This window comes from Microbacterium nymphoidis (genome assembly GCF_021044885.1).
GTDB lineage: Bacteria > Actinomycetota > Actinomycetes > Actinomycetales > Microbacteriaceae > Microbacterium > Microbacterium nymphoidis.
Map to the genome: position 1 here is coordinate 1 of NZ_JAJNOD010000005.1, position 115343 is coordinate 115343.

Sequence of the window (115343 nt, forward strand, 5' to 3'; positions counted from 1 at the left end):
CCCAAAAAGGGGTGACGAGGTTATTTGGCATTTGACAAGTGCACGCTGTTGAGTTCTCAAGGATCGGATGCTCCCACACACCACCCACACGGGGCTTAGCTGCGGGGCAACTTCTCTAGCCTAGACCAGAACCCGCACCGCGTCAAACCGACACGCCGCGACCCGAAGTCCAGGCAACCACCACGAAACAACCCCAGCACAACAGCACCAGGATCATCATCGAGGGGGATCGTCCACCAGCTTGAGGGGAGCCGGACCCGGAGGCCCTCCGCTCTACCCTGTGGGGCGAACAGGAACTAACTTACGCGGAACCCACGCCCACGACAAATCCCGGTGAACAACGGGCGTGTCGCACTCGCTCGCTCAGGACGCGAACCGATCGCACGCGGCACGCAGCGCCCGACGCGTCCCGGGCTCCGCCGCCGAGTGACCGGCATCCGGCACGATGATGAACTCCGCCTCGGGCATCGCCTCATGCAGAGCCCATGCCGTCATCATCGGAGTGCACATGTCGTAGCGCCCCTGCACGATCACCGTGGGGATGTGCCGGATGTGTGCAGCATCCTCGATGAGCTGGTTCTCACGGAACCATCCACCGTGCATGAAGAAGTGGTTCTCGATCCGCGCGAACGCGGCGGCCCGCCTGGCATCAGCCATCTCGTCGACGGCCTCCTCGTCACGGACAAGGGTGACCGTTCCGGCCTCCCACTGCGACCACGCCACTGCGGCCGGGAGATGCACGGCGGGATTCGGATCGAAGAGGCGCCGGTGGTACGCCTCGATCATGCGGTTGCGCTCCAGGGGCGGGATCTGCTCCTCGTATGCGCGCCAGTGATCCGGGAACACCGCGGCGGCGCCACCCTCATAGAACCACTCCAGCTCCTCACGCCGCAGCGTGAAGATCCCCCGGAGCACCAGTTCCGTCACGGCGTCCGGGTGCGTCTGCGCGTAGGCGAGCGCCAGCGCGGATCCCCAGGAGCCGCCGAACACCTGCCAGGCACTGATGCCGAGGTTCTTGCGCAGCAGCTCCATGTCCGCCACCAGATGCCATGTGGTGTTGTGACGCATGTCGGCGTCAGGATCGCTGGCGTGCGGCGTGGACTTGCCGGCGCCCCGCTGGTCGAACAGGACGATGCGGTACTTCTCCGGATCGAAGAAGCGTCGCTGCCATGGTGAGGTGCCGGATCCCGGACCGCCATGGACGAACACCACAGGCTTGCCTTCCGGATTCCCGCTTTGCTCCCAGTAGATGCGGTGGCCGTCGCCCACCAGCAGCTGTCCCGTCTCATACGGCTCGATCGCCGGATAGAGGTCTTCGTCGAGCCCCTGCTCGTCAGTCATGTCGTTCCCCCACCGGTGCGCTGTCGGCGCGCACCTGTCATCGTGCTCTTAGAGCGGGCCGTCGAAGGTGTCGCAGGCATTGATCCCCTGCGTGTACCCCGTCCAGAACCAGTTCTGCCGCTGCTCACTGGATCCGTGCGTCCAGGTGTCCGGATTCACGTAGCCGCTGCGGCTCTGAATGTTGTTGTCCCCCACGGCTGCCGCCGCATTCAGCGCGTCCTTGATCTGAGCCTCAGTGGGCTCCTTCATGTAGGGCACACCGTTCTTGTCCTTGGACTGCGTGATGTTCTTGATCCATCCGCCTGCGAAGCAGTCCGCTTGCAGTTCGGTGCGCACGCTGTTGCTGTCGGCGCCGGTGCCGTTGTTCGGATACTTCTCCATCACGCCGATGAGGTTCTGCACGTGGTGGCCGTACTCGTGGCCCACGACATAGAGCTGCGCGAGGTTGCCGGCGCTGGCGCCGAACTGCTGGCGCATGATCACGAAGAAGGACGGATCCACGTACACGCTCTGATCCGGCGGACAGTAGAACGGCCCCATCTGGTTGCTGGCCGTGCCGCATGCGGACTCCGTCGTGCCGGAGTACACCACCTCGGTGGGCTTCACGTAGCCGTCCATATTCGCGGCCCAGAAATCGTCGAGCAGCAGGCTGGCCGCAGCGAGCCGGCAGTCGTCGTTGGCGTTGGCGTCGGCGCCCGTCTTGCAATCGGCGAACTCGCCGGTGGCGGCGGTCGTCTCCTGCTGCTGCGGCTGACCGCCGGTGCCGACGATCCCGCTCAGATCCACCTGGCCGTTGGTCAGGATGGCGACGAGCGCCACCACGATGGCGCCGAGCCCGACGGCCCCGCCGCCCACCACCATGCCGGTCCGACGGCCACCGCCGCGACGCTGCGCGGTGTTGTCGCTCACATCGGCGTTGGGATTGAACGTCATCCCTCAACGGTACTCGCCCAAAGCCACAACACACGGGAACGATGCACACGCATTCTGCGCCGTCACGAGGCGGTTCCTGTCTGAGGCACCCCTCTAAACTGGAGAGGTCGGCGCGCGCGATGCCCTTTCCGCAAGCGCCTCGGGAGGAGGGTCCACATGTTCACGCCCCTGTCCGATTTCCCCGAGATCGACCATCTCATCCCGTTGTTCGGTCAGATCGACATCGACCTGACGATCATCCTCATCGTCGCCGGCATCCTCATCATCGCCCTGGTAACGGCCCTGGCACCCAAGGTGGGCGTCGCTGGTCCCCTTGTGCTCGTGGCACTCGGTATCGGCATCACGTTGATCCCCGGGACGCCGAACCTGTACCTGCCCCCGGAATGGATCCTCATCGGGATCCTGCCGCCACTGCTGTACGCCGCCGCAGTCTCGCTTCCCGCGATGGAGTTCCGGCGGGACTTCAGCGCCATCGGCGGACTCTCGGTGCTGCTGGTCCTGCTTTCCTCTCTCGTGCTCGGGCTCGTCTTCAGCCTCCTCATCCCCGATGTCGGATTCGCGGTCGGCGTGGCGCTCGGCGCCGTGCTGAGCCCCACCGATGCCGTGGCCACCTCGATCGTCAAGAAGCTCGGCACCTCGCCCCGTGTCGTGACGATGCTGGAGGGTGAGAGCCTGCTCAACGACGCCACCGCGCTCGTGCTTCTGAAGACCGCCATCGCTGCGAGCTCCGGTGCCTTCGCCCTCTGGGGCAGCGTCGGCACGTTCAGCTGGGCCGTCGTGATCGCTGTCGGCATCGGTGGGCTCGTGGGCTGGGTGAACCTGCGCGTTCGCGCCTGGATCCCCTCGACGACGGCCGCCACCGCCATCAGCTTCGTGGTGCCCTACGTCGCCTACCTCCCCAGCGAACACCTGGGTGGCTCGGGGCTCGTGGCCGCAGTGGTGGCCGGCATCGTCACCGGTCAGGGCGCCGCACGATACTTCACCGCGGAGCAGCGACTGAGCGACCGAGTGAACTGGCGCACGATCGAACTGATGCTGGAAGGCGCCGTCTTCCTCATCATGGGCCTGGAGCTCAGCTCGGTCATCAACAGCGGCGACGAGGACATCCTCGGCAATGCCGCCTTCCTCGCGCTTCTCGCATTCCTCGTGATCATGGTGATGCGGACGCTCTACGTCATCCCCCTGGTCTGGATGCAGGGGCGGCGGGCGAAGCGCGGAGAGACGATCCGCCCGCATCTGGAGCAGGCACGCGACCGGTTCCAGAACGTCACCGTGGAGCAGGTCGCGGAGCGGGGAGCGCGAAACCCGGAGCGCCGGCTCGCCAGCTTCCGCAAGCGCATCTCCCGCTCGCTCGGCGACATCGCCTATCTCGAGTCGTCGCAGCTCGGATGGCGCGAGGGCGCCCTGATCGTCTGGGCGGGTATGCGTGGCGCCGTAACCTTGGCCGCGGCGCAGACGCTGCCACAGGACACGCCCAACCGCAGCCTGCTCATCCTGATCGCCTTCCTGGTGGCCGTGGGCACCCTGCTGCTGCAGGGATCCACGATCAAGCCGCTGATCCGTGCCCTGGGCCTCACCGGAGCGAAGGACGACGCCGACAGTGCGGAGCAGCTCGCCGAGCTCAACGCTGCCCTGCGCGAAGCCGCGTCGAAGGCGCTGGCCAACCCCGATCTGCACCGCGAGGACGGCCGTCCCTTCGACCCGGCTCTGCTGGCCGCCGCCCGGGAGCGCATGGTCGCCCCGCCGGATGAGGCGGAAGGCGCCACGATGGACGAGCTGCGGGCCATCCGCCTCGTCATCATCCAGGCGCAGCGACAGCGCCTCACCTCTGCCCGATCGAACGGCCGCTACAGCACCGCGATGCTGCGACGGGTGCTGGAAGGACTGGACGCCGAGGAACTCAGCATTCGCGCACACCTCCCCGAGTGACCTGGCGCCCTGGCGACTCCCATCGTGCAGGCTGCAGATTCGCGGCCGATCGGCGGTGACTTCACCGGAGCGATGTCGGTGCCGTCAGGCACAATGGAGCACAGGACGAACGACGGAGAAGGACATGACGGACGGCGCGATGACGGGCACGGACTCCAGCAACGACACGGGGCTGATTCCTGTCGCCCACACGGCTGCGGAGTGCCCGAAGTGCTTCTCCGAGCTGCAGTCGGACAGCACGTGGTGGCGGGCACGGCCCGAAGGATCTCGACTGGTGGGTCTGGTCGTCGTCCGTGACGACATGCCTTCGCTCATCGAGCAGCGTGAAGACCTTTCGCGCTTCGGCGTGCCGATCGAGGGATTCCGCCACCCGGCCCCGGAGACGCTCGAATCCTGGGAGCAACGCCTCACGCGGTTCTTCGGCACTCTCCGACGCGGTGACGTTCTGGTGGTCTCCTCCGTGCACGCGCTGGGTCGCGATCTGTCCGAGGAACAGCGGACCATGGCCGAGCTTCGCCGGCGCGGCATCATCATCAAGGTGCTGAGCCACGGCGCCAAACACCTCAGCGACGCGATCCGGTAACGACGCGGGCGGGTGAGCGGCATGGGCGGGTGAGCGGCACGGGCGCTAGGGTGCGCAGAGGCGCGCCGGCACAGTGCTCGCGGCTCCGTTGTCGCGCAGGACGCTGACGGCGATGCACACCTGGACCGCGTCCCCGCGGGGAACGGTGACCGTCGCCGTCTCCACGACTTCGGCCTCCTCGTCGCGGCCGGCGTTCACGATGTTCCAGAGGTAGCGATCGCCCGGGAGGGCATCCGGGTTCGTCCACGTGAACACGACGTCGCCGCCCTCGACACGACCGGCGAGATCCTCGGGGGAGGGAACGGCGGTCACGACGATGTTCTGCGGGGCGGCGCTCGGCCCCGGGTCCGGGGTGCGGACGGTCGCCGCGAGGACACTCGCGGCGACCACGACCGCGACGACGACGAGCCCGGAGGTGATGACCGCCACCCGTCCCCACGGCTTCGACCACAGGGATGCGATCCCCGAGGCGGTGCGGTGACGTCGCGGTTCGACATCGACGACGGCGGGCGAGTTGGAGGTAGCGGCTTCGGTGGTCGAGTCCGTGCCGGTGAGCGGCGGCGCGCCGACGAGAGGCGCGATGCTCACGACGCTGCGCACCCGGGTCAGCCCGTCTGCTTCGCCGTCCTCGTCGCTCCGGTCCGGCGCGTCGTCGATGATGTCGATCACCGTCACGGCCATCGACAGCTCGATCTGAACCTTCTGTAGCGCGCGGGCGAACGCGAGCGCCGAGGGATGCCGATCCTCCGGCGACTTTGACAGCGCGCGCAGCAGCGTACGCTGCAGAGACTCGGGTATGTCCGCACGAGGGATGGGCTGGGCCGGCATCCTCTCGATGCGATCGATCAGATCCAGGCTGGTGGCGGCGCGCTCGGCCTCGAACGGGCTGTGCCCGGCGAGCAGGGTGTAGAGGGTGGCGGCGAGCGCATAGATGTCGGCTTCGGGGCCGCCGAAGGGCTGCTCGGCGAACATCTCGGGAGCGGACCACGGAATCGACACCCCCGCAGCTGTCTCCGCGGCCGACGTCGACGCGATGCCGAAGTCCGTGAGCGCCGGGTGGTCATACTCGGTGAACAGAACGTTGGCGGGCTTGATGTCGCGATGCATCACCCCGGCGCGATGCACGGTCTCCACCGCGGCGGCGATCATGATGCCGACGCGGAGAACCTCCGGAACCGACAGCGGACGAGCCCGGTACCGCGCCTGCAGTGTGGGCCGCGGCGCGTACTCCATGACGAGGTACGGGCGTCCGTCGGGTGCCTCTCCCGCACCGTGGACGGTGACGATCGACGGGTGCGTGGACAGCATGGCCATCACGTTCGCCTCTGCGGCGAACTCCGCCAGGGCGGACCGGCTCATCCGGTCGGTGTGCAAGACCTTGATGGCCACCCGCCGCCGGGGCATGTGCTGCTCGAAAAGGTAGACGTCGGCGAACCCACCCGAGCCGATGAGCTCCACGAAGGTGTAGCCGGGAAGCTCGGGTGGTGGCGCCGCTCGACGTCGGGGACTCACGGAATGTCCTCGAACCTGAGCGTCACGTCGTCGCCGATGTCCAGCACGTCACCCGAGAGCACCATCGTCGCCTCGCCGGGGTGCAGGCGCAGCGGACCGTCGCCCTCACGCAGCAGCATCGTGCCGTTCGTGGTGTTGAGGTCGGTGACAGTGACCGCTTCACCATCGCGGCGGATCTCGACATGGTTGCGGGAGATGTCGTGCGTCGGGCTTGCAACGGTGATGAGCTCCGGAATGTCATCGCTCATGCCCTGCTCGATCCGCGGACGACGTCCGACGATGAGAGTGCGGTCCAGGTCGAGAACGGCACCAGTGGACAGCACGACGCGACCACGGGTCGCACGGTCCGTGTCCGGGGATCCGCCCGCTTCACCCGAGGTATGAGTGCCGTCCAGATCGATACCGAACTCCGCATAGAAGTCGGGGGCATCCTCGAAGTCCGCGGCCGTGGCAGCACCCGGGTCGGTATCCGACACCAAGCCGGCCGCGCGGGCCGCGTCGAGGAAGGACTGCTCGACGGTGTGTCCGTCGTGATCGCCGGTGATCCCGGCTGCCGCCATGCTGTGCTGCCCCGCGGGCGAGTCGGGCTCCGCCTCATTCCAGTGCAGCGACATGGCGGTCCCACCCGTCACGCCCGGGTCGATGACGGCCTCCCCTGTCACGGTCTGATCAGACTCCTCGTCCGCGGAGTTCTCGTCCGTGGGGTGGGTGCCGTCGTGTGAGATGGCATCATCACCGCGGTCGGCGGCGCCAGCCTGGTGGGCGAGATCGCCGTGAGGGCCGCCGCTGTTGCCGAACCCAGCGCGGTCGTCGCCCTCGGCGAGGCTATCGGTGGCGATGGGGCGGGCGATGCCACCCGTGGCGGAGAAGTCCCTGCTGTTGTCGACGCCCTCGTTGGCGACGCCATCGCTGTGGGCATCGTTGTTGTGGACATCGTTGTTATCGACGGCCTCGTCGGAAACGGCATCTTCCCCGTCCGAGAGGGGGTCGCTGTCGCCATGCGCGTGGGCACCGTCGTCCGCGTGAGAACCGTCGTCCGCGACAGCGCCGTGGTCCGCGATGACACCCTCGTTCGCCGGGGCACCGTCGTACACAACGCTGCTGCCCACAACGCTGTCATTCACAACGCCGTTCTCGACAACGCTGTCGTCCACAACGCCGCCGTCCACAACGCTGTCGTCTGCCGCGCTCTCGGCGTCGACGCCATCGTCCCTCGTGCGGTCGTCGGTCGGGTCTTCACTCGCGGAACCGCCCTCCGCCGCAGCCGTTTCCGGCTCGTCGTCGGCACGTTCGTCCTCGTCAGCGCCGGTCGGTTCCGGAGCATCGATGGCCGCAGCGTCGGTGGTCGCTCCGACCGGTGCCGCCGCCACCGTGCTGCCAGCCGGATGGTCCTGCGTGCCGACGGCGACGAGGCCGGCGCGCGCGATGCCGGAAATGAGCGGAAGCAGGGTCTCATCGATCTGCGACTCCGGGGGCGTGACCAGGAGCGCGACATGGACGGGAAGCTCCTGCTCGACCCAGGTCTCCATGCGACCTCCGGTGATCAGCTCCTGCCGGGCACCATCGTCATAGACCACCCGGACGTCGCCCCTCACCGCGACCCTCAGGTCCGGACCATGACCGATCGCGATGGCGAACGGGGGGACCGCGGACAGCGGTGCGCCCGCAGTGGCGGTCATGGCGTCGATCACGGCCGCGATACGACCCGAATCCAGCGCCCGCCACACTCGCTCGAGAGTGGAGGCCGCCATGTGGCCCGGGAGGAGAACGAAACCGTTCTCCTTCGCGATGACGTACCAGTCGCCGCTGGCGTATTGCATGATGCCGATGCTCGTATGTGTGCTCATCGTGATGAGTCCTTCCCCAGATGCGGGCTCTCGCCCTGTCCCAATCCCCGCGATGTCGCCGCTGGCGCGGCCTCCCGCGTCCCGTTCGCCCCGCCCCAGCGGGTGCCCGGCGCCGTGTCCTCGTCGTCTTCCGACAAGGACACGTCTCGAGCGTCGACGACGATCACGGTGATGTTGTCCCGGCCTCCGGCCGGTGGTTCGTCTGCCCCGGCGTCTCCGTGGAGAGCCGCGAACATGAGATGAGTGACCGCGCTGCGCGGATCTGTCGTGTTGGTGAGGATCGCCGCGATCTGCTCGTCGCTCACCTCGTTGGTGAGGCCATCGCTGCACACCAGCAGGCGATCACCACGGGCCGCGGGAATCATCCAGATGTCCGCGACCCCGTCACTGCCCGCACCGATCGCACGGGTGATGACGTTGCGCCCTGTTCGCGCGGCGAGATCCGGACGGCTGCTCGCGATCAGCTCCTGCACCATCGAGTGATCGACGGTGATCTGCGTGAGACGCCCCTGCGCCAGCCGATAGGTTCGGGAGTCGCCCACGTTGGCGATCAGCCAGTAGCCGGCACCGTCCACGTCCGACACGGCGACCCCGGTGAGGGTGCTGCCCGCCGGCCGGCCGGCGCCGCCGACCCGCTCGACCCGGCGGCGGGCCCGAGTCAGCGCGTCCTGCAACTGCTCGACCGATACGGACGGCTGCGCCGCGAGCTCGGCGCATTCGGCCACGACGATCCCGCTGGCAACGTCTCCTGCGGCATGGCCGCCCATGCCGTCTGCCACGAGGAACAGGGGCGGCTGAGCGATGTGCGAGTCCTCGTTGCTGCGACGGCGCAGGCCCGGATGCGTCGCGGACGCCCAGTCCACGGTGATGGGAGCAGTGGCGCTCATCACATCACCTCCACACGGGCGCGACGAGAGCCGATCTCGAGGAGATCACCGGTCTGCAACCGGGTGAACTCCCCCGGGGCAGCCGCAGTGGTCACGCCTTCGCGGCGAATACGCACCCCGTTCGTGGAGTGCAGATCGACCAGCCCGATGTCGGCGCCGCTGCGCTGCACGCGAAAGTGCGACTTCGACAACGAGAGCGAATCGTCGAAGACGATCGCGAGGCCATCCTCCTCCCCACCGACCGGGTTACGACCGAACACCGTGTCTCGCTCCACCTCACACAGCGTGCCATCGTCCCACATGATCGTGACGAATGTGGAGGGGTTCTGAAGCAGGTGCGCGACCAGGTCCTCTGCCGCGGACGGACCGGACATCGAGACCGCAGGAACAGGCGGCGTCGCGCGCACCGGAGCGCCTGGAGCCTGCTCAGCCGCCACCTGCCGATCGCGCGCGGGCGGAGAGACGACGATGGCGGGTCGCGTCGAGCGACCCGAACGCGCCGTGATGGTGAGTGGCGGCGCAGGCGGACGGGTGATCGCGGGCGGCTCGTCGCCGGGTCGCGGGCGTTCCTCACGGGTCGCCTGCACCGGCGCCAAAGAGCTCAGCTGCCCGCCGCGCGCTCGCCGGGCGTTGCGGATCCGGGCGCGTTCGGCGCGGATCCGGTCATCCGTGATGCCGGGCACGCTCTCGATGACATCGGCAGTGCGCTCCGGAGGTTCCGTGGTGAGGTAACGACTCACCCGAGATACCGGGACGTCACGGATCGGCTCGGCAGCAACCGCGTCGGCACTGACTCCCGCGAGCCACTCCTCCGCGCGCTTCTCCTCCTGCAATACGGCCGGCACCACCGGCATCCGCCGGTTCTGCTGCACCATGGACGCTGCCACGATCTTGTCGTGCCACCCACGGCGAGCCCCGCGATCGAACAACGGCGTGAAGAAGCCGATGACCGCGGCGCACAGCAGCAGGAAAACGGTGTTTCGTGCCAGGGCGCGCGCGAAGCCGATCGGGAGAAGGTCGTGCACGCCGATGAGCCGGATACCGACCATCTGCATTCCGACTGACCCCTCCCCGGCCTGAAGCGCGCTGTGCACGAGGAGCCATACCGCGATGACTCCCGCGACGACCAGCGGGGTGTGCCCGGTTCCCGTCAGCGTCAGCACTGCCGTGACCAACGAGGCCAGTACGACGGGAATCACCGCGTCAATCGCGCATGCCAGAATCCGACGGCTGATGCCGGCGGCTTGCCGCTGCGTCATCATCGCCCCCTTTCCGCCGTCGCGGAGAGCGCGGACGTATCACCATCGGGTCCCCCACCACCACGTGATCGTCCCCGCGCACCGATCACGGAACGCAGACTGATCCTTGCACGCATGCGACGGGCCCGACCGACCGAGAGGCGCATTCCGTGGACAACTCGTCCAGCCTCGTCCCAGAAAGCCTCTCCCTCGGCACCGTCCGCGGTCGCGGGTCCGAAGACGCCCGCGTCGGCGCGATGTGCCAGGGGAAGGACGGCCACGTCCGGAAATGCGCGCTGGAGGGTCCGTGCGGTCTCCACCCGCGTCGCGCCGGCGCGGACCGGAACCCGGAGGTCGACGGCGCGATCGACGATCTCATCCCAGCCGCCGGCGATTCGAGCGGGCACGCTGACCGATCTCTGACGCCGCCGCCGACGCATCTCCTTGATCAGGAGCACGATCACCCCCGGGGCAAGAAGCAGCGCTCCACCTCCGACGACAGCCGCCGACAGCGCGATCGAGCCCCAGTCGATGCTTGCCTCCTCCGGCTTGTCCTGCTCTTCGCCGTTGTCGCGATCGTTGGGCGCCAGAGGGGTGTCGTCCACGGCTTCCTGTGGGGGAATCGGGGGCTGCAGCACCTGTGGTCTCGGGTCGCTCCGGGGTCGCGGCGCCGACTCCCTCGGTACCTTGTCGGGCGGCGGTGCCGGATCGAAAGCCACCCAGCCGTGCCCGGCGAAGGCGACCTCCACCCAGGCGTGGAGGTTGTCCCCGTTCGCGACGAACGGATCGGTGATCGCACCATCGCCCGAGGGATACCACCCCATGACGACGCGGGCGGGAATGCCCAGCTGTGCCGCCATGAGCATCATGGTCACCGCATACTGCTCGTCGTCTCCGACGATGGTGTCGCTGTCGAGGAAATCGTGAAGACGGACTGCCCCGTGACCGGAGAGGGACGGGGCGTCACCCTCGAGTCCGTGGCTGAAGTAGCCCGTGGATGACAGCCATCCGGCCAGCGCCTCGACCTTCTCCAGCGGAGTCGTAGCGTCAGCGGTGGCCTGCGAGGCGAGCGCGGCGACCTCTTCGGGCACGTTCACTGCGGGCGGCATGCGCACCGCGGCGAACGGGGCATCGGCGAGCGATGCCCGCGACGGGGACCGCTCGATCGTCGTCTCGACCGTGTAGACCATTCCCGGTGCCAGGCCAGCGGTGTTGAGCGCGGTCTGGGTCTGGTCGTTGTAATAGGTGTTTCGTCGTTCGGTGGCACCTGCCGTCCGTGCCGCCGGATCGTAGGTGAGCTCCTGAACCGCACCCACCGTCGGCACCCAGACGCCGGTGTAGTCGCCGACCACCACGCCCACCCGCGTGAGCGTGCTCTCGTCGGCGGCACCGCCGGACAGCGGCAGAAAGCGGCCGGAGCCGGCCGAAGCGCCATCGGATGCCTGCAGCACGAGCCCGTCGTAGGCGTCGAGGGCCGCGAGGCGCACGCGCGCGCCCGTCGGCAACCCCGTGATGGTGAACTGGGCGCTGTCGGCGTGGTCTCGCACGAAGGCGCGGAATGACTGCAGGGGACTGGTGTAGTCGTGCGGCTGGAGGGGCGGCACGACGTGATCGCGCGCCACGACCCGGTCGGTCCGGCCACCGTCGAAGAGATAGGCGCCTCCCGCCGATCCCCCCACCATCGCGATGAGAAGCACGGCGGCAGCCGCGACGACCCGGCGGCGGCGAATCGCGCGCAGATGGACCGCGGTGGCCTCCGTGGACGCATGAAGGAGATGACGCGACGGGTCCAGGGCATGGCGAACCCCCAGCCAGGCGATCAAGACGACCGCGAAGGCAGCCCCCGCGACCACGGGCAACTCGGCAGTGCGGGAGCCGAGGAGGGCCACGGCTGCCGCGGTCAGACCGAGGGGCAGCAACGCCCAGGCGGCATGCTTCAGACGCAGCGCGGCCGACGCCGACGTCACCCCGCACACCGTCATCAGGATGAACGGCACGAGGGCGTGCTCGTCGGTGGAGAGCGGAAGCCCGGCCGTGATGAACGACTTCCACGCGGTCACGATGCCGGTGGTGAGAGATCGGAAGCTCTCGAGCGTCGGGATGGCGAAGAACGTCGTACCGGGGAGCGCGGCCGCTGCGCCCACGAGGAAGTAGCCCGCGACCGTCGCGAGGACGGTCAGCGGGAGGGCCCAGGCACGCAGGGAGGCCACAACCGCGATCGCGACGCCGAGGCCGGTTCCGATCCCAACCGTGAGCAGGAAGCCGAGCCCGTCGAACACGGGCTGAAAGCCGCAGCCGATGATCAGGCACAGGACGACGACCGCGATGACGTCGATCATCATCCGCCGAGCGCGGGTGCCCCGGAGCCCTTCGCGCACGGAGGTCACGACAGCACCCGTCGGACGGCGCGCGGAAGCTCCTCGAGCCTCGGCACATGCAGCACGTCAGCCGTGCCGACACGACGCCGCACGCTCTCCGATTCGGGATCGGCCACCACCACGAGCGTGCGTCCCCCGGCGGGCAGGCGTCCACATGCCGCGTGCAGCGCAGCTGCGGAGGCCTGCGCTCCGCACACCAGGATCACCAGCGCTGCCTGGTGCGCATGGGGTGCGATGCGCACCCCGAGGGCGTCGATGCCCGTGCCGCCTGCAGAAGAGAACGAGACCAGGGAGAACTCATCGAGCAGACGTCCTTCACCGGTGTCCGTCACCACGCGCCCCTGCATCAGCACGGCGAGATCTCGGGAATCCGCGAGCGCGTGCATACCGAACGACGCCGCGATACTCACGGCGAGTTCGAACTCATCCGGGTCGCTGTAGTCGTCCGGGTGCGTGCTGAGGCCGATGACGAATCGCGATCTCCGGGTCTCCTCGTACTGACGCACCAGGACCTCACCGGCGCGCGCCGTGGAGCGCCAGTGGACGTGGCGGAGATCGTCACCCGGCGTGTACTCGCGCAGCGCGTGGAAGGAGACGTCGTCACGGGAGAGGTCCGGTGTGGCCAGGCCTTCGAGATCACGGACCCGCCCGAGCGACAGCCCGACGAGTGGAACCGTGAGGGGGTGGACATACAGAGTATGGGCGTCATCGCGGTGGGAGATCCGCTCGAAGAGGCCGAGGGGGTCGCCGCGGAGCACGCTCACCGGTCCCACAGCGAGCGCACCACGCGCGGCCGTCGGGATAGAGAACAGATCGTCGCGGGTCTCTCCCGCGGGCATCCGTGGCACGTCGAAGGAGCCCCAGCCCGATCCGACGGGCAGCATCAGTCGCGCGGGCGCCAGCGAGCGCGTGGTCGGGTTCGTCACCGTCAGGCTGCCGTAGGCACGCTCCCCCGCCACCACTCGCGTGCGGTTCAGAGCGATCCTGATGTCGTACGCGGTACGTCCGATGAGGAACAGGGCCGATTGGATCATGACCAGCCCCGCCACCAGTGCGGCAGTCGCGAACTCCGCCCAGCCCAGCAGGGTCGCTGCGATACCGACGCCCACCGAGCACGAAAGCAGCAGCCATCCCAGTGGACGCAGGGTGCGCAGGCTCTCTGCGGCCGATGTCACGCGGGCGCGCCGTGTGGCTTGCCGGGTCTGCGTGGTCGCCGTCTCGTCGGGTACGGCGCGCGTCGGCCACGCTCGCAGCGTGCGGGTGCGGCGAGCGTCAGCGGGACGAGACGGCGAGGACATCATTGCGGATCACTCCGGTGCAATGGGGCATCGACCGTGGCGATGACACGTGCCAGCACCGCCGCGGCGGTCATGCCGCTGTACTCCGCCTCGGGGTCGAGCACGATGCGGTGCTGCCACACGGGCCCGAGAAGCGCTTTGATGTCGTCCGGGAGCACATAGTGGCGTCCGAGCGAGGCCGCCCGGACGCGCGCGATCCGCACCATGGCGATCGCGCCGCGTACGGATACGCCCAGGCGCACGGAGTCGTGATCACGCGTGGCTTCGGCGAGCATGGCGATGTAGCGCAGCACGGCGGAGTCGATGTGAACTGTGGCGGCCAGCTCTGTCATGTCCGAGACCGCGTCGGTCGTGATCATGGCGGACAGGGCCGGCTGGGAGACCCGCGTGCCAGTGGCGGCGAGGATCGTCTCGGTGGCATCGAGGTCCGGGTAGCCGATGGACGTCTTCACCAGGAACCGGTCCAGCTGCGCTTCCGGGAGGCGGTAGGTTCCGGCCGTCTCTATGGGGTTCTGTGTCGCGAGCACGAGGAACGGGCGGCCCACGGCGTGAGCGACGCCGTCGATCGTGATGCGCCCCTCTTCCATGACCTCGAGGAGCGCCGATTGCGTCTTCGGCGAGGCGCGGTTGATCTCGTCGGCGAGCACGATCGATGCGAACACCGGTCCGCGATGAAACTCGAACTCCTGCGTCCGCTGGTCGTAGATCGTGACGCCGGTGACATCGCTGGGGAGAAGGTCGGGCGTGAACTGGATCCGGCTGCTCGTTCCCTGAACCGTGGCCGCGAGCGCCTTCGCGAGGCTGGTCTTACCGGTTCCGGGCGCGTCTTCGAGGAGGACGTGTCCTTCAGCGAGCATCGCCTGCAGCACGAGCGCCACGATGTCGGACTTGCCGATGAGCGCTGCTCCGACATGGCCGACAAGGCGCGCGAACGCGTCGGCGAACCAGACGGCCTGCTCGGGGTTCATCGGCACCGGTTCGGTGGTCGATGCATCCGGCGCATCGCTCGGCGGATCGTCCGACAGGAGTGGCGGGTTCTCTTCAAGCATGAAGTGGGTCTTCCTTGTCGCGGGAGTTCGGGTCGGGTAACGGGTTCTGGGGTGGCGGTGCGCCTACTCGGACTTGCGTCCGGTCGAGCAAGAATCGAAGGGGCGGCAGGAGTTGGACAACGTGCGTGGCGCATAGGGGGACCCGCTCTCCCACTCGATGACGAGCCAGATCTCGTCTCCTGCGGCGCCGCGGCAATAGGGCAGGCCGACCGTGGTGTTCGTGGGCGCCGGCCGGTCGTAGCGCACGGTCACCGTGCCGTTCACCACACACTCGTACGCCACGCTGCCGGTGCCGTAGATGCCGTGATACACGACATCCTGACCAGGGCGGCCATCGTCGAGGGTGACGTCGTTGCCGAGAGCCAGCGTGCCCAGGGTGACGGTCGACGGATCGGGCCCGGTCTTCACCGGGACCACCGTGGGCTGGCTCTTCGCGTGATTGGCGTCGATCGCCCACAGGGTCACGGATCCGTCGAAGTTCCACCCGACATCGAACGTTGTCGTGCCGCTGGGCACGTCGATCTGCTCCTGCCCGCCGCTGAGCTGCCAGGTGACGTTGGTGACCGGGGAACCATTGCTCGCACCAGGCGACCACGTCAACGTGACCTGTGTACGATTCACCTCCGCGGAGGCACTGGGGGGTGCCGGCGGTCCGGCGGGCACCACCGAGTTGGAGTCGGCCGATGCCGGCCCCGGGTACCGGTTGCCGTCCACCACGGTGACGGCCCGAACGCGCACGGAGTAAGCCGTGCCGTTGTTCGCCGGGATGGCACCGCCCTGGGTTCCGCCCGGGAGCGGTTGCCACGGCGCACCGTTCAGCGCGTACTCGTACTCGATCTGCGAAGGATCGGCGCCGTTGCCGGCGACCGCCGCAAAGGAGCGCAGGATCACTCGGCCGTCACCGGAGAGCAGCCCGATACCGGAGGGCTGTCCGGGCGTCGCGATGGCGTTGACCGGCGCCGACTGCGGACTCGAGGGGCCGGGACCACGCCCGTTGATGGCCACCACCGAGAACGAATACAGCTCACGCGTGCCCGCGACGTGATAGTCGACGGACGCGGTGGCGGAGGAGATCTGGGTGAGCTGAGCGCCGTCGCGGATCACCGTCAGGACGTATCCCGTGATCGGTGAACCGTTCGCCGCGGGGGCCTGCCACTGCACGCTCAGGGTGGCACCCGTATCCGTCGGGGCGCCGACGACCACCGTGGGCGCGGCCGGAGCCGACGGCGGGCCCGACGGCGTGGCCGGGCTGGATGACGCCGACCAATCGGAACTCACCCCGGCATCCGTGGTCGCCTGTACGCGGAAGGTGTACGAGACGCCGTTCTGGAGTCCGGTGAACGAGGCGTTCGCTGCACGGACGGTCTGCACCGCCGATCCGGTGGGAGGCGCCGGGGAGATCTCCACGTTGTAGAGCGTCACCGGGGGTGCCGATGCAGCCCACCCGGCGACGATCACTCCGTCGTCCGCAGCGATCGACAACTGACCCGGAGCGGCGGGACGGGCCTGCGGCCGCACCGTGTCGGACAGTGCGGACGGTGACGACGTGCCGACCGCGTTCGTCGCGGTGACCTGGAAGCGGTAATCCCGGCCGGCGACGAGGCCCCCGATGGTGCAGGCGGTCGATTCACACGACATAGTGACGGAGCCGTCCTCAGAGGAGACCGTGTATCCCGTGATGGGCGACCCGTTCGACTCCGGCGGACTCCAGGACAGCATCACGGAGTTCTCCGTGAGGCCACCGACCGTCGGCCGGCCGGGGGCGGACGGACGGTCGCGCACGGTGACGCTCAGCAGCCCGTCGACCTCACGTGCCGCGTCATCGGAGCCGTCGGCGATGCGGTAGCGAACCGTGAGCGTCCCGGTGAAGCCGGCGTCGGGAGTCACCGTGACTGCGGCCCCCTCGAACGTCACGGCGCCCTCACCCGCGAGAAGCGTGGCTGCGACCACGCGCAGCGGAGTGTCCGGGTACGGATTGGTGTCGTTCGCGGTGACGTCGATGGTGCGTGCAACGCCCGCCACGGCATCGGTGACGACATCGGCGACGGCGACGGCGAGCGGGCGCTCGGTTCGCGTCGTGCGGATCTGGAAGGTGGCGGCGACCGGATCGGACTTCCCGTCCGTCGCCGTCACCGTGACCGAGCCCACGAGCCCGACGACTCCATCGGCGGGAGCCGACACCGACAGGGCCTCTCCGGTGACCGCGGCGGTGATTCCGTCGGGGGCGGATCCGAGGAGGGCGTAGTGCATGGCGGCGAGATCACCATCGTCGGGATCGCGGGTGAGGTCGGTGAGCGACAGCGTCGTGGGTGCTTCACCCCGGGGGACGGTGATCGTCGCGCCCGAGAACGTCGGCGGAGTATTGCTCGTGTCCGCGGGGAGCACGGTCACGGGGATCGAGAGCAGTGCCGTCCGTCCGCCCGGATCGTCCGCGGTCGTGCCGTCCGTCACGAGCACGGTGAGCGCATCCGATCCGGAGTAGTTCACACGCGAGCGGTACTGCAGGGTCCGGTCATCGACGATGAGCCCGCTGCCGTCGTCGTGCAACGCCGAGACCTGGTTGCGATCGGCGATCATGACCGGCAGATCGCCCTGCGTCCGCACATGGTCGGCGAGTTCCACGGTGACCAGCTCTCCCGAACGCACCGTGACGGCACCTGCCGTGGGAGAGAGCTCGGGTCGGAGGTCGCCGAGCGCGGGAACGAACAGGAACGCCGAATCCTGTAGTCCGTCCGCGTCGGTGACCGTGTACGGGATCAGCTGGCGCTGCGTCTCGACCGTGACCCGGATGCTCTGACCGGCGCCGAGCTCGGCAGTGGTCGGCTCCGGGAGGGACACCGTGAGCGCATCGGTGGTGCCGTCAGGATCGGAGTCGTTCGCTCTGACATCCACCGAGACGACGCGATCATCCGGAACCTGTTCCAGTCGGATGCGATCATCACGAGCGAGCGGCGGCTGCGGCGGCACCGTACTGTCCACCGTCAGGTCGATGACGCCGACGGCGGTGGCTCCGCGGCTGTCCTGTGCGGTGTACTGCAACGCGGTGCGGACCTTCTCACCCTCAGGAAGGTCCGGCGTGGTGATGACCACGCGGCCGCCGTCCACACGCGCCTCCAGACCCGGGATGTCGGCGGGAACGGCGAGCGCATCGGCGATGAGCGTCAGCGGGGTGTCGCCGTCGGGGTCGCTGTCGTTGTCGAGCGGGCTGACATCGATCACCCGCCCCGGCGCGGCGATCACGTGGTCGGCGACCGCGAACGGTGCCTGGTTGTCGGGGAGCGCGCCGGCGATCCCCACGCGAACCGTCGCGACGGCTTCGGCCCCCAGGCGATCACGCACTCGGTACGTGAACAGATCCGTGCCCGCCGAGTCGGCGAAGGCCTCGTACTCGATCCGGTCGTCCACGGTGGCGATCACACGTCCGCGCGTGGGCGCGGTCGTGATGCCGACGAGTTCCACGGAGTCGCCCTCGGGATCGATCCCGTCCAGCGGGACCGCAATCGCCACGACGCCACCGGCGATCACGCGCGCGGTGAGATCACGGGGCGTCGGAGCGGCGTTGCCGGCCTCATCGACAGGCAGCACCTGGAAGGTGACGTCCCCCGAGACGCGCTGTCCGAGAGCATCCGCGACCTCGTACCGGGCGCGCACCTCCCCGGGCTGCGCACCCGCGCGGAATCGCACCGTGTCGCCGGAAACGAAGATCTGATCGGCGGCATCGGCGGGAACGACATCCCGAAGTTCGCGGGAGAGGGTCAGCGGGGAATGGATGGGGGATGAATCGTTGTCGAGAACGTGCGCGGTGGCAGCGTCGCCGGCGCGCACCACCACGACATCGGGCGTCGCCTCGGGAGCTTCCTGGCCGGTGGACGGCTGCAGCGGAATCACGATCACGTCGCCCTCGGCGGACTGCGATCCGTTGGAGATCACGTACCGGACACGCGTCTGCTGGGACAGCCCTGCGTCGGCGATCCGCAGTGTCTGGTTGTTCACGAGGGAGATGGCGATGCCCGGATTGTCCGTCGTCACGGACTGGACCACCAGCACTCCCCCGGCAGGATCGACGTCGTTCTCGAGCACACCGGTCAGCACTTCTCCCCCGACGGGCAGGAGCGCGGTGTCCTGAACCGCGATCGGAGGCTGGGCGGCGCCAGCGGCGTCGATCACATCGATGCGGACCACGCCCGACGCCGACGCCGACCCCGCCGACACGCGATAAGTGACGTACCGGGTGCCGAGTGAATCGGCCCGGAAGCTGAAGGACCCGTTCAGATAGTCCGGTACGACGGTGGCGGTGGCGTGCTCCTGGACCAGCGAGAGCTTCAGCACATCCTGACCGGCGGAGAGATCATTCACCAGCGGCGAGACGATCACCTGCTCCCCCACTCGGGCGATGACGTGATCGGGGTTGGTGACAGGCGACGTGCTGCCGGGGGCCCGGACGTCGAACCGGAGCACTCCCGACGCGCTCGCTGCTCCGTCGGAGAGCACGATCTGGACGTCGACCGGCCCGCTCGAGCCGCCGATGGCCCGGAACGTCACTCTGCCGTCCGGGGTGAACGACACCTCGTCGCCATCGGCGGCCACGGCCGACTGCAGATAGATGTCATCGCCATCCGGATCCCGCCAGTCCGGCAGAAGGTTGTATGTCGTCGCCGCGCCGGCCTCCACCGGGATGATCTGATCGGCGCGCACCTGCTCCGGGGCACCGTTCTGGGAGGGCGGGTGGACGGTCACCGTCACCATCGCGCTGCCCGTGCCGCCTCGCCCATCGTCGACTGCGTACGGCACCGTCATGGTGCCGTCGGCGGATTCCGGGACATCCAGCTGGAGCGCCTGCGCGTTGAGGATGGGTCGTACCGTACCGAGCTGGGTGGACGGGCTCTCGACGCTCACGGTGAGAACATCGCCGTCCGCGTCGCTGTCGTTCTCGAGAACGGGTAGCACCGTGGCCCGACCAGCCCGGACGCCGTAGGAATCGTCGTTCGCGACAGGGTCGGTGTTCTCTTCCCCACGCTCGGGCTGAGCCTGTTCCGGAGTGTCGCGGGATGACTCGCCGCGCTCGTCGCTCTCGCCGTCCGGCGGCGTGAGATCGTTCCAGTTGTCAATGCGCTGCAGCGCGGAATCCAGCATCCAGGCCACGCCGTTGATGGTGTCGTTCAGCAGCACGGATTGCCGGTTTACCCGGAACGTGAGCGCGACCTGCGGGCCGACGCCCTCGATGGTGGTGTCGATGAGTTCCGCGTCATCCGCGCACTCCCGGAGGAAAGCGGCCGTGCCGCCCCATGCGGCGTAGGTGCATCCGGCCAGCCGCACGGGTGCCGCAGGACTGCCTCCCGGCGTGGCCGGTGCCCGCTCTGTGACGGCACCACCGGCGAGCTGGACGGTGATCACGGCATCCGGCGAGGCGACGCGCACCGCCGGATCGTCATCCGAGGGCTGCTGCAGCACGAGAGCCGGCCCCTCGGCATCGGCGGGCAGCTCGGCCCGCAGTCCGCGCGCGGTGTACAGCGTCCGCGAGGTGCGATCCAGCACCACAGGCTCGGAGCCGACCGCGGAGATCGTGAGCTCGTCCTGCGGATCGATCCCCTCCAGCGCGCGTGTCTCAGCGGCGCCGACGCTTCCCATCGGGGAGACGCGGATCGAGGTGAGCTCGCCGGACTCAGCGGACACGGCGTGCACGGTGCCGGTCCGGTCGACCACGACGGCGGAACCGCTGTCGAGCGTGCGCTCGACAGGCATGGACGGAGAGAAACTGGCCAGCGCGGACACCGGCATCACCCACAGATCCCCGGTGGCGGTGTCGTGCACGGTGACCGTTCCGCCGCCCAGCGAGACCTCCGCCGTCGACGGCACGGCCACCGAGCCACGCACCGTGTAGCTCACGGGGTCGAGGACGCCGATCTGCCCGGCCGATGTGATCAGCACATCGGAGCCCGACTGCAGCACGTCGTAGTCGGCGGCCTGGGAACGCGCGACACCGTCCACGACCGACGCGCTCGGGTTGACGTGCCCGACTAGCAGCGCGCTCTGCTTCGTGATCCACACACCGCCGTCGTTCAGATCGACCTCGGCGGCGGGCGTCCCGTCGTAGGCGACCGCCATCGTCGCGACAGCGATCCCCGTGACGGCGATCGCGGCCGTGGTGGCGATCGCCGTACGGCGTCGACGCATCCAAGATTTTGCCGTCCCCAAGCGGCACCCCAGCTTTCCTCAGCACCGTTCCCCGCGGATGACTCCGCAGCTTTCCCCAAAGCGGAACGGTCAGATCATCCTACTGGTCGTCGGCGACATCCGCACCGCAGATGGCGAGGGTTATCCACAGCCTCTGAGGAGACATCACTCGTCGCCGCCGGAGCCGACGGGGAAGTTGTCGCGGAACAGATGCCGGGGATCGATGCGCTCTGTGATGCGCCGGAGCCGTGCCAGCGTGCTCGGCGGGATGGCCTCCGCGATGCGGGCCGGCCGGTCCGACGCTTCGAAGCTGGTGTACAGGCCCGTCGAACGCCGCCCCCGCGGCTCCCACATCAGGTCGAGCCGCTGCGCATCGCTGCCGAACGCGACCACCGAGAACTGCGCGTCGCGGTGCGCGAACGCGGACTCGTCGGCGCCCACGTCCGAGGCGGCACCGCGGAGTGCGCGGATCTGGAAGGAGGGCCGGCCGCTGCGCATCTGATGCGCGGCGGCGGTGACGACGTCGGCGGACAGCTCACGAAACAATCCCGAACGGGTGACGGGCGCACCTGTCCCTGCCGCGGCCCGTCATCAGCGTCCGCGATCACCTGGGCGTACGTGGTGATCCGTGCCGGGCTCGATCACGCGCAATCCGGCGGGCACGTCGTCGTACGCGATTCCGGCGACGCGCGCGGCGCGGGCCGCACGCGAACGAGGATCGGCGGTGGACGTGCCACGGGAAGCGCGTTCCTGCGCCACCAGCTCACGAACGGCCGGGCCCACCTCCTGACCGAACCGGTGAAGGGTCGCCGGATCATCGGAGGCCAGGATGAAGGTACTGACTCCGCTGTCGAGTGTGAGCGTGGCGAGGCGCGCGGCCCACGAGCGGCTGTCGGCCTCGGGGCCGATGTTGAGCAGGCGCCGGATCTCGTGCGGTTCGCGACCCGCACCGTGAGCGGCGTCGTCGATGCGCGCCATGCCCTCATCGAGGCCGCCCGGCTGCATCATCGACTCCGAGGGGAGCCAGCCGTCGCTCTTGCGGCCGATGAGTCGCAGCATGCGAGGCTTCAGCGCGCCGATCCAGATCGGGATGTCGTGGGCGGGGCGCGGACCGCGTTTCGCGCCCCGCAGCGGATAGGCCTGTCCGTCGCGGAAGATCCCGCCGCGTTCGTCGGCGCGCCACGTCTCCCGCACGATGTCGATGACCTCTTCCAGCGCCGTGACAGCCTCCCCCGGGGTGCGACGGGGTCCTCCCATCGCCGTGATCGCGTCCCAGAACGCGCCCGCCCCGAGGGCGAGGTCGAACCTCCCTCCGGAGAGCAGATCGAGCGAGGCCGCAGCACGCGGCAGCGTCGGCATGCGCAGCGGTACGTTGACGACATTGGCGGAGATGTGGATGCGCTCGGTGACGGCGGCGACGTAGGACATCAGCGTCCAGGTGTCGAGAAACGCGGGCTGATACGGGTGGTCCTGGTACGTGACCAGATCCAGGCCCGCCGCCTCCGACACCTGCGCCAGCACGACGGGGTTCTGCGCGGGCGTCGCCGTGGGCGTGATGAAGCTTCCGAAACGGAGGTCGTGACCGTAATCCATGGGGCTCCTCGTCTGTCGACCCGCGGGTGAGCCCCCTCAGGCTATGCCTGCGCGAACACGGCGGGGGTCGTTGCGCGATGGCAGCCCCGCACGTGATCGTCGACCATGCCTGCGGACTGCATCAGGGCGTACATGGTGGTGGGACCGACGAAGCGGAACCCGCGCCGCAGCAGTTCTTTGCTCATCGCCTTCGATTCGGCCGTCTGCGCGGGGACATCGGCGAAGGTCTCCGGGGGGACGTGGGTCTCCGGAGCGAACGACCACATCAGTTCGTCGAAGTCACCGGAGGCCATCTCGATGAGAACACGCGCGTTGCCGATGGCGGCGAGGATCTTGGCGCGGTTGCGGACGATGCCGGCATCGCCGAGGAGACGCTCCACGTCTTGCTCGTCGTAGCGGGCGATCCGCTCCGGATCGAACCCGTCGAAGGCGACGCGGAAGTTCTCCCGCTTGCGCAGGATGGTGATCCAGCTCAGGCCGGCCTGGAAACCCTCGAGCGTCATCTTCTCGAAGAGCCGCTGGTCGCCGTGCATCGGCTGACCCCACTCCTCGTCGTGATAGCGGGTGTAGATCTCCTCCTGCCCGGCCCACGCGCAGCGCGCGATTCCATCGATACCCGTGGTGACATCCGCCATGCCTCCACGGTAGCGGTGGCGTCGGACATTGCTCATAGGGTGGGAGGGTGCGTGCGGAACAGGTGACGGCAGCGGTGGCGGAGCACGGTGAGGGGCCGGTCTGGTGGCCCGACTGGGGTGGTCTGCGCTTCGTGGACGGCAGCCGTGGCGATGTGCTGACGCTGCTGCCCGAGGGCGATGTGACGCGGATGCACGTGGACGCCTTCACCGGGTTCCTCCGCCCGCGTGCGAACGGCGGCTGGATCGTGGGCGGGGAGCACGCTCTCTTCGGCGCCGATGACCCGCGGGCCGTGCCCACCGCGCTCGTGCGGCTGCTGGATGATCCCGCGATCCGGCTCAACGATGCCGGAACGGATCGCGCCGGTCGCCTGTACGCCGGCTCGATGGCGTACGAGGGCACCGCGAACGCAGCGCAGTTCTGGCGCATCGTCGGTGAGGACGTGAGCGTGCAGTTCTCCCCGGTGACGATCTCCAACGGGTTCGACACCTCTCCCGACGGCGCGCTGGGCTACTACGTCGACACCGCGACCGGTCGCGTGGATGTCTGCGACGTGACGCCGGAGGGGCTGAGGGATCGACGCCCGTTCGCCGTGATCGACCCGGCGGCCGGCCATCCCGACGGGCTGACCGTGGCCTCGGACGGGTCGGTGTGGGTGGCGCTGTGGGACGGACACGGCGTACTCGGCTTCGACTCGGACGGGGTGCTGCGCGAGCGCATCGAGGTCCCCACGGCCCGCACCACGGCGTGCGCCTTCGGGGGCGACGACCTGCGGACCCTCTACATCACCAGCTCTCGCCAGGGCCTCACGGACGATCCGCTGGCCGGCGCGTTGTTCGCCGCGACGCCCGGCGTCACCGGCCTTCCGGTCACGCCCTACGCCGGCTGAACGGCTCACACCAGCGCGAGACATCCGTCTGCGGGTGACGGCCGGCGCATCGCCGGGGTCCTCACCCGCAGACGGACGCGGCGGATCAGGTCAGACGGTGGCGCGACGGACGCGCTGGGTCTGGACGCCGAGGCCGTCGATCTCGATGCGCATCTCGTCACCGTCCTGCAGGTAGGGGAACCGCCCCGACAACGCGACGCCCTCGGGGGTCCCGGTGTTCACCAGGTCGCCCGGCTCCAGCACCATGTACTGGCTGAGCTCCCACACCAGGTGGGCGACGGAGAAGACCATGTCGGCGGTGCTGGAGTCCTGACGAGGCTCGCCGTTGACGAAGCTGCGCAGGCGGAGCGCCTGCGGATCGACCTCGTCCGCCGGCACCAGGGCGGGACCGAGCGGGTTGAACGTCTCGGCGCACTTGCCCTTGGACCACTGCCCGCCGGACACCTCGATCTGGTATTCGCGCTCCGAGACGTCGTTGGAGACGACGTACCCCGCGATCACCGCGAGCGCGTCTTCCGGGGAGGCAAGATACCGCGCACGGCGCCCGATCACCACGCCGAGCTCGACCTCCCAGTCGCTGCGCTGCGAGTCGGGCGGCAGGAGCACGTCGTCATCCGGGCCCACCACCGTGTTGGGGTGCTTGAAGAAGATGACCGGGCGCTCGGGCGGAAGGGAGCCCGACTCTGCGGCATGCGCCGCGTAGTTCATCCCGACGCAGACCACGGCCATCGGACGCGCGATCGGGGCGCCGACGCGCAACCGCTCAGCCTCGGGCTGCGCGGGCAGCTCACCGGCGGCGAGGGCGGCGCGGGTGCGGGCGATGCCGTCGGCGGCGAGGAACGCGCCGTCGATCTCTCCGGTCAGCGGCGCGAGCGAGCGCAGCACGCCCTCGTCGTCACGGACGAAGGGACGCTCCGCTCCGGCGGTTCCCAGACGCATCAGCTGCATGGTGACTCCTCATCTCTCGCGCGACGTCGCGCGTTCGGCCGCACCGTCCTGGCGCGGAGATCGGTGGGGTTCGAGTCGCGGGCGGCGATGCGCTCACGACCGGTCCGGCGTGGCACAACGACCGCGTTCAGCCGGCGGTAGCCGCTCGCGCGTAGTCGTGGTTCACGATGGCGGCACCGTCGCTGCCGGACAGGAAATCGATCACGTTCTGCGCTGCGTGGATCGGAAGATCGACCAGCGCCTCCGGCGAGTACCAGGCCGCGTGCGGGGTGAGCAGCACGTCGTCGCGCCCGCGCAGCACGCTGTCCGCGGGAAGGGGTTCGGCGGCGAAGACGTCCAGCGCCGCGCCGGCGATCGTGCCCGCATCCAGCGCTGCGACAAGGGCGTCCTCATCGATGAGCGGTCCCCGGCAGGTGTTCACGATCACCGCGCCGGGGCGCATCGTGGCGAGCGCCGCCGCGTCGATGAGGTGATGGGTTTCGGCGGTGAGCGGTACGTGGAGGGTGAGCACATCCGCCGCGGCGATGGCGGCAGCGATATCGGCGACCTCGCATCCGGCGGCGGTGACGGCAGCCGCCGGCGCGTAGGGGTCGGCCACGACCACCCGGAATCCGATGCCGCGCAGGGAGCGCGCCACCAGGGAGCCGATGCGGCCGAAGCCCAGCACGGACACGGTGGTGGTGGATGGGCGCACGGCCGCGGGGTGGGCGTCGACGGCTCGCCAGGTCCCCTCGCGGACCGCGCGGTCGTAGGACGCGAGCCCCCGTGCCTGCGCCATGATCATCGCCACCGTGTGGGCGGCGACCTCCTCGATGCAGTAGCTCGGTGTGTTCGCGACGGCGATGCCGCGCGCGGTGGCCGCCTCCACGTCGATCATGTCGTAGCCGATGCCGAGCCGGGAGATGATCCGCAGGTTCGGCAGCGCATCCATCACCTCCGCCGTGATGCGCGCCCACTGCACGACGAGCGCTTCAGCATCGGCGCCGATCTCGGCGATGGCGTCGGGGGTGGGTGCGCAGGAGCGCACGGCGTCGATGCCGGCAGCGGAGAGGGCGTCCTCGACGGGGGTGCCGGGCAGGTCGCAATCGGTCACGAGCACACGAGAGGCTGTCATGCGGAAAATGCTATAGCATTTCCGCATGACAGCACGACGTTCTCTCATCACGGGGGCGAGTTCCGGAATCGGAACCGCTGTCGCCCTCGAACTGGCGGCACAGGGCCACGCCCTCTGGATCACGTTCACCGGTCGCGAGGAAGCGGCGGCGGACGTCGCCGCGCGATGCCGGGAGGCGGGGGCGGCGGAGGTGCACGTCTCCCGTCTCGACCTGCGCGATTCGGCATCCGTGGAGGGCCTGATCGCCGAGATCACCGAGACATGGGGCGACCTGCACGTCCTGGTGAACAACGGCGGGGTATGCCCGTACACCGCATATCCGGACATCGATCTGGAGGAGTGGGACTTCGTCATGGAGACCAATGCACGCGGAACCTTCTGGCTGACGCGCGCGGCGCTCCCGCTGCTTCGTGCAGCCGCGGGGGATCGCAGCGTGATCAACGTCGCCTCCATCGCGGGCCAGGTGGGAGCGCTGGCCACCGGGATGCACTACGCCGCCAGCAAGGGCGCCATCCTCGCCCTCACCCGGAGCTTCGCTCGTCACCTCGCGTCCGAGGGCATCCGGGTGAACGCGGTGACGCCGGGAGCCGTGGACAGCGCGATCACCGCGAACCTCACCCCCGAAGCGCGGGAGAAGCTGGAATCCGGCATTCCGCTCGGCGCCTTCGGCCAGCCGGCGGACATCGCCTGGATCATCGCCGGTCTGGCATCCCCGCGCGCCGCCTTCGTGACCGGCGCCACCTACGACGCCAACGGAGGCACCCGCATTGACTGACCGCAGCGCACACGACACCGTCCTCGCCCAGCTGGACGCCTTCAACGCCCACGACCTCGACGCGTTCGTGGCGACCTACGCGGATGACGCCGTGATCACCGGGGTGGCCCCCGAGCCGATCGTGGGGGCGGTGGCGATCCGCGCGTTCTACGAGCCGCGACTGCAGAACCCGGAGCTCTCCTGTGTGATCGACTCCTCGGTGCTGTTCGGTGATCGCTGGGTGGTCGCCCGTGAATACGTGATCAACGCCGGTGTGTCCACGGAGACCATCGCGACGTTCGACGTGGTCGCCGGCCGCATCTCCCGCGCGTCGATGCTGAAGGCCTGACCGCCCAGAAACCCCGGCGAGTCCGAGAAGCCCTGCACCGCGGGGTTTCCCGGACTCGCCGGGGTTTTTCGCGCGTCAGGAACCGGAGGGGTAGTGGGCCGCGATGGAGGGGCGGAGAGACAGATCCCCGAAGCCGGAGGTCCAGCCGCCGTCCACCGCGATCGACTGGCCCGTGAGGTACGGCGTCTCGTCGGAGAGCAGGAAGGCCGCGAAGGCGGCGACCTCCTCCGCCGTGGCGATGCGCCCCATGGGCGGCCCCTCCGCGAGCGCTCGCTCCTCGGCAGCTGGATCCGCGGCGGCGGCGATCTGCGCTTCCAGGTGCGGGGTGCGTACACCGCCCGGGGCGAGGGTGTTGCACCGGATGTTCACCCCGCCGTACGTGACGGCGACACTGCGGGAGAGGGCGTCGATGCCGCCCTTGGTGAACTCGTACGCGCTGTACTCGGGATGCCCGGCGCGACCGTGGATCGAGCCGATGTTGACGATCGCGCCACCGCTGGACTGCGCGAGGAACGTCTTCACCGCCACCGAGCAGCCCCAGATGTAGCCGAGGCCGTTGATATCGACGATCTCGCGCACCGCGTCGGCGTCCAGTTCGTGAAGCGGCGTGGCGCGGGTGATCCCGGCGTTGTTGACCCAGCCGGCGAGCGGCGCCCGGGCGGTGGCCTCGGCGGCCGCACGCTCGTGAGCCGTGACGTCGGACGAGTCCCCGAGGACCACGGCGGCGACCGCACCGGCTTCGAGGCTGCCAGAGCCGGCGGAGCGCTCCAGTCCCACCACGATCCACCCGTCGGCGGTGAGCCGCTCGGCGATCGACCGTCCGATGCCCTTGCCGCTGCCGGTGACCACCACGCTGCGGTGCTGCAGATCGTGTCGCATGTCAGTCCTTTCCCGATGCCGTGAAATCGAAGCGGGCGGGATCGAGGGAAAAGCCCAGCCCCGGCCCCGCCGGAGGGGTGACACGGCCCGCGAAACGCGGGCCGTCCACAATGAGAGTGGGTGCCGGGTCGTACGGGTTACCGCCGCGCGCGAAGGTCTCGACCTCGATACCGAGGTGCGCCGTGACCTCCGGATACACGTGCCCCGACACGGGAACGCCGCGCTCACGCGCCCAGGCAATCAGCTCGCGCGCGGGCGTGATCCCGCCCACGGCGATCACGTCCAGGCGCAGCACATCCACGTTCCCCTCGATGACGAGCCGTCGCAGCACGTCCGGATCGGTGACCTCGTCGCCCACCGAGATCGGAAGTCCGCTCTCACGCCGGATGCGAGCGCACCCCAGCGCGTCCTCGGGAAGCAGCGGATCTTCGAGCCAGTCCAAGCGGATGTCACCCCACTGCCGGATCTCGGCGACCGCCTCGTCGGCGTCGCGCCAGCCGAAGCCGACATCGACCACGAGACCGGTCTGCTCCGGCAGTTCCTCGTTGAGGATGCCGATGAGCGCACGCATGTACGCCGCATCCGGCGTGCGCGAGATCTTCACCCGCTTCCAGCCGTCCGCCTGGGCGAGCACTTCGTCGGCGACCTCGCGCGGTGCACGATCGGGTGACGGGTAGGCCGCCACGAGCATCGCGTCCCGGGGCTCGCCGCTCTCCCCGATCAGTTGCCACACCGGCACCCCCGCGCGTTGCGCCGCCACATCCCACGCCGCCACATCCACGAGCCCGATCGCGCGGCGGACCAGACCCACCCGGCCCACGATGGCGCTGCCACGCAGCATCCGCTCCCAGAGCGCGGCAGGGTCATCCGCGTCGGCGCCCACCGCATGCGGGGTGACCAGCCGCTGCACGATCTCCGCCATCGGTGCCTCCCGGCTGAGGCAGTACGCGTGCCCGGTGCGACCGGCATCGTCGCGGACCTGCACCGCGGAGTACTCGCGCCGCGTCACCGTCATCGCCCCCAGGCGCAGCGGCTGCGGCAGGGGCAGCACCGCGGTGGCGGCGCTCACGTCGGCGAGCGTCATCACTCGGGCTTCTTCGCGAGGGGCACGCCGTAGTCCACCATGAACCCGCCGTCCACGTACAGGGTCTGCCCGTTCATGTAGCTGGCGTTGTCGGAGACGAGGAAGCTGACCGCGGCCGCGATCTCGTTGGCATCGGCGAGCCGCCCCGCCGGGATGCGGGACAGGATCGTGGCGGGGTTGAGGGTTCCCGCCGCGACGCCCTGCTGGAAGACGCCGGTGTCGACGTAGCCCGGCGCCACCGCGTTCACCCGCACGCCCCGGGCAGCCCATTCGGCACCCGCGGTGGAGGTCAGGCCGATGACGGCGGCCTTCGTGGTGGCGTAGGGGGCACGGCCCGCCGATCCGCGCGCGGAGATGGAGGAGATGTTCACGATTCGTCCGCCGCCGTTCGCCAGCATGCGCCGGCCTGCGGCCTGCAGGCAGGCAAAGACGCCGTGCAGGTTCACGTTGACGACGGCGGACCACTCGTCCCAGGTGAGGTCCTCGATACCACGATGACGCTGGATCCCGGCGTTGTTGATGAGAACGGCGATGGGCCCGAGCTCCGCCTCGATCTCACCGAACACCCGGTCGACGGCCACCGGATCGGTGACGTCCAGCTCACGCCAGAGAACGCCCGCGGGGTTCTCCTCGGCGGTGAGGCCGGGCACCCGGTCCACCGCGACGACGCGGTAGCCGTCCGACGCGAGACGCTGGCCGATCTGCCAGCCGATGCCGGCGGCTCCTCCGGTGATGACGGCGATGGGTGCGGATTCGGTCATGAGGGGTCCTTCTGTACAGCGATGTCGGCGCTCAGACGAGCGAGGAGATGAGATCAGCGGCGTGGGCTTCCAGCCGCGCCAGGGATCCGGGGGCGAGCGGGGTCTGCCAGGCCTGGTAGGCGCCGCGCTCATAGGCGTCGTCGCTCGGGAGGTAGACGAAGCCCGGGCCGTTGCTCAGGTTGGCGACCACCACCGCGTGCCGGGGGAAGCGGGATCGCAGTGCGGTCTGCAGGTGGGAGTATGCCTCGCCGGGGTGGGCCACCAGCACGGCGCCGCCGAGTCGCCACACCCACACCGGGTGCTGCACGGTGGGCCCGTCGATGTACCCCTCCCGCAGATTCCGTGCCCGCAGCAGCCGCTCCTCGCGGCTGCGTGCGTCGATGTCCGCCCACTGATCGGCCAGCTCCTCCAGGGAGGGAAGATCGACCAGGTCCAGCTCCACCGCGGCGTTCGCTACGCCGATGACGGTGTCGGCGGCCACCGGCGTCGGCTGCCACATCCCGAGCGGTGCCCCGGACTCGACCACACCGGTGAGCTGGAGGCTGGTTCCGGGATCGGGCAGTGCGGCCAGGGCCGCCAGCACCGCGTGACCGAGGGATGCACCGTGGCGATCCGCCACGGCGAGATCGCCCGTGTACTGCTCGCGCGGGGCCAGCTCCCCCGAGGCCCCCTGCAGGAAGGCGACCGGCGCGCCCGTGCTCTCCTCGACCAGATCGCGCATCGCCCCGACGTAGTCCGGCGAGACCAGACGGTTCTGCCAGCTGAGGGTGGTGGGATGACACGCATAGTTCACGATCGTGGCGAGGGCCGAGCCCTCCCGCGTCAGGCGACCGACGAGCACGGTGTCATCCGCGCTCTCCTCCGGCGCGAAGGCGACGAGGGCGCGGCCGTCCAGGGTGAGCTCGCGATTGCCCGCGAGCGAGCATCGCCCGACCGCCCACTCCAGTCGCGCCGGTGCCAGCGCGCCGAGCGCCTCACGGGCGGCGTCGGATGCCTGGGATGCGAAGTGCTCCAGGTAACCCGGAATCAGCTCCCCGCCCTCGAGATGGGCATCGGCCGCGCACAGCACGGGACCCGCGTGCGTGTGGCTGAGCGAGATGATCAGGCGCTCGGGCGGAAGTCCCGTGGCGGCGAGGACGGCGGAGCGCACGCCGGCCTCATCCGCCACCCGGCGCCACCAGGTGGCGTCCGCCGTGATCAGCACGACCGGCTCGTCTCCCGGCGAGCGGAAGGCGAGGGCCGTCAGCGTCATGTGCCGATGCTGTCCCTCAGAGGCGTTCCAGTCCGCCGGGCCCCAGTTGCGGGCGCGAATGCCGACGGGCGGGTCGATGATCCGGCGCGCGACCCCCGCCTCAAGATCGGCAGCCGGCACCGGGATGCGCTCGTTCAGACCGGTCATGCGCGTCCCTTCGTCAGCAGCGTGGTGGTGGAGGCCCCGGTCCGCTCGTCGAGCTCCGCAGCCAGGCGCCGACGCTCGCGCTCCTGCGCCGGATCCGCCACGGGGATCGCCGCCATCAGCGATCGGGTGTACTCGTGCTGCGGGTCGGCGAACAGGTCGTCGCGCGGTCCCATCTCCACGATTCTGCCCTGCTGCATGACCGCCACGGTGCTCGACATGTAGCGGATCACCGCGAGGTCGTGACTGATGAAGAGGTACGTCAGCCCGAGCTCGCGCTGCAGTGCCCGCAGCAGGTTCAGCACCTGCGCCTGGATCGAGACGTCCAGCGCGGAGACCGACTCGTCGAGCACCATGAAGTCCGGTTCCAGCGCGAGGGAGCGCGCGATCGACACACGCTGGCACTGGCCTCCCGACATCTCCCGCGGGAAGCGCTCCGCGAACTCGTCCCCGAGGCCCACGAGCCGCAGCATCTCGCGCACCTTCTCGCTGCGGGAGGCCTTCGTGCCGATTCCGTGCGCCTTCAGCGGTGCCTCGATCAGCTGGCTCACCGTCTGACGACGATTGAGCGCCGAGAACGGGTCCTGGAACACCATCTGCATGCGCCGGCGCAGCTGACGCAGCTCGCCACCGCCGATGCGATGCGGATCGACACCGTCGAACTCCACCGCGCCGCCGTCGATCGGGTTCAGCGCGAGCACCGCCTTCGAGACGGTGGACTTGCCCGATCCGGATTCGCCCACCAGGCCGAAGGTCTCCCCACGGCGCACGTCGAAGCTGACGCCGTCGACGGCGGTGACCACCCGCCCCGACCCCAGCCGGAACCGCTTGGTCACATCGCGCACCGACAGCAGCACGTCGCCCGGTTCGCGCGGCGGAAGAGACTCGGCGCCCACCGCATCCGTTCCCCGCTCCAGCACCTCGACGGCCGTGGGAATGGGGCGATCCACATCGATGGTGAGATCGACCACAGCGCCCATCAGCGCCTGGGTGTACGGGTCCTGCGGTCGCGCATACACGTCGTCCACGGCGCCGGTCTCCACCGTGCGCCCGTGACGGAGCACCTGAATGCGCTCGCAGAAGCCCGCGGCGATGCCGAGGTCATGAGTGATCAGCACCACCGCGGTGCCGTACTCGGCGGCCATCCGGTCGAGCAGATCGATGATGCGCGACTGCGTGGTGACATCCAGTGCGGTGGTGGGCTCGTCCGCGATCAGCAGTTGGGGCCGCGAGGACATCGCCATCGCGATCATGACGCGCTGGCGCATGCCGCCGGAGAACTCGTGCGGGTACTGCGCCATCCGCTCCTCGGGATACGGCACACCCACATCGGCCAGCAGCTCCACGGCACGCGCGTGCGCGGCCTGACGCGAGACACGGTCGTGCAGACGCACGGCCTCGATCAGCTGCGCGCCGATGGTGAGCACCGGGTTGAGGGAGCTCATCGGGTCCTGGTAGACCATCGCGATCTCGCCGCCGCGCAGCTTCGCCATCTCCCGCTCGCTGAGAGCCAGCAGGTCACGACCCTGGAAGCGGATCTCGCCGCCGAGCCGCGCGCCCGCGTTCAGGCGCATCACGGACAGCGCGGTGAGCGACTTGCCCGACCCGGACTCGCCGACCAGGCCTAGCTTCTCTCCGGGCGCGACCTGCAGATCGATGCCCTTCACGGGGGTCGCGGATCCGTAGGAGACGGTGAGTCCACGGATGTCGAGCACGGGTTCCACGCTCATCGGCGCACCCCCTTCTTCTCGCCGGCGCCGAGTTGGTCGGCCAGCACGTTGAGCAGCCAGATGGTGACGAAGATGAACAGCGCCGGGAAGATGACGTAGCCGATGGACTGGTACATCTTCTGGTAACCCTGCTGCACGAGCGTGCCCCACGTCGCCTCCGGCGGCGCGATGCCGAGGCCGACGAAGCTGAGCGAGGCCTCCAGCAGGATCGCGTTGGCCGCGTTGATCGCCGCCTGCACCACGATGGCTCCGCGCACATTGGGCAGCACCTCGGTGAGCACCAGACGCGGACGGGAGGCGCCGAACGCGACGGCCGCAGTGAAGTAGTCCTCCTTCAGCTCGCTCAGCACGGAGGACCGCACGAGGCGCGCCGTCGTGGGGGTGAGGAGGATGCCCACGATGACGGCGAGCTTGACGGGATCAGCACCGAAAGCAGAGACGAACACCAGCGCGAACAGGATCTGCGGGATCGCCATCACCGTGTCGGCCAGACGCATCAGCAGCTCGTCCAGCCAGCCACCGAGGAACGCGGCCGCCATACCCCACACGAGGCCGAGCAGCATGGCGAGCACGGTGGCGCCGAGCGCGATGAAGATGGTGAGCTGACCGCCGAACAGAATGCGGCTGAGCAGGTCTCGTCCCAGCTCGTCGGTGCCGAGCAGGTGCGCGCCGCCCAGACCGACCAGGCGGTCCGGAGACTGGGCCGCGGGATCGTACGGGGCGACGATCGGCGCCAGCACGCTGGCCAGCACGATGAGCCCCAGCACGCTCGCGGAGATGATCGTGAGGACCGGGAACCGACGGCGACGGGTCGCGCGTTCCCGGGCGGTCACAAGGGTGAGCGTGTCAGCCATGACGCCCCTTCGTGCGCAGGCGGGGATCGAGGACGCCGTAGAGCAGGTCGACGATCAGGGTGGTGATGATGAACATCGCGGAGATGAGGAGGACGACGGACTGCAGCACGGCGTAGTCGCGCTTGAAGACCGCGTCGATCGCGAGCGAACCGAGTCCGGGGATGCCGAACACGTACTCCACGATGACGACGCCGCCCAGGGTGTAGCCCACGATGAGTCCCAGCATGGTGAGGCTGGGGATGAGCGCGTTGCGCAGCCCGTGGCCGATCACCACACCCCACCGCGACTGCCCCTTGCCGGTGGCCGTGCGGATGTAGGACGAGTCCAGCACCTCGATCATCGAGGCCCGGAGGTAGCGGATCAGCAGCGGGGACGCCGCGATGGCCAGGGTGAGCGCCGGCAGCACCATGCGCACCAGGTTCTCCCCCGGGTCCTCGTCGAACGGCGTGTACCCGCGTGCCGGCAACAGCTTGGTCTGCACCGCGAAGACGATGATCAGCGCGATGCCGATGAGGAACTGCGGCAGGGCCATCCCCACGGTGGAGAACGCCGTGACGATGCGGTCCACCATGCCCAGCGGGCGCAGCGAAGCCAGCACGCCCAGCGGCAGCGCGATGATCACCGCGAGCAGGATGCCGAGGAAGGTGAGCTCCAGCGTGGCGGGCAGACGCTGCCCGATGAGCTCGGTCACGGAGAACTGGTTGAAGTAGCTCTGACCGAAATCACCGCGCACCAGCCCGCCGATCCAGGTGAGGTACTGCTGGATCATGGGGGCATCGAGTCCGGCCTCCTGGCGCAGGCGCTCGATCATGGCGGCGTCGACACCGGGGGTGGAGCCCAGGCGGGTGATGACGGGGTCTCCCGGCAGCAGCCGCAGGACGATGAAGATGATCAGCGAGGTGGCGATCAGCATCGCGATGCTGATCGCCACCCGCCGTGCGGTCTGTGCGATCACTGGAGCGCCGCGCCCTCGAGGTGGAGCTGGCCACCGCCCTCGACCCAGACCCCGGTGACCTTCTCACCCGTGGCGGTGACCACGGTGGACTGCAGCGGCACGATCAGCGGAACCTGCTGGTTGATGATCTCCTGCACGCTGGCCCACTTGTCCTTCCGGGCCTTCTCATCCGGCTCCGCCATGGCGGCCGAGAAGGCCGTGGTGAAGTCCTCATCGGTCCAGTTGCACTCGCAGCGGCCGGGCAGGTAGAAGTTCAGCGAGTACGCGGGCTCCGTGGGCGTGGACTGGAAGTTCGGCACGATCGTCGCGGGGTAGCTCTTGCCGGCCGGGTAGAACTTGTCCACCCAGGTTCCGATGTCGTTGTTGTCGATCTTCAGTGTGATGCCGATCTCCTTCAGGCTGGCCTGCAGGATCTCGCCGCTGGTGTTCCACTCCGGGTACTGACCGGCCACGCCCCACCAGGTGAGGGTGTCGCCCTCCTTCACACCGGCCTGCGCGAACAGCTCCTTCGCCTTGTCGAGGTCGTAGCTGTAGTCGATCAGATCGCCGCCGAACCAGGAGTTCTCGGCGTTGAGGGCGCTGTTGGTCGGCGAGACCACGCCCTGGCCGGAGTAGGCGGCGTCGAGGATGGCCTGCCGGTCGATGGCGTAGGCGAGCGCCTGCCGGGCACGCACGTCGTTGAACGGTGCCGAGGTGGTGTCCATCTCCCACGACGGCCACTGGCTGGGGCTCTTCGGACGCACCATCACCATGTCGCCACCGGCCTCCAGCTGAGCCACATCACCCTGGGGCACGGACCAGAGCACGTCGATATCGCCGGAGCGCAGCCCCGTGACGGCGGCCGTGGACTCCGCGGCCTTGACGATGGTGATCTGATCCAGCGCGGGCTTGTCGCCGAAGTACTTCTCGTTCGGCACCAGCGTGACGCTGTCATCCGGGGTGAACTTGGAGACCGTGTAGGGACCGGTGCCGATGGGCTCCTTGTCGATGGAGTCCACCTTCGAGGCGTCGATCATCTTCACCCACACCAGCGCGGCGGGGAAGGTGGCCACCGGCTCCGACAGCGTCACCGTGAGGGTGGTGTCGTCGGTGGCGGTGACGTCGGAGATCATCGAGATCTTGTTCTTCTCCTGCGTGGCGGTGTCGGGATCCACGTAGTAGTCCAGGGCCGCCTTGGCCGTCTCGGCCGTGAACGGGGTGCCATCGGAGAAGGTCACGCCGTCGCGCAGCGTGAAGGTCCATGTCTTCTGGTCGTCCGACGCCTCCCACTTCTCGGCGAGGTCACCGACCACCGCCCCGGACTCGTCGGTCTTGGTGAGCCCGTTCCACAGCAGGGGGAACAGCACCTCCTCCCAGGCGAACGTGCGGATGGCGGGGTTGAGCTGCGGGATGCCCTGAGCGGCGGCGACGGTGAGGGTTCCGCCGGTGGCGGATCCGCCGTCCGATCCGGCATCGTTGCCGGAAGTGCCCGCGGCGCAGCCCGCGGTGGTGAGAAGGGCGGCGACCAGCGCGCCGGCCAGCAGAAAACGTCCTCGTTGCATTGCGGTTCCTCGCCTCTCGGGATTTCGGGTGACTCCCCCGGGGGTGCTGTGCGGGGGAGCCTGTTCGCTATAGCATGTAGCAAAACCAGCCACGTGTCCAGTGTCGTCACTTTCCCCGCAGCAGTGCACCATGGAGGGGGCGAGCGTGTGGGACGCGAGCGCAGAACAGGGGAACGATGCAGACGGTCTCAGACCAGAACGTCGCCAAGCAGGTGACCGAGGAGCTTCGCGACGCCATCTACGCGGGTGAGCTGAAGCCCGGGGAGAGACTGGTCGAACGAAAGCTCGCCGCGCGTCTCGGGGTGAGCCACATCCCCGTGCGTGAGGCCCTCGCCCGCCTCGCCGAGGAGCGCCTCGTGGAGCGGGAGCCTCGGCGCGGCGCTCGTGTCGCACGGATGACGCGTGCCGATCTCGACGAGATCACCTCGCTGCGCATCGTCCTGGAGCAGTTCGTCGCCGAACGCGCCCAGGAGCGATGGAACGAGGATGCGCGGCACCGCCTGGAGACGATCCTGGACGCGATGGACGCCGCCGAGCCCGGCGACACCGCGGAGATCTTCCGCCAGGACCGCGCGTTCCACGAGACCCTCTCCGAGCTGGCGGAACACCGTCTGCTCTCGGACATGTCCACCCGGTTGCAGGGGCGCATCGCGTCGTTCCTCCTCGCCACCACCTCCGAGCTGAGTGCCGACCAGCAGCACGCCCACACCCAGAGTCACCGCGTGATCGTCGACGCTCTCGCCTCGGGTGATGTCGCACGACTGCGCGAGGTCATCGCCCACCACATCGTCGAGGGCGCGGCACGTATCCCACTGGACGATCCCGCTTCATAGCGCGCACTTGGCCCGAAAACCCCGGGTTTTGGAACCAAGTGCGCGCAATGAAACCGGAGTCGCCTCAGAAGTAGTCGGCGGCGCCGAAGTGACGCGGGTGGCTGAGGCGAGGCTCGCGGGTGAGGGCCCGGACCATCGCAGTGGTGTCGAGCTCGTCGATCGCTGCGGGGGCGAAGCGGGCGATGGCATCGTCGAGCTCAGCCAGCGCGGGCACCGCGATGCTGCACGAGCCGATCCCGGCGGATGTCCACGACCGCGCGACAGCAGCGAGCACAGCACCGAGGTCGGCGACGGCGCCGGGCGTGCACGCGACTTCGTCGATCACACCGGTGCCGTCTTCGACGTGCTCGATGACGTAGGCCGCGGCAGCGCGGTGCATCACGGTGCCGGCCAGGCGATACGCGGCAGCGCGGAAGTCCAGGTCGCGGCGGCTCGGGGCGAGCGCCACACGGCCGAGGCGCGATGCGCGATAGATGCTGTCGACGCCGCGGAGATTCCCCTCGTCGGTCGGCGACGCGACGACATCGCCGACCGCGCCCTCGCCGCTCGGATCGACGGACGCAGACCAGGCGCCACGGCGAACCCGGCGCATCGTCAGCTGTTCGAAGCCGCGCGATCGATACACACCGGGCGTGTCCGTGAACAGCAGCGCCCACTCGCAACCCGCTGTGCGGGCATCGTCCAGCGACCGCTCCACCATGCGGGCGGCGACACCGCGGCCGCGTGCCGCCGTCGCCACGGCGACGCTGCCGATCGCGTGCACGGACGCGATCCGGTCATCCTCGTGCAGTGTCTTCGGCATGCCGTACACCGAGCCGACCACGTGTCCATCGAGCACCGCAACCTGGGTGTGGGCGTGGCGATCGGTATCCAGCAGCCACTGACCGGGTGCCAGCGGCGGTGTGAACGCGGCGGCCCACAGGGCGAACAGCTCAGGCTCGTCGGCGGGCCGCGCGTGACGGAGGATCAGATCGTCGGAATCAGTCATGGGGGCTTTCCGCAGGGGAGGATGTCGTGCGCAGCAGGCGCGCCGCGGTGACGGCGTTGGTCGCGGCCGCGCGCGATGTGGTCCAGGGATACGGCGTCTCGCCACGGCGGGCGGCCGCAGCCACCGCCCCGGCGAGTTCGGCGAACCCGAACTGTGCGGCATCGGTCAGCACCGCGCCGCGGATGCCGGCCTCGGTGAACACCTCCACCTCGTAGCGGTCGTCGCCCGCAAGGCCGGACACGGTGAGCTGGACCGGGACATCGGACCCGCCGTGGCGCACCTGGGCCATCGCCTGCGCGAGATCCTCCGATGCGCCCACGTCCCGCCATGCCAGCTCACCGTCGATCGCCACGAGAGATGCGCCCGGCAGCACCGCGTCGACCAGTTGCCAGGCGTGCGACCCCACCGACAGCAGCGTTCCGCCGCCGTCCGCCGGATCGTCCTGCCACTCGCGTCCGGGTGAGCGAAACGGCGCGGCGTCATGGTGGGCGAGGACCCGGACCCCGAGGATCCGCCGATCACGCACGTCCCAGGCGAGGGCCCGCACAGCCGGGGCGAAGGCGAGCGGGGTCGCCGTTCCGAAACCGCCGCCCAGGGCATCCAGAGCCGCCAGATGGCCCGGCGTTGCAGCTGCCACCTTGTTCACGAAGACCGTGGGCACGATGCCGAGCACCGCAGGCAGCAACTCGGCGACGAGCGCCGTACGCGCCGTGACGATCACCGCGTCGGGGGCGAGCGCGACCAGCTCGGTGATCGTCACTTCCGGCACACCGAAGCGCTCCGCGAAGTCCCGGCGACGCGCGGGATCATCATCATCGGCGACGCCGATCAGCTCAACGCCCAGCGCACGGAGGTTCGCCGCGTCGATGGCCGGGTGCGCGTGAGCGACGCCCAGGAAGCCGAGACGAACCGTCATGCCGGATCAGGCCATCGTCGCGATCTGCTCGCGCGTCACGGCGTGCTGCAGCGGCTGGCCGGCAAGATACGCCTCGACCTCGTCGGCCACGATGCGACCCTGGTGCAGGCGACCCTCCACAGTCCCTGCGGCGCGGTGCGGTGTGAGCAGGACGTTATCCAGCGAGCGGAACGGGTGATCCAGCGGCAGCGGTTCCTGATCGAAGACGTCGATCGCGGCGTCGATGCGGCCGGTGCGAAGCTCCGCCAGCAGCGCGGCCTCATCCACCAGCCAGGATCGCGCGGTGTTGACCAGGCCGGAACCGTCGGCCATGAGCCCCAGCTCGCGGGCACCGATCATGTGGTGCGTCTGCGGGAGCGACGGCGCATGCAGCGCGACGATCCGGGCAGCGCTCATCCCCTCCTCCAGGTCGACGAGACGGGCACCCAGCGATGCGGCTTCGTCCGCATCGACGGTGGGATCCACGAGCAGCGGCTGGGCGCCCAGCGCGCGCAGCAGCGTCAGATATGCGCGTCCGGTGCGCGAGGCGCCCACCACGGTGATCGGACAGCCGCCGATCTCGTGCTGCGCCCCCGGCTCCACGGCCGATTCCCATCCTTCACCCGCGTGCATCGCGTGGTCGAGGCGGTGGACCCGGTGCAGCAGCGACAGCGTGAACGTCAGCGACACCTCGGCGACGGGCCGCGCCATCGCCGCTCCCGTCTGCGTGACACGGATGCCTGCGTCCCACAGCGCATCCGTCACGAGGAAGTGCACGCTCGCGCCGCTGTGGGCGAGCAGCCGCAGACGTGGCATGCGCGCGATCGTCTCCGCGTCCACCGCAGCCGCACCCCACGCGGGAACATAGACCTGGGCCTGACCGGGATCGGCGACGTCCGCGAGGGTGTCCACCCGGACGAGGGCGCCGGCCGGATCCGCGCCGTCGGCCACGGCGAGCGCCGCGGCTGCCGCTTCCAGCCGCGACCAGCTCTCGGCACTGAAGAACTCCCCCACGAGCGGGGCGGGAACGGCGACGATGATCCGGGGTGCGCTCACACCAACCACCTTTCCAGATGCTCGGCGACGAAGGCGTCATCGGCGAGATCAGGATAGGCGAGCCGCGTGCGGGCGATCTCGTCCGCCTGCCCCGGCGACAGCGATTCGGCGGGGTCGAGGCACCAGGTCCCCTCCAGCAGACCCTGCTGGCGGAGCACCTCATGGACACCGGCGATCACGCCGTGGAAGTCGTGTCCCGGGTCGAAGACCGCCTGGTTCACGTCGACCAGATCGGCCGCTCGTGCCGTCAGCATCCGCAGCAGCGCGTCGTCTCCCGCCAGGGCGCGGTGCACCTGGTCGAGCATCCGCACCGCGGCGTGGGTGCCGACGGCCCACTGACCGAGAAGACCGCCCACGAAGCGCAGCGTCTGCGGCCCTGCCGGAGAATCGACCGTGTAGGTGGCAAGCAGGTCGGCGAGGATCGCGTCGTCGTTGCCGGTGTACAGGGCGATCTCACTCGAGCGGCCGGACTCGGCCACACCCCGCACCAGCTCGAGTGTGCGGTAGCGGTCGAACGGCGCCGCCTTCACCGCCACCACGGCGTCGATCGAGGCGAAATCGCGCCAGAACGCACGATCCAGCGTGGGTCCGCCGATGGCGCTCTGCAGGTAGAAGCCCACCAGCGGCATGATCTCTCCGATGGCGCGGGCACGATCGAGCAGTTCTGCCGGCGACGCCCCCGGTACACGCGGGCTCACCAGCACCGCGTCATAGCCGAGCTCGTGAGCCAGCTCCGCTTCGGCCACCGCCTGCGCCGTGTTCCCGGAGACACCCGCGATCCGGATCACGGACGGATCGCCATGCGCTTCGACCTCTTCGATGGCCAGGCGCAGCACCGGCTCGAAGAGACCGTGCTCGGGATCGCGGATCTCGAACTGCGTGGTGTGGACGCCAACAGCCACACCGCCGGCGCCGGCGTCGAGGTAGTACCGCGTGAGGGCGCGCTGGCGTCGCTCGTCCAGGGTGCGCTCGGCCGTCAGAGCCAGCGGATGAGCGGGAATGACGACACCGCGCGCGAGCGTCGCGGCGGCCTGGGGGCGAAGTGCGTGCATCAGAACTTCCCGTCGCGGACAGCCCACTTGGTGGGCTTGGCGATGGTGGGAAGGCCGGCCTCGAGCCACGCGGTCTGCCAGCGCACGAGCGTGTCCGCGGATACCGAGGGGTAGCCGAACAGCGCCATGCAGCGGCTGGAGTCGCTGAGCAGAGCGGTGGCCTGCGGCTCGTCGACGAGCGTCACCTCGCGCCCTGCCAGCGCGCCGATGCGGCGGGCGATGGCGGCCACGCTCAGCGTCTCGGGACCGGTGAGATTCACCGTGAAGACCTCGGAGCTGGCGTGGCGCAGGCTCCGCAGCACCACCTCGTTGGCGTAGCCCTGCCACACCACGTTGACGTTCGCGGTGGCGACGGAGACCGGCTCACCCGCGAGCACGGCGGCCGCGATATCGGCCACCACACCGTAGCGGAGGTCCACGGCGTAGTTCAGCCGGATGATCGAGACGGCCGTGCCGCGCTCTTGCGCGCCGAACTCGAACACCCGCTCGCGTCCGAGGCAGGACTGTGCGTACTCACCGATGGGCGCGGGCGTGACATCCTCGCTCGCGCCGCCGGACGAGGCGGGCAGGAACGGATACACGTTTCCCGTGGAGAGCACCGAGATCCGGCTGTCGCGGTAGCGGCGTGCGACGCGGTCCGGGAGTGCCGCGTTCACCTCCCATGCCCACGACGGGCTGGTGGCGGCGCCGAACTTCGCACCGATCATGAACACCACCTCGGCGGCGTCGGGAAGCGCGGAGAGATCATCCGCCTCGACGAGGTCGAACGGCACGACGACCACGCCCGCGCTCTCGAGCCGCTCGCGCAGCGCGGCGTCGCCGAAGCGCGACACCGCGTAGACGCGGTCCTCAGAGCGGCCCGCGGCATCCATCGCCTTGCGAGCGAGCATGGCCAGGGTAGGCCCCATCTTGCCGCCCGCACCGAGGATCGCCAGATCCCCGGACCCGGCGCGCATGTCCTCGATGAGGGCCGCACTCGGCTCGGCCAGCGCCGATTCGAGATCGGCCTCGGAGGTGAAGGTGAAGTCGGTCACGACGTTCCTTTCGATCAGCCCTTGATGCCCGCACTCGCGACGCCCTCTTGGACGTAGCGCTGCGCGACGAGGTAGGCGAGGAAGATGGGCAGCAGCGCCACGACGGAGCCGGCGAGCATCACACTCAGCGGAACGCTCTGCTGCTGCAGGGACGAGATGCCCACGGTCAGGGTCCACATGTCGCTGGATTTTCCGACGATGAGCGGCCACAGGAAATCGTTCCAGTGCCAGAGGAAGACGAAGATGCCGAGGGTGGCGAGCACGGGCTTGCACAGCGGCAGCACGATCCGCAGGAAGATGCGGAACTCCCCCGCACCGTCGATGCGCGCGGCCTCGAACAGCTCGTCCGGCAGACCCTGGATGAACTGGCGCATCAGGAAGACGGCCTGGGCATTGGCGAGCGAGGGCAGGATGAGACCCCAGTAGGTGTCCACACCCCCGAGCCACGCCATGAAGATGAAGGTGGGGATGAGCGTGACGTGGAACGGGACCATGACCATCGAAAGGAAGGACCAGAACATCACCTCCTTGCCCCGGAAGCGCTTCTTCGCGAAGGCGTAGCCGGCCATCGCGGACAGGAACAGCACGATGACGACGGAGACCAGCGAGTAGATCAGCGTATTGCCGAGCCACACCAGGAGGTTCTGCCCGCTCAGCACCTGCTCGTAGGAGGAGAACGAGATGTTGCCCCACGGCAGGAGGGAGCCCGGTAGCTCCACCGCCATGCCCGGCTTCAGGCTCAGCACGACCATCGCGTAGAAGGGGAAGAAGCTGAAGACGGCGGCGATGCTCAGCCAGATCCAGCGGCCGACGATCCCCCAGCCGCTGGGCTCGAGAGCGCGGTAGGAACGCTGAGGACGCGAGGCGGTGGTGGCGCTCATTTCTGCTTTCCGATCACCAGGCGCTGGATGAGCGCGACGGCCAGGGTCATGATGAACAGCGCGACGCCGATCGCGGCCGCGTAGCCGTAGTTGAAGTACTTGAAGCCCTGGTCGTACAGCATGTAGACGAGGGAGTAGCTGGCGTTGGCGGGACCACCCCCGGTCATCACGTAGATCACGTCGAAGACCTGGAACGCCGCCGTGGTCTCGATGACGGCGAGGAAGAAGAACGTCGGCTTCAGATGCGGCATCAGGATGAAGCGGAAGCGCTGCCAGGCGTTGGCGCCGTCCATCAGGGCCGCCTCTTCGAGCTCGCGCGGCACGTCCTGCATCGCGGCGATGAGGATCATCATGCCGTAGCCGAAGCGCGACCACACGCCCACGATGATCAGCGCCGGGATCACGAGCACGGGGCTTCCAAGCCAGGATCCGCCGAGGCCCAGCGGTGCCATGAGCTGCGACCACGGACCGTCGGCGGAAAAGATCCACTTGAACACCGCACCGGCCAGCACCAGGGAGGTGATGACGGGCAGGAAGAAGATCGAGCGGAAGAAGCGCGAGCCGCGGAAGGCACGTCGGACCCCGAGCGCCATCACGGTGGACAGTGCCAGCGCGATGGGCACGGAGAACACCGCGAACAGCAGGGTGACCGACAGCGCCCGCCAGAACAGCGGGTCGGCAACCATCCGCTGGAAGTTGGCGATGCCCTTCCAATCCAGTTCGCCCGAGATGTCGTAGTGGAAGAAGCTCAGCCCCACACCCACGATCGACGGGCCGAACCGGAACGCGATGAAGAGCAGGAAGGCCGGCAGCACGAACAGGAAGGCGACGCGTGCTTCGCGACGCGAGAGCAGGCGGGTCAGGCGCGCGCCGGGTGAGGGCGCGGCTCCCGACGCGCCCGCAAGCGCAGCGTCGAGCCGCGGCGGTTCAGTGGTCTTCGTCGACATTGTCGGACTCCCTGCGTGGTGGAATCGGGATCCGGGGGCGCGCTCGATGCGACCAGCGCGCCCCCGGAGGGTCACTGCGTCAGCAGCGGGCCTGCGGCCGAAGCCGCGGCGTCGAGGGCGTCCTTCGCAGACTTCTGTCCCAGCAGAGCGCCCTGGATCTCCGGGGCGAGCACGCCCATCAGCGCACGCGAGCTGGTGAAGAGCTCGCCCACGGTGGCGGTGGGCACCTGAGCCTCCATCTTGGACATCACGGGGTCGTCGGCGTACAGAGCACCGGTCGAGGTGACCGCGGAGTAGAAGCCCGCCTCGATGAGGTACGGCTTGATCACCTCGCCGCCGGTGGCGTAGTCGGCGAACTCGCCGGCCGCCTCCTTCGCCTTCGATCCCTTCAGCAGCGCGAGCGAGCCGACGGTGCCGTACGCCACCGACTTCTCCTTCGTCAGCGGCGGCAGCACGACGATGTTCTCCTCGCCCCAGAACGACTCGAGCTCTGCGGGGATGTTCGTCCAGGTGCAGCCGACCTTGCCCTTGGCCAGGGCCGTCTGCTCCAGCGGCAGGTTGGTGCTGAGGGCGTCCGGCTCGATGGCCTTCTGCTGCGCCAGCGTGGAGACGAACTCCAGCGCTTCCTGGCCGGGCTTCTTGTCGAACTCCACCGCGGAGCCGTCCTTGGTGAACACGCTGCCGCCTGCCTGCCACAGCAGCGGGTAGAACGACATGTTCAGGGTGTTCTCGGGAGCCGCCGGGTAGTTGATGGCGTACATCCCCTTCTCGGTGAACTTCGGCGCCATCGCCAGCACGTCGTCCCACGTGGCGGGGTAGTCGGTGACGCCCGCTTCCTGGAAGGCGGCGGCGTTGCAGATCAGCGGGTTGACGCTGGTGAGCAGCGGCGCGCCCATCATGTTGCCGTCGATGGTGACCGACTCGGTGACGTTGGGGAGGATGTCGGCCTTCTGCTCATCGCTGAGGTAGGGGCCGATCGGCTCGATCGACTTCTGGTACGCGGCCAGCTGATCGGGGATGAGGTAGACGAGGTCCGGCCCCTTGCCCGCGGCGATGGCCGTCTGCAATCCCTCGTCGCGGTTCGCCCAGGGGAAGATCTCGTAGTCCACCGTGATATTCGGGTGGTCCTTCTCGAACGCGGCGACGGTCTCATCCCAGAACGCCTTGTGCTTGGCCTCGTCCGCGATGACGGGGTACAGCCACACCGTGACCTTCTGGTCACCACCTGCTGCGGCATCGCCACCGGACCCGGCGTTCGCGCCGCAACCGGCCAGCAGTCCCACGGCGGCGAGTCCCGCCGTGGCTGCGATCAACTTCTTCACGCGCATGATGCTCCTTTGCTCACGCCCTGGGTGCTCAGGGGGACGGGTCTATTATGACAATGCGATGTGATATTTCGTCAAGCCCTTTCCAGAAACTCTTGACCGACATGGTTTGGAGTGCTGTCATCGAAGGGCCGGCTAATCACACTCGTGTGGTAATTTTCCGGAAACGATGCGAAGGAGCGCCGATGCCAACCGTGGCCGAGCAGACGATCGTCGCCCGCACCGCCCTGCGTCTGCGCGACGGCGGACCGACGACGGCCACCGATCTCGCCCGCACGCTGGAGATCTCCCGCACCTCGGTGGAGAACGCGCTGGCACAGTTGCAGGATGCGGGGCTTGTCGCCGACGCGCAGCCGCTGCCGGGTCGAGGCGCCGGGCGACCCGCGCGCCACTACGGCTTCTCCGCGGCCGCCGGCCTCGTGGCGGGTGTGGATGTGGGCGTGCACAGTGTGCGAGTCGTCCTGTCGGATCTCGCGGGCGTGGTGGTGGCCCATGAACGCGCACCGGGCCTCGACCCCGATGCTGACGCCGCGACGCAGCTCGACGCCGTCGTCGCTGCGATCGATGCGGCGGTCGCCGCCGTCCGGACCCCGCACGGCGGCCTGCGCGCCGTCGGTGTCGCCCTGCCGGGAATCGTCGACGACTCGGGGCGGGTCGTCGCGTCCGTCATCCTCACCGCCTGGCCCGGAGTGGACGTCGCCCGTCTGCTCCGGGAGCGGCTCGGCTGCCCCGTGGTGCTGGACAACGGCGTGCGTCTCGCGGCCGTGGCCGAGCACCACCTCGGTGCCGCGCGATTGGTGGACGACGTCCTCTACCTGTCGGTGGGCGCGCGTATCGCGGCGGGGATCATCCTGGACGGCCGTCCACGCCGCGGTCCGCACAACGCGGCCGGCGACATCGGCCGCCTCGCGTTCCGCGGGATCGACGAAGACACCGGGCAGATCGCCTGGCGCACTGCCGGCAGCGGTGAAGAGGTGTTCGCACTGGCCGAGTCCGGCCACCCGGAGGCACGCGCCGAGCTCACCGGTTTCATCGACGAACTGGCACGTGGGATCGCCACCCTCGCGATGACGATCGATCCGGCCATGGTGGTGATCGGGGGCGGCATGTCGCTGGCACGTGAGGCCCTGCTCGCGCCCCTGCGCACCGCCGTGATGCGCCGCATCCGCATCCCCGTCGACCTGCCGATCGTCGCGGCGCGCCTCGGCGGCGAGGCGGCGGCCCACGGCGCCGTGGTGTTCGCCTTCATCCGCTGCGCGGACGACGTCACGGGACTTCCCGACCTCCCCCCGCCTCCCATCGCCCCCCTCGAGGACGCGGCACTCGTGGCCGCCGATCGCTGACCGGAAGGACTTCCATGTCGCATCCCCTCACCGACCTCACGGTCGGTCTCATCGGCGCCGGCGGCATCTCCGCCGTCCACGCCGACGCATGGCGCGCCCTCGGCGCGCGCGTGCTCGTCCACTCGGTCGTCGGTGCCCAGGAGCTCGCCGACGCGTACGGCTTCACCGCCGTCGCCACGCTCGACGAGGTGCTCGACGCAGCCGACATCGTCGACATCGTGACCCCGTCCGGCACCCACCGGGAGATCGCGCTCCGTGCCATCGACGCGGGGGTGCACGTGATCTGCGAGAAGCCGCTGGCGGCCACCGCCGAAGACGCTCGCGACGTCGCCGCCGCGGCGGAACGTGCCGGTGTGCGACTGTTCCCCGCCCACGTGGTGCGCTACTTCGCCGAATACCACGCGCTGCGCGAGCAGGTGCGTGCGGGGCGCATCGGACGCGTCGCCACCCAGCGGTTCACCCGCATGGGCCAGGCGCCTTCGACGCGCTGGTTCTTCGACGAGGCGAAGGGCGGCGGAGTCGTGCGCGACCTCATGATCCACGACCTCGATCAGGCGGTGTGGCTCGCGGGCGACGTCACGGAGGTCTACGCCGTGCAGCACCCCGCGAGCGTGGACGGGCAGGTGCCGGTCCCGGTGACCGCGCACGTCACGCTCACCCACGCGAACGGCGTCCTGTCCCACCTGCAGGCCACCTGGCTGAGCCCGGGCATGCCGTTTCGTACCTCCATCGAGGTGTCGGGCGACCAGGGACGGCTGAGTTTCGCCAGCCGCGATGACGCCACCCTCGTGGCGGACGTCGCCGTCACGGATGACGCCGGCTACATGCCGCCGATGTCGGCACAGGAGAGCCCCTATTACAGCGAGATCGCCGCCTTCGTCGCCGCGATCCGGTCCGGCGGCGAAGCACGCGTCTCCCCCGCCGACGGAATCGCCGCCGTCGCGCTGGCCGAGGCCGCCATGGCCTCGATCCGCTCCGGTCAGCCCGTCACCCTCACGGAGGTCTCCGCATGACCCGTCGACTGAAGGTCGCCGTTCTCTCTTTCGCCCACACGCACGCGCTGAGCTACGTGCACGCGCTGCAGCAGGACCCCGACATCGAGCTGATCGCCACCGATCCCGACGGCGCCACCGCCCCCGATGACGCTCCCCGCGGCGCTGAGCTCGCCGCCCAGCTGGGCGTGGCGTACGTCGACAGCTACGACGCGGCCTTCGCCTGGGGGCCGGATGCCGTCGTCGTGGCATCCGAGAACGCCCGGCACCGCGACCTGGTGCTGCGCGCGGCGGAGGCCGGTGCCCATGTGCTGTGCGAGAAGCCGCTGGCCACCACGGTCGCCGATGCCGAGGCGATGCGCGACGCATGCGCGGCCGCCGGCGTGCTGCTGATGGTCGCCTACCCCGTGCGCTTCGCTCCCGAGTTCCGCGATGCGCTGGCGCAGATCCGCAGTGGCCGGCTGGGCCGGGTGATCAGCATCACGGGGGTCAACAACGGCAAGCTGCCGCAGGATCGCGCCTGGTTCACCGACCCCGACCTCGCCGGCGGTGGAGCGCTGGTGGACCACGTGGTGCACTGCGCCGACCTCATCGACGAGCTGCTGGGCGAACGCGCTGCCACCGTGCGTGCGGTCTCCAACCGCATCCTGCACGCGGACCGTGAGCTGGCGGTCGAGACCGGCGGCCTCGTCACCGTGCAGTATCCGAGCGGGATCATCGCCAGCATCGACTGCTCATGGAGCTGGCCGATGAGCTCGCCCACGTGGGGCGGCCTGACGCTGCAGATCGTGCTGGAGCTCGGCACGCTGACGGTGAGCCCGTTCCGCCGCGGCGTCGCCGGTCATGACGCCGCCGGCGAGACCTGGACTCCCGTGGGCGCCGACCTCGATGCCCTCATGCTGTCCGAGTTCCTCGACGCCGTGCGGATGGATCGGACGCCTCAGCCGGATGCCGCCGTTGGCATCCGCACGCTGGAGATCGTGGCGGCCGCGCGCACCTCCGCTGCCTCCGCCGGTACGCCGATTCGCCTCCCCTAGCCCCGTTCATTGCGCGCAAATGGCCCCAAAAGTCGGATTTTTGGGGCCATTTGCGCGCTATGAACCGGGGGGTGTCAGATCACGTCGGGGGAATCCGGAGCGGAGGTCTCGCGACGGGTGGTCTGCGAGCCGGATGCGGGGTCGACGGTGGTGTTCGCGACGGAACGCGTGGTGCGGCGGCGCAGCAGCAGGGCGATGCCGATGATCGTGATGACGACTCCAGCGCCCATCAGCAGGTAGCCGACCAGGTCGAGGTCGATCCAGTCCACCTCGACGTTCAGGGCGAACGCCAGCACAGCGCCGACGACGAACAGGAAGATGCCGAAACCGATACTCATGTGAGCCTCCTCATCCGGGTCCGGGCGGACCCTGGTGCGGTCGACTGGTCACGCTAGCCCGAACCCGTCTGTGCGCAACCCCCCTTGCGCATCATCGCGAGTTCTGACATGCGAGAAACCCATGCGAGTCCGAACCACCCGGCAACCCGGGATTATCGGACCCGCATGGGTTCTCGCGGCGGTCAGGCGCGGGCGGCGGACTTCGCCGCCTCCTTCTGCTGCTTGTGCAGCACCTTCTCGTCGATCGGCGCCTCACCAGAGGCACGGAGGGCGGCATAGTAGGCACGGGCCTCGTCCTGGCGCACCTGCTCGGCACCGCTGGCGATCGGAGCGCGCAGGTGCTCGGGCTCGTAGGCGAACGCCCCGACCAGATCCAGCGCATGCGGACGCAGCCGCGCGCAGAGCCGATCGATGTAGCGCGACACCGACGCGGCACGCTGCGTCGACAGGCGGCCGTTGATGATGTACCAGGCCAGGTGCTTCTCGATGAGTCCCAGTCCGAACAGGTCGCGCACCCAGGTCAGCACCTCGCGCGTACCGTCGTCCGGAGCCGAGGCCAGTGCGTCGGTGAACGCCTCCCACTGCAGCAGCTCGCCGTGGGCACGAGCCGCCTCCATGAGCTCGGTCTGGTTCTCGTTGAACAGCGCGAAGCTCTCCTCAGCGCTCAGCTTCTTCCCGCCGCGCATCCGCATGGCGATGTCGGCGACCATCTGCTGGACGCGCTCCTGAAGCAGTTCGTGCTGGTCATCACCGCGTAGGCCGAGCTCCACCGAGCGCGCCGTCGAGCCGAGATCGGCGACGGCCTGTCCCAGGCGGCGAAGACCCGCACCGTGGAACACCTTGCCCGCTGTCTGACCGACCGCGAACGCCGCCAGCTGCTTCGGGTCTTTGCCCGCAACCTGCTGCCCGTACTCGGTCAGCAGTCGCTTGCCCACCAGCTGCAGGAGGATGTTGTTGTCCCCCTCGAAGGTGGCGTAGACGTCGAGGTCGGCGCGCAGGCCGGTGAACCGGTTCTCGAACATGAATCCGGCACCGCCGCAGGCCTCGCGGCACTCCTGCAGGGTGTCCAGCGCGTGCCACGTCGACAGCGGCTTGAGCGCGGCGGCCAGTGTCTCCAGGTCCTGCCTGTCGTCGTCGGTCGCGGCGCGCCCACTGAAGACGCCGTCGAACTTCTTCAGGAACTCGTCGTGCGCGAAGATCTGGGCATACGTGGTGGCCAGGCGCGGCAGGAGGCGCCGCTGGTGCTTTCCGTAGTCCAGCAGCACCGTCTCATCCGTGCCCGATCCCTGGTCGAACTGACGGCGCTGCGTGGCGTAGGTGATGGCGATGGTGAGCCCCACCGCGGACGCCCAGGACGAGGCGCCGTCGAGCGAGACGCGGCCCTGGACGAGCGTGCCCAGCATCGTGAAGAAGCGCCGTCCGGGGCTGGCGATCGGGCTGGAGTACGTGCCGTCCGCCGCGACGTCCCCGTACTTGTTCAGCAGGTTGGTGCGGGGAACCCGCACGTGGTCGAACGCAAGCCGGCCGTTGTCGATGCCGTTGAGACCACCCTTGAGCCCGTCGTCCTCGCTGGAGACGCCGGGCAGCAGCTGGCCGTTCTCATCGCGGATCGGCACGTAGAAGCAGTGCACGCCGTGGTTGACCCCGTTGGTGATCAGCTGGGCGAACACGGTCGCGGCGATGCCGTCCTTCGCGGCGTTGCCGAGATAGTCCTTCCACGCCGCACGGAACGGCGTGTTGATGACGAACTCCTCGGTCTCGGGGTCGTAAGTGGCCGTGGTGCCGATCGCGGCGACGTCGGAGCCGTGCCCCATCTCGGTCATCGCGAAGGCCCCGGGGATGGACATGTCCATGACGCCGGGAAGCCAGGTCTCGTGATGCGTCTCGGTTCCGAGGTGCAGGATCGCCGCGCCGAACAGGCCCCACTGCACGCCGGATTTGATCTGCAGGCTCGGATCGGCCAGGACCAGCTCCTCGAAGCCGGCGATGTTGCCACCGTGGTCATCGCCCCCGCCCAGTCGCTGGGGGAAGGCACGATGCACGGCCTTGTTGTCGACCAGCACGTGCAGCTGCGCGAGCACGCGCTCACGGTGCTCGCGCATGCCGAGGCTGTCATCGCGCCAGAGCGCCGGATCCTTGACCAGCTCGCGCGCCTGGCGGCGAACGTCCGCCCAGGTGCCCATCAGCATGTCGGTCACGCGGTCCACGTCGATACGGGGCTCGCCCGCGGCGGGGGAATTTGCGGCGTGTACGTACACGTCGGGATCAGTCATCGATACTCCTCGTGTGAGTCCTCGGTCCGCATGACGGACCTCACCAACACGCTAGGCCGAGGTCTGACGACGACCAAGCATGTTGGACTGAGTGTACAACTTCGTGACACTGAGTCTCACGGCCGCTGTGCAGATTCCACACATCCACAGCCCCTCGGAGCGGAACCACACCGACCACTAGACTGGCGGCTAGTCCGCCGCGACCCCTTTCACGATGACGCCACCCACCGCCCGTCTTCCTGCCCCGCAACGACGCGCTCTGATCGTCGACGCGGCCACTGACGTGTTCATGAAGGTGGGCTACCGCGCCGCCTCCCTGCGAGACATCGCGTCGCACGCCGGCATCAGTCACACCGCCCTGCGACGCCATTTCGCCTCCAAGGGCGACATCCTCCTCGCCATCCACGAACAGTACGAGGCCGACACGCTCGCCGCCCTCTCCGGCCGCGGAGAGCTGACGGTCGACGAGTGGATGATCGCCCTCGCTGATGAGGCGAGCAGCCGCCCCGATCGCCTCCAGGTGTTCACCGCGCTCGTCGGCGAGGGAACCTCCCCCACCCACCCCGCTCATGACGCGGCGCGGCGCTCGTACGAGGCGCGACTCGAGGCCTTCTCTGCAGGACTGGAACGCGGGGTCGCCGAGGGGGTCGTGGCCGCCACCCGCGCGACCCGGTCACAGGCGGCCCGTTTCCTGGCACTGTGGAACGGGGCGCAGTTGCTGCAGCAGTACCTTCCCGCGGTCGTTCACACGCCCCAGCTGATCCGCGACGAAACCGCCATCATCCGTCAGCCTGCGCTGCCGGTCCGCGATCCCGGCTCCGGGGCCACCCGGCCGCTCACCGACGCGCTGCCCCCCGGCACGTCGCGGCGCGACGGCATCCTGGACACCGCCACCTCGCTGCTGCTGGCACACGGGTACAGCGGCACCAGCATGCAGGCCTTCGCGGCCGCAGCGGGAATCGCCAAGGCGACCCTGTTCCATCACTACCCGACCAAGGACGACCTCGTCCGCGCTGTGCTGCACCGCAGCGCCGACATGGTGAACGCGCTGTCCGACGGCACGCGTGCGATCCGTGGGGCCGAGCGGCTGCACGCGATCCCCGCGCAGTGGCGGGCGGTGTGCGCCGGGGCCGCTGAGCTGGTGAACCTGCACGTCGTGCTGAGCGCCGAGGCCTCCAGCGCCGGGCACCCGCTGCACGAGGGCTTCCGTGAGCATTTCGCCACTCTCATCGACTGCTCCACCCGCGCCTTCACCGACGCCGAGCGTGACGGGCAGCTGCGCTCCCTGCGCGAGCCGCGCGTGGAGGCGATTCGCCTCGTAGCCCTCTGGGAGGGCCTGCAGCTCATCTCACGCTTCGACGCGTCGATCGACGTCGCGGCGGAGATCACCGCGCATCTGTCCGAGGTACTCATCGACCCCGCGGAAGACCGGAGGTCGAGTCAGGCGCCCGATCGGAATCCGGACGCCTGACTCGTCGGTCGCCCACCCGAATCGGGCTCGACCTGACGGCGTGATTTCGCATCGCCTCAGAACGCATGGCAGCGGAGCCCCCCGACTCGTTCGCTGCCACTTCTCGCCGATCCCGCCCTGAGGTCAGGATCGTGTCGATCTTCTGTTGTGCGATGCGCTTCTGCTCTCCCCCGAGAGCCGACCGCTTGGAAACATGTTATCGACCGATTGGCAACCTGCCAAGAGCCGATCCGCGAGTCGGCCCGCTTACGCTTCGGCGATGACGGCCAGCACGGCCTCGCCGTACGCGTCCCTTTTCTTGGCGCCAATGCCGGTGATGCCATCGAGATCCGCGAGCGATGACGGCCGATGCTCCGCGAGCGCGCGCAACGTCGCGTCGCCGAACACGATGTAGGCCGGAACGCCCTGCTCTCGAGCCTGGGCAGCCCGCCAGGCCCGCAGAGCCTCGAACAGTTCGCGGGCGTCTTCGGGCAGCTCGTCGGCGGCGGAGGCCTTCCTGGCCCGGCCCGCGCTCGAGGTGCGCCCCAGGACATCCCGCCGCATCAGTACGGACCGCTCGCCCCGCATCACCTCGGCACTGCCCTCGCCGAGGGCGAGAGTGCCGTACTCACCCTGCGCCACCAGCAGTCCCTGCGCGAGCAGCTGGCGGACCACCGAGCGCCAGTCGGCCTCGGAGAGATCCGCACCGATGCCATAGGTGGCGAGTTCGTGGTGGCGATACTGACGGATGCGGTCCGTGGACGCACCCCGCAGGATGTCGATCAGCTGACCGGCACCGAACGCCTGGTTGCGCTCGCGCTTCAGCCGCACGATGGTCGACATCAGCTTCTGCGCCGCAACGGTGCCCTCGAACGTGTCAGGCGGTGTCAGGCAGGTGTCGCAGTTTCCGCAGGGCGGGGAATCCTGGCCGAAGTAGGCGAGCAGATTCTGGCGACGGCACTGCACGGTCTCACACAGCGCGAGCATGGCATCGAGGTGCTGCTGCTGACGGATCTTGTGGGCGCGATCGCCCTCGCCCTGATCGATGAGGCGCCGCTGCTGCACCACATCCCCGAGACCGTAGGCCATCCACACCACCGAGTCCGCACCGTCACGGCCCGCACGACCCGTCTCCTGGTAGTAGCCCTCGACGGATTTCGGGAGGTCGATGTGGGCGACGAAGCGAACGTCCGGCTTGTCGATGCCCATGCCGAACGCGATGGTGGCCACCACCACGACGCCGTCGTCGCGCAGGAAGCGGGACTGGTTGGCCGCACGGACGTCGGCGGGAAGGCCGGCGTGGTACGGCAGCGCGTCGATGCCCTGCTTGCGCAGGTGCTCCGCGGTCTGCTCGACCGCCTTCCGGCTCAGGGCATAGACGATGCCGGCCGACCCCTCCGGCTGCGAGCGGATGAACTGCACCAGCTGACGTCGCGCATCGATCTTGGCCTCGATGCGGTACTGGATGTTGGGCCGATCGAAGCTGGCCACGAAGTGCTCGGCACGGGGCAGCCTGAGCCGTTCGGTGATCTCACGATGCGTGGCACGCGTCGCCGTAGCGGTGAGTGCCATGCGGGGAACGCCGGGGAACACCTCCCCGAGGTCTTCCAGCGCCAGGTAATCCGGCCGGAAGTCATGGCCCCACTGCGCGACGCAGTGCGCCTCGTCGATGGCGATCACACTCAACGAACCGCGCTGCAGGAAAGCACGCGTGGCGTGTCCGGAAAGGCGTTCCGGGGCGACGTAGAGCAGGTCCAGCTCACCGGCCAGGTAGGCCCGTTCGACCGCCTGACGCTCCTGGGTGGACTGGGTGGAGTTCAAGAACGCGGCGCGCACGCCGTTGGACTGCAGCGCATCCACCTGATCGTGCATGAGGGCGATCAGCGGGGAGACCACGAGCCCGGTGCCCTCTCGCACCAGGGCAGGAATCTGATAGGTGAGCGACTTGCCACCACCGGTCGGCATCAGCACGATCGCATCCCCGCCGTCGATCACGTGCTGCACTATGGCGCCCTGATCACCGCGGAAGGCGTCGTAGCCGTACACCGTGTGCAGTGCCTCGAGCGCGGATGCGTACTGTGACGCACGAGCCTGTGGCGCGGCGACCGGTGCGGGTGCGTATCCCGCCGGCACCGGCGGGCCCCCGAGGAAATCGAGGTCGACGGGAGGCTCGTCATACGGATCGTACGGGGGCTCGTCGTCGTACGGGATGTCGGCGTAGGGGTCGTACGGGGGCTGATCGGCATCCGCGCCGGAACGGGAAGCGGGGTGGGAGAAGGCCGAGGAGCTCACCCCCGCGAGTCTACCGACGCCCTCCGACGGTGGACTCGGGGCAGGCACGATGAGGAGATCCGGCTCGCGCTGACGAGTTGGGGAGGAGACGATCCCCGACGCGCAGACAGAGCGGAGGCCGGTTCGAGCCGGCCCCCGCGCTGTCTCGCGTCAGTTCCTCTCCCTCACCTCAACTCCGGATGCGCGCACGCCGGCGCGCGATGACGATCCCACCGGCACCCAGCAGCATCAGCAGGATGGCGATGATCCCACCCGGGCCCGCCTGTACGCCCGTGCTCGGCAGAGCGGGACCATGCGTACCGGGAGCCGTCGCGCTGGGCACTGACGTCACGTCAGTGCCGGTCGAGGGGCTGCCGGTCGGCTCCGTGGACGGTCCCGCCGTCGGCGACGCGGTCGGCGTGGGCTCCAGCGTCTGCGTCGGCTCCACCGTCGGCGTCAGCGTCGGCGACACGGTCGGCGTCAGTGTCGGTGTCGGTGTCGGTGTCGGCGTCGCCGTCGGCGTCGGCGTGGGCGTGGGCGTGACGTCCGCGACACGGAACCCCTCCGCTGTGCACCCGTCGCATGCCACCAGATCGGCACCGCGCGCATCGCCGTTCACGGTGATCGCGATCACCCCCGCCTCGGCGCCGCCTGCTGCGTCTGCCGCCGCACGCACCTCGTCCACGCGCGCTGTCACGACGATCTCCACGGTGGTTCCGGCCGCGATGGACCCGGTCCATGTCGCGGTCTGCCCGGCCATCGAGACCTCTCCGTGGTCGGCTCGGATCTCGCCGACGAGCGAGGCATCGTCGTGGACATCCGTGAGATCGATGCTCACGCTCGCCTCCCCCAGCGCGGTGTCCTCCGCTGTGGCCGACACCGTCCAGGTGAGTTCATCCCCCGGATGCACCGTCGATCCGGCGTCGGGGAGCGATGCCACCGCCAGCGACCACCGACCGGTACGAGGCACCGACCACTGCTGCTCGTCCTCGAAGAACGGGGCGTGGGCGTAGAAGCGCAGGTAGGGATCGAACGCGGCGAAGGACGGGACCTGCTGCGGAGAGTTCCACACCGTCTGCGCGAACAGGCGCAGACGCGGCATCAGGGTCTGGGTGAGGACGTGCTCCGGCGCCCATCCGTGAGCGTCGTCCCAGATGGGGAAGAACTGGCCGGCGACGTTGGCGCGCAGTTCCTCCGGCGCCTGTGCGGGAGGGCCCCAGCCACCGGAGAACGTGTACGGATCCGCATAGTTCTTCCACGCGTACTCCGGCAGCGGGCGGTTGATGACCGATCCGTTCCTGGTGTCGCCGGAGGTGAGATCCGCGCGCGACATGGTGGGCCAGAGGTCGTGATAGAGATCCGACGACGAACCGACGAGAGTGCGCCCCTCGGCGAGAAGATCCTCCGCGGTCAGGGAGCCGTAGATCTCCGCCCAGTAGATGACCGTAATGTCCGGGTCCAGCGATACGGCCTTGTTCCGGCCGTTCAGCTGGTCGTTCCACACCATCGTCTGGCGGCCGTCGGCCTTCAGCGCCTGATTGACGCCGTTGAGGAACAGAACATAGGAGTCCCGGGTGTTGGCCGTCGGATCCCCGGTCTCCTCCTGGGCCCAGGTGGCAAGTTCGGTGTGCTCGTCCAGCGACATGAACTCGTCTCCACCGATGTGGACATAGGGAGTGTCGAACGTGCGCCCGAGTTCCACTGCCACCGCGGCGAGACGCTCGCGCACGTCGCTCCTGCCGTAGTTGTACGCCTCGCCGCCGAGCATGTACCCGGGCTCCGTATACACCTGTGCGTCGAGCGTGGCGTGTGCGGGCATGTCGAACTCGGGGATGATCGTGACGTGGAAGCGCTGTGCGAAGGCGACCAGATCGGCGATCTCCGCCTTGGTCCACGAGCCGCCGTCAGGCAGGTGATCCACGAGCTCCGGGAACACGTCGCTCTCGACCCGCAGCCCCTGCCCGTCCTTCACCCGCAGCACCATCGTGTTCATGTTCGTGAACGCGAGGTCCTTGATCTGCGACTTCAGCCAGTCGATGGAGTAGTAGCGCCGGCCGGAGTCCACCTGCAGGGCCCGGAAGCGCATGTCCGTCCAGTTGACGACCTGGCCGAGCGGAAGATCGGCGCCCGCCGATGCACTGCGGAGGGCCTGGCCGAGCGTGTTGAAGGCATACAGCACGCCGGCTTCACCTCCTGCGGTGATCGTGATCCCCGCAGCGGTGATGTCGATCGAGTACGCCTGGTCCGCGAGCGCGCGGGCGTTCTCGGGGGCCGAATCCGCAATCGCGACCTCGCCGAGTTTCACGAACACCCGGTTCGCAGTGAGATCCGACTCGTCTCCGCTCATCAGCGTCACCTCGGGAGCCACACCCAGCTCCATGAGGTTGGCTGCGCCGAGATCGGCCTCGTCGGTGATCGCGTCGGCGTCCCCCGCCGACACGATCACCCGTTCCACGGATCCCGTCCAGCTCCCGCCCGCGGGCTGGAAACTCTGCACCGCGGGGATGGTGACCGGGAATCCGTTCTCACCGGACGGGGGCACGCTCCAGCCGGCCGGCGCCGTCTGCGGCGAGCTCGCGGGACCGACCTCCGTCACCGTGAAGTCATCGCAGTAAGCCGGCGCCGTATTTCCTCCCACGAAGCAGAAGGCGTTGAGCTCGGTCGTGCGCGGTCCCGTCGTGATGGTGGAGGTGTAACGGCCCCAGGCGGTTCCGCCGTCGGGCGTGGTGATTCCGGCGGCATACTCCCCACCGCCGTCGCCCACAGCCAGCCCCCGGTAATACGGGGCATTCTCGGCATCGAAGATCCCCCAACGGATCCCCGATCCCTTCAGCGACACTTCGAAGGTGTACACGGTGTTCGGCTGCACTCCCGTGATGGTCTTGTTGACCATCCCCCGATCCACCCCCGTGCCGCGCACGGGGAGGTTGCCGCCGATGGGGGTCTGAGTCGTGGCATCGGCGTACGGGAGACCGATCCGCGCGGCGTGGCCGGTGCCGTCGGCTCCCGGCTCCACGATCGCCGCGTGGTTGTGCTGAGTTTGCGCGCCCCAGTCGCCCGACTCGAAGCCGCCATCGACGACGACGGGTCCTTCGTCCGCGCTGCTGGGCAGAACGGCGCCGAAGGCCCCCGCTGTCGTCACCGCCATTGTCAATCCGAGCCCGGCCGCCCAGGCTCTCGTCCGTGTCCGCACTTCCTCGTACTCCTTCCCCCGACCGCATCGTTGCGCCCGACGCGCCTGACCTTACCCGGGTAAGCACCCCAGGGGAAGACCCGCACTGACACGGGTAAGTAATTCGGGGGATAGATTCGTTCCGATGTCTTCCGATGGTCCCGCCCGACGCCTCACGATGCGCGAGCTCGCTCGCGAGCTCGGCGTCTCGCACGCCGCTGTCTCCTTCGCGCTCAACGGACGCCCGGGGGTGAGTCCCGCCACGCGCGAGCGGATCATCGCCGGAGCACGCGAGCGCGGCTGGGCACCCAACATCGCGGCCCGGGCCCTCGGCGGGCACGGTACCGGCTCCGTCGGTCTCGTGCTCGCGCGCAGCGCAGACGCCCTCGCTGCGGATTCGTTCTATCTCCGCTTCATCGCGGGGCTCCAGTCGGAGCTCTCCCCCCTGGATCTCACGCTCACCTTTCAGATCGCAGACGATGTCGACGCCGAGATCGCGCTGCATCGCCGATGGGCCGCCCAGGCGCGCGTAGACGGTCTGATCGTCGTGGATCCGCGCACCGACGACCCACGCCTTCATGAGTTGCATGCGCTTGGACTGCCCGCGGTGATCGTGGGAGCCCGGGAGCACGCCGCGGCCGGGATCGCACTCGTCTGGGCCGACGACGAACAGCCGATGACGGAGGTGGTTCGCACCTTCGCCGAGCTCGGCCACCGGAGGATCGGCTACGTGGCCGGAGCAGAGGACCTCGTGCACACCGCGTCACGCGTGCGCAGCTTCGCGTCCGCCATCGCCCGATACGGCCGGGACGCCCTGCCGGTGGTGCACACTCACCACGATCCCGACGAGGCAGAACGCGCGGTCGCGGCGCTCCTGGACGGCGGCCCGACCGCGGTGATCGCCGACGACGACCGCCTCGCCGTCACGGTACTGAGCGTGGCGAAGTCGCTCGGCATCGAGGTGCCGCGTCACCTCAGCATCGTGTCATGGGAGGACTCACCGCTGTGCACGGCGACCACACCGCCGCTCACCGCACTCTGGCGTGACCCCTTCGACCTGGGTCGCAGCGCCGCAGCCGCTCTCCTCGCCGAGATCTCCGATCATCGTGCCGCCGCGATCGCGGTGGCTCCCGCCGTGCTGCGCCGTCGGGATTCGCTCACCGAGGCTCCGTGACGGAACACGCGACCTCCCCTCAGGCGAGCCACTTGCCGGCGATAGCGCGAATCGTGTTGGCGTTGCGGTTGGTGGCCGGCTCCAGCAGCTTCGCGGCGCGGAGGGGATCCACCTCGCCGGGTGTGTAGCCCTCACCGAGGAGAGCGTGGATAGAACGACCGCGCACGACCATGCGGCCGCGCTCATCGGAGAGCCCTTCCACACGCCGCGCGGTCTCCGCGTCGAGGGGCTCGCTGCGCAGGTACACGTAGTGGCGGTGCAGCGCTGGGTCGTCGAGCTCCGCAACCGCCGACACCACGACGCGGTATTCGTCGGCGGTGAACAGCATCACCGGCACGACGAACCCTCGGTCCGCCTCGAACGCGCGCTCCAACGCGGCCGTCACCGTGGCGGGGTCCTCCGCAGTGCGCAGGAACACGTTCCCGGTGTTGATGTGGGTGGCAACGTCCGCGTACCCCAGCTCAGCGACGACGCGCCGGATGTCGGCGGCGGGGAACATCCGTCCGCCGACGTTGACGGCGCGCAGGAACGCGATCATGTCGGTCATGAGGAGATCCTGCCATCCCCGTGCGACATCCCTCAGAGGGCGCCCGTGGTCACCACCGGGATGACGATGTTCTCCAGCGTGACCTCGTAGCCGAGACCGTCGTACAGCGCGCGGGCGCCGTCGTTGTGACCGAAGACGTTGAGGGCGAGGTGGGTGGCCCCCATCTCACGTGCGACGTCTTCTGAGGCTCGCATGATCGAGGCGCCGTAACCCTTCCGGCGGTGCTCGGGCGACACGATGATGTCGTAGATGAACGCCTGCCCACCCCGATCGGCGATCCACACCATGCCCACGCGCTCATCGCGGTCGTAGGCGCTGAGCAGCAGCTGTCCGGGCGTCGACCGCCCCGCGGGCAGCAGCTGGGCGAAGGACGCCCGCGCGACGTCGAGCGCAGCGGCCTCGTCCTCCGCCCCGGCGTTCGCCCTCTCCCGTGCGTACTCGGCGATGGCTCCCCCGATCCACTCCTCGTACTCCGCGTCGGTGAACGGCGACAGGTTCACGCAGCCGTCGGCGCGCGAGGGGCGATCGAGAGCGATTCGCATGTTCGTCGCCACAATGGACTCGTCCGGGGTGCGCAGCGCCTGGGTGATGGGGTCGCCCGCGAGGCGGTTCACCCGGATGCGGGTGGCGCCGGAACGCCGAGCCCACGCCCGCAGCCCGTCCAGGCCGCCGATGGCGTGCGAGGGATCCTCCACGGTGGTGGCCACGAGTTCGCACGTGTCCCCCGACTGCGCGATGACGACCTCGCCCAGCTCCCCTGCCACATCGCCCAGCAGAACGCCATCACCACCCGGACCGAACAACCGGACGAGGAGCTGGCGCTGCTGCTCGGCGAACGCGGCCTCATCGGCGATCACACCGGCGCGCGCGTAAGCTGCGGCTCGCCGATCGGCCAGGTCCGCGATGGTGTCAGCAGACGGGGAGGGAAGCCTGACGAGCGTGTACATGGCCTCACATTACGCGTGCCGACGTCGCTGCGGGCAATGTGCGAACAGGTGTCACGACCGTTCCCACACCACAGGCAACCCCTCCCACTTATCCACATTCCGCGTTCACCCGCGCTACGCGAAGCACGAGCCGAGAAGGCTGCCCCTGTGCCCGGAAACAGTTCGACAACGAAAGGGTGCTGGCCATGACCGAGCCGCAGATCTGGACCGCGCTGGGCATTCTCGCCGCAGCGCTCACCGCCATGATCACCATGTCCACGCAGTTCATGATCCGCACGATCGGCTCGCAGTTCGCCGGGGTGCACACGCAGTTCGCCGCGGTGCACACGCAGTTCGCCACTGTGCAGACGCAGTTCGCCGCCATCGACGACAAGTTCGCCGCCATGAACGACAAGTTCGCCGCCATGAACGAGAAGATGGACCGACGCTTCGATGAGGTCGATCGACGCTTCGATGAGGTGGACCGGCGCTTTGGTCTCGTCGAGGGCCGACTGGACCGGGTAGAGCGTCGGCTGGACGGTCTCCATACCGACGTCCAGGCCATCACCAGACGAATCCTGCCGGACTGACAGCCCACGCCTCCGGTACGTCCGGTGAGCACGATCCCGTTACGATCGCGATGTGAGCGAGCGCACGACGAAGGACACCGCGCGGCCGATCGTGGCGGGCATCGTGACAGCGCTCGTCGGCTTCACGTCCTCCTTCGTCGTGGTACTCACCGGCCTGCGCGCCGTCGGCGCGACGGATGCGCAAGCTGCCAGCGGACTGCTCGCGCTGAGCGTCACGATGGGAATCGCATGCATCCTGCTGAGCCTGCGCACGCGGATGCCCGTGACATCGGCGTGGTCCACACCGGGAGCCGCACTTCTGGCCGGAGCCAGCGCCGTGGACGGCGGATGGCCTGCCGCCGTCGGCGCGTTCATCGTCACCGGCCTGCTCATCGTGGTGACCGGAGTATGGCCCTTCCTCGGGGCACTGGTGACCCGCATCCCCGCGCCCCTCGCTCAGGCGATGCTCGCCGGTGTGCTGCTCCCGCTCTGCGTCGCACCGGTCACCGGAGCCGTGACGAATCCGTGGGGCGTGCTGCCGGTCATCGCGGTGTGGCTGCTGGGGCTGCGGTTCCTGCCGCGATGGGCGGTGCCGCTCGCCTTCGTGACGGCGGCGGCGGTCGTCGTGGCCGGCATCGTGCAGAGCGGTGCAGCGGTGGATCCCGCGGCACTGCTGCCACGCCTGGAGTTCGTCACCCCCGCGTTCTCGTTCGGCGGGATCATCGGGATCGCGGTGCCGCTGTTCATCGTGACGATGGCGTCGCAGAACATCCCCGGTGTGGCCATCATGCGTTCGTACGGCTACGAGGTGCCCTGGCGCTCCGCGATGATCACCACCGGTGTCGGCACGATCCTGGGAGCTCCGGCCGGCGGTCACGCGATCAACCTCGCCGCGATCAGCGCGGCGCTGGCGGCGAGCGACGAGGCGGGCAAGGACCCCTCCCGGCGGTGGATCGCCGGAGTCACCACCGGCGTCGCCTATCTGGTGCTCGGTACCGCCTCCGCGGTGTTCGCCGCTCTCGTGGTGTTCGCTCCGGCCGGCGTGATCGCAGCGGTCGCGGGCCTCGCTCTCCTGGCATCATTCGCCTCCGCCGTGCATCAGGCCATCATCGAGCCCGAGCTGCGCATCCCCGCCGCGGTGACGTTCATCGTGGCGGCATCGGGGATCTCCCCCTTCGGCATCGCGGCGGCGTTCTGGGCTCTGCTGGTGGGTCTCGTGCTCCACGTCGTGCTGCGCCGCCGCTGAGCGCGCCCGCTCAGCTCGCGTCGGACTGCTCCGGTGTGTGCAACCGCGCGAGGAATCGGTCGGCGCGGGATGGCAGCCCGCCGCGGTCCAGCAGGGAGACGGCGACCACCGTGATCGTGGCGAGCGGAATGGTCCAGGCGGCGGGCTGATCCAGCACCGAGGACCACCACGATTCCCGGGGCGCCAGTGCGGAAGCCACCAGAGCTCCGGCGCTGCTCACGGCACCGACCACCATGCCCGCGGCCGCACCGCGCGCGGTGAGCCTGCGCCACCACACGCCGAGGATGAGGACCGGTGTGAGACTGGACGCCGCGAAGACGAACACGACACCGACGCTCGAGACGAGCCCACCCCCGATCGTGAAGAACGAGAACAGCAGGGGGACGATCGCGCAGAGGACGGCGGAGAAGCGGAACGAGCGCACTGTGCCGCCGAACAGGTCCTGACTCACCACCCCCGCGAGCGCCACCACCAGACCCGACGACGTTGCCAGGAACGCCGCGAACGCCCCGGCCACCACCAGCGCCGTCACCAGCTGGCCGAGCAGTCCGGGAAGCACGCGCGCGGGCAGGGCGAGCACGGCGGTGTCGGCCACGCCGGCGACGGCGAGATCCGGCGCGGCGATGCGGGCGATGAGACCCATCGCGGAGGAGACGGCGTAAAAGGCGCTGATGAGCACGATGACGATGACGGTGGCCCGCCGAGCCGAGTCTCCGTCAGGGCTCGTGTAGAACCTCACCAGCACGTGCGGGAGGCCGATGGTGCCGAGCAGCAGGGCGATCAGCAACGAGGTGGTGCGATAGAGGTCCGCTCCGGCGGGGCCCGCATCCGCGGGGAACACCAGCTGTGGGTCGGGCGGAGCCGGGTCCCCCGCCAGCACGATCACCAGCAGCACCACCGGCACCAGCAGGGCGAACAGCTTCAGCCAGAAGTGGAAGGCCTGCACGGCGGTGATCGCACGCATGCCGCCACCCGCCACCGCGCCCGCGACCACCACGGCCACCACGGCAGCCCCCACCCACAGCGGAAGTCCGGCGGCCACGTTCAGCGTGATCGCCGCGCCGTGCAGCTGGGGGACGATGTACAACCAGCCGATCACCACGACCACCAGGCTGGTGATACGTCGCGCCGCGCGGGACTGCACCCGCGCCTCCACGAAATCGGGGATCGTGTATGCCCCGGACCGGCGCAGCGGCGCCCCGACGAAGAGCAGGACGAGCAGGTACCCCGCTGCGTAGCCGATCGGGAACCAGAACCCCTCCGCTCCGGCGAGCAGCACCAGCCCCGACAGGCCGAGGAACGTCCCGGCCGACAGATACTCGCCACTGATCGCCGAGGCGTTCCACACCGGGCGCACGGTGCGAGAGGCGACGAAGAAGTCACTGGTCGTGCGGGAGAAGCGCACGCCCGCGAATCCCAGGATGACGGTAACGAGCAGCACCACTGCCACCGCGATCAAGACCAGTGTGCTTGTCATCGGCGGCCCGTCCGCCCGTTCCGGGGAGTTGCGCTCCTCATCGCCCGGACCGTCATCGCGAGTGCTCCCGCAGCGCCCGGTAGCGGCGCTCGTTGCGCCGGGCAGCGGCAGCGTAGATCAGCGCGAACACGAAGATGATCGGATAGAAGCCGAACGCATGCACCAGCCACGGCAGCGGCACCCCCGCGATGACCAGCTCGGAGAGACCGGGAACCGTGGCCAGCAGCACCGCGAGCGCTCCCGCGGTCACGACGAAGCCGAGCACGCAGCCCAGGGCGAGGCGCAGCTGCGCGCGCACCAGGCCCCGCACGTAGACGGCCTCCGGCTCGGCTACGGCTCGTCCGTCCACCGTGACGGTACGCATCAGCTCCGTCTCCGTCCGCGGGCGGTCGCCGCGACCTGGTGGGTCGGCGCTGACCCGCACGCGCTCGGTCATGGATGCATCAGCCTGTCGCGGACGTCCGAGACCAGCCGGCGGCTCACGGGCAGTTCGATCTCGGGGAGCGAGACGGTGGGCGCCTGGCCGCTGAGGCGCGCGGCGACGATCGCGTCGACGTGCACGAGGTAGGACCGGTGGACGCGGAGGAAGCCGGCCCCGGACCAGCGCTCCTCCAGTTCCGAGATCGGCACGCGCACGAGATGGTCACCGGCCGCAGTCCACAGGCGCGAGTAGTCGCCCTGCGCCTGCACCCAGCGCACCTCGCTGCGGCGAACCAGGCGCGTCTCGCCCGCGATCGTGACGGGGATGCGCTCGTCGGCGAGGGCGGGCTCGCCCGGGCCGTGCGTCTCGATCGCCCGCCCCACGGCAACGCGGAGGCGCTCGGGGCGCACGGGCTTGAGGAGGTAGTCCACGGCCGCCACGTCGAACGCCTCGACGGCACGCGCCTCGTCCGCCGTGATGAACACCACCGCCGGCCGCTGCTGGAACTGCTGCAGCGCACGGGCCAGGTCAAGACCGGACAGCCCCGGCATGTGGATGTCCAGGAACACGACCGACACGGGCGCTTCGCTCAGCAGTCGCAGTGCGTCGGCGCCGCTGCGAGCCAGCCGGATGTCACCGATCCGTTCGTCGGCGCGCAGCAATGCGGCAAGCTCGTCCAGCACGGGCTGCTCGTCGTCGGCGATGAGGATGTCGCAGGTCACCGTGCCACCGTCTCATGCTCGGGCTGAGAGCGGGGCACACGAATGCGCACCAGCGTCCCCGCGCCGATGGCCGTCTCCACGACGATGCCCTCGCCGTACAGCCGTCGCAGGCGCAGGTCGACGTTGCGGAGGCCGACGTGGTCGGATTCTGCGCCGCTGAGCAGCGCCCGCGCTCGTTCGGGATCCATCCCGGCGCCGTCGTCCTCCACGGTGATCTCGGTGTGAGCGCCCAGATCCTCGCTCGCGATGGTAAGGCGTCCGCCGCGCTCGCCGGGCTCGAGCCCGTGCTTCACCGCGTTCTCGACGAGCGGCTGCACGGCGAGATACGGGATCACGGTGGTGAGCGTCTCGGGAGCGATGCGCAGTCGCACCGTGAGCCGGTCGCCGAACCGGGCACGCTCGAGCTCCAGGTAGGAGTGGATGGAGCGGAGCTCGTCGGCCAGAGTGGTGAACTCCCCGTGACGGCGGAAGGAGTATCGCGTGAAGTCGGCGAACTCCAGCACCAGCTCGCGTGCGCGCGGCGGATCGGTGGTGATGTACGAGGCGATCGCGGTGAGGGCGTTGTAGATGAAATGAGGGCTGATCTGCGCGCGCAGTGCCCGCAGCTCCGCCTCGGCCAGAGCGGCGCGCGAGGAGTCGAGCTGCCCCAGCTCCAGCTGACCGGCGAACCACTCGGCCACTTCGCCGGTGGCCCGCACGAGCGGAGCGCGCACCGGATCGGCGAACGCGATCACCACGCCCCACACGGCACCGTCCACGAGGATGGGCGCGCCCACCGCTTCACCGTCCTCGGACGATCCGCGCTGGCGGGAGTACACCTGACGCCGGCCCGCCGCCGCCACCTGATCAGCGATGGTCCGTGCGGTGTCCGTCAGACCCGTCGCCGGGCCGTCGAAGACGATCTCGCCGCCGGGGCCGACCAGGGCGACGACGCGACTGCCGAGGAGGGCACGCACATGGCGTGCCGCGCGAGCGAGGTCGGTTGCGCCGGACTTGCGCAGATCAGCCGCGGCCCTCCGCGCCGTGTGCAGCGTGCGATAGGTGGCGCGCTCCTCCTCCGAACCGAGATCACGGGACCCCCGGGCCAGGCGCCGCGTGAGCAGCAGCACGATCACCAGCGCGGCGCCGATGACCGCGCCGATCACCAGGAGCACGGCGTCGGGCATCCTCCCATGGTAGGCGCGCCCCTCAGTACGCCGATGGCGTTCCCCGTCTGCGCGGGAAGACGGAAAACGCCACTCCGAGCGCCACGGGAGCTGGGTTTTCCGTCCGCCATCGCGCTCAGCAGCACCGCGAACCGGGATTGGCGTCCTGATCGGCGTAGTGGCGACGCCAGAACTCCCGCTCCGTCATCGGCTCGGAGTCCGGGTGCTGGCGGCGATGGTGCTCCGCGTAGGTGGCGTAGGCCGTCTCGCCCATGAGGTTCGTGGCGTACCAGCGCACCGCGCGCGCGGCCCCCACGAGGGCGCGCCCGGCGCGGGAGAGCAGGCCCTCCCGCGCCGGGCGAATGGTGATCACCATCTCAGTGCCCCGACGAGACCGTGGGCCGCTGCTCCGCCGGCAGCTCCTGCCACTGCTTCTCGATCTCCCGCTCGGCACGGGTGGCGATGAAGCCGTCCGGTGCGAAGCGGCGCGATGCCACCGGGGCGTCCTCGTGGTTCTCCCCACCCCCGGCCCGCAGGCTCTTCACGGTGGATCCGATCGCGACGGCCATCACGATGATGGTCAGCACCACGAAGACCACGCTCAGCACGCCCTGCACCATGGTGTTGCGCACCACGGCCTCCATCGCCTCCACCGTCTTGGCGGTGCCGAACGAGGTCTGGCCGTCCGCGAGCGCGGCGCGGAACGCGGCGTTGTTGGCGAAGTAGCCCACCGCGGGGACCGGGGAGAAGATCTTGTACATCGACGCGGTGACGGTGACCACGGCGGTGAAGGCCAGCGGAACCGCCACGATCCACAGCCACTTCACGTAGCTGCGCCCGCGCTTGGCGACGATGGCGAGCACCACCGCGAGCGCGATGGCGGCGAGCAGCTGGTTGGCGATACCGAACAGCGGGAAGAAGGTGTTGATGCCGCCGAGCGGGTCGGTGACGCCCAGGATGAGGATCGATCCCCATCCCGCCACCATGATCGCGGTCGTGATCCAGACGCCGGGACGCCAGGTGACGTCCTTGAAGCGCGGCAGGAAGGTGCCGATCGAGTCCTGCAGCATGAAACGGGCGACACGCGTGCCCGCATCGACGGCGGTGAGGATGAACAGCGCCTCGAACATGATGGCGAAGTGGTACCAGAAGCCCATCATCGCGGTGCCCCCCAGCGCCTGATGCATGATGTGGGCAAGGCCCAGTGCCAGCGTGGGTGCGCCTCCCGTGCGGGAGATGATGCTCTCCTCGCCGACGTTCTCTGCGGTCTGCGTCAGGAGTTCCGGCGTGAGGTTGACTCCCGTGATGCCGAGGGAGTTCACCCAGGCGACCGCGCCCTCCACCGTGCCGCCGGTGGCCGCGGCGGACGAGTTCATCGCGAAGTAGATCCCCTGGTCGATGGAGACCGCGGCGACCAGGGCCATGATCGCCACGAAGGACTCCATGAGCATGCCGCCGTAGCCGATGAAGCGCGTCTGGCGCTCCTTCTCGACGAGCTTGGGGGTGGTGCCGGAGGCGATCAGCGCGTGGAACCCGGAGAGGGCGCCGCACGCGATGGTCACGAACAGGAACGGGAAGAGCGGACCGGAGAACACCGGCCCCGTCTCGCCGGAGGCGAACTGGCTGATCGCCGGCACCTCGATGGCGGGCATCACGATGATGATCGCCCCCGCGAGCACCACGATCACGCCGATCTTCATGAAGGTCGAGAGGTAGTCGCGCGGTGCCAGCAGAAGCCAGACGGGCAGGACCGCGGCCACGAAGCCGTAGATGATGATGCCCCAGGCGATGGCCTCCTTGGGCAGGTGGAACATCGCGTAGCCCCAGTCGGTGCTGGCCACCCAGCCGCCCGCGACGATCGCGGCGATGAGCAGCACGAAACCGATGATCGAGATCTCGGTGATGCGCCCCGGGCGCCAGTACCGCAGGTACACGCCCATGAACAGGGCGATCGGGATGGTCATCGACACGGAGAACACGCCCCACGGGCTCTCACCCAGGGCGTTCACCACCACAAGGGCGAGGATCGCCACGATGATGATCATGATGAGCAGCGAGGCGATGATCGCCGCGGTGCCGCCGATACGGCCGAGCTCCTGCTTGGCCATCTGACCGATGGTGCGTCCGCCGCGACGCATCGAGAAGAACAGCACGAGGTAGTCCTGCACCGCGCCGGCGAACACGACGCCGAGGATGATCCAGATGGTTCCGGGCAGATAGCCCATCTGCGCCGCGAGCACCGGGCCCACCAGCGGCCCGGCACCGGCGATGGCCGCGAAATGGTGGCCGAACAGCACACGACGGTCCGTGGGCGTGTAGTCCTTGCCGTCGTTCTTGTATTCGGCAGGGGTGGCCCGGCGATCGTCGGGGCGGGTGATGAACTTCTGGATCACCTTCGAGTAGAAGCGATAGGCGATCAGGTAAGTGCACACCGCAGCGAACACGAACCAGACGGCGTTGACGGTCTCGCCACGAACGATCGCGAGCATCACCCAGGCCACACCGCCGAGCAGCGCGATCGCCGCCCACAGCAGGATCTTCGGCAGGGTCCACTTCGCCTCGGCGGCCCGCACCTCTGCGGGGACCGCCGTGGGCGGCAGCGCGGGATCGGTGACGATGGTCGCCCCTCCGCTGTCGGCGCCGCGTGCGCCGGATTCGTCCGTTGCCATCGTTCTCGCTCCATCTCCTGCCGCCTCGTCGCGACCGCGTCAGCCTAGGCGGGTGATGCACCCCGGGTTCCGGCCCACCGATCAACCGCCCGAACCTGCGACGAACGGTAGGTTCGGCGCGACGAACGGGCGATGAGCGGAACCGGGAACATTCCGCGCGCAGCACCGGTTGTCTCCCGAAACGACGGGAGAACCCATGACGGAGCAGATCGAGATCACCCGCGCCGATGATCGTCAGCGCTACGAGATCCACGTGGACGGCGCGCTCGCGGGATGGGCGGATTTCCGCGACACCCCCACCGGCAAGGTGCTCTTCCCCGCCACCGAGATCGACCCGGCATACGGGGGTCGCGGCCTCGGCTCGCGCCTGATCGACGCCGCCGTTCGCGACGTCGCGGATCAGGGCCGGATCGCCGTGCCGCGCTGCCCCTTCGTGGTGTCCTATCTTCGCAAGCACGAGATTCCCGGGCTGGTCGTGGAGTTCCCCACGGCCGAGGAAGCCGCGGCGCACGCGGCGGCCCATGCCGCCGGACGTGGCGGTGACGAGGCCGCCGGCCACGGCGGTGGCGCGGAGTCCGCTTCGGTGCAAGGCTGACAACACCTGCCGGAAGGAAGAACATGTCGGACGTCACGGACGAGATCACCGTCAGCCGCAACGAGAGCGAGGGGCGCTACGAGATCCGCGTGGGCGGTGAGCTCGCCGGTTTCACCGAGTTCGTCGCCACACGCGACGGCAAGCTGGTCTTCCCGCACACACTGATCGACCCGGCCTTCGAGGGCCGCGGGCTGGCGACTCGGCTCGTCGGCGACGCCATGGCCGATGTTGCCGCGCAGGATGGCACGGTGGTGCCGCTGTGCCCCGTGGTGGCGCACTACCTCCGCAAGCACGAGGTTCCCGGGCTCACCGTCGAGTTCCGTGGCGCCGCGTCATGAGCCGCCTGGACGCCGCACCGGAGGAGGCCGAGACGCCGGTGTCGTGCGATGGACCGCGTGCCGATCTGTATGACGCGCGCGAAGTCCCGCTGGGCGGCCTCCGCGCGATGGAGGTGCGGCGGGCACTGCCTCAGCGCCCGCTGCCCACCGTGGGCGCCTGGTGCTTCCTGGATCGCTTCGGCCCTCAGCAGGCCGTGATGCGCGTGGAGCCGCATCCGCACATCGGGCTGCAGACCGTCACGTGGCCCTACTCCGGCGAGATCCGCCACCGCGACGTGCTCGGCAGCGATGTGGTGATCACGCAGGGCTCGCTGAACCTCATGACCAGCGGCCGGGGCATCGCGCACTCCGAGTACTCCGTCGGCGAGGACGCGATGCTGCTGGACGCCCTGCAGCTCTGGGTCGCGCTTCCAGACTCGCGACGCCACGGCGAGCCCGCCTTCGAGAAGCACGATGACCTGCCCCAGGTGCACCTTCCGGCGGGCGATCACGGCACCGGCGACGAGTCCACCGCCGTCGTGACCGTCGTGCTCGGCTCCTTCGCCGGAGTCCGCTCCCCGGCGAGCGTCTACACGCCCATCGTGGGAGCCGAGATCCGACTCCCCGCCGGGCGACGCGTGCGGCTGCCGCTGGAGGCGGCATGGGAGCACGCGATCATCCCCGTCACCGGCGAGGTGATCGTGGAGGCCGACCCCACCACCGTCGCCGCCCCGGATCAGTTGCTGTATCTGGGCATCGGACGCGAGGGGATCGAGGTGGCCGCCGAGCAGGACACCACGCTGTTCCTCATCGGCGGAGAGCCGTTCGAGGCGGAGTTGGTGATGTGGTGGAACTTCGTGGGCAGGACCCACGAGGAGATCGCGCAGGCACGCGAGGACTGGGCGAACGAGGACCCCCGTTTCGGCGGGCGGATCGTGGGGCACGGGGATGAGCGTGTGCCCGCCCCGCCGATGCCGAACGTGCGCCTCACGCCGCGCAAGCGCCGCCCCTGATTTTCTCCGGTCGGGCGCTGGTGAGGGTGCACTAACCTGGATCAGTGAGCCCGAACCAGCGCATCTCCACGCGCGTCCTGCTGATCTGTGCCGCCATCGGCGTGGTCACCGGACTCGTCTCTGCGCTCGCCGGAGCCCTGAGCGGACCGACCATCATCGTTGCGCCCGTCCTGTACGGGCTCGTCCTCACCGCCCATGCCCTCCCGGGAGTGCTGGCCCAGGCCGTTCTCCGCGAGCGCTGGGTCGCGCTGATCACCCATCTGCTCGCGGCGCTCGTCGCCTCCGCCACGCAGCCGGCGTTCATCGGCAGCTACCTCGCCGCCGTCGTCATCATGGGCGGCGTGCAGGAGGGGTGGGCGGCCATCGGCCGTTACCGCCGCTGGAGCGCGGGCTGGCTGTGCACGGGTGGGGCCATCCTCGGCGTGATCCTCGGTCTCACCGCGGGGCTCATCATCGGCATGAAGCACCTGCCCTGGTGGGGGACGATCCTCTCCGTGGCGCTCACGATCATCGGCGGCGTGGCGTGGTCCCTGGTGGCCGTTGCCGTCGGGCGCGCGCTCGGTCGCGCCGGACTGACGAGGACCCACCGTGGCTGACATCCTGATCCGACGAGCCTTCCCCGCCGACGCCGACGATCTCACGCGCATCGAGGAGGCGGCCGACGCCCTGCTGGTCGACCTGCTGTCGCCGCCGTCCTGGCCCGAGGTGGAGCCGGGAGAGGTGCGCCTCGCGATGCCCGGTTTCGCGCTCATCGCCGAGATCGACGGCGAAGCGGTCGGCTTCGCCCACGTGATGGAGGTGGACGAGCACGCGCATCTCGAGCAGCTGTCCGTGCTCCCCACCCACGCCGGTGCCGGAATCGGGCGGGCGCTGCTCACCGCGGCGATCGATGATGCTCGCGCGCGCGGTCACGTCCTGATGACACTGCGAACGTTCGCCGAGGTTCCCTTCAACGCGCCGTTCTATGCGTCGGCGGGCTTCACGGTGACAGAGCCGGACACCGATTTCCTCCGCGAGCTCATCGACATCGAAACCTCCCTCGGCCTCACCGGCATCGGCCCTCGGGTGCAGATGTCACTCCCCCTCTGAGCTGGCCGGCGTTCTGGCGACGCTCAGCGCAGGGCGATAGCGTGGTGAGGTAAGCCTTACCCATCCCGGACTGGATACCGTGCCCTTCGACGCCGCCGATCCCCCGCTGCTGCGGGTGCGCGATCTGTCGATCCTGCACGACGGAAACGCCTCTCCCGCGCCGAACGGCGTCTCCTTCGACATCCGCGCCGGCGAGGTTGTGCTGCTCCTCGGCCCATCGGGCTCGGGAAAGTCCACGCTCGCGCTCGCACTGAACGGGCTCATCCCCCACGACATCCCCGCGGAGGTGACCGGGTCTGTGACGGTGCAGGGCCTGGATGCCGCGACGGTCACGCCCGCGGAACTCTCCTCACGCATCTCGATGGTGTTCCAGGATCCCGACGCCCAGCTGGTCACCGGCACCGTACTGGACGAGGTGGCCTTCGGCCCCGAGAACCTGCTGGTCCCCGTCGAAGAGGTGCTCGCCCGGGCCGAACGGGCGCTGCGCCGGGTGCACCTCTGGCACCGTCGCCAGGACAACCCGGACACCCTCTCCGGCGGCGGGCGTCAGCGCCTGGCGATCGCGTGCGCGCTGGCCATGGGGTCTCCTCTCATGGTTCTGGACGAACCCACCGCCAACCTCGATCCCGCCGGTGTCGAGGAGGTCTACGCGCTGCTGGCTGAGATCGTCGCCGAGGGCGACCGCTCGATCCTGCTGGTGGAGCACAACCTGGACGAGGCGATCGGCTTCGCGTCACGGGTGATCGTGCTTGACGCCGCGGGACGGATCGCCTTCGACGGCCCTACCGCCGACGTGCTGCGCGAGCACGCCCACGACCTCGCGGCCCTGGGCGTCTGGCTTCCCACCCCCACGCTCGCCGGCTTGCACCTGCGCGCAGCGGGTGCTCTCCCGGGTGAGCTGCCCCTGAACGCCCCTGCGCTGCGAGCCGCGCTGCCGGGAGCCGAGCCGTCCTCCCCCGTGCCGGCGACGACCGTCGCGTCGGACGCCATCGTGGAAGTCAGCGGGCTGAGCGTGCTGCGCGGCGGCCATCGCGTACTCGACGACGTCTCGTTCCGGATTCCCCGCGGCTCCTTCACCGCGGTCGTCGGCGGCAACGGGGCGGGAAAGACCACGCTGGTGCAGGCTCTGGCCGGGGTGGTCCGCCCCCCGAAGGGTGCCATCCGCATCGACGGGATCGATGCGGGCCGTGCATCCGCTCGCGTCCTCGCGCAGCACGTCGGCTTCGTGTTCCAGAACCCGGAGCACCAGTTCATCGCGCCGACCGTGTACGACGAACTCGCCTACGCGCTGCGCCAGCTGAAGCTTCCGGAGTCCGAGGTCCGCGAACGCGTGAGTGACGTGCTCGCGCGGTTCGGGCTGGCCGACAAGGGTGAGATCCATCCCTTCCTGCTGTCCGGCGGCCAGAAGCGACGCCTCTCGGTCGGCACCGCGCTCATGTCAGCGGCCCCCGTCCTGGTGCTGGACGAGCCCACCTTCGGTCAGGACCGCGCCCGCGCCGGTGAACTGCTCGACCTGCTCGACGAGCTGAACGCCGCGGGCACCACCGTCGTCATCGTCACCCACGACATGCAACTGGTCGCCGACCGTGCCACCCACGTCGTCGTTGTACACGGTGGTCGAGTGCTCACCACGGGCGCTGCGCAGGAGGTCTTCGGCGACGACGAGCTGCTGGAGACCACCGGGCTGCGCCTTCCCGCACTGCCCGCCGCCGTACGGGTGGTGCCGGGGTACGCGCACGTGTGGGGCATGGCGGACCTGCTGTCTGCGGCGGCTTCCGAAACGCGGACGAGCGGCGATGGTGCAGGCGGCGATGGCCACTCCGGCACCAGCACCCCCGTGCGTGACCTCGACGCCACGGAGACCAGCGACCTCGACACCAGCAAGCACGACACCCGCACCCCCGACATCGCTGACACCAGCGACCTCGACACCAGCACGAGCACCACCACCAGCAGCACCAGCACCGGCACCGGCACCGGCACCGGCACCAGCGCGAGCACGAGCGAAGCTCCGAGCGTGAATCGCGACGACGCTGTGGCTGCTCGCGGGTCGCGAGGGTCATCCGTGGGTACCTCCCTGCTCCCCGGCACGGGCCCTGCGAACGATGGGACCGGATCATGACGGCCGCGCCGATCACCGGCGGCATCGCGACCGACCCGTATCTGGCCGGCGAGCCCGCGCCCTCCTGGCGGTATCTCCACCATCTCAACCCGCTGGCGAAGCTGGCCGCGCCCATTCTGCCGATCATCGCGCTGCTGTTCGTGCGGGACATTGCCACGCCCGCGGCCCTCATCGTCCTGACGTACCTGATCCTGCTCACCGGTCAGCGCCTGTCCCGCGGGCTCGTGCTCCTCCTGCTGCTCGCACCGCTTGCGATTGCGCTGCTGGCGGTCGGCCTCGCGCTGTGGACCGACCCGGGGACGCTGGAGAGGGTGGGCGAGCCGGTGGTGTCGATCGGGTCGTGGCACCTGTACTCGGGTGCGCTCGTCGCCGGGCTCGCCAGCTCGCTCCGCCTCTCGGCGATGCTGATCCTGGCTCTGATCTGCGGTGCGGCGACCACCGGTCCCGATCTGGTCCGCTCGGCGGTGCAGCACCTGCACTTGCCGTACCGCATCGGGTACACCGCGCTCGCCGCCTACCGTTTCATCCCGCGTTTCCGCCACGAGCTGGGGGTCATCCGCGCCGCACACCGGGTGCGCGGCCGCAACGCCGGCGGTGGCCCCGTCGCCGCATTCGTCCGTGGCTGGGGCTACGTGCTTCCGTTGATGGCAGGGGCCATCCGCCACGCGGAACGCGTCGCACTCGCCATGGACTCCCGCGCGTTCGGCGCCCACCCCACACGCACCGAACGCCATCTCGTCCCCTGGCACCCCCGCGACACCGCGTTCCTCATCGTGTTCACGCTGGCGTGCGCCGCGATCTTCGTGGCCGGCGCCCTCGTCTGAGCTGCCCGGCACCGGCTGCGCAACTACCCCGCCGCCGTCGCCACCACGGCCACCGCCACCACCACGGCCACCGCCACCGCCACCGCCACCGCCGAACCGTGCTCGCGGGGATGACGACATCGCCGCCAACTCTCGCATGTGCGTCGACATCTGCCTCTCGCATGTGCGTCGACATCCGTGCGGACCTCGCGCCAACGCGCGCATTCCCGTGATCTCGCGCCGTCCTCGCGCCCGCCCCGCCACTGTCCCGCCGACCCACCTACCCACGCTGCTAACACCAACGCCGACGACGCCGCCGCCGATAGTGCACCAAATGAGGACATTCGCCCGAAACCAGGACCAAAACGCCCGATCGATCCTCATCTCGACGACATCTCCTCGTTTGGCGACACAACCTCGTCGTCCACTGCACGAACCCTGCACCGGCCGCAACAAGCAGCGCACTTGCCAACCCATTCCGCGCTTGCGACGTGACGACACCGACGCCAACCCTCGCACTCCGCTCACGTCCGCGCCGGTCTCCCGCCCGCACCCGCCACTTCCCTGCTGACCAACGCCAACCACCGCCACCGACGCCGACGCCGACGCCGACGCCGACGCCGACGCCGATAGTGCACCAAATGAGGACATTCACCCGAAACCAGGACCAAACCGCCCGATCGATCCTCATCTCGACGACATCTCCTCGTTTGGCGACACGAAGCCACGCCGCAGCAGCCAGCCGAAGTCCGTCGGCTCCCGTGCTTGCTTGCGCCGTTCGAAAGCTGCGTGCTCGCCGATGGGCACGCCCACCTGTCGGACCGCCGCTCGATCCGCCAGAGCCCGACCAAGACCCCGAGCCCGACCAAGACAATGAGCCCGACCAAGACAATGACGCCCGACGAACCCCTCCTCCCCGACCAGGATCGTGACGCCGGGTGCGCACAATGACGCCGAGTGCAGACAACGACGACGACGCAGGCAAGACACGCCATCGGAGACAGCGGTGACGAACGAACGCAATCACGCGAAACGAGGAGATTGCGTTGAAACGAGGACCAAAGGGCTTGATATGTCCTTGTTCCGACGAAAAACCCTCGTTTCGGGGCAGCATCCCCCTCTCAGGGACCAGTCACCGCACGCCAACGCACACCGACCGCCGGCTCACCCCAGCGCCCGCGTCACCCTAGCGCCCGCGTCACCCCAGCCCCCGGCTCACCCCAGCGCCCACCCCACCCCGGCGGCTCACTTCAGAGGCGGGAGAAGCGGCGGCGGTAGGCGGTGGGTGTCGTGCCGACGGTGCGCGAGAAGTTCTGACGAAGCACCGCGGCCGAGCCGAAGCCGGCTCGGGTGGCGACGGACTCGATGTCGTCGTCGGTCTGCTCCAGCAGTCGCTGGGCGAGACCGACGCGCTGTCGGATGATCCAGGCGGCTGGCGTTGTGCCGTACTCGCCGACGAAACGGCGGGCGAAGGTGCGATCAGACATGTGTGCGCGGGCGGCGAGCGAGGCCACGCTGATGTCGTCGTGCAGGTTGTCGATGGCCCACTCGGCGACGGGCGCGAGGGACAGCTCTGCCGATGGCGGGATCGGGCGGGAGATGTACTGCGCCTGACCGCCCTCACGCTGCGGTGCGACCACCATGCGCCGGGCAACGGTGTTCGTGAGCTCCGCGCCGATCGTCTGGCGCAGCAGGTGCAGACAGGCGTCGATGCCGGCCGCGGTTCCGGCGCTCGTGATGATGCGCCCCTGTTGCACATAGAGGGCGTCCGGATCCACATCGATGCTCGGGTGCATCTGAGCGAGCACATCGGCGTACATCCAATGCGTGGTGGCGCGCAGACCATCCAGGACCCCGGCCGCAGCCATGCGGAATGATCCGCTGCAGACTCCGACCACCCAGGCGTCTCGTCGGACGGCGGCACGGATCACGTCGAGCACATCGGCAGGCGCATCGCCCCAGGTCGCGCGGGGAACCGGCAGCACGACGAGCACGTCGGCGTCTTCGGCCACATCGAGACCGTGCTCGATCTGCATGGTCAGCCCGATGCTGTTGCGCACGGGCCCCGGAACGGACGTGGCGACCCGGAAGTCGAAACTGGGCACCCCGTCGTCGCTGCGATCGAGGCCGAAGACCTCGCAGGCGATGCCGAACTCGAAGGGCGTGAAACCCGGCTCCACCAGCGCGACCACGCGTCGGATGTACTCGCTCATGCTTCCTCGCTCGCATTGGCAGAATTCGTTCGAATGATGATTATCCAGCCACTCGTGACGGGATAAGCACGATCATAGCGTTTCTGCCATGACCATTCTCCTCATCGTCCTCGCCCTCGCCGCCTGGGGCGCCGTGCGCACCCTGCGCGAGCTCCCCCGTGACGGGTACCGGGCAATCCGCACCGACCCGCGTCGGCTCCCCTGACCCCAGCGATCCCCGTGAAAACCCCAGGACGTCCGAGAGGCCCCGCGTTGCCGGGCATCTCGGACTCGGACGGGTTGCTCGCGGCGGACGAGCTCAGGCCGAGAGGACGCGGGTGTAAATCTCGAGCATCGCGGACGTGCGCGACGACTGCCGGAAGCGCTCGGCGATCTCCGGATTCACGGCAACCGCCCGCCCCGCGTCGATGTCGTCGGCGGCGCTGCGCAGCGCCTGCGCCAAGGCGGACGTCGACAGCGGCTCCGCCACGGGCCAGAACCCCGATTCCAGCTCCGCTGCGATATCAGGATCGCTCACGACCGCCGGCGTTCCGAGCGCTGCCGCCTCGAACGGCGTCATGCCCTGCGTCTCGAAACCGACGGAGGTCTGCACCACGGCATCGGCGGCCCCGAGACGAGCGAGCGTGTCACGGTACGCCAGCCTGCCCAGGAAGCGGACGTCCGCCCGGGGCGAGCGACGAGCCACCAGTCGCTCGGCTGCGCGGCGCTCCGCGCCCCCGCCGATGATGTCGACCTCGGCGCGCATTCCGGATTCGGCCACGGCCTCCAGGAATGGCAGCAGACGCTTCTCGGGACTCATCCGGCCGACCCACACGAAGCGCGGCACGCCGTCCTTGCGCGGGCCGCGAGTGGCGAGGGCGGCATCCAGCACCGCATCGTCGATCCCGTTCCAGACCACGTCAACGGGCCGGAACACACCGTGCCCCTCGAGCCGGCGCGCGAAGTGGGCCGAGGGGGCGGTGACGGCAGCGGAACCCGCCGCGATGCCGGCGAGGAAGCGCCACCCGGCGGACTCGCGGGTGGAAGCAGCTTCCGCACCGCCGCCAAGGTGAGTGCGCACAGCGTCGCCGGGACCGGTCTCCGCGACATCGCGCGGGTCCTCGGCCGCGTCCGCAGTCCCCGTGCGGGTGGCGCCACGCAGACCGAGACTCGGCCCCGCCGGGAGCATCCACCGCTGCCATCGCACCAGGGCGGCCAGCACGAGGGGAGCAAGCGGCGTCACGGCCTGGATCCCCACGTCGACGCGGTTGTGCATCGTGTGCACGACGGGAAGACCGTGCCGGCGGGCGAACCGATGACCGGTGAAGGCCCCCCAGAAGTCCGCCTGCACGTGCACCACATCCACCGGGGGGCGCTCAGCGAGCGCTCTATCGACGAAGGCGTCCGTACGGGCGCCCGGCCAGGTCATCGAGTACTCACGATCGAGCTGGATGGGGATCGACGGCGTCTCCACGTACGCGGGGTCGCCGAAATCCCGCCCATGCATGCGCGGAGCGACGACCGTCACGGTATGACCCGCGCGCTCCAGGAACTGACGCTGCAACCTCATCGACACCTGGGCGCCGCCCGAGGACTCCACGTGCTGGTCGCCGAAGAAGACGATGTGCATCGTCACTCCGGGATGGGCTCGCCGCGGTACAGCGCCTCGAACGTGTCCAGGGTGCGGTTGATGTCGTGGATCGACACGCCGTCGAGAGACGCCTGCTGCATGCGAAGACGCTCCTCGGGCGATGCCGTCAGCACCCGTGTGATCCGCTCGCGGACGGCGTCGACATCTCCCGGAGGGAACAGGTAGCCGTTCTCACCATCGTGCACGAGGTGCGGGAGAGCCATCGCGTCAGCGGCGACGACGGGCAGCCCCGATGCCATCGCCTCCATCGTCGAGATGGACTGCAGCTCCGCGATCGAGGCGATCACGTAGAGGCTGGCTCGCGAGTACAGTGCGCGCAGCTCCTCATCACTGGCATGACCGTGGAACGTGACGACGTCTTGCAGACCGAGCTCGGTGACCAGCGCTTCCAGGTTGTGGCGCTGATCGCCGCCACCGACGATGTCCACGACCGTGTGCAGATCGGGATCCAGGCGCGCGATGGCCCGGAGGGTGACATCGACCTGCTTCTCGGAAGTCAGGCGGCCCACGATGAGCACCCGGTTCTCCTCGCGCGGCGTGAGATCGGGCGAGTAGAAGCGCCGGTCGATGCCGCAGCTGATGGGGATCACTCCGGTGAGGCCCGTGGTGCGCTCGAGGAAGTCGGCAGCCTTCCGCGTGGGGGTGGTGACGGCGCGGGTCATGTCGAACGTGCGACGCGCGTCATCCCACGCGAACTTCAGGAAGATCTTGTCCAGCAGCGGCGGCAGCGTGGTGAAGTCGAGGATGTTCTCGGCCATCACGTGGTTCGTCGCCACCACGGGGATGCCGCGCTTGCGGGCCTCGCGGGCGAGACCGCGCCCGATGACGATGTGGGACTGGATGTGCACCACATCGGGCTTCACGGAATCCAGCACCTGACGCGCATAGTGGCGCGAGCGCCACGGCCAGACGAAGCGCAGCCAGTCGTGCGGGGGCCACCGCAACGACGGCAGGCGATGCATCATGAGCTCGGCGCCTTCGATGGTCTCGCGGTGCGGCTCGCTCTTGCGGTAGGCGGTGGCCGGTGCCATCACATGCACGTCGTGGCCGCGCTCGGTGAGCCCGGCCGCCAGCCGCTCGGCGAAGCGCGCGGCGCCGTTGATGTCCGGCGAGAACGTGTCCGCCCCCATGACGATGCGCAGCGGACGGTCGGTGCGGATGGCGCCGTCGCGGGCCTGTGCGGCGCTGGCGGGCGCGTTGCCGTCGGAAGCGGAGCCCTCGGGTGCGGGGGGCGCGGATTCGGTCACGGGTGGGGGTCGCCTATTCTCTGCGGTCGAGCGGCCGCAGTCGCGCCCCCCACTGTACCCGCTGACCTGTGCACGGACCGGGAGCAGACGTACAGGTGGCGCAACCCGCACGGGACGCACAGCCTGGGGAGGAATCGATCACCTAGCCTGTGTTGCATGCCTCGTCTGTACGCCGAAGCCGATGCCACGCGCTGGGTCCCCGTCACCGAGTCGTTCGGCCTGCGCGGACGACGCCAGCGCAAGCAGGCGATCCGCATGCTGATGGCCCAGGTGAACCGGTCGATGGGTATCGAGCAGCGCGGTGGTGGTCGCTTCACCGCGTGGGCGATGAGCCAGGCGGCCCCGATGCTCATGCGCAAAGCGGCGGGCCGCGTGCTGGTGTGGGTGTGGAAGGAAGACCCCGAGCTGATCGTCGCGATGGCGACGCTGCAGGAGGCGACCCCGCAGGCGCGCACGGCGCGAGCGATGCGCCCGATGGAGTACGACGACACCGAGTCGTTCCGCCACCCCACGTTCGGTGTGGGCGAGCGCCTCGTCATGGATGCACCCGGCGGCGACAGTCCGCCCTTCGTGGGCTACAGCTTCGACCTCGGAACGCATCTGGTGGAGCTCACCGCAATCTCCGGCGATGCGAACCGGTTCCGCACGATCCTCGGCGATCTGGATGCCCTGGCGCGCGAGCTGCGTCTGGTGGATGACCTCACGGTGGGCGAGTCCGCGGGCGTGCTGCGCCTTCCGCCGGCCTAAGCCCTCAGCCCAGCCCCGCGTCCAGGCCGGCCCGCAGCAGCGCCTCCGCGACCCGCGCCTGAGTGTCCACATCACCCGCGACGGACACGGTCGTGCTGACCACATAGGTCGGGAACTCCACGATGGCCGCGGCGATGGGCGACTCTGTTCCTGACACCGTGCTGGCGAACACCACCGCCTGACCGGTGAAGCCGGACAGCGGCCGCGGCGTCTGATCCGTGAGCAGCGAGCGCGAGCCGTACGACACCTCGTTGAACGTCCCCTCCGTCCCCTCCTGCACCGCGAGGGACGCGCTGCCTCCGCTCGCGGTCGTGTACTGGCACGAGACACCGACGAGGTGCTCGGTGGTGACCGCCTCTCCGAAGACCTCCGCCAGCCGCTCCGCGCCGACGAGCGGGCAGAGGTCCTCGGTGAGCACCGGTGGCGCATCGGCGGCAGTGCTGGGGTCGGCGGCAGTGCTGGGGTCGGCGGCGGTACTGGGATCGGCAGTCGCGGCGGGATCCGCGGCGGCGGTCGGGTCCGCCGCCGCGGAGGCCCCGGCGGCGACGCTCGGCGACGTACCGCCGCCCGTACCGGAAGCACATCCCGCCAGCAGGACGATCGCGGTGAGGATGACCGGCGCACCGGTTCTCCTGTTGGACATGAGCCCCTCCTCTCGCGGGTGACTGCAGCCATGATCCTCAGGCGGAGGCGGTGGCGCCATGGGGGATCGGGGTAATTTCTCCGGCTCGATGCGTGCACCCGCGCACTGCCGGGGGAATACTGTCGCGCCATGGATCGACGCGCACTGATCGCCGACGCCGGAGAGGCGATCGTCACGGATGACGCCGATGCGGCGGCCGCCGTGCTCGCCGGCGAACGCGGCCCGATCGCCGATGCGCTGCGCGCCTTCGCGGCGTACTGGAGCGCCGACTACGCAGCCTGCGCGCACTTCGCCCGGCGCTCCTACGCGGATGCTGTGGACTCCCAGCAGCGAGCACTGGCCCTCGCCGTCACGCTGTGGGCACAGGCGGCGGGCGGAACCGGCTCCGCATCGGCCGAGGTGGAGGCCGCCCCTGCTGTGGTGGCCGAACTGCACGGAGACGAAGAAGTGTCGGTGCTGGCTCGCGGCTTCATCGCCGACGGCGCACTGATGATGGGCAGACTCGACGTCGCGCAGGCTGTCGCACCGGCACCGGAAGACACCTCCTGCTGGCGTGACAGCGCGTTGGAGGTGCCGTTGCGCGGGGTGCCGGTGCGGGTGGCCGCATTCGCGGGGCGGATTGAGCGGGCCCGCGCACAGCTCGCCGGCCTGCAGGATGCGGGGCGCCGCCACCGGCTGCCCGCATGGCCGCTGGCGTGCGAGGCGATGGTGGCCGCAACCGCCGGCGACACGAGTGCTGCCCGCCAGTGCGTCGATGCCCTCCTCGCACTGGGGCTGGATGAGACCTCCTTCGCGGGCCGTGGCGCACTGATGCTCGCTGCCTACGGCGCCGCGGCCACGGGCGACGAGTCTGCGGCCGCCGCGCTGGCCCGACGTGCCGGCGGTCACCGGGATCTCAGCCTGCTCGCCTGTGCGGACCGTGCCATGGCGGTCGATCTTCTCGTCGCCGACGCCATCACCCGAGGCGACGAGAGGGCCGTCGTCCGCTCCGAGCTGCTGCTCGCCGAGCTCGACCGCACGGCCGAGGTGACCCTTCCCACGCTGCTGCGCACGCGCGCACGGATCCTGCTTCATCGCGGCGACGCGGCCGATGCCGCGCTCGTGGCGGAGGCGTCCGCCGAGCTTGCCGGCGCAGCGCAGCGCCGCCTCGAACACGGGGACGCACGCATCATCGCGGCACGTGCGCTGCTTCATGCCGACCTCCCGGCCGCGGCCCGCCTGCTTCGCGACGAAGTGCGCGCGGCCGATGCCGCCGGCGAGCATGCGCTGCGCGTACGGGCCGCGCGGGTTCTGTCGGCGGCCCGTCGCCGTCTTCCTCCGCCGCAGACCGCCTGGGCCGCGCTCTCCCCGCGCGAGTGCGAGGTGCTCGACCTCCTGCGCGCGGGGCATGGCGAGGACGCCATCGCCGGCCGCCTACATCTGGAGCGCTCCACCGTGCACCGCCACCTCACGCGAGCGATGTCCGCGTTCGGGACGTCGGGTCGCGTCGCCCTGCTCTGGGCAGCCGGTGCCACCGGCGAGCGGCGCCCGCTTCCGGAGCTCACCTCGCGGCAGCGGGCGGTGACCGAGCTGATGAGCACGGGCCTCACGAACGCCGCGATCGCCGACGTCCTCGGTGTCAGCGCGAAGGCCGTGGAGGCGCACCTTGCGCAGGCGATGCTGCGGTGCGAAGTCCCCACGCGCCTCGCGCTGGCTCACCGGTGGCTGCTTCGGGAGTGAGCAGGCCCTGATCCCCCTCGCCGAGGGAAATCGCACCGCCGAGGTACCTCGAAGGTGCGATTTCCCTCGGCCACGACAAGCGCGCTCCCGAAGACGGTGGCGCACTCCCGGGCCGCCTCAGCCCGCTGTGGCGTTCTCGTAGGCGCGCATCGCCGCCTTCTGCGCATCGGCCAATGCCTGCTGCGGCGTCTTGTCGCCGAGCAGCGCCGCGGTGATCGCGTTGTTCAGCTCGTTCTGGATCTCCTGTCCCGCCGGGGAGGATCCGAACGACTGACCGTAATCCACCACGTCGTAGTACGCGGAGATGACCTGGTCGAAGTCCGCATTGCCGCTGGGCTTGACCCACGTGTCGCGCAGCGCCTTGTCGGCGTCGGGCGAGCCCGTGAACAGGCCCGTGTTGATGCCGCCGTCCTTCGCGCGCGTCTCACCGCGGGCTTCGCCCGCGGCATCCCAGGCGTCGTCCGAGGTGAGATCGATCATCCAGGCGCAGGCCGCGGCGGGGTTCTTCGCCCCGACCGGGATCACGAACGCCGTTCCCGAGGCGACCGAGAACGGCTCACCGTCCGCGTTGCGGAACGGAACCGCTTCCAGCTGCAGCTGGTCGACGTAGGGCGAGAGCACGTTGGGATACCACTGCGCGTTGATCTGCGCTCCCACCTGTCCCTTCACGTACTGGTTGTCGTCGCCGAACGTGTCGAAGGAGTCGGTGAAGCTCTTCACGGCCGCAAAGCCACCCTGCGCATCCGTGATCTTCTTCAGCAGCTCGATGCCGGCCACGTTGCTGGGGTCATCCAGCGTGGGCGCACCCTTGTCGTCGTTCAGCTTTCCGCCGGTGCCGAGGATCCACAGCCCGCCCTGACCGGTGGCGACGGGATCGAAGCCGAGCCTGCTGGGAACGCCGCCGTTCTCCTGGTACATCTTCGCGATGGCACCGAGCAGCACGTCGGGCTTCGACGTGTCGATCTGGTCGGAGGTGACGCCCGCTTCGGCGAGGACCTTCTTGTTCACAAGGATGGCGGGCGGCTGGTAGAACTGCGGCACAGCCCAGGTGGCATCGTCGTAGGTGACGTCGTCCACCACGAACGGATACCAGTGATCGCGCGGCGACACGTCCTGTGCCGTGAAGCACTCGTCCAGCGGCATGATGAGCTTCTGCGCCGCGTAGGTGGTGACGTAGCGCCGGTCCATCTGCACCACGTCGGGCACATCGCCGCTGGCGAGGCGGGTGGTGAACTTCTGCGCGTCGAAGGCGGTCGCATCCAGCTCCACCTTTACGTCGCTCAGCTGGCCGGCGGCGTAGTCGAGGCGGGACTGACCAACGTCGTCGGCGTTCTCGAACCCCCAGGCCTTCAGCGTGCCCGTCGGCTTGGCGGAGAAGTCCGCGCCGGCCACACCGCCGTCGCCTCCCCCGCCGCAGCCGGACAGCACGACGGCGGTTGCCGCGGCCATCGCCGCGATTCCCCATATGCGCTTTCGCATGTCATTCCTTTCGTCGGGCGCTCTCCCCCCGCCGCGATGCGGGATCCTTCCGCATCGCTTCGTCGGGCGGAAGGATGACGGCGCCGAGTTTGCGTGGTGATCTTGAGTTGTCACGGAGCGGGGTCTCACCCCTTGCGCCCCTGCGTGGCGACGCCCTCGATGAAGTACCGCTGACCGAAGGCGAAGAGGATGAGCATCGGCAGCGTCACGATGAGCGATGCCACCATCACGTACTGGTAGTCACCGTGGCCTCCGGCGGTAGGGCTGTACTTCGTCATCGCGTAGGCGATCCCCAGCGGCGCCGTGAAGTCCTCCACCGATCCCGCGTTCAGGTAGATGAGCGCCGCCTGCAGGTTGTTCCAGCTCGCCTGGAACTCGAACAGGAAGACGATGATGAACGAGGGGATCGACAGCGGCATCGCAATGCGCCAGAACAGCCCCCAGTAGCTGGCTCCATCCAGGCGAGCGGCCTCGAACAGCTCCCTCGGCAGCCCCAGATAGAACTGTCGCTGCAGGAAGATGTAGAACGCTGACCCGAACAGGTTCATCCCCCACAGCGGCACCCAGGTGCCGAGCAGACCGGTCTGCTTCCAGATGAGGTAGATCGGGATCATCGTCACTGCTCCGGGCAGCATCATCGTGGCCAGCACCAGCCCGAACAGCAGCCCGCGGCCCGGGAAGCGGAAGTAGGCGAATCCGAACGCCACCACGGAGCTGGAGAGGGCCACAGCCGTGGCTGCCAGCAGCGCGATGCCGATGCTGTTGCCCATCCAGCTCAGAAGCGGCAACTCGTTCCACACCTGTGCGTAGTTGCCGGGGGTGAAGGTCTTCGGGATCAGCGAGTTGTCGAACACCTCACCTCGCGGCTTGAGGCTCGCAGCCACCAGCCAGGCGAAGGGATAGAGGAAGAGCAGGCCGAAACCGATGAGGAGCACGGCGAGCACGACGCGACCGGCGAGGGTCCGCGGTCGAGCGATGTTGCGGCGCCAGCGCGAGCGATGCGGCACGGTGACGGCGACGGTCTCCGATTCACGGCCCGGGCGTGAGGGGCGGGGCAGCTGCTGCAGTGAAGCGGACATCAGCGATCTCCCTCGTAGTAGACGAACTTGTTGCCGAACTTCACCTGGATCACCGTGATGACCATGATGATGACGAACAGCAGCCAGGCCATGGCCGCAGCGAAGCCGAAGTTGAACTGCCGGAACGCCTGCTGGAAGAGGTAGATCGCGTAGAACAGCGATGCTTCGGGCGACGAGTTGCTCTGATCCCGCCAGAACAGGACATACGCCTGATCGAACACCTGGAAGGCGGCGATCGAGAGCACGATCACGTTGAAGAACAGCGCCCCCGAGATCATCGGCAGCGTGATGGCGAAGAACGTGCGCACCGGGCCTGCGCCATCGAGAGAGGCGACCTCGTAGAGCTCCACCGGCACGTTCTTCAGCGCCGCGAGGAAGATGACCATGGTGCCCGCCACGGTCCACAGCGTCATCAGGACGATGCTCGGCTTCACCCAGGCCGGATCCACCAGCCACTGCGGTCCCTGAATCCCGAAGAGGCGGAGGAACTGGTTCACGGCGCCGTTGTTGCCGTTGAGCAGCAGGAAGAACATCGAGGCGGTCGCGACCGCCGGGGTCATCTTCGGCAGGTAGTAGAGCGTGCGGAACACGCCGGCACCGCGTCCGACGCGGTTCAGCAGCATGGCCAGGAACAGCGCCACGATGATCTCCAGCGGCACCGCCAGCACGGCATAGAACAGGGTGTTGCCGAGCGCCACCCCCACGCGCGGGTCGCTGAAGAGGTTCGCGTAGTTGTCGAGGCCGAGGGGACGCGCCGTGTTCGTTGCCAGGTTGTAGCTGCTGAAGGAGATGTAGAGGCTGTAGATCATCGCGCCGGCGGTGAAAACCAGGAAGCCGATGATCCAGGGCGAGATGAACAGGTATCCCGCGAGCGCCTCGCGCTTGTTGTACCGATCGCGGGGCTTGCGAAAGCGGCCCGGCCTCGCCTCGGGCACACGGACACGACGCGTGCGGCGCCCGTTTCCCTCGGCGCCATCGATCGAATGCTGCGGTGGGGGTTCCACTCCGGTGGTGGGAGCGATCGCAGCGCTTCTCCTGATGTAAGAATGCGACGACATGGGCCGAACGTAGGCCGGGCCCGCGGCGCTGTCGCGGGCCTTGCGCGAAGCGCTTCTCCTGTGCTTCTCCCCCCGTGACTCCGGCAGGAAGTCTCCCGAAATTTGCAGGGATAAACATCGGATGTTCTAATGGAGCGTCGCCTCACGAGACGCGCCTTTTCGCAGGCGACAGCGGAGGGGCAGCTCAACTTTCGTCAGAAACATAGGAGTTATGATCGATGTCTACGGAGACGCCCCTACACGCTGACCCCGCTGCACGCGCACGGAACCTGCGTCGCACGGCGTGGGCAGGCGTCATCGGGAGCGTGATCGAGTACTACGACTTCACCCTGTTCGGACTCGCCGCGGCGCTGGTCTTCGGGCCCCTCTTCTTCCCCGGTTCGGACCCCAGTACACAGGTGATCAACTCCCTGCTGACCTTCGCGATCGGGTACTTCGGGCGCCCGATCGGCGGAATCCTGTTCAGCCACTTCGGCGACCGCATCGGCCGCAAGCCCATGCTCGTTCTCACCCTGATGCTGATGGGTGTGAGCACGCTGGCCATCGGACTTCTGCCCACCTATGCCGTGGTCGGCCTCTGGGCGCCGGTCCTGCTCGCCGTGTGCCGCGTGCTGCAGGGAATGGGCGCGGGCGCCGAGTATGTCGGCTCTCTCGTGATGATGGCCGAGTCCGGCGACCGGCGCCGGCTCGGCGTACGCGTGGCGCTGCCGGGCATGGGCGTCTTCGGCGGCATCGTCATCGCGACGGGCGTCTTCGCCCTGATCGCGCTGCTTCCGGAGGACGCTCTGCACAGCTGGGGCTGGCGTGTGCCGTTCCTCCTCAGCATCGTGACGGTCGCGATCGGGCTGTGGGTGCGCACCGGCATCCACGAGACGGAGGAGTTCACGGCGCTGCGCGAGCAGGGACGGGTGGTGCGGTTCCCGCTGGGCCAGGCCATCCGTCACCAGTGGCGCGAGATCCTCATCGGCTTCGGGATCAACGGTCCGTATCTGGCGTTCTCCTCGCTCACCCAGGTCTACCTCCTCTCCTACCTGACCGGATCGATGGGCCTGCCCGCCTCGTTCGGCCTGGCGGCCAATCTCGTGTCTTCGACACTCGCCATCGCCGTCGTCCCCCTGGCGGGCTGGCTCGGCGATCGCCTCGGACGACGGCAGATCTGGCTGTTCGGCTGCGGTGTCTTCATCGTCTTCGGCGCCATCGCCTTCCCCCTGTTCGCGACGGGCAACGAGTTCGTCATCATCGCGACGATGGTGCTCGGCATCTCCGTGGGTCTGGCCACGATGTACTCGACGCAGGGCGCCATCCTCACGGCCCTGTTCGACCCCGCGCACCGGCTGTCCGCCGTGGTGATCGTGCGCGAGCCCACTGCCGCACTCATCGCGGGCCCCGTTCCGGCATTCGCCGCGTGGCTCGTGCTGTCGGCCGGCGGGGCCACCTGGCCGGTGACCGTCCTGTTCGTGGGGGCCGCTCTCATCGCGGGCATCACCGTCATCCTCGGGTGGAAGCGACTCGCGCGCGTCGAGTCGCGCTGACATCACGGCAGCGACCTGCGTGGCGGGCGGTTTCCGGCACGCAGGTCCCTCTCCCGCTCGCTGAGCGTGGCTGACCCCGGCGCGTCCGAGACGGCCGCGGCCCGACGAGGCACCGCCACCCGTCGACGCGGACTCCGTAAACTCACCGGATGGCGGGTTTCACGAGCGCGGAGAGGAGCAGCGGCGGACAGTGAGGGCACGGACGATCTTCGGCGTGCTGCGTCTGACCGCCGCAGGCGTGTGCCTGACCGCGCTGGTGCACCGCCTGTTCTGGGGACTGAGCTCGCACACCACCGCGGGCGACAACTTCTTCGCCTACCTCACGGTGCAGTCCAACTGCGCCCTGGTGGCCGTTCTCGTCATCGGCGCTGTCCTGGCCTTGCGGCGCCCGGCGGACCCGCGCTGGTTCACCGTTGCGCTCTCTCTGGTGCTGACGTGGACCATCACGGCAGGCATCGCGTTCGCGCTCATCGTCTGGCAGGCCGGGATCCGCGGCATCCGGGTGGATGTGCCCTGGTCGGATCAGGTGCTGCACTTCTGGCTGCCCGCCTGCACGGCTCTCGCGTGGATCCTCACCCCGGGCCATCGCGGTGTGAGCTGGTGGATCGTGCCGATCTCCCTCGCGTTCCCGCTGGCCTGGGGCGGCGTGACGCTGTGGCGCGGACCGTTCGTCGGCTGGTATCCGTACTATTTCCTCGACCCGCGTCAGGTCTCCGGCCCCGCCGAGTTCCTGATCACGTGCGCGGCCGCTCTCGCGATGTTCGCGCTGATCGCAACGCTCATCGTGCTCGCCAGCCGGATGCACCGGCCGGGACACCCGCGCGCGGCGGTCTGACGATCAGGCTGCCGGCGACTGCGTGGACCCGAGGAACGGCGTCAGTGACGCCAGCGCGGCTGTTTTCGCTGCATCGTCGTCGAGCTTCGCGAACTCACCCGCGGGCGCCCCGCCGACGAGACCCACCAGGATGTTCTCGCCCGTCGCCGGGGCGAGGTTGAGCCAGGTGCGGATCGTGGCGTCCCCGCCGACCACGTGCCAGAGCGAGGCGTCCGTCTCGATCACCGGCTCGTCGAAGCGCAGCCACACGGTCTCGATGAGGCCCATACCGAGGTCGGCGATGGCACCGCGATGCGCGAACGGCAGCGCGGGGGAGAACTCGATGCCGTCGGTCTTCAGCACGCCCAGGGGAACCGTCACCAGCACGCGATCGAACGAGAGAGACTCTCCCGTGGCCACGCCGAGGCTCACACCGTCATCGTCGTAGGCGATACGGCTCACGGGCGAGGACACGCTGACCTTCGCCCCGTCGAGGAGCTCCTCGAACAGCGCGGCGAGGTCTCCGAGCACGGCTGTGCGCTCGATGGGCGGCAGCACCGGCGGGAACCAGGACGATGCCTGATCGGCGTCGGCGCCCGACATCGTCGAGAGGTAGGCCAGCAGCGCCTGCAGAGCCGCGTCGTCGGGATCCGCCCCGCCTTCGGTGAGCGCTTCGGTGAGCGACTCGTCCGTCACGCGAGACTGCGCGGTGGTGATCGCCTCCGTCAGCGGCTTCGCCGAGACGGGCTCGACGTCATCGCCCTCGGTGGAGCGCCACAGGGCGCCGGACAGGACCGCGGTGCGAAGGTCGAGCGACGCGGGCCAGTCGATGACGGCATCGAGGGCATCGTCCACCAGCCATCCACCCAGTTGCGCGGACACCGGCCACTCGTCATCGTCGACGTGGGACTGAACACGCCCGCCCACCCGGTCCCGTGCCTCGAAGACCGTCAGCTCCAGTCCGCTGGAGGCGAGACGGGCGGTCGCGGCGGCACCCGCCAGTCCTGCGCCGACGATGGCGACGCGGTCACCGTTGGCGGAGGCGGCGAGCAGGGCCTCCGCAGCGCTGATACCCGACCGCACGGCGGCGGACATCGTTCCGGGTGCCTGCTCATCGGTGGCCTCACCCGCGAAGAACAGACGATCGATCACGGGGGCGGCGAGGGCGGTGCGGGCGCTCTGCTGCACGCCCACCGGCGTGAAGCTGGCCGCGCCGAGGGAGAACGGATCCTCCGACCACGCGCTACGGACGAACGCCGACGGCTCGAGCGAGCTCGGGGCGGTGGGCTCCGGCGCGGGCGTCGTGGACGACGGATCGGGCGTGGGTGAGGGCGCCGGCTCCGGGGTGCAGGAGGCTAGAAGCACCCCCAGGACACCGGCTCCGGCGCTGACCAGCAGAGTACGCCGCGTGATCCTCATCGTGTCGCAACGATACCCGTCCGGGCACGCCCGCGGGGAGCGACGACGCCGTCGGGGCTGTTCTTATCCCCCGAGACGCCCGCGCGGCAGTGGGTCCCGATGGCATCTCCGTCAGAACGGGCGGCGTGACTTCCTGAGCCCGGACGTCGATGAGGCGTCTGGCACGCCGCGACGGCGGAGCTGTCGTGAGCGGAGGGCTTATCAGCGGGGCACGCCGAAACCCGGATTCGGCCCTCATCTCGCGACGGCGTCCTCATCTGGCGCCGCGCTCGGTCCGTAGCGGCCGCAGACACCGCACCGTCCTCACCGGACCACGTGCGCGTGTTCAGTCTTCGTCGAGGTGGCTCTCGCGCAGGTGCGGCGGGCGCCAGATCATGACCTCGGTCGCGCGGCGGACTCGTCGGCCGGCGCGCAGGGTGATCACCGAGCCGGTGGTGCCCGCGGCGAACACACGCGCACCGGGTCGGGTCTCCGCGTCCGCCTGCGCCTGGGCCTGCAGCTGCGACACCTGGCGGCGCAGCGCCCGCACCGACTGCTCCAGCTCGAGGATGCGCGCGATGGCGGGCAGGCTCATGCCTTCGGCGGACATCTGCGCCACCTCGCGGAGCTGACGGATGTTGGTGACCGAGTACCGGCGCGAGCCGCCGCGCGTGCGTCCGGGGACGACCAACCCCATGCGGTCGTACTGGCGCAGGGTCTGGGGGTGCATGCCGGCCAGCTCCGCAGCCGCGGCGATCGCGAAGATCGGCGCATCCTCGTCCATCTGGTCCTGATTCATGTCACCCCCGTTCCCGGCGTCGTGCTTCGTCATCGCGCACTTCAGCGCGCTTTTGCGAGCAGGTCCGCTCGCGGATTCTCCTTGGGCTCGGCCTCGGCGAACTTCTCCAGCGCCTCCTTGGCGGCGGCATCGAGGTGCGAAGGCACCACGATCTGCACCTCGGCCAGCAGGTCGCCGGTGCCCTTCGAGGACTGCACGCCACGACCCTTCACCCGCAGCACGCGGCCGGAGGGTGTGCCGGCGGCCACCTTCAGCTTCACCGGATCGCCGCCGAGCGTGGGTACCTCGATGGTGGCACCGAGGGCCGCTTCCGTGAAGGTCACCGGGACGGTGACCCGCAGGTTCAGCCCATCGCGGGTGAACACCGGGTGCTTGCGCACCGTGACGGACACCACGATGTCGCCGTTCTCGCCACCCGAGGTCGAGGGGCGTCCGCGACCGCGCAGGCGGATCTTCTGTCCGTCCTGCACGCCCGCCGGGATCTTCACCTTGAACGGCTTGCCGTCCTCACCCTGGAGGGTGATGGTCTCGCCCTTCACCGCGGTGGCGAAATCGAGTGTGGTGCGCGCCGTGACGTCGGCGCCCTTCTGCGGCCCCTGCCGGAAGCCGGCCTGTCCGCCGAAGCCACCACCGCCGCGGTTGAACATCGAGAAGATGTCGTCGAAGTCCGCCTGCTGCTGGCCCCGACCGCCGCGGTTGAACATCGAGAACACGTCCTCGAAGCCACCCCCGGCTGCGGAGCTTCCGCCACCGGGAGCCTGGAAACGAGCCCCCGAGCCCATGGCCCGGATCTGGTCGTACTCCTCGCGCTGAGCCTTGTCGCTCAGCACCGTGTACGCCTCGCTGATCTCCTTGAACTTCGCTTCTGCCGCGGTGTCCCCGGGGTTCGAGTCCGGGTGGTACTTGCGCGCCAGCTTCCGGTAGGTCTTCTTCAGGTCGGCCTCGGACACGTCCTTGGACACGCCGAGCGTCTTGTAGAAGTCCTTCTCGAACCAGTCGTTGCTTGCCATGCGTCCCCTTTCCGGCCTACTCGGCCGGGACCGAGACGACCACCTTCGCGGGACGCAGTTCCACGTCTCCCAGGCGGTAGCCCACCTCGACCACGTCGAGGATGGTGGACTCGGTGGCGCCCGGAACCGGCTGCTGGAAGATGGCCTCGTGCTGCTGCGGGTCGAAGACGTCGCCGACCGCGCCGTACGACTCCACGCCCTGACGCGACACGATGCCACGGATCTTCTCGGCGATCACGGCGAAGGCGCTGCCCTCGGCGAGGTCGCCGTGCTTCTCCGCACGATCGATGTCGTCCAGCACCGGAAGCAGGCTCTTGACCACGTCACCCGTGGTGCGCTGCTTCTCGATCTGACGCTGCTCCTCCGTGCGACGACGGTAGTTGGCGTACTCCGCCGTGATGCGCTTGAGGTCGTTCAGGTGGATCGACTCGACGTCCATCACGTCGGCCGCGGCCGCGTCGTCGGTCTGGGCAGCACCCAGGATGTCGTCGATCGTGAGTTCCTCGTCCTGCGAAGCGGGGTCGGAGGCGTGAGCCTCCGACCCCTGCTCGCCGGACGGGGCTTCGTTGTTCTCGAAGTCCTTGTCGTCCGTCATGTCTTTACTTCTTCTCGTCCTCGTCGTCCACGACCTCGGCGTCGATGACGTCCTCCTCGGGGTTCGGCACATCGCCGTTGCCCGGGTCGGTCACCGTCGGGTCACCCTCGCCGCCGGCAGCCTGGGCGGAGGCGTACAGCGCCTCACCCAGCTTGCCCTGGCTCTGGCTCAGGGTCTCGAACGCCGTCTTCACGGCGTCGTCGTCCTCACCGGCGAGCGCGGTCTTCACCGCGTCCACGTCGGCCTGGACCGACTCCTTGACGTCAGCGGGGAGCTTGTCGTCGTTCTCCTTGATGAGCTTCTCGACGGAGTACGCGAGAGTCTCAGCCTGGTTGCGGACCTCGGCGGCCTCGCGGCGCTTCTTGTCCTCGGCGGCGTGCTCCTCGGCCTCGCGGACCATCCGGTCGATGTCCTCCTTGGGAAGCGACGAGCCGCCCGTGATGGTCATCGACTGCTCCTTGCCGGTGCCCTTGTCCTTGGCGGACACGTGCACGATGCCGTTCGCGTCGATGTCGAAGGTGACCTCGATCTGCGGGATGCCGCGGGGGGCGGGTGCGATGCCCTGCAGCTCGAACGTGCCGAGCGGCTTGTTATCGCGGGTGAACTCGCGCTCACCCTGGAACACCTGGATCGCGACCGACGGCTGGTTGTCGTCTGCCGTGGTGAAGGTCTCGCTGCGCTTGGTGGGGATGGCCGTGTTGCGCTCGATGAGCTTGGTCATCATGCCGCCCTTGGTCTCGATGCCGAGGCTCAGCGGGGTGACGTCGATCAGCAGGACGTCCTTGCGCTCGCCCTTCAGCACACCGGCCTGGATGGCGGCACCGACGGCGACGACCTCGTCCGGGTTGACGCCCTTGTTGGCGTCCTTGCCGATCTCACCCTTGACGAGCTCGGCAACAGCCGGCATACGGGTGGATCCACCGACGAGGACCACGTGGTCGATGTCGCTGACCTTGATGCCGGCCTCGCGGATGACGTCTGCGAACGGCTTCTTGGTGCGTTCGAGGAGGTCCTTGGTGAGGTCCTCGAACTTCGCGCGGGTCAGCGTCTCCTGCAGGTTCGCCGGGCCGTTCTCGGTGAGCGAGAGGTAGGGCAGCGAGATGGTGGTCGACATGGAGCTGGAGAGCTCCTTCTTCGCCTGCTCCGCAGCCTCCTTGAGACGCTGCAGGGCGATCTTGTCGTTCGCCACGTCCACACCGGTGGACTGCTTGAACTGCGTGATCAGCCAGTCGACGATGCGCTGGTCCCAGTCGTCACCACCGAGGCGGTTGTCACCGGCGGTGGCGCGCACCTGGATGGTGGAGAAGTCGTCGTCCTTGCCCACCTCGAGCAGCGAGACGTCGAACGTTCCGCCACCGAGGTCGAAGACGAGGATCAGCTCGTCCTCCTTGCCCTTGTCCAGACCGTAGGCGAGCGCCGCGGCCGTGGGCTCGTTGATGATGCGCAGCACGTTGAGGCCGGCGATCTCACCGGCGTCCTTCGTGGCCTGACGCTCGGCGTCGTTGAAGTATGCGGGGACCGTGATGACGGCGTCGGTGACGCTGTCGCCGAGGTACTCCTCAGCGTCATGCTTCAGCTTGCCGAGGATACGCGCCGAGATCTCCTGCGGCGTGTACTCCTTGCCGTCGATCGACTGCGTCTTCCACGAAGTGCCCATGTGGCGCTTCACGGACGCGATGGTGCGATCCACGTTGGTGACGGCCTGGCGCTTGGCGGTCTCGCCGACGAGCACCTCTCCGTCCTTGGTGAAGGCGACCACCGAGGGGGTGGTGCGGAATCCTTCAGCGTTGGCGATGACCTTGGGCTCGCCACCCTCGAGAACGGAGACGACCGAGTTGGTCGTACCGAGGTCGATGCCTACTGCACGTGCCATGTGTTTTCCTTTCGTGCCAGGGGATTTCCCGATCCTCCAGCGGTGGCTCGCCCGTGCTGGGCCGCAGCCGAAATCTGTGGTCCGCTTGCGCGGAATCAGGACTTGAGCCCCGATGACTCAACCTTAGAACAGGAGCAGTTTTCGTGTCAAGTCGAAGTTGAGTCGCAGCGACTCAACTTTGGGTGAACATTCAGGGTCAGACCGATTTCGCCAGCTGCTGCAGGGCGACCACGCCGAATCCCGCCGCCACGAGCCCGGCCAGCACGATGATCTTCGCCAGCACCGGCAGCGTGGAACGCCGCACTGCGAGCCAGCCGATTCCCGCCAGCGTCACGATGTAGATCCACGAAGAGATGCGTAGTGCCAGGTGCAGTTCCATCCACCCGAGCCACGCGGCGCCGATCAGCGCGATCGGGGCGGCCACCGTCCACAGCGCGCCCAGACCCGCGCGGATCATGATGCGTAGTTCGCTCCCCCGCGCGACGGTGCGATGGACGATGAGGTGCGCGATGTACTCGGACAGCGTGCCCGCCACGACGATGCCGATCACGCCCATCAGCAGCGCAAGGAAGGCGTGCCGCGCCTCGAGGTGGGTCCCGGACTCCACGACGCGCACGATCGCGAGGCCCGTGAAGGTGGCGTACAGCCGCTCCCGGAAGTACGGCACGGTCCCCGGCGGCAGCTCCCGCTCGACATCGCGTGATCGCGCCCCCTCCCGCATCGCCCGCCTGTGCTGTCGTCCCCGCTCGCTGCTCATCCCGTCATCGTCGCAGGTCCGCGTCGGATGCGGTGGCTTGGAGTCGCGGATGAGGGGTATCGGGGCGCGGCGGTGGCGCGCGGCGGCGGCGCGGGCGGCGGTGGGGCGGGGCGGGCTGCGGGGCGCGGCGGTGGTGCGGGGCGGCGGCAGCGATGCCGCGGCGGTGAGCCGGGACGGCGAGGCGAGGCGCGGCAGCCGGCCGAGGCGAGGCGCTGCGGCAGGCCGAGGCTGCGAGTCGCGGCGCGGCGCGGCAGTGGGGCGGGGCGGGCTGCGGGGCGCGGCGGTGGTGCGGGGCGGCGGCTGGGTGGCAGCGAGGCGCGGCGCGGCAGGGGGCGGGACAGCGGTGGGGCGGCAGCGAGGCGAGGCGCGGCGCGGCAGGGGGGCGAGGCGGGCTGCGGGGCGAGGCGGCGGGGCGAGGCGGGGCTGCGGTGGTGAGGTGGTGAGGCGGGCGACGACGAGGCGGGACGGCGGGGCCAGGCGCGCCTCACGCGCTGTCGCGAAACGAGGACATTGTCGCCAAACAAGGACCATCCCGCGGCGCGCCGCCCTACATTGGCGCAAATCCCCTCCTTTCACGACACCTCAAATCACGCGACTGAGCCGCCGATACCCCAGGCAAACGCGCCCACCCCGCTCAACACTTGCGGCCGCGGAGTGCAGTCGCCAAACAAGGACGATGTCGCCAAACGAGGGCCATCCCCCGGCGCGCCGCCCTACACTCGCGCAAATCCCCTCCTTTCACGACACCCACGTCATATGCACGCGCTCCGATCAGCCACCGAAACGACAGACCACGCCGGACCGCAGCACTCCATGCCGCACGCCCACCCAACGCGCTGTCACGAAACAAGGACGACGTCGACAAACGAGGGCCATCCCCCGGCGCGTCGCCCTACACTCGCGCAAATCCCCTCCTTTCACGGCACCCACGTCACGTCCACGCGCTCCGATCAGCCACCGACAGGACAGGCCGACCCGGAGCCAGGACGGTCAGCGCGAGCGGCCAGGCGTGCCGCCACGAAACGGGCCGTCGCCCGGCACCGTTTGAACGCGAAGCCGATCACCTCCGTTGACGACAGGGCGCGCGGCGTCGCCGCGCAGGCGCCCGCACGCAGCCACGCCGGGACGGACCGCCGCGCGGCGGCGGTGAGGGTCAGCGGCGCTCGAGGGCGGGGATGCGCACGAACAGCATCAGTACGAGACCGGCGGCGATCACGATGATGATGCCGAGGATGCCCCAGTAGATCGCCCCCATCGCGGCGACCAGGATCGTCCACAGGCCCGATGCCAGGAAGCTCGCGACCCGTCCGGTCGTGGCGTAGAGGCCGAAGACCTCACCCTCCCGGCCGGCCGGAGTGACCCGGGCGAGCAGCGAACGCGACGCCGACTGGACCGGGCCCACGAGCGCGGAGAGCACCATGCCGCAGATCCAGAACACCGTCTGACCGGCATCATGCAGCAGGAAGACCGCGAGACCCGCCACGCATAGTGCTGTGAGCGCTCCGATGATCACCGGTCGCGGGCCGAAGCGGTCGTCGAGACGCCCGGCGATGATCGTCCCGACGCCGGCGACGAGGTTCGCCGCGATTCCGAAGATGATCACCTCATTGGCAGAGAAACCGAACACCCGCGCCGCGATCACGGCGCCGAAGGTGAAGACGCCGCTGAGCCCATCGCGGTACACGGCACTGGCCACCAGGAACCAGAAGGTGGGACGCGAGTCACGGAAGATCGAGCGGATGTGGCGCCAGAGGTCCACGTAACTGAGGAAGAAGTTGCGTCGCGCGACACTCTGGCGCGCGGTCTCCGGCACGTTGAGCAGGAGCGGGATCGAGAACACCACAGCCCACACCGCGCACCCGACGGCGATGATCCGATACGGCAGCCCATTGTCGGTGGACAGGCCGAACCAGTCGAAGCTGTTGCACAGCACCACGATGACGAGAGCGACGATGCCGCCCACGTAGCCGAGGCCCCATCCGAGTCCGCTCACGCGCCCCACCGTCCGCGGGGTCGACACCTGCGTGAGCATCGCGTTGTAATTGACGCCTGCGAGCTCGCTGAACAACGTCCCTGCCGAGACCAGAGTGACACCCAGCAGGAAGTAGTTCGGCGACCCCTCCACGAAGAACATCCCGGCCATCGTCGCGATCAGCAGCGTGGTGTAGATGATCAGCCAGCGCTTGCGGCGGCCCGCGGCATCGGCGCGCTGGGCGAGCACGGGCGCGAGGATGGCCAGCAGGATGCCCGCTGCGGTGGTGCCGAGTCCGAGCTGGCTGCTGAGCGCTGCGAGCGCCGCGTCCTTCGCTTCATCCCCATCCGGCAGTGCGGCGATCGACGAATCGAGGAAAGTGTCGCTCACCAGATACAGCGCGGTGAACACGAACGTGAGGATCACGCTGTTGAACGGCTGCGTCGCCCAGTCGTAGATCGCCCACGACCACACCTGCTTGCGCGGGATGGTGCGATCAAGGTTCTGATCGAGCGCCAGCGCCGGCAACGCATCGGTGTCGACCGTTGCCGGGGGCGTGTGGGGAGTCTCGCCGGTCATGCGCTCACCTTAGTGGCCACGGGGGTCGCGGCGGTGAACACCCCGTTCGTTGCGCGCGAATGGACCCCATTCCCGTGGAATTCGAGCGATGTGCGCGCTATGAAGGCGAATCAGTCGCGGGGCCAGGCGGCGGAGAACTTGCCGAGCAGGCGAATGAACTCCGTCTGCTCCTCCGGGGTGAGCGCGGCAAGAGCTGTGCGCACGGTGTCATGCCGGTGTCCGCGCATGCCCCCGGCCATCGCGCGCCCCGTCTCGGTGAGCGCCACACGCGTGCGTCGAGCGTCATCGGGATCCGCTTCGCGCTGAACGAGGCCGAGCTGCACCGACTGCTGCACCAGACGCGATGCACGCGGCTGATCCACACCCACGGCTTCGGCGATCTCGGACACGGTCAGCGACGCGGGTGCCGCTGCGAGCACCTCCAGCAGGCGAAAACGCGCGGGACCGCCGAGTCGCCCGCCCATCGCGGACATCCATTCGGCGGCACGCGGGTCCGCGCCCCTACCCGCAAAAGGCCCCCATTCGGGCCCGCCCCGATGTCCACGCCGACCACGGGCGCCATCGCCGCGCACATCGTCACCGCCGCGCCCATCGTGACCGCCATGCCCCTCGTGACCGCCATGCCCATCGTGACCGCCGTGCGCCTCGCCAGCGCCGTGTGCCTCACCGGCGCCATGCGCGTCGTCGTGCCGGTGCACGCCGTCGCGACCATACGCCCCCTCGGGACGAGGGCCACCGCGCGAACCATCGCGGACATGCGAATCGCTGTGGCTTTGGGAACCATCGTGGACATGCGAGTCGCCATGCCCGTGGGAACCACCGGGGCCGTGCGAATCGCCATGGCCGTGGGAATCGCCGTGGCCGTGGGAATCACCGCGCCCGAACCCGTGCGAGCCCGGGCCTCCCGGCCGGGGTCCGCGCCGCCCCCGGATACGGCCGAGCGCGGCGACGATCGCCTCGACGGGGTCGCTGGGCTGCTCGTCGGTCATGACAGAAGCATATATGTCACTTGACAAGCTTTCCGAATACATGTCACACTACATTCACTTGTCAAGTGACATACATCCGAGCTTCGGCTCCCGAAAGGACTTCCTCATGAACACCCCGAACGACAGACTGCTCCGCGAGCGATCGCTCGCGTTCCTCATCCGCGCCGCCGACCAGCTGGTTCGCGCGGAGCGCACCGACATCCTCGCCTCGGAGGGGATCCGTCGCCACGACCTGCGCTTGCTGCACCGGCTCACGCACCGCGGCAGCACGCAAACGCGGACCGGAGACGACCTCTCATCCCCGGATTCCTCACTGCAGGACACCGCGAGCGCCGACGGGCCGGAGACCGCCGCCGGCGACATCCTCCCGGACGCACAGCCTGCGGACGTGGATCCGACGAACGATGATCCCCGCCACGGGCGGCACCCGCGCGGAAACCACCGCCGCGGCCCCCACGCTCGCGCACGCCTCGGCGGATTCCGCCTCCGTCATCTGCTGATGCGCGGGTGGGTCACCCTCGCGGACGGATACCCCACCATCACAGTGGAGGGCGCCCGGGCACTGGCCCGCATCGACGACCGGCTGACCGAATCGCGTGCCCGCATCGAATCAGCGCTCACCCCGGAGCAGCTGACCGCCGTCACCGACGGACTCTCCGCAATCGTGGAGGAGCTCGGTGGCACGGACCGGCTGCGCGAGGTGCGTCGCCGTCGCCGCCTGATGCAGCAGCTGCGGGAGGGCGGATCTCGACACGGCTTCGGCCGCCGCGGGTTTGGCGAGCGCGGCATGCACGGTGCACACGTCGGCCTCGGCGCCCACGCCGAGTTCCACGAAGGCGGGGGCTGCGTTCATCGGGCCGATGACGCCGACAGCCAGGGATACCGCGGCCGTCCTCACCACGGCGGCTTCCGCGACGGACATGGACACGCCGGCCTTTCCGGTCGGCATGAACACGACGGGCTTCCCGGCCGACACGGACACGACGGCTTCCCCAGCCGACACGGACACCGCCGCTCCCGCGACGCATACGGACACGACGGCTTCCCCAGCCGACACGGACACAACGGTCCCCGCGACGCATTCGAACACGGCGACGTCCCCGGCCGGTGCGTACACGGCGACGTCCCCGACACGCACGGCGCGCACGGCGACTCCCTCACCAGGCACGGCGGCTTCCCCGGCGGGCACAGGGGCGGACGCCGTCATCACCGCGGGGCCGGACACCACGGCGAGGCGGGACGTCACCGCCCGGGCTTCTGATTCACGGAAGGCCTCGACATCGGCGGCCCGGACCACCTCGGCCCGTCCCTCCGAAGCAGTCGACAGACATGACGACGCACGATCGACGAACACGACGGCGGCGCATCCCGAAAGGATGCGCCGCCGTCGTGCTCGTCAGGCCGCGAGCGCTGCGGCCATGCGGCGCACGGCCTCGCGGAGGATGGGACGCGGCGTGGCGAAGATCATGCGGACAAAGCCCTCGCCCGGACCACCGCAGTCGATGCCGTCGGTGAGTGCGACCCCTGCGTGCTCACGGAAGAACGCGGCGACCGATCCCTCGATGGGCAGATCACGACAGTCGAGCCAGGCGATGTAGGTCCCCTCCGGCATCGTGTAGCGGATGCCGGGGATCTGCTCCGCGAGATCCTCACCGAGGGTGCGCCGGTTCTCATCGAGATAGGCGGTCACCTCATCCAGCCAGGAACCGCCCTCTTCATAGGCCGCGATGTTCGCCACCACGCCGATCGTGGATGCGCCCGGCGCGCCCTCGCCGAACGCAGTGGCCCAGACCTCGGCATCGGCGTCGTTGGAGAGGATCACCTGCGCGCACTTCACACCCGGCATGTTCCAGGCTTTGGAGGGCGATGTGGCGGTCACGGTGTGGGCGGCCGTCGCTGTGGAGAGCGAGGCGTACGGGATGTGAGAGGCGCCTGCGTAGACGAGCGGCGCGTGGATCTCGTCGGAGAACACGCGACCGCCGTGACGCTCGACGATGCTCGCGACCGCTTCCAGCTCCTCGCGGTCGAAGACACGACCCACCGGGTTGTACGGATTGCACAGGATGAGCAGCCCGGCACCGTCGGCGAAGGCGGCCTCGATGCCATCGAGGTCCAGGCTGTACCGCCCGTCCTCCACCAGCATCGGCACCTCCACGATCTCGCGGCCCATCGACGGCGGAATGGTGAGGAACGGCATGTAGGCGGGCGTCGGCAGGACGATCTTCGAGCCGGCGGCCGAGAACTGCTCGATCACAATGCGCAGCGCGGTGAGGACGTCACCCACCGGACGAACGCGGCCGGCCGGGACGTCCCAGCCGTACCGATCCCGCTGCCAGGCGGCCGTGGCCTCCCCCAGCCGGCTCACCAGCGTCGGCGGCAGGTAGCCCAGCAGCCCGTCGTCGATGGCGCGATGCATCGCGTCGCGGACCGCGGGCGCCGTGCCGAAGTCCATCTCGGCCACGAACATCCCGATGGTGTCGGGGAATCGCGTCCACTTCAGGCCTCCGACGGAGCGGAGGGAGTCGAGATCGATGCTGTCGAATTCGGAGGTCGCAGTGCTCACCCCTCGATTCTCCTCCGTCCGCGATGCCGCGGCACCGACCACCCGCGACGAAGTGGTCGGGCACGCCGAGGTGGAAACCGCACCGCCTCAGGGAGAGGTGCCGGCAATCCAGCGGGGTCGGTACCCATCGCCCCCCGCAGGGCAGGCCGGATCGGCGTCATGGCCCGCGGATCCAGCTGAAGATCCACGACACCGAGCAGACCTCGCCGACCGGGTCCGACTCGCCTCCCGCGGGCCGGATCCCCGCGGAGGGCGATCACTCACTGAGTTTCACCTGTGCGCGATCGTGCGGGGAGTCCCCGCGCGAGGGGGTTCGACGTCGGTCAACCGTTCGAGCCGTCCACCCCGTGGACCCACGCATCGAAGCCATCGACGCGTGGAACTTCTGCGCCTCCTGCGGACATGTCTTGTTGTCGGCGCAGAACGCGGAGAGCCTGTCGCCAAGTCCCTGTCGCCGAGTCCCTGTCCCCCTGTCCCTGAGAGGAGCGACATGCTGGGAAACGCCGTAGCTCTGCCGATGCTCATCCTCGTGCTCGTCGTGATCCTGATCCTCGCCGCCGTAGCAGCCCTGATCGTTGCCATGCGGCTCATGCTGGCGCTCACCAGGGTCGCCAACCGCCGGCTCCGCGATGCTTCCGACGGAGCTGCCCTCGACAGGTAGACGACGTGAAGGCCTGCCGCCGGGTCGGCGGCTCAGCCCGCCGACGCGCCGGCGGTGGCGACCACGGCGGCCGACACCGCGGCAGAAACCGCGGCGATGGTGGCTGCTTCGGCCGCCTGCATGGCTGCCTGGAGGGTGGCCTCCACAGCGTCCGAGGCGAGGTTCGCCTCACGGATGGCCTTCGCGCGCTTGGTCACGTCGCGCAGCGTACGAGCCTCGTCCTTCGCGACCACCCGCAGCTGGTTCAGCGCCTGCAGGATCGAGATGACAGCCGCCTCGTGCGGGCTGGGATCCCGATCGAGGATCAGCACCTCGCGGAGGCCGGCGCGCAGCGCCGCCTCGTGGGCGGCGTCTGCTGTGGGCCACTCGGTGCGGGGGAAGAGACCCAGGACTCGTCCTCCGCGCCGTTCCAGCACGCCGCGCTCGACCAGCCGTGCGGCCACCAGGTCGCGCGTGGATTCGCCGTCGACCTTGGCGAGGGTGCGCACCATGACCATGGCGTTCCGTGGCTTCGCCGCGACGACTCCCGCGCCCGCGCGCAGGAGCGGATCGCTGGTGTGCGCATCGGGTACCGCGGTCACCGTCGGTGAGGACAGCAGCCCGGCACGCGGCGAGAGTTCCACAAGGCCGGCCCGTGCCAGATCCATGAGCAGCGCGCCACCCATGGCCAGCCCGGGGTCAACACCGACCGACAGCGTCCCCCGCTGATCATCCAGCAGGAGGAGCAGCAGATCCTCGACCACCAGCCAGGGCTGCGTGCGCATCGTCTCGTCCATGATCCGACCATAGGCGGAGGCACCCGCCCGGCGGATCCCCCGAGCGGCTGATCTTGGTCGTCCACCGGGCTCGACGGCCGTTCCGATGCCGCACCCCACGTCGCGAGCGCATGATCAGGCGACCAATCCATGACGCATGCCGCGGACCGCTCATGGATTCGGTGCATGCTCATCAGTTCACGACACCGGGACGCGCTCCCCCAAGCGCGCCGGTTCAGTACCCGATGAACTCCTCGGCCTCACCGAAGTCGGGGCGCTCGCGCAGCTCGACCCGAGCCGGCAGCGACACGAAGTCCACCACACGCACCTCGTTCGGCCCCTCACGCCACAGCGGAGCGGGAGCATAGAGCGTGATCTGGGGCCCAACGCGGTCATAGCGACCGAGCAGGAATCCGTTGAGCCACACCCACCCGGCGCCGCCCTCGGCAAGCGCGAGCCACGCGTCGGCCACGTCCGTCACGTGCACCTCCGCGACGGCCACGCCATCCGAGCCCGGTGCCACGGGTGCCTCCCACACGGTCTCGGGAAGCAGTGTGTGCGACCAGCCGTGGACCAGTCGCCGCTCCAGACGCACACCCGTGATTCCCTTGTGCTCACCCAGCCGGTAGCCATAGTTGATGCGCCCCAGGGCTTCCACCACGATCGTGATCTCGGCACGCCGCGCGCTGCCCGTGAGCACGGCGCTGGTCGCGCCATCGCGCTCCAGCGTCGCCGCGCGCACGCCGTCGACGAACACCACGGCCCGGTCATGGAGGCCGTCGACCGACAGCTCCACATCGCCCGGCAGGTCCGCGATGGCCCGGTACGCGACAACGCCGTCGGGCTGTCCGAGTTCCTCGAACGTCTGCGGCATGGCGGAACGCGGATCCGTGTCCGCGACGTAGGCGCGCACCGTGTCATACAGCGAGGCGACCGGCGTGAACGTCACCGTCTGCGGCTGCTGGAACACCGGCGCGGGAGGGATCGCCGGCAGCTCCGCGCTGTGGAACCGCGCGAACGCCGCCCGCAGGGCGGAGAACTTCTCGGTGATCGTCCCGTCCTCACCGATCGGGGCGTCGGAGTCGTAGCTGGTGATCGTGGGCTGCAGCACGCCATCCCAGTTCGCCCCGGCCCACAACCCGAAGTTGGTCCCGCCGTGCGCCATGTACAGGCTCACCGACCCGCCCCGACCCAGCAGGTCCGTGACGGTGCCCATCATGCTCTCCGCCGAGCGCACGTGGTGCTTCTCACCCCAGTGATCGAACCACCCGCCCCACAGCTCGCCGCAGATCAGCGGCGCTCCCGCCGGACGCAGCGCGTCGGCGAGCGCCGCGCCAGTGCCGAAGGTGAAGGTCGGCGTCGCCGATTCCAGCAGCGAGCCGTGGGACAGCATGTCGGCACGTGTGCCGTCAGCCGTCGTGAGCAGTTCCACCACTCCCCGCTCCCGGAGACCCGTGGCCAGATGCTCCAGATAGCCACGGTCGGAGCCGAACGAACCGTACTCGTTCTCCACCTGGACCGCGACGATCGGTCCGCCGTACGCCGCCTGCAGCGGTGTGATCCGGGGAATCAGCTCGTCGTACCAGGCATCCACGGCCGACAGGAACACCGGATCGGAGGAGCGGAGGCTGCGGGTGCGCGCCGTCAGCCAGCTGGGAATCCCGCCGTTGTTCCACTCTGCGCAGATGTAGGGGCTCGGACGCAGCAGCACGTCGAGGCCGGCTTCCCCGGCGAGCCGGATGAAACCGGTGAGATCACGCCATCCGTCGAACGCGAACTCACCCTCGCGTCGCTCATGGAAGTTCCAGGGGACATAGGTGTCCACCGTATTGGCGCCCATGGCGGCCAGACGACGCAGGCGGTCCTCCCACTGGGCCGGGTGTACCCGGAAGTAGTGGACCGACCCGGAGAGCAGGCGGTACTCCGCGCCATCGCGGACGAGCACGCCGTCGCCGGGCGTGAGGGCGGGAGTCGTCATGCGTCTTCCGTTCTGTGGGGGGGGTGGTGTGTGACGCGTGTGGCGGCGTGCCGCGATGGGGTGACTGCGCGCCCGCCGGCGATCCGGATGTCGAAACAACAATGTTTGCGCTCTCATTATCGCGCACAGCCCCGCATGCGCAACCCGCGCGAGGCCTACCATGGGGGCATGCCGCGAAGACCGTCGCCCGACCGCGCCCCCAACCAGGTGGACGTCGCCCGCCGTGCCGGGGTGTCGGCGCAGACGGTGTCACGCGTGATGTCCGGTCAGGACACGGTGAGACCGGAAACGGCGCAGCGCGTGCTGGCCGCCGTGGATGAGCTCGGGTACCGCGTGCACGGAGCCGCGGCTGCCCTCGCCACCGGCCGGACGCGCATGCTCGGGGTGATCGTGGTCTCCAACGTGCAGTACTCGTCCGCCGTCATCAGCGCCGGCATCGAAGACGTCGCCACCGACCGCGGCTACACCGTGACCACCACGGCCGTCGCCAAGCACGCCCCCGTCTCCGACTTCACCGACGCCTTCGACCGGCTCGAACGCCAGGGGGCCGAGGGCATCATCCTGGTGGCGCCGTTCGAGTTCGAGGACGAGGCCATGCAGCAGCGTCTGGCGCGCACTCCCACCGAGCGCGGCGACCGGCGTGCGGGCGTGGTCGATCAGGAGCTCATCGCGCGCCTGGCCACCGAGCATCTGCTGGAGCTCGGCCATGGCAACGTCTGGCACATCAGCGGCGACGAGGGGTGGGCGGAGACGCACAAGCGCCGCGACGGCTGGACGCGCGTGCTCCGGGAGCGCGACATCACACCGCCGCCGGTGATCCCCGGCGACTGGACACCGGAGTCGGGGTACCGCGCCGGACAGGTGCTGGCGGGCATCCCCGACGCCACGGCCGTCTTCGTCGCCAGCGACGAGATGGCCTTCGGCGTGATCCGCGCACTCCACGAGGCCGGCCGGATGGTGCCCGACGACGTCTCCGTGGTCAGCGTCGACGACATCGATCTCGCCGCCTACGCCTCGCCCGCTCTCACGACCGTGCGCCAGCCGTTCCGTTCCGTCGGCCGCGACGCCGCGCTGCGGGTGATCGCGCAGATCGAGGGCCGCGATCCGGACGCCGAGGATTTCGACGTCACGGAACCCACGCTCATCATCCGCTCCTCCACGGCGGCACCGGCGCGCTGACACTCACCCCCAGGGGCTGACCGGCTGCTCGCCGGGCTCCGGGTGGCGCAGCGTCCGGGGTGCGGGCCATTCCAGCTCGATCAGCTGGACCGGCACGTCGATGGCACCGAAGTCGTCGGTCTTGACGACGACGCGTTCGGGGGTCACCTCCACCAGCCGCACCACCCAGGCACCGCCGTCCTCGCGATCCAGCACCCACTTGTCGGCGAGCCAGCTGAGACCGATGGAGTCCAGCGAAGCCTCGGCGTCCAGCCAGTCGACCACCCCGGGCACCTCGCGGCCGAGCAGGTTCACGGCCACCCAGGCATCTCCCTCGGGACGGATCCAGCCGAGCAGCTCGCGATCTTCGGCACGGCGGTGCTCGGTCCAGTCTTCGGGGATCATGTGCACATCGTAGGCGCAACGGTCGTCAGAGCTAGTGCACGTACTCCATGAGCTCGAGTCCGAGGATCCGCAGCGCCTCCGCCACCTGCAGGCGGTGCGCCGACGACAGGTCGTCGAAGGCCGCCGTCACCGCGTACGCCACACCTGCCCGCGGACCCGCGAGCACGCCCGCCTCGCTGCGGACGCCGTCCGCCCGGCCGGTCTTGTTGACGAACAGCAGCCGGTGCTTGTCATCCTCGTGATCGTAGGGATCGAGTCCCGTCGCCGCCCCCACCATGCTGAGGTCGGTGGCCAGATTCAGCCACTCCCCCACCTGGGCGCTGACGGCAGCATCCACCGCGGCCCCGTTGACGATGAGAGTCATCAGCTCGGCGAGTTCGCGCGTGGTACCGAGGGCGAACTGCGGGGCGTCATCCGGGCCACGGGTGTCCCGGTGTTCGTCGAGCACCGCGAGGTGGGCGAGACCGAGTGCTTCCAGACGGGAGCTGACGGCGGGCAGCCCCACCTGCGCGAGCAGCGCGTTCGTCGCCGCCTGATCGCCCACGGCTGCAGACAACACGGCGAGGTCGGACAGCGACAGCGTTGAGGCGCGCAGGTGCGCCCACAGGCCGCGAGAGACCGAGCCACTCAGCGCGGAGCGCTCCACGGTGGCCGCGGGATCCAGCCGGCCATCGCGGAACGCGGCGGCAACCTCCACGAGGATGGCCACCGAGCCGACGTCCGCCACCGGCAGCGAGACGAAGTCGTCGCCGGCGAAGACGACCATGTCGTTGTCGAGGTCGCGCACGTGCGCCGACACCCGGGCGCCCGCACGTGCCAGATCGCTGAGCGCCGCGAGGGTGGCATCGAACGAGCGCTTCGTGGGGCCACCACGACGACGCGACACCGGCGCAGGCTGCGAGGCGCGGCTGGAACGGCGGGTGGGGCGCACTCCGCCCGCGTCGTCCGAACCCGCGGCCTCGATCATCCGCTGCTGCCTCCTCGTCCGGCTCAGGGCCGAACGGTCACCAGATCGTGACACGCTCGTCGGCCGGCAGGAAGAGGGCGTCCTTCTCGGTGACCTCGAACGCGTCGTAGAACGCATCGACGTTGCGGAGGATCTGGTTGCAGCGGAACTCGTTGGGCGAGTGCGGGTCGACCGTCAGGAGGCGGACCGCCTCAGCGTCGCGGATCTTCAGCTGCCACACCTGACCCCACGACAGCAGCAGGCGCTGCACGCCCGTGTAGCCGTCGATCACCGGCGCCTGCGCGCCCTCGAGCGAGAGCTCATACGCGCGCAGCGCGATGCCGAGACCACCGAGGTCGCCGATGTTCTCACCGATGGTGAGGGCGCCATTGACGTGGTGCTCCTCGCCGAGACCCAGCGGGGTGAGCTGGTCGTACTGCGCGATGAGGGACGCCGTGCGCTCCTCGAACGCCGCACGATCGGCATCGGTCCACCAGTCCTCGAGCTTGCCGTCGCCGTCGAAACGGCTGCCCTGGTCATCGAAGCCGTGGCCGATCTCGTGCCCAATCACCGCGCCGATGCCGCCGTAGTTCGCCGCAGCATCGCGATCCAGCTCGAAGAACGGGAACTGCAGGATAGCCGCCGGGAAGACGATCTCGTTCATCAGCGGGTTGTAGTACGCGTTGACCGTCTGCGGCGTCATCAGCCACTCGTCGCGGTCGATGGGCTGTCCCACGCGACGCACCTGACGGTCGTGCTCGAACTGGTTGGAGCGGAGCACGTTGCCCAGCAGGTCGTCGGCCGCGATCTCCAGTTCGTCGTATTCACGCCAGACGTCGGGGTAGCCGATCTTCGGGGTGAACTTCGACAGCTTGTCGAGCGCCTTCGCACGCGTCTCCGGCCCCATCCAGTCCAGCGTCTCGATGCTCTGGCGGTAGGCCTCGATGAGGTTGGCCACCAGCGTGTCCATCTCGGCCTTCGCCGCCGGCGGGAAGTGACGCTCCACGTAGACCTTGCCGATGGCGTCTCCCAGAGCGCCCTCCGCGAGCGAGACGCCCCGCTTCCAGCGAGCGCGGATCTCGGGGACACCGGTGAGGGCGGTGCCGTAGAAGGCGAAGTTCTCCTCGACGAACGCGCTGCCCAGGTACGGGGCTGCCGCGTGCACCAGGCGCCAGCGCAGCCACGCCCGCCAGTCGTCCAGTCGCTCGGCCACCAGGAGCGAGCCCAGCGACTCGGCGAAGCTCGGCTGGTAGAGCACGACCTCGGCGAAGGCGTCGGGCTGCGCCACCGCGACGGCATCGCGCCAGGGAGTCAGATCGACACCCGCGGCCTGCTGCAGCTCGTCCCAGGTGCGGAGGTTGTACGTGGCCACCGCGTCGCGGCTGCGGACGTTGTCCCAGTGGTGCGAGGCGATCTCGGTCTCCAGCGCGAACACCCGCTCGGCCTGCTCGTCGGCGTCCGAAACGTCCGCGAGGCGCAGCATGGCCGCGACGTGAGCGCGGAACTGGTCGCGGACGTCGGCGAAGTTCTCCAGCCGGTAGTAGCTCTCATCCGGCAGCGAGATGCCCGACTGGACCAGGAACGGAACGTAGCGCTCGGGGTTTCCCGGGTCGGGCTCGACGAACAGACCGAGCAGGGAGGCGACCCCTTCGCGATCCAGCGTGCCCAGCAGGTTCAGCAGCGATGAGACGTCGGTGACCTCCTCGACGCGGGCGAACTGCGCCTGCACGGGCGCGCTGCCGGCGGCCTCGATCGCGGCCTCGTCCATGAAGGAGGCATAGATGTCGCCGATCTTGCGTGCGGTGGTGCCGGGCTCGGCCTGCTGCGACTCCTCGACGATCTCGCGCACATGCTTCTCCGCGGCCTCGGCCAGCAGCATGAACGATCCCCAGCGAGCCTTGTCGGCGGGGATCTCGGTGCGATCGAGCCAGGTTCCGTTGACGAAGCGGTATAGGTCATCCTGCGGCCGGATGGTGGGGGAGAAGTCTTCCGTGAGCAGTCCAGAGCGCAGGTTTTCCGTCATGTCGACAAGGATATGTGCCGCGCCCGACATCGCGGCTGTGAAGCACCATTGCGTCATATCGGCGTCACATTGATGTTGCCGTCCATGCAGCGTCGCGGCGGTCTCGGGATGGCACGGGCCGGATCGGCCCCGTTCCCCCGCGCCACGCCGGGGCCCGTATGCCGCGTGCATACCCATGCCAGAATCGACGTACCTCCCACCCCTCAAGGAGTGTCATGTCCCCCGAAGCGCCTCCGACAGCGCCCCGCGTCCTCGTGGTCGACGACGACCCGGACGTCGCCCTTCTGGTGAAAGTCCTGCTCGAACGCCGCGCCGGGGCGGAGGTCGAGGTCGCCACCAGTGGTGAATCCGCCCTGGCACGGGTGAGCGCCTTCCGCCCGGATCTGGTCGTCACGGACATCGAGATGCCCGGGCTCAGCGGCTTGGAGCTGCTGGCCGAACTGCGCCGACGCATGCCCGGCGTCCCGGTGGTGGTCATGACCGCGCACGTTTCGGTCGAGTACGCCGTCTCGGCGTTGCGCGCCCAGGCCGACGAGTTCCTCACCAAGCCGCTGGACAATGCGCGCCTGGTCGATGTCGTGCAGCGTCTCGCTGAGGAGGGTCGTGCGCGCCGCGGCCATCGCCGCCAGACCGTGCTGGCGGTGGGCGCCCACCCGGATGACGTGGAGATCGGCGTGGGCGGGATCCTCGACGCGCACGCCGCTGCCGGGGACGAGATCACCATCCTCACCCTGTCTCGCGGCTCGCGCGGCGGCAATGCCGACAGCAGACAGGGCGAGTCGCTGGCGGCCGCCGAGCTGCTCGGGGCGCGCCTGTTCCTCAAGGATCTGGTGGACACCGAGATCTCCGGCGGCGGGGCCACCGTCCGTCTCATCGAAGAGGTCGTCGCCGAGGTGCAGCCCACGGTCGTCTACACCCACAGCGTCCATGATCGCCACCAGGACCACCGTGCGGTGAGCGAGGCGACGACCGTCGCCACGCGGCGCGTCGGCACCGTCGCCTGCTATCAGAGCCCTTCGGCCACGATCGAGTTCCACCCGACCCGCTTCGTGCGGATCGAGGACTACCTGGATCGCAAGCTCGAGCTCTTGGCGTGCTTCGGCTCGCAGACCGCGTCCCGCGACTATCTGGCGCCCGACTTCGTCACGGCCACGGCCCGGTACTGGTCGCGTTTCGGGGGCGGCTCCGCGGTGGAGCCGCTGGAGATCCTCCGCGAGACCGCCGAATTCGTACGCGTGCACGCGTACGCCGAACAGGAGGCATGATGCCGATCCGCGTACTCGTGACAGGGGCCGGCGGCCCCGCCGGCGTCGCCGTCATCCGTTCCCTGCTCACGCGCACGGATGTCACGGTCTTCGCCGCCGACATGGACGGCTGGGCGAGCGGCATCTACCTCGTTCCCGCCCCGCAGCGGCGTCTGGTACCTCCGGGCGCGGACGCCGGCTTCGTCCCCGCCCTGGCACGACTGGTGCGCGAGGACCACCTCGACCTGGTGATCTCCACCGTCGACGTCGAGCTGATCGAGCTGGCGGATCGCCGTGGCGAGCTCGCACCCGCCATGCTGGCGGCACCGACGGCCGACACCCTCGCCTGCGCGCTGGACAAGCTCGCCCTGGCGCGTCGCTGCCAGCACACCGGGCTGGTGCCGCGCACCGAGCCCGTCGGCCCGGACGCCCTCGCGGTGGACTGGACCTTCCCGGTGTTCGCCAAGCCGCGCCGGGGAGCCGGCAGCCGCGGCATCCGCCTGGTCCCGGATCGCGCGGCCCTCGAAGCCCTGCCGGGTGACGCCGACCTCATCGTGCAGGACTTCCTACCCGGCGACGAATACTCGGTGGACGTGATCGCCGATCACGACAGCCGTGTGGTGGCTGCAGTGCCGCGCACCCGCACACGGGTCGACTCCGGCGTGGCCATCGCCGGTCGCACCGTGCACGACCCTGAGCTGGAGGAGGCCGCAGCGCGCATCGCCGAGGCGATCGGGCTGGTGGGTGTCGCCAACGTGCAGCTGCGACGCGACCGCGACGGACGAGCGGTCCTGCTGGAGGTCAACCCCCGCTTCCCCGGAGCGCTGCCGCTCACGATCGCCGCAGGTGTGGACATCCCGTCCCTCGTGGTGGATCTGTTCACCGGCGTGGACCTCCCGGACCGCCTGCCGTTCCGGGAGCTCGCCACGGTGCGCTTCCTGGAGGACGTGATCCTCGATCCCGCAGAGCTGCTGGAATCGGACCACGCCGGACACCAGGACGACTGATGCTCGAGATCCTGCGCGGCGACCATCACGTGCACTCCACGTTCTCCGACGATGCCGTCTCCACGCCGGAGGAGAACGTCGCGGCCGCGCACACCGCAGGGCTCCGGGAAGTCCGCCTCGTCGATCACGTCCGCCGGAGCACGACGTGGGTTCCCGACTACGTCCGGGCGATGCGTGCCCTCGCCGTTCCGGACGGGCTGAAGGTGCGCACCGGCGTCGAGGCGAAGATCCTCGATCGCGACGGGACGCTCGACATCCCGCCACTGCCCGATGGCGTGGAGCGGATCCTGATCGCCGACCACCAGTTCCCCGCCGCGGAGGGTCCGCTCGGGCCGACCGAAGTGCGACGGCGCATCGATGCGGGATGGTCGATCGCCGATGTGCTGGACGACTACGTGGGTGCGCTCATCGCGGTGATGCAGCGCCACCCCGGCAACCAGCTCGCGCACTGCTTCTCGCTGCTTCCCAAGCTGGGCATCGAGGAGTCCGCCGTCGGTGAGGAGCGCCTCACCGCCTGGGCCGATGCCGCGCGGGCGACGGGCACCATCGTCGAGGTCAACGAGAAGTGGGCGTGCCCTGCCCCGGCCGCCCTCGCGGCAGCACGCCGCGCCGGTGTCGAGCTCGCGGCGGCCACCGACAGCCACACCGCCGGTGACGTGGGACGGTACGCCCGAGTCCGCGACCTGCTCGACGCGCTCGGTGACCCGCTGTGAACGGTTTCGACGTCGCGCTCATCGTGGTGCTGCTGGTGTGCGTGTTCCTGGGCACGATTCCGGTGCTGTCTTCGGCTTACCAGTTCCTGCTGCTCCCGCTGCACGCGGTGCGCAACCACTACGGCAGAGCACGTCCGCACACCCCGCGGGTCGCCGTGGTGATCCCGGCGTGGAACGAGGGGCTGGTGATCGGCTCGTCGATCGACCGCCTCCTCACCCTGGACTACCCGGAGGACCTGCTACGCATCTTCGTCGTGGACGATGCCTCCACGGACGACACCCCGGCCGTGGTGCGCGAGCGCGCCGCACGCCATCCCGGCCGCGTGGTGCACCTGCGGCGCGAGGTGGGCGGCGAAGGCAAGGCCCACACCCTGAACCATGGGATCGGCCGGATCCTGGCGGACGACTGGGCCGACGCCGTGCTGATCATGGACGCCGACGTGATCTTCGCGCACGACTCGCTGCGCAAGATGGCACGTCACCTGGCGGACGAGCGCGTCGGCGCTGTCACCGCCTACATCGCGGAGGGCAGCGCGGATCGCAACTATCTGACGCGCTTCATCGCGATCGAGTACGTGATCTCCCAGCTGGCCGCACGACGCACGCAGAACGTGCAGGGAGCCATCGCGTGCCTCGCCGGAGGCGCTCAGCTGCACTCACGGGCCAACCTCGAGGCGATCGGCGGACGCATCCCCACGGGCACCCTCGCCGAGGACACCATGACCACCTTCGAAGGCCAGCTTCACGGGCGGCGCATGGTGTTCGAACCGCACGCGGTGGTGCTCGCGGAGGAGCCGCGGACGATCGATGCCCTGTGGAAGCAACGGCTGCGCTGGGCGCGCGGCAACGTGCAGCTCACCTCGATCTACAAGCGTCTGTGGTTCCGTCCCAGCCGCGAACACCGCCTCGGCAGCCTCTCATTCGGACTGGTCTGGTTCAGCATCCTGCTGCTGCCGGCGTTCATGCTGCTGGCATCCGCCGCCCTCCTCGTGCTGCTGATGCTGCACAGCGACATCGCTGAGGCGGCGTTTCGCTACATGTGGATCTTCACGGCGTGCGTCTACATCTATCTGATCGTCTTCTCCGTGCAGCTGGACCCCCGGATCGGATGGCACTCGTGGCGAGAAGCGATCCTGTTCCCGGGCATCGGCGCGGTGCTTCTCATGCTCGCGGCGCTCTTCCCGAACCTGCCCGAGTTCGTCGCGCAGACGGTGTTCGGGGTGACGCTGGGCCATCAGGGCCAGATCACCCTCCTCGTGATCTTCTATCTCTGGGGACCGGTGTCGATGCTGGGAGCGTGGGTGGCGCGCTTCGCCGAGCGGCTGCCCGGTGGCCGCTTCCTCGCCGGCCTCATGCTGTACGTGTTCGGCTATGGCTCGCTCCTGTGCGCCATCACCGTCGATTCGTACATCAAGGAATGGCGGCGCGCGGACGCGTCGTGGGTCAAGACCGAGAAGGTCGGAAGGGTCGCCTCATGAGCGCACACTCGCCCCGGGACGCGGAGAGGGACGCGCGGGACATCGCCCGTGACGCCCGCCGCGAGCGGCTGCTGATTCCGCAGGCGCTCATCGCCCTGATCGTCGTGGCGGCCGTGGTCGTCCTGCGCGAACTGCTGCTGCGATGATCTCGCGACCGCTTGCTCTCGTGGTCGAAGACAGCGAGGACCAGGTGGAGCTGCTCCGGCGCTACCTGGGTCGTGAGGGCTTCGACACCTTCGCCGCCTTGGACGCGGAGGCGGCCATCGCCGCGCTGGATGACATCTGCCCGCAACTGGCGATCATCGATCTGCTGCTGCCGGGCATCTCCGGCGCGGAGTGCGCGCTCCGCGTGCGCGAACGTCACCCCGACTGCCGCCTGGTCATCAGCTCGGTGCTCGACGAGGCCGACTACCCCGCGGCTGACGCAGCGCTCCCGAAGCCGGTGCGAGGATCGGAATTCCACGACATGATGCAGCGGATGTACCCGTGAGCGGCACCCGCTCCGACCGCGCCCGCGTGCGCTGGTATGGCGTGATCGACGATCCGAACCCGCTCGTCAAGCAGCTCCCCACCATCGGGGCGGTCCTCGTCGCGCTGCTGCTGGTGCTGTCGATCCCCGGAATCGAGTTCAGCAACGCGCTGCTGGCGCTGATCGGGGTCGGCGTCGTGGCGGTGGCCACTGCGGGGGCCGCCGTGCTCAGCCGGCGCAGCGTGTCCGACGGGTGGTGGGTGCTCGCGATCCCGATGGTGGACATCCTCGCCATCGGCCTGTTCCGCGCCGGCACTGGCGGGACGACGTCCCTGTTCGGATCGCTCGTGCTCCTGCCCGTCGTGTGGCTGGCTGCCACTCCGGGGCGTCGTCACGTCTACATCGTCGCGGTGCTCACCTCCATCGCCCTCCTCATGCC

The 115343-nt window shown here is 69.3% G+C and carries 99 protein-coding genes (1 of these 99 running past the window's edge); 35 read left to right on the forward strand and 64 right to left on the reverse strand.

Annotated features, from left to right (window positions below; translation table 11 throughout):
* Positions 1 to 363: 363 nt before the first annotated feature.
* Both pip and ypfJ read right to left on the reverse strand, forming a co-directional pair.
* Positions 364 to 1341 carry a prolyl aminopeptidase gene (gene pip, locus LQ566_RS14135; protein WP_231092370.1) on the reverse strand — a complete coding sequence of 326 codons (978 nt, stop codon included), beginning with the start codon at positions 1339 to 1341 and terminating at the stop codon, positions 364 to 366.
* A gap of 48 nt (positions 1342 to 1389) precedes the next feature.
* A complete protein-coding gene (ypfJ, locus tag LQ566_RS14140; protein WP_231092371.1) occupies positions 1390 to 2274 on the reverse strand; it encodes a KPN_02809 family neutral zinc metallopeptidase in 885 nt (294 codons plus the stop codon).
* 156 nt (positions 2275 to 2430) lie between these two features.
* On the opposite strand from ypfJ, the gene LQ566_RS14145 reads away from it, so the two are divergent.
* Together LQ566_RS14145 and LQ566_RS14150 are read left to right on the forward strand one after the other, a co-directional pair.
* On the forward strand, positions 2431 to 4203 hold the full coding sequence (locus LQ566_RS14145; protein WP_231092372.1) for a cation:proton antiporter: 1773 nt from the start codon (positions 2431 to 2433) through the stop codon (positions 4201 to 4203).
* Between the two features lie 124 nt (positions 4204 to 4327).
* Positions 4328 to 4786 carry a recombinase family protein gene (locus tag LQ566_RS14150; RefSeq protein WP_231092373.1) on the forward strand — a complete coding sequence of 153 codons (459 nt, stop codon included), beginning with the start codon at positions 4328 to 4330 and terminating at the stop codon, positions 4784 to 4786.
* Positions 4787 to 4831: 45 nt separating this feature from the next.
* Here LQ566_RS14150 and LQ566_RS14155 read toward each other — a convergent pair whose 3' ends face one another.
* From LQ566_RS14155 to LQ566_RS14205, 11 genes are all read right to left on the reverse strand, one after another.
* Positions 4832 to 6298 (reverse strand): serine/threonine-protein kinase, encoded by a 1467-nt coding sequence (locus LQ566_RS14155; protein WP_231092374.1) that lies wholly within the window; start codon positions 6296 to 6298, stop codon positions 4832 to 4834.
* Complete coding sequence (locus tag LQ566_RS14160) at positions 6295 to 8145, reverse strand: FHA domain-containing protein (protein ID WP_231092375.1); 1851 nt, start codon at positions 8143 to 8145, stop codon at positions 6295 to 6297. Before LQ566_RS14160 ends, LQ566_RS14155 begins: the two co-directional genes overlap by 4 nt.
* Positions 8142 to 9032, reverse strand: a complete 891-nt coding sequence (locus LQ566_RS14165; protein WP_231092376.1) for a PP2C family protein-serine/threonine phosphatase — start codon at positions 9030 to 9032, stop codon at positions 8142 to 8144. The genes LQ566_RS14160 and LQ566_RS14165 overlap by 4 nt, the downstream gene beginning before the upstream one ends.
* Positions 9032 to 10291: an RDD family protein gene (locus LQ566_RS14170; protein WP_231092377.1), complete on the reverse strand. Its 1260-nt coding sequence runs from the start codon at positions 10289 to 10291 to the stop codon at positions 9032 to 9034. The genes LQ566_RS14165 and LQ566_RS14170 overlap by 1 nt, the downstream gene beginning before the upstream one ends.
* Positions 10291 to 12657 (reverse strand): transglutaminase-like domain-containing protein, encoded by a 2367-nt coding sequence (locus LQ566_RS14175; protein WP_231092378.1) that lies wholly within the window; start codon positions 12655 to 12657, stop codon positions 10291 to 10293. The genes LQ566_RS14170 and LQ566_RS14175 overlap by 1 nt, the downstream gene beginning before the upstream one ends.
* Positions 12654 to 13949, reverse strand: a complete 1296-nt coding sequence (locus LQ566_RS14180; protein WP_231092379.1) for a DUF58 domain-containing protein — start codon at positions 13947 to 13949, stop codon at positions 12654 to 12656. The genes LQ566_RS14175 and LQ566_RS14180 overlap by 4 nt, the downstream gene beginning before the upstream one ends.
* Complete coding sequence (locus tag LQ566_RS14185) at positions 13946 to 14920, reverse strand: AAA family ATPase (protein ID WP_231092568.1); 975 nt, start codon at positions 14918 to 14920, stop codon at positions 13946 to 13948. Before LQ566_RS14185 ends, LQ566_RS14180 begins: the two co-directional genes overlap by 4 nt.
* A gap of 138 nt (positions 14921 to 15058) precedes the next feature.
* Complete coding sequence (locus tag LQ566_RS14190; RefSeq protein WP_231092380.1) at positions 15059 to 21169, reverse strand: Ig-like domain-containing protein; 6111 nt, start codon at positions 21167 to 21169, stop codon at positions 15059 to 15061.
* A 165-nt stretch (positions 21170 to 21334) separates the two neighbouring features.
* Positions 21335 to 21715, reverse strand: a complete 381-nt coding sequence (locus LQ566_RS14195) for a hypothetical protein (protein ID WP_231092381.1) — start codon at positions 21713 to 21715, stop codon at positions 21335 to 21337.
* 45 nt (positions 21716 to 21760) lie between these two features.
* Positions 21761 to 22762 carry an LLM class flavin-dependent oxidoreductase gene (locus tag LQ566_RS14200; RefSeq protein ID WP_231092382.1) on the reverse strand — a complete coding sequence of 334 codons (1002 nt, stop codon included), beginning with the start codon at positions 22760 to 22762 and terminating at the stop codon, positions 21761 to 21763.
* A 41-nt stretch (positions 22763 to 22803) separates the two neighbouring features.
* Positions 22804 to 23397 carry a DNA-3-methyladenine glycosylase I gene (locus LQ566_RS14205; RefSeq protein WP_231092383.1) on the reverse strand — a complete coding sequence of 198 codons (594 nt, stop codon included), beginning with the start codon at positions 23395 to 23397 and terminating at the stop codon, positions 22804 to 22806.
* A gap of 47 nt (positions 23398 to 23444) precedes the next feature.
* On the opposite strand from LQ566_RS14205, the gene LQ566_RS14210 reads away from it, so the two are divergent.
* Positions 23445 to 24284, forward strand: a complete 840-nt coding sequence (locus tag LQ566_RS14210; protein ID WP_231092384.1) for an SMP-30/gluconolactonase/LRE family protein — start codon at positions 23445 to 23447, stop codon at positions 24282 to 24284.
* 90 nt (positions 24285 to 24374) lie between these two features.
* Here LQ566_RS14210 and LQ566_RS14215 read toward each other — a convergent pair whose 3' ends face one another.
* Positions 24375 to 25232, reverse strand: coding sequence for a fumarylacetoacetate hydrolase family protein (locus tag LQ566_RS14215; RefSeq protein ID WP_231092385.1), 858 nt, complete (start codon positions 25230 to 25232; stop codon positions 24375 to 24377).
* Between the two features lie 127 nt (positions 25233 to 25359).
* Positions 25360 to 26346: a C-terminal binding protein gene (locus tag LQ566_RS14220; protein WP_231092386.1), complete on the reverse strand. Its 987-nt coding sequence runs from the start codon at positions 26344 to 26346 to the stop codon at positions 25360 to 25362.
* Positions 26347 to 26371: 25 nt separating this feature from the next.
* On the opposite strand from LQ566_RS14220, the gene LQ566_RS14225 reads away from it, so the two are divergent.
* Positions 26372 to 27121 carry an SDR family NAD(P)-dependent oxidoreductase gene (locus LQ566_RS14225; protein WP_231092387.1) on the forward strand — a complete coding sequence of 250 codons (750 nt, stop codon included), beginning with the start codon at positions 26372 to 26374 and terminating at the stop codon, positions 27119 to 27121.
* On the forward strand, positions 27114 to 27449 hold the full coding sequence (locus tag LQ566_RS14230; RefSeq protein ID WP_231092388.1) for a nuclear transport factor 2 family protein: 336 nt from the start codon (positions 27114 to 27116) through the stop codon (positions 27447 to 27449). Before LQ566_RS14225 ends, LQ566_RS14230 begins: the two co-directional genes overlap by 8 nt.
* Before the next feature lie 75 nt (positions 27450 to 27524).
* Here the strand turns inward: LQ566_RS14230 and LQ566_RS14235 are convergent, their stop codons facing one another.
* From LQ566_RS14235 to LQ566_RS14270, 8 genes are read right to left on the reverse strand one after another with little or no spacing between them, the layout of a single operon-like run.
* A complete protein-coding gene (locus tag LQ566_RS14235; RefSeq protein WP_231092389.1) occupies positions 27525 to 28328 on the reverse strand; it encodes an SDR family NAD(P)-dependent oxidoreductase in 804 nt (267 codons plus the stop codon).
* A gap of 1 nt (position 28329) precedes the next feature.
* A complete protein-coding gene (locus LQ566_RS14240; RefSeq protein WP_231092390.1) occupies positions 28330 to 29412 on the reverse strand; it encodes a mandelate racemase/muconate lactonizing enzyme family protein in 1083 nt (360 codons plus the stop codon).
* A complete protein-coding gene (locus tag LQ566_RS14245) occupies positions 29412 to 30173 on the reverse strand; it encodes an SDR family NAD(P)-dependent oxidoreductase (RefSeq protein WP_231092391.1) in 762 nt (253 codons plus the stop codon). The genes LQ566_RS14240 and LQ566_RS14245 overlap by 1 nt, the downstream gene beginning before the upstream one ends.
* 31 nt (positions 30174 to 30204) lie before the next feature.
* Entirely contained in the window at positions 30205 to 31572 is a 1368-nt protein-coding gene (locus LQ566_RS14250) for a hypothetical protein (protein ID WP_231092392.1), read from the reverse strand.
* Positions 31569 to 33299, reverse strand: a complete 1731-nt coding sequence (locus LQ566_RS14255) for an ABC transporter ATP-binding protein (protein WP_231092393.1) — start codon at positions 33297 to 33299, stop codon at positions 31569 to 31571. The genes LQ566_RS14250 and LQ566_RS14255 overlap by 4 nt, the downstream gene beginning before the upstream one ends.
* Complete coding sequence (locus LQ566_RS14260; RefSeq protein WP_231092394.1) at positions 33296 to 34153, reverse strand: ABC transporter permease; 858 nt, start codon at positions 34151 to 34153, stop codon at positions 33296 to 33298. Before LQ566_RS14260 ends, LQ566_RS14255 begins: the two co-directional genes overlap by 4 nt.
* Entirely contained in the window at positions 34146 to 35108 is a 963-nt protein-coding gene (locus LQ566_RS14265) for an ABC transporter permease (protein ID WP_231092395.1), read from the reverse strand. Before LQ566_RS14265 ends, LQ566_RS14260 begins: the two co-directional genes overlap by 8 nt.
* On the reverse strand, positions 35105 to 36649 hold the full coding sequence (locus LQ566_RS14270; protein WP_231092396.1) for an ABC transporter substrate-binding protein: 1545 nt from the start codon (positions 36647 to 36649) through the stop codon (positions 35105 to 35107). The genes LQ566_RS14265 and LQ566_RS14270 overlap by 4 nt, the downstream gene beginning before the upstream one ends.
* Positions 36650 to 36825: 176 nt before the next feature.
* Here LQ566_RS14270 and LQ566_RS14275 point away from each other — a divergent pair, with 176 nt between their 5' ends.
* Entirely contained in the window at positions 36826 to 37482 is a 657-nt protein-coding gene (locus LQ566_RS14275; protein WP_231092397.1) for a GntR family transcriptional regulator, read from the forward strand.
* A 64-nt stretch (positions 37483 to 37546) separates the two neighbouring features.
* Here LQ566_RS14275 and LQ566_RS14280 read toward each other — a convergent pair whose 3' ends face one another.
* The 8 genes from LQ566_RS14280 to LQ566_RS14315 form a co-directional block, all read right to left on the reverse strand.
* Complete coding sequence (locus tag LQ566_RS14280) at positions 37547 to 38470, reverse strand: GNAT family N-acetyltransferase (protein WP_231092398.1); 924 nt, start codon at positions 38468 to 38470, stop codon at positions 37547 to 37549.
* A complete protein-coding gene (locus LQ566_RS14285; RefSeq protein WP_231092399.1) occupies positions 38463 to 39386 on the reverse strand; it encodes a Gfo/Idh/MocA family oxidoreductase in 924 nt (307 codons plus the stop codon). Before LQ566_RS14285 ends, LQ566_RS14280 begins: the two co-directional genes overlap by 8 nt.
* A gap of 6 nt (positions 39387 to 39392) precedes the next feature.
* The gene (locus LQ566_RS14290; RefSeq protein ID WP_231092400.1) at positions 39393 to 40421 is read right to left on the reverse strand and encodes a hydroxyacid dehydrogenase; all 1029 of its coding nucleotides are present in this window, start codon (positions 40419 to 40421) and stop codon (positions 39393 to 39395) included.
* Positions 40418 to 41473 (reverse strand): dihydrodipicolinate synthase family protein, encoded by a 1056-nt coding sequence (locus tag LQ566_RS14295; protein ID WP_231092401.1) that lies wholly within the window; start codon positions 41471 to 41473, stop codon positions 40418 to 40420. The genes LQ566_RS14290 and LQ566_RS14295 overlap by 4 nt, the downstream gene beginning before the upstream one ends.
* A complete protein-coding gene (locus LQ566_RS14300) occupies positions 41473 to 42507 on the reverse strand; it encodes an NAD-dependent epimerase/dehydratase family protein (protein ID WP_231092402.1) in 1035 nt (344 codons plus the stop codon). The genes LQ566_RS14295 and LQ566_RS14300 overlap by 1 nt, the downstream gene beginning before the upstream one ends.
* Positions 42508 to 42521: 14 nt before the next feature.
* Entirely contained in the window at positions 42522 to 43388 is an 867-nt protein-coding gene (locus tag LQ566_RS14305; protein ID WP_231092403.1) for a carbohydrate ABC transporter permease, read from the reverse strand.
* On the reverse strand, positions 43385 to 44335 hold the full coding sequence (locus LQ566_RS14310; RefSeq protein ID WP_231092404.1) for a carbohydrate ABC transporter permease: 951 nt from the start codon (positions 44333 to 44335) through the stop codon (positions 43385 to 43387). The genes LQ566_RS14305 and LQ566_RS14310 overlap by 4 nt, the downstream gene beginning before the upstream one ends.
* A gap of 71 nt (positions 44336 to 44406) precedes the next feature.
* Positions 44407 to 45663, reverse strand: a complete 1257-nt coding sequence (locus tag LQ566_RS14315) for an ABC transporter substrate-binding protein (RefSeq protein WP_231092405.1) — start codon at positions 45661 to 45663, stop codon at positions 44407 to 44409.
* A 182-nt stretch (positions 45664 to 45845) separates the two neighbouring features.
* Between LQ566_RS14315 and LQ566_RS14320 the strand changes: the two genes are divergently transcribed.
* The 3 genes from LQ566_RS14320 to LQ566_RS14330 are packed head-to-tail and all read left to right on the forward strand — an operon-like array spanning position 45846 to position 49032.
* On the forward strand, positions 45846 to 47003 hold the full coding sequence (locus LQ566_RS14320) for an ROK family transcriptional regulator (protein WP_231092406.1): 1158 nt from the start codon (positions 45846 to 45848) through the stop codon (positions 47001 to 47003).
* A 14-nt stretch (positions 47004 to 47017) separates the two neighbouring features.
* On the forward strand, positions 47018 to 48016 hold the full coding sequence (locus LQ566_RS14325; protein WP_231092407.1) for a Gfo/Idh/MocA family protein: 999 nt from the start codon (positions 47018 to 47020) through the stop codon (positions 48014 to 48016).
* Positions 48013 to 49032 carry a Gfo/Idh/MocA family protein gene (locus LQ566_RS14330; RefSeq protein ID WP_231092408.1) on the forward strand — a complete coding sequence of 340 codons (1020 nt, stop codon included), beginning with the start codon at positions 48013 to 48015 and terminating at the stop codon, positions 49030 to 49032. Before LQ566_RS14325 ends, LQ566_RS14330 begins: the two co-directional genes overlap by 4 nt.
* 74 nt (positions 49033 to 49106) lie before the next feature.
* On the opposite strand, the gene LQ566_RS14335 is transcribed toward LQ566_RS14330, so the two are convergent.
* Together LQ566_RS14335 and LQ566_RS14340 are read right to left on the reverse strand one after the other, a co-directional pair.
* Positions 49107 to 49370 carry a DUF6458 family protein gene (locus LQ566_RS14335; protein ID WP_231092409.1) on the reverse strand — a complete coding sequence of 88 codons (264 nt, stop codon included), beginning with the start codon at positions 49368 to 49370 and terminating at the stop codon, positions 49107 to 49109.
* 182 nt (positions 49371 to 49552) lie between these two features.
* The gene (locus LQ566_RS14340; protein WP_231092410.1) at positions 49553 to 51643 is read right to left on the reverse strand and encodes an acyl-CoA dehydrogenase family protein; all 2091 of its coding nucleotides are present in this window, start codon (positions 51641 to 51643) and stop codon (positions 49553 to 49555) included.
* 214 nt (positions 51644 to 51857) lie between these two features.
* Here LQ566_RS14340 and LQ566_RS14345 point away from each other — a divergent pair, with 214 nt between their 5' ends.
* Positions 51858 to 53114 carry a TetR/AcrR family transcriptional regulator gene (locus tag LQ566_RS14345; RefSeq protein ID WP_231092411.1) on the forward strand — a complete coding sequence of 419 codons (1257 nt, stop codon included), beginning with the start codon at positions 51858 to 51860 and terminating at the stop codon, positions 53112 to 53114.
* 246 nt (positions 53115 to 53360) lie between these two features.
* On the opposite strand, the gene recQ is transcribed toward LQ566_RS14345, so the two are convergent.
* Entirely contained in the window at positions 53361 to 55304 is a 1944-nt protein-coding gene (recQ, locus tag LQ566_RS14350; RefSeq protein ID WP_231092569.1) for a DNA helicase RecQ, read from the reverse strand.
* A gap of 250 nt (positions 55305 to 55554) precedes the next feature.
* Entirely contained in the window at positions 55555 to 58512 is a 2958-nt protein-coding gene (locus LQ566_RS14355) for a family 20 glycosylhydrolase (protein WP_231092412.1), read from the reverse strand.
* A 169-nt stretch (positions 58513 to 58681) separates the two neighbouring features.
* On the opposite strand from LQ566_RS14355, the gene LQ566_RS14360 reads away from it, so the two are divergent.
* The gene (locus LQ566_RS14360) at positions 58682 to 59710 is read left to right on the forward strand and encodes a LacI family DNA-binding transcriptional regulator (protein ID WP_231092413.1); all 1029 of its coding nucleotides are present in this window, start codon (positions 58682 to 58684) and stop codon (positions 59708 to 59710) included.
* A gap of 19 nt (positions 59711 to 59729) precedes the next feature.
* Here LQ566_RS14360 and LQ566_RS14365 read toward each other — a convergent pair whose 3' ends face one another.
* Together LQ566_RS14365 and LQ566_RS14370 are read right to left on the reverse strand one after the other, a co-directional pair.
* Positions 59730 to 60257 carry a DUF1697 domain-containing protein gene (locus LQ566_RS14365; protein ID WP_231092414.1) on the reverse strand — a complete coding sequence of 176 codons (528 nt, stop codon included), beginning with the start codon at positions 60255 to 60257 and terminating at the stop codon, positions 59730 to 59732.
* 32 nt (positions 60258 to 60289) lie between these two features.
* Positions 60290 to 61204: a GNAT family N-acetyltransferase gene (locus LQ566_RS14370; protein WP_231092415.1), complete on the reverse strand. Its 915-nt coding sequence runs from the start codon at positions 61202 to 61204 to the stop codon at positions 60290 to 60292.
* 185 nt (positions 61205 to 61389) lie between these two features.
* On the opposite strand from LQ566_RS14370, the gene LQ566_RS14375 reads away from it, so the two are divergent.
* Together LQ566_RS14375 and LQ566_RS14380 are read left to right on the forward strand one after the other, a co-directional pair.
* Positions 61390 to 61773: a hypothetical protein gene (locus LQ566_RS14375; RefSeq protein ID WP_231092416.1), complete on the forward strand. Its 384-nt coding sequence runs from the start codon at positions 61390 to 61392 to the stop codon at positions 61771 to 61773.
* Positions 61774 to 61825: 52 nt separating this feature from the next.
* On the forward strand, positions 61826 to 62998 hold the full coding sequence (locus LQ566_RS14380; protein ID WP_231092417.1) for a benzoate/H(+) symporter BenE family transporter: 1173 nt from the start codon (positions 61826 to 61828) through the stop codon (positions 62996 to 62998).
* A gap of 10 nt (positions 62999 to 63008) precedes the next feature.
* Here LQ566_RS14380 and LQ566_RS14385 read toward each other — a convergent pair whose 3' ends face one another.
* The 6 genes from LQ566_RS14385 to LQ566_RS14410 all read right to left on the reverse strand — a co-directional run bounded on the left by LQ566_RS14385 (position 63009) and on the right by LQ566_RS14410 (position 69432).
* Positions 63009 to 64475: a sodium/solute symporter gene (locus tag LQ566_RS14385; RefSeq protein WP_231092418.1), complete on the reverse strand. Its 1467-nt coding sequence runs from the start codon at positions 64473 to 64475 to the stop codon at positions 63009 to 63011.
* Positions 64476 to 64527: 52 nt separating this feature from the next.
* Positions 64528 to 64911 carry a heavy metal transporter gene (locus tag LQ566_RS14390; protein WP_231092419.1) on the reverse strand — a complete coding sequence of 128 codons (384 nt, stop codon included), beginning with the start codon at positions 64909 to 64911 and terminating at the stop codon, positions 64528 to 64530.
* Positions 64908 to 65618: a LytR/AlgR family response regulator transcription factor gene (locus tag LQ566_RS14395; RefSeq protein ID WP_231092420.1), complete on the reverse strand. Its 711-nt coding sequence runs from the start codon at positions 65616 to 65618 to the stop codon at positions 64908 to 64910. Before LQ566_RS14395 ends, LQ566_RS14390 begins: the two co-directional genes overlap by 4 nt.
* The gene (locus LQ566_RS14400) at positions 65615 to 66784 is read right to left on the reverse strand and encodes a sensor histidine kinase (protein ID WP_231092421.1); all 1170 of its coding nucleotides are present in this window, start codon (positions 66782 to 66784) and stop codon (positions 65615 to 65617) included. The genes LQ566_RS14395 and LQ566_RS14400 overlap by 4 nt, the downstream gene beginning before the upstream one ends.
* A gap of 115 nt (positions 66785 to 66899) precedes the next feature.
* Positions 66900 to 67139: a YbdD/YjiX family protein gene (locus LQ566_RS14405; RefSeq protein ID WP_231092422.1), complete on the reverse strand. Its 240-nt coding sequence runs from the start codon at positions 67137 to 67139 to the stop codon at positions 66900 to 66902.
* Position 67140: 1 nt separating this feature from the next.
* Positions 67141 to 69432 carry a carbon starvation CstA family protein gene (locus LQ566_RS14410; protein ID WP_231092423.1) on the reverse strand — a complete coding sequence of 764 codons (2292 nt, stop codon included), beginning with the start codon at positions 69430 to 69432 and terminating at the stop codon, positions 67141 to 67143.
* Positions 69433 to 69628: 196 nt separating this feature from the next.
* On the opposite strand from LQ566_RS14410, the gene LQ566_RS14415 reads away from it, so the two are divergent.
* From LQ566_RS14415 to LQ566_RS14445, 7 genes are all read left to right on the forward strand, one after another.
* Complete coding sequence (locus LQ566_RS14415) at positions 69629 to 70027, forward strand: GNAT family N-acetyltransferase (protein WP_231092424.1); 399 nt, start codon at positions 69629 to 69631, stop codon at positions 70025 to 70027.
* A gap of 23 nt (positions 70028 to 70050) precedes the next feature.
* Entirely contained in the window at positions 70051 to 70365 is a 315-nt protein-coding gene (locus LQ566_RS14420) for a GNAT family N-acetyltransferase (protein WP_231092425.1), read from the forward strand.
* Entirely contained in the window at positions 70362 to 71357 is a 996-nt protein-coding gene (locus LQ566_RS14425) for a pirin family protein (protein ID WP_231092426.1), read from the forward strand. Before LQ566_RS14420 ends, LQ566_RS14425 begins: the two co-directional genes overlap by 4 nt.
* Before the next feature lie 44 nt (positions 71358 to 71401).
* Entirely contained in the window at positions 71402 to 71953 is a 552-nt protein-coding gene (locus LQ566_RS14430) for an ECF transporter S component (RefSeq protein WP_231092427.1), read from the forward strand.
* A complete protein-coding gene (locus tag LQ566_RS14435; RefSeq protein WP_231092428.1) occupies positions 71946 to 72446 on the forward strand; it encodes a GNAT family N-acetyltransferase in 501 nt (166 codons plus the stop codon). Before LQ566_RS14430 ends, LQ566_RS14435 begins: the two co-directional genes overlap by 8 nt.
* A 79-nt stretch (positions 72447 to 72525) precedes the next feature.
* Positions 72526 to 74568: an ABC transporter ATP-binding protein gene (locus LQ566_RS14440; RefSeq protein WP_308071048.1), complete on the forward strand. Its 2043-nt coding sequence runs from the start codon at positions 72526 to 72528 to the stop codon at positions 74566 to 74568.
* A complete protein-coding gene (locus LQ566_RS14445) occupies positions 74565 to 75392 on the forward strand; it encodes an energy-coupling factor transporter transmembrane component T family protein (protein ID WP_231092429.1) in 828 nt (275 codons plus the stop codon). Before LQ566_RS14440 ends, LQ566_RS14445 begins: the two co-directional genes overlap by 4 nt.
* 1229 nt (positions 75393 to 76621) lie before the next feature.
* On the opposite strand, the gene LQ566_RS14450 is transcribed toward LQ566_RS14445, so the two are convergent.
* The 3 genes from LQ566_RS14450 to LQ566_RS14460 form a co-directional block, all read right to left on the reverse strand.
* Positions 76622 to 77584: a GlxA family transcriptional regulator gene (locus LQ566_RS14450; protein ID WP_231092430.1), complete on the reverse strand. Its 963-nt coding sequence runs from the start codon at positions 77582 to 77584 to the stop codon at positions 76622 to 76624.
* A 298-nt stretch (positions 77585 to 77882) separates the two neighbouring features.
* Positions 77883 to 79193, reverse strand: a complete 1311-nt coding sequence (locus tag LQ566_RS14455) for a glycosyltransferase (protein WP_231092570.1) — start codon at positions 79191 to 79193, stop codon at positions 77883 to 77885.
* A 2-nt stretch (positions 79194 to 79195) separates the two neighbouring features.
* Positions 79196 to 80344: a glycosyltransferase gene (locus tag LQ566_RS14460; protein WP_231092571.1), complete on the reverse strand. Its 1149-nt coding sequence runs from the start codon at positions 80342 to 80344 to the stop codon at positions 79196 to 79198.
* Between the two features lie 273 nt (positions 80345 to 80617).
* On the opposite strand from LQ566_RS14460, the gene LQ566_RS14465 reads away from it, so the two are divergent.
* Positions 80618 to 81208, forward strand: coding sequence for a hypothetical protein (locus LQ566_RS14465; RefSeq protein WP_231092431.1), 591 nt, complete (start codon positions 80618 to 80620; stop codon positions 81206 to 81208).
* A 4-nt stretch (positions 81209 to 81212) separates the two neighbouring features.
* Here LQ566_RS14465 and LQ566_RS14470 read toward each other — a convergent pair whose 3' ends face one another.
* Complete coding sequence (locus LQ566_RS14470) at positions 81213 to 81851, reverse strand: hypothetical protein (protein WP_231092432.1); 639 nt, start codon at positions 81849 to 81851, stop codon at positions 81213 to 81215.
* A gap of 129 nt (positions 81852 to 81980) precedes the next feature.
* Here LQ566_RS14470 and LQ566_RS14475 point away from each other — a divergent pair, with 129 nt between their 5' ends.
* Positions 81981 to 83570 carry a LuxR C-terminal-related transcriptional regulator gene (locus tag LQ566_RS14475; RefSeq protein ID WP_231092433.1) on the forward strand — a complete coding sequence of 530 codons (1590 nt, stop codon included), beginning with the start codon at positions 81981 to 81983 and terminating at the stop codon, positions 83568 to 83570.
* A 117-nt stretch (positions 83571 to 83687) separates the two neighbouring features.
* Here the strand turns inward: LQ566_RS14475 and LQ566_RS14480 are convergent, their stop codons facing one another.
* The 3 genes from LQ566_RS14480 to LQ566_RS14490 all read right to left on the reverse strand — a co-directional run bounded on the left by LQ566_RS14480 (position 83688) and on the right by LQ566_RS14490 (position 87186).
* A complete protein-coding gene (locus LQ566_RS14480) occupies positions 83688 to 85049 on the reverse strand; it encodes a type 2 periplasmic-binding domain-containing protein (protein WP_231092434.1) in 1362 nt (453 codons plus the stop codon).
* A gap of 125 nt (positions 85050 to 85174) precedes the next feature.
* Positions 85175 to 86128 (reverse strand): carbohydrate ABC transporter permease, encoded by a 954-nt coding sequence (locus tag LQ566_RS14485; RefSeq protein WP_231092435.1) that lies wholly within the window; start codon positions 86126 to 86128, stop codon positions 85175 to 85177.
* Positions 86128 to 87186, reverse strand: a complete 1059-nt coding sequence (locus LQ566_RS14490) for a carbohydrate ABC transporter permease (protein WP_231092436.1) — start codon at positions 87184 to 87186, stop codon at positions 86128 to 86130. The genes LQ566_RS14485 and LQ566_RS14490 overlap by 1 nt, the downstream gene beginning before the upstream one ends.
* A gap of 218 nt (positions 87187 to 87404) precedes the next feature.
* Between LQ566_RS14490 and LQ566_RS14495 the strand changes: the two genes are divergently transcribed.
* Both LQ566_RS14495 and LQ566_RS14500 read left to right on the forward strand, forming a co-directional pair.
* Complete coding sequence (locus tag LQ566_RS14495; protein ID WP_231092437.1) at positions 87405 to 88718, forward strand: MFS transporter; 1314 nt, start codon at positions 87405 to 87407, stop codon at positions 88716 to 88718.
* Between the two features lie 190 nt (positions 88719 to 88908).
* On the forward strand, positions 88909 to 89553 hold the full coding sequence (locus LQ566_RS14500) for a Pr6Pr family membrane protein (protein ID WP_231092438.1): 645 nt from the start codon (positions 88909 to 88911) through the stop codon (positions 89551 to 89553).
* 3 nt (positions 89554 to 89556) lie between these two features.
* Here LQ566_RS14500 and LQ566_RS14505 read toward each other — a convergent pair whose 3' ends face one another.
* From LQ566_RS14505 to LQ566_RS14540, 8 genes are all read right to left on the reverse strand, one after another.
* A complete protein-coding gene (locus tag LQ566_RS14505; protein WP_231092439.1) occupies positions 89557 to 90951 on the reverse strand; it encodes a flavin monoamine oxidase family protein in 1395 nt (464 codons plus the stop codon).
* Positions 90952 to 91276: 325 nt separating this feature from the next.
* Complete coding sequence (locus LQ566_RS14510) at positions 91277 to 91729, reverse strand: heat shock protein transcriptional repressor HspR (RefSeq protein ID WP_231092440.1); 453 nt, start codon at positions 91727 to 91729, stop codon at positions 91277 to 91279.
* Between the two features lie 41 nt (positions 91730 to 91770).
* On the reverse strand, positions 91771 to 92739 hold the full coding sequence (locus tag LQ566_RS14515; protein ID WP_231092441.1) for a DnaJ C-terminal domain-containing protein: 969 nt from the start codon (positions 92737 to 92739) through the stop codon (positions 91771 to 91773).
* A gap of 16 nt (positions 92740 to 92755) precedes the next feature.
* Positions 92756 to 93334 carry a nucleotide exchange factor GrpE gene (locus LQ566_RS14520; RefSeq protein ID WP_231092442.1) on the reverse strand — a complete coding sequence of 193 codons (579 nt, stop codon included), beginning with the start codon at positions 93332 to 93334 and terminating at the stop codon, positions 92756 to 92758.
* Between the two features lie 4 nt (positions 93335 to 93338).
* On the reverse strand, positions 93339 to 95207 hold the full coding sequence (dnaK, locus tag LQ566_RS14525) for a molecular chaperone DnaK (protein ID WP_231092443.1): 1869 nt from the start codon (positions 95205 to 95207) through the stop codon (positions 93339 to 93341).
* Positions 95208 to 95403: 196 nt separating this feature from the next.
* Positions 95404 to 95964, reverse strand: coding sequence for a hypothetical protein (locus LQ566_RS14530; RefSeq protein WP_231092444.1), 561 nt, complete (start codon positions 95962 to 95964; stop codon positions 95404 to 95406).
* A 1153-nt stretch (positions 95965 to 97117) separates the two neighbouring features.
* On the reverse strand, positions 97118 to 98515 hold the full coding sequence (locus LQ566_RS14535) for an MFS transporter (protein WP_231092445.1): 1398 nt from the start codon (positions 98513 to 98515) through the stop codon (positions 97118 to 97120).
* A 110-nt stretch (positions 98516 to 98625) separates the two neighbouring features.
* A complete protein-coding gene (locus LQ566_RS14540) occupies positions 98626 to 98979 on the reverse strand; it encodes a MarR family winged helix-turn-helix transcriptional regulator (protein WP_231092446.1) in 354 nt (117 codons plus the stop codon).
* A 72-nt stretch (positions 98980 to 99051) separates the two neighbouring features.
* Between LQ566_RS14540 and LQ566_RS14545 the strand changes: the two genes are divergently transcribed.
* Positions 99052 to 99528, forward strand: coding sequence for a hypothetical protein (locus LQ566_RS14545; protein WP_231092447.1), 477 nt, complete (start codon positions 99052 to 99054; stop codon positions 99526 to 99528).
* Between the two features lie 82 nt (positions 99529 to 99610).
* A complete protein-coding gene (locus tag LQ566_RS14550) occupies positions 99611 to 100765 on the forward strand; it encodes a hypothetical protein (protein WP_231092448.1) in 1155 nt (384 codons plus the stop codon).
* A 135-nt stretch (positions 100766 to 100900) separates the two neighbouring features.
* Here the strand turns inward: LQ566_RS14550 and LQ566_RS14555 are convergent, their stop codons facing one another.
* Entirely contained in the window at positions 100901 to 102067 is a 1167-nt protein-coding gene (locus LQ566_RS14555; RefSeq protein WP_231092449.1) for a MalY/PatB family protein, read from the reverse strand.
* A gap of 490 nt (positions 102068 to 102557) precedes the next feature.
* Between LQ566_RS14555 and LQ566_RS14560 the strand changes: the two genes are divergently transcribed.
* Positions 102558 to 102728: a hypothetical protein gene (locus tag LQ566_RS14560; RefSeq protein WP_231092450.1), complete on the forward strand. Its 171-nt coding sequence runs from the start codon at positions 102558 to 102560 to the stop codon at positions 102726 to 102728.
* Positions 102729 to 102760: 32 nt separating this feature from the next.
* Here LQ566_RS14560 and LQ566_RS14565 read toward each other — a convergent pair whose 3' ends face one another.
* Complete coding sequence (locus tag LQ566_RS14565; protein WP_231092451.1) at positions 102761 to 103504, reverse strand: GOLPH3/VPS74 family protein; 744 nt, start codon at positions 103502 to 103504, stop codon at positions 102761 to 102763.
* A gap of 214 nt (positions 103505 to 103718) precedes the next feature.
* Positions 103719 to 105461, reverse strand: a complete 1743-nt coding sequence (locus tag LQ566_RS14570) for a glycoside hydrolase family 35 protein (RefSeq protein ID WP_231092452.1) — start codon at positions 105459 to 105461, stop codon at positions 103719 to 103721.
* 168 nt (positions 105462 to 105629) lie between these two features.
* On the opposite strand from LQ566_RS14570, the gene LQ566_RS14575 reads away from it, so the two are divergent.
* The gene (locus LQ566_RS14575) at positions 105630 to 106640 is read left to right on the forward strand and encodes a LacI family DNA-binding transcriptional regulator (RefSeq protein ID WP_231092453.1); all 1011 of its coding nucleotides are present in this window, start codon (positions 105630 to 105632) and stop codon (positions 106638 to 106640) included.
* Positions 106641 to 106643: 3 nt separating this feature from the next.
* Here the strand turns inward: LQ566_RS14575 and LQ566_RS14580 are convergent, their stop codons facing one another.
* From LQ566_RS14580 to LQ566_RS14590, 3 genes are read right to left on the reverse strand one after another with little or no spacing between them, the layout of a single operon-like run.
* Positions 106644 to 107024, reverse strand: coding sequence for a hypothetical protein (locus LQ566_RS14580; protein WP_231092454.1), 381 nt, complete (start codon positions 107022 to 107024; stop codon positions 106644 to 106646).
* Between the two features lie 31 nt (positions 107025 to 107055).
* Positions 107056 to 107991, reverse strand: coding sequence for a serine hydrolase (locus LQ566_RS14585; RefSeq protein WP_231092455.1), 936 nt, complete (start codon positions 107989 to 107991; stop codon positions 107056 to 107058).
* Between the two features lie 37 nt (positions 107992 to 108028).
* Positions 108029 to 109993, reverse strand: a complete 1965-nt coding sequence (locus LQ566_RS14590) for a M13 family metallopeptidase (RefSeq protein WP_231092456.1) — start codon at positions 109991 to 109993, stop codon at positions 108029 to 108031.
* 215 nt (positions 109994 to 110208) lie between these two features.
* On the opposite strand from LQ566_RS14590, the gene LQ566_RS14595 reads away from it, so the two are divergent.
* The 7 genes in view from LQ566_RS14595 to LQ566_RS14625 are tightly spaced (each overlapping or abutting the next) and all read left to right on the forward strand, a layout consistent with a single transcriptional unit that may run on beyond the window.
* Positions 110209 to 111258, forward strand: a complete 1050-nt coding sequence (locus tag LQ566_RS14595) for a response regulator (protein WP_231092457.1) — start codon at positions 110209 to 110211, stop codon at positions 111256 to 111258.
* Positions 111258 to 112244, forward strand: a complete 987-nt coding sequence (locus tag LQ566_RS14600; protein WP_231092458.1) for an ATP-grasp domain-containing protein — start codon at positions 111258 to 111260, stop codon at positions 112242 to 112244. The genes LQ566_RS14595 and LQ566_RS14600 overlap by 1 nt, the downstream gene beginning before the upstream one ends.
* Entirely contained in the window at positions 112244 to 112957 is a 714-nt protein-coding gene (locus LQ566_RS14605) for a PHP domain-containing protein (protein ID WP_231092459.1), read from the forward strand. Before LQ566_RS14600 ends, LQ566_RS14605 begins: the two co-directional genes overlap by 1 nt.
* Positions 112954 to 114435 (forward strand): glycosyltransferase family 2 protein, encoded by a 1482-nt coding sequence (locus LQ566_RS14610; protein WP_231092460.1) that lies wholly within the window; start codon positions 112954 to 112956, stop codon positions 114433 to 114435. The genes LQ566_RS14605 and LQ566_RS14610 overlap by 4 nt, the downstream gene beginning before the upstream one ends.
* Positions 114432 to 114581, forward strand: coding sequence for a hypothetical protein (locus tag LQ566_RS14615; RefSeq protein ID WP_231092461.1), 150 nt, complete (start codon positions 114432 to 114434; stop codon positions 114579 to 114581). Before LQ566_RS14610 ends, LQ566_RS14615 begins: the two co-directional genes overlap by 4 nt.
* Positions 114578 to 114925: a response regulator gene (locus tag LQ566_RS14620; protein ID WP_231092462.1), complete on the forward strand. Its 348-nt coding sequence runs from the start codon at positions 114578 to 114580 to the stop codon at positions 114923 to 114925. The genes LQ566_RS14615 and LQ566_RS14620 overlap by 4 nt, the downstream gene beginning before the upstream one ends.
* A protein-coding gene (locus LQ566_RS14625; RefSeq protein ID WP_231092463.1) for a sensor histidine kinase crosses the window boundary here: on the forward strand, positions 114922 to 115343 show its 5' end (the start). Its footprint extends 1303 nt past the window's final position; only the first 422 of its 1725 coding nucleotides appear in the window; it begins with the start codon at positions 114922 to 114924; the stop codon falls past the right edge of the window. The genes LQ566_RS14620 and LQ566_RS14625 overlap by 4 nt, the downstream gene beginning before the upstream one ends.

What these genes read in the sequence shown, in the direction of transcription:
- LQ566_RS14550 (WP_231092448.1), top strand. Translation starts at nt 99,611, where the DNA reads ATGAACACCCCGAACGACAGACTGCTCCGCGAGCGATCGCTCGCGTTC.
- LQ566_RS14315 (WP_231092405.1), bottom strand. Translation starts at nt 45,663, where the DNA reads ATGCGCGTGAAGAAGTTGATCGCAGCCACGGCGGGACTCGCCGCCGTG.
- LQ566_RS14620 (WP_231092462.1), top strand. Translation starts at nt 114,578, where the DNA reads ATGATCTCGCGACCGCTTGCTCTCGTGGTCGAAGACAGCGAGGACCAG.
- LQ566_RS14585 (WP_231092455.1), bottom strand. Translation starts at nt 107,991, where the DNA reads ATGATCGAGGCCGCGGGTTCGGACGACGCGGGCGGAGTGCGCCCCACC.
- LQ566_RS14580 (WP_231092454.1), bottom strand. Translation starts at nt 107,024, where the DNA reads ATGATCCCCGAAGACTGGACCGAGCACCGCCGTGCCGAAGATCGCGAG.
- LQ566_RS14145 (WP_231092372.1), top strand. Translation starts at nt 2,431, where the DNA reads ATGTTCACGCCCCTGTCCGATTTCCCCGAGATCGACCATCTCATCCCG.
- LQ566_RS14310 (WP_231092404.1), bottom strand. Translation starts at nt 44,335, where the DNA reads ATGTCGACGAAGACCACTGAACCGCCGCGGCTCGACGCTGCGCTTGCG.
- LQ566_RS14490 (WP_231092436.1), bottom strand. Translation starts at nt 87,186, where the DNA reads ATGTCGTCGCATTCTTACATCAGGAGAAGCGCTGCGATCGCTCCCACC.
- LQ566_RS14615 (WP_231092461.1), top strand. Translation starts at nt 114,432, where the DNA reads ATGAGCGCACACTCGCCCCGGGACGCGGAGAGGGACGCGCGGGACATC.
- LQ566_RS14450 (WP_231092430.1), bottom strand. Translation starts at nt 77,584, where the DNA reads ATGAGCGAGTACATCCGACGCGTGGTCGCGCTGGTGGAGCCGGGTTTC.
- LQ566_RS14345 (WP_231092411.1), top strand. Translation starts at nt 51,858, where the DNA reads ATGACGCCACCCACCGCCCGTCTTCCTGCCCCGCAACGACGCGCTCTG.
- pip (WP_231092370.1), bottom strand. Translation starts at nt 1,341, where the DNA reads ATGACTGACGAGCAGGGGCTCGACGAAGACCTCTATCCGGCGATCGAG.
- LQ566_RS14520 (WP_231092442.1), bottom strand. Translation starts at nt 93,334, where the DNA reads ATGACGGACGACAAGGACTTCGAGAACAACGAAGCCCCGTCCGGCGAG.
- LQ566_RS14360 (WP_231092413.1), top strand. Translation starts at nt 58,682, where the DNA reads ATGTCTTCCGATGGTCCCGCCCGACGCCTCACGATGCGCGAGCTCGCT.
- LQ566_RS14415 (WP_231092424.1), top strand. Translation starts at nt 69,629, where the DNA reads ATGACGGAGCAGATCGAGATCACCCGCGCCGATGATCGTCAGCGCTAC.
- LQ566_RS14295 (WP_231092401.1), bottom strand. Translation starts at nt 41,473, where the DNA reads ATGCACGCACTTCGCCCCCAGGCCGCCGCGACGCTCGCGCGCGGTGTC.
- LQ566_RS14575 (WP_231092453.1), top strand. Translation starts at nt 105,630, where the DNA reads ATGCCGCGAAGACCGTCGCCCGACCGCGCCCCCAACCAGGTGGACGTC.
- LQ566_RS14445 (WP_231092429.1), top strand. Translation starts at nt 74,565, where the DNA reads ATGACGGCCGCGCCGATCACCGGCGGCATCGCGACCGACCCGTATCTG.
- LQ566_RS14460 (WP_231092571.1), bottom strand. Translation starts at nt 80,344, where the DNA reads ATGGGGGCGGACACGTTCTCGCCGGACATCAACGGCGCCGCGCGCTTC.
- LQ566_RS14365 (WP_231092414.1), bottom strand. Translation starts at nt 60,257, where the DNA reads ATGACCGACATGATCGCGTTCCTGCGCGCCGTCAACGTCGGCGGACGG.
- LQ566_RS14200 (WP_231092382.1), bottom strand. Translation starts at nt 22,762, where the DNA reads ATGGATTACGGTCACGACCTCCGTTTCGGAAGCTTCATCACGCCCACG.
- LQ566_RS14390 (WP_231092419.1), bottom strand. Translation starts at nt 64,911, where the DNA reads ATGACCGAGCGCGTGCGGGTCAGCGCCGACCCACCAGGTCGCGGCGAC.
- LQ566_RS14255 (WP_231092393.1), bottom strand. Translation starts at nt 33,299, where the DNA reads ATGAGCGTGGAACCCGTGCTCGACATCCGTGGACTCACCGTCTCCTAC.
- LQ566_RS14485 (WP_231092435.1), bottom strand. Translation starts at nt 86,128, where the DNA reads ATGTCCGCTTCACTGCAGCAGCTGCCCCGCCCCTCACGCCCGGGCCGT.
- LQ566_RS14250 (WP_231092392.1), bottom strand. Translation starts at nt 31,572, where the DNA reads ATGACCGGTCTGAACGAGCGCATCCCGGTGCCGGCTGCCGATCTTGAG.
- LQ566_RS14590 (WP_231092456.1), bottom strand. Translation starts at nt 109,993, where the DNA reads ATGACGGAAAACCTGCGCTCTGGACTGCTCACGGAAGACTTCTCCCCC.
- LQ566_RS14325 (WP_231092407.1), top strand. Translation starts at nt 47,018, where the DNA reads ATGTCGCATCCCCTCACCGACCTCACGGTCGGTCTCATCGGCGCCGGC.
- LQ566_RS14170 (WP_231092377.1), bottom strand. Translation starts at nt 10,291, where the DNA reads ATGACGCAGCGGCAAGCCGCCGGCATCAGCCGTCGGATTCTGGCATGC.
- LQ566_RS14405 (WP_231092422.1), bottom strand. Translation starts at nt 67,139, where the DNA reads ATGGTGATCACCATTCGCCCGGCGCGGGAGGGCCTGCTCTCCCGCGCC.
- LQ566_RS14355 (WP_231092412.1), bottom strand. Translation starts at nt 58,512, where the DNA reads ATGGCGGTGACGACAGCGGGGGCCTTCGGCGCCGTTCTGCCCAGCAGC.
- LQ566_RS14385 (WP_231092418.1), bottom strand. Translation starts at nt 64,475, where the DNA reads ATGACAAGCACACTGGTCTTGATCGCGGTGGCAGTGGTGCTGCTCGTT.
- LQ566_RS14160 (WP_231092375.1), bottom strand. Translation starts at nt 8,145, where the DNA reads ATGAGCACACATACGAGCATCGGCATCATGCAATACGCCAGCGGCGAC.
- LQ566_RS14470 (WP_231092432.1), bottom strand. Translation starts at nt 81,851, where the DNA reads ATGTCCAACAGGAGAACCGGTGCGCCGGTCATCCTCACCGCGATCGTC.
- LQ566_RS14260 (WP_231092394.1), bottom strand. Translation starts at nt 34,153, where the DNA reads ATGGCTGACACGCTCACCCTTGTGACCGCCCGGGAACGCGCGACCCGT.
- LQ566_RS14375 (WP_231092416.1), top strand. Translation starts at nt 61,390, where the DNA reads ATGACCGAGCCGCAGATCTGGACCGCGCTGGGCATTCTCGCCGCAGCG.
- LQ566_RS14245 (WP_231092391.1), bottom strand. Translation starts at nt 30,173, where the DNA reads ATGACCGAATCCGCACCCATCGCCGTCATCACCGGAGGAGCCGCCGGC.
- LQ566_RS14515 (WP_231092441.1), bottom strand. Translation starts at nt 92,739, where the DNA reads ATGGCAAGCAACGACTGGTTCGAGAAGGACTTCTACAAGACGCTCGGC.
- LQ566_RS14270 (WP_231092396.1), bottom strand. Translation starts at nt 36,649, where the DNA reads ATGCAACGAGGACGTTTTCTGCTGGCCGGCGCGCTGGTCGCCGCCCTT.
- LQ566_RS14275 (WP_231092397.1), top strand. Translation starts at nt 36,826, where the DNA reads ATGCAGACGGTCTCAGACCAGAACGTCGCCAAGCAGGTGACCGAGGAG.
- LQ566_RS14220 (WP_231092386.1), bottom strand. Translation starts at nt 26,346, where the DNA reads ATGACAGCCTCTCGTGTGCTCGTGACCGATTGCGACCTGCCCGGCACC.
- LQ566_RS14205 (WP_231092383.1), bottom strand. Translation starts at nt 23,397, where the DNA reads ATGGCGGATGTCACCACGGGTATCGATGGAATCGCGCGCTGCGCGTGG.
- LQ566_RS14150 (WP_231092373.1), top strand. Translation starts at nt 4,328, where the DNA reads ATGACGGACGGCGCGATGACGGGCACGGACTCCAGCAACGACACGGGG.
- LQ566_RS14420 (WP_231092425.1), top strand. Translation starts at nt 70,051, where the DNA reads ATGTCGGACGTCACGGACGAGATCACCGTCAGCCGCAACGAGAGCGAG.
- LQ566_RS14495 (WP_231092437.1), top strand. Translation starts at nt 87,405, where the DNA reads ATGTCTACGGAGACGCCCCTACACGCTGACCCCGCTGCACGCGCACGG.
- LQ566_RS14340 (WP_231092410.1), bottom strand. Translation starts at nt 51,643, where the DNA reads ATGACTGATCCCGACGTGTACGTACACGCCGCAAATTCCCCCGCCGCG.
- LQ566_RS14465 (WP_231092431.1), top strand. Translation starts at nt 80,618, where the DNA reads ATGCCTCGTCTGTACGCCGAAGCCGATGCCACGCGCTGGGTCCCCGTC.
- dnaK (WP_231092443.1), bottom strand. Translation starts at nt 95,207, where the DNA reads ATGGCACGTGCAGTAGGCATCGACCTCGGTACGACCAACTCGGTCGTC.
- LQ566_RS14305 (WP_231092403.1), bottom strand. Translation starts at nt 43,388, where the DNA reads ATGAGCGCCACCACCGCCTCGCGTCCTCAGCGTTCCTACCGCGCTCTC.
- LQ566_RS14235 (WP_231092389.1), bottom strand. Translation starts at nt 28,328, where the DNA reads ATGCGACACGATCTGCAGCACCGCAGCGTGGTGGTCACCGGCAGCGGC.
- LQ566_RS14560 (WP_231092450.1), top strand. Translation starts at nt 102,558, where the DNA reads ATGCTGGGAAACGCCGTAGCTCTGCCGATGCTCATCCTCGTGCTCGTC.
- LQ566_RS14285 (WP_231092399.1), bottom strand. Translation starts at nt 39,386, where the DNA reads ATGACGGTTCGTCTCGGCTTCCTGGGCGTCGCTCACGCGCACCCGGCC.
- LQ566_RS14545 (WP_231092447.1), top strand. Translation starts at nt 99,052, where the DNA reads ATGTCCACGCCGACCACGGGCGCCATCGCCGCGCACATCGTCACCGCC.
- LQ566_RS14370 (WP_231092415.1), bottom strand. Translation starts at nt 61,204, where the DNA reads ATGTACACGCTCGTCAGGCTTCCCTCCCCGTCTGCTGACACCATCGCG.
- LQ566_RS14330 (WP_231092408.1), top strand. Translation starts at nt 48,013, where the DNA reads ATGACCCGTCGACTGAAGGTCGCCGTTCTCTCTTTCGCCCACACGCAC.
- LQ566_RS14540 (WP_231092446.1), bottom strand. Translation starts at nt 98,979, where the DNA reads ATGGGCGGGCGACTCGGCGGTCCCGCGCGTTTTCGCCTGCTGGAGGTG.
- LQ566_RS14225 (WP_231092387.1), top strand. Translation starts at nt 26,372, where the DNA reads ATGACAGCACGACGTTCTCTCATCACGGGGGCGAGTTCCGGAATCGGA.
- LQ566_RS14505 (WP_231092439.1), bottom strand. Translation starts at nt 90,951, where the DNA reads ATGAGGATCACGCGGCGTACTCTGCTGGTCAGCGCCGGAGCCGGTGTC.
- LQ566_RS14425 (WP_231092426.1), top strand. Translation starts at nt 70,362, where the DNA reads ATGAGCCGCCTGGACGCCGCACCGGAGGAGGCCGAGACGCCGGTGTCG.
- LQ566_RS14240 (WP_231092390.1), bottom strand. Translation starts at nt 29,412, where the DNA reads ATGACGCTCGCCGACGTGAGCGCCGCCACCGCGGTGCTGCCCCTGCCG.
- LQ566_RS14190 (WP_231092380.1), bottom strand. Translation starts at nt 21,169, where the DNA reads ATGCGTCGACGCCGTACGGCGATCGCCACCACGGCCGCGATCGCCGTC.
- LQ566_RS14530 (WP_231092444.1), bottom strand. Translation starts at nt 95,964, where the DNA reads ATGAGCAGCGAGCGGGGACGACAGCACAGGCGGGCGATGCGGGAGGGG.
- LQ566_RS14215 (WP_231092385.1), bottom strand. Translation starts at nt 25,232, where the DNA reads ATGCAGCTGATGCGTCTGGGAACCGCCGGAGCGGAGCGTCCCTTCGTC.
- LQ566_RS14600 (WP_231092458.1), top strand. Translation starts at nt 111,258, where the DNA reads ATGCCGATCCGCGTACTCGTGACAGGGGCCGGCGGCCCCGCCGGCGTC.
- LQ566_RS14320 (WP_231092406.1), top strand. Translation starts at nt 45,846, where the DNA reads ATGCCAACCGTGGCCGAGCAGACGATCGTCGCCCGCACCGCCCTGCGT.
- LQ566_RS14475 (WP_231092433.1), top strand. Translation starts at nt 81,981, where the DNA reads ATGGATCGACGCGCACTGATCGCCGACGCCGGAGAGGCGATCGTCACG.
- LQ566_RS14335 (WP_231092409.1), bottom strand. Translation starts at nt 49,370, where the DNA reads ATGAGTATCGGTTTCGGCATCTTCCTGTTCGTCGTCGGCGCTGTGCTG.
- LQ566_RS14570 (WP_231092452.1), bottom strand. Translation starts at nt 105,461, where the DNA reads ATGACGACTCCCGCCCTCACGCCCGGCGACGGCGTGCTCGTCCGCGAT.
- LQ566_RS14280 (WP_231092398.1), bottom strand. Translation starts at nt 38,470, where the DNA reads ATGACTGATTCCGACGATCTGATCCTCCGTCACGCGCGGCCCGCCGAC.
- LQ566_RS14165 (WP_231092376.1), bottom strand. Translation starts at nt 9,032, where the DNA reads ATGAGCGCCACTGCTCCCATCACCGTGGACTGGGCGTCCGCGACGCAT.
- LQ566_RS14400 (WP_231092421.1), bottom strand. Translation starts at nt 66,784, where the DNA reads ATGCCCGACGCCGTGCTCCTGGTGATCGGCGCGGTCATCGGCGCCGCG.
- LQ566_RS14595 (WP_231092457.1), top strand. Translation starts at nt 110,209, where the DNA reads ATGTCCCCCGAAGCGCCTCCGACAGCGCCCCGCGTCCTCGTGGTCGAC.
- LQ566_RS14410 (WP_231092423.1), bottom strand. Translation starts at nt 69,432, where the DNA reads ATGGCAACGGACGAATCCGGCGCACGCGGCGCCGACAGCGGAGGGGCG.
- LQ566_RS14455 (WP_231092570.1), bottom strand. Translation starts at nt 79,193, where the DNA reads ATGCACATCGTCTTCTTCGGCGACCAGCACGTGGAGTCCTCGGGCGGC.
- LQ566_RS14565 (WP_231092451.1), bottom strand. Translation starts at nt 103,504, where the DNA reads ATGGACGAGACGATGCGCACGCAGCCCTGGCTGGTGGTCGAGGATCTG.
- LQ566_RS14180 (WP_231092379.1), bottom strand. Translation starts at nt 13,949, where the DNA reads ATGATGTCCTCGCCGTCTCGTCCCGCTGACGCTCGCCGCACCCGCACG.
- LQ566_RS14480 (WP_231092434.1), bottom strand. Translation starts at nt 85,049, where the DNA reads ATGCGAAAGCGCATATGGGGAATCGCGGCGATGGCCGCGGCAACCGCC.
- LQ566_RS14510 (WP_231092440.1), bottom strand. Translation starts at nt 91,729, where the DNA reads ATGAATCAGGACCAGATGGACGAGGATGCGCCGATCTTCGCGATCGCC.
- LQ566_RS14605 (WP_231092459.1), top strand. Translation starts at nt 112,244, where the DNA reads ATGCTCGAGATCCTGCGCGGCGACCATCACGTGCACTCCACGTTCTCC.
- ypfJ (WP_231092371.1), bottom strand. Translation starts at nt 2,274, where the DNA reads ATGACGTTCAATCCCAACGCCGATGTGAGCGACAACACCGCGCAGCGT.
- LQ566_RS14535 (WP_231092445.1), bottom strand. Translation starts at nt 98,515, where the DNA reads ATGACCGGCGAGACTCCCCACACGCCCCCGGCAACGGTCGACACCGAT.